This window comes from Streptomyces sp. NPDC042100 (genome assembly GCF_055582325.1).
Genome location: NZ_JBVJDK010000009.1, coordinates 141258 through 255158, shown reverse-complemented (window position 1 = coordinate 255158; position 113901 = coordinate 141258). Strand labels below are relative to the sequence as shown.

Here is a 113901-nt window from a genome sequence, read left to right as displayed (position 1 = left end):
ACGCCTGTTCTGCCTCTTGGGCCCGCGGGCCAGAACCGATGCCACGCTGCCACGCCTGTGGGTCCTGGTCCTGAAACCACCCGACGACATCATCCGGAAACAGGGCACGTTCGGCGTCGTACCCCTCGCCGTTGGGCGAATACAGCCACCCGCTGGCAGCCAAGTACTCACAGATGCGCTTCTCGAACTCCGACTCGTACGTCAGGTCCACCAACGCTCAAACCTCCATCGGGATGTCCATCTGGCCGGTCACGGCCGCCGTGATGAGCGCCCTACGACGCTCCCTGGCGAGTTCGATGTGCCGCTGCGTCTTTGCGATCAAAGTGTCGATGTCTGCAATTTCAGCGTCCAGACGTTTGAGGACGCGACACTGTTCAGCGATCTCGGGAACATCCATTGGGAGATTGACAATTTCATCCCGTGTGATGTTCAGCATCGATGAGCTCGCGCCAGTAGCATTCATCTCGATCAAGTCCCTGATTCGCCGGCTAGCCATCAGATAGGCGACATAACGCGGCAAAGCCTTGGACCCGTCAAGGGCAAGGGCGTAAAGCTTGTCGCTTAGCATCAGCCGCGGATAATCCCCAGATACCACTGCTGCGCTACCGACTAGGTCGCGAGTGTTAGCTCGCGAGACCACGAGATCGCCACGCCGCACAACGGTCGATGGTCGCGGCACCAGATCTTCTGGCAGTTCCTTGTTTTCCTCCGGGCGGAATACCCCACGGTTGGCTGCCCCTGCCTTCAGAACTGCCCAGGTCTGGATACCATCACCAGGCCACGGAAGGCACTGCGGGCTCCAGCCCTGCCGAATGGACTGCACCAGGTGCTTCAGCCGTGTACCAGGCACCGCTGGCACGACCCCTGCAAGCTCATGCTCCACGACAGCTTGGCGTCGTTCCTGCAGCAGTCCAACGAACCGGTCCTGCGCAGCAATGAGCCTGTCAATCTCCCCTGTCTCGCGATCCAGATGATCAGCAATGAAGCGTTGCTCTGGACCGGAGGGAAGCGGTATGGGAATAGCGGCCAGCTTCTCGGCCGTCAGATGCGGCATGGAGACGACGTTGCAGTATCTCCGAATGAATCCAGTAGCACGGAGGGCGATCAGATAGTAGGCGAGAAATCGTCCATCGTTATCCCCGTTCGACCGGATGCGGTTAATCGAGTTCTGGAACCCCCACCCATCGAGGTCTCCACGGATGTACGCGGCACGTCCGAAGCCACCCTGTCCGCCCTCGACCACGACCACGTCGCCCTGGCGGAGGGTGAGGTCGCGCAGCTCTCGGGGGGAGAACCACATTTCCTTGACGTCATCCAACGCGAGGACACCATCAGGCTGGACGTTGGCCGCCCTCATGTACGCAGCAAGGACATCCTGGCCAGTGTCTTTTGTCTGCAGCATCTTGCCCAGAGTGACGCTACCCAGATGCTTAACCTGGCCGATTGCCCATGGCGGATTGGTGTCTCCCCAAGGAAGGGGGGTGCTCACTTGCTCTCCTCCACCTTGCGAAGCAGGCCGAGGATCTCCTGCAGGGAATCCTCGAGGTCAGCGTCGATCTCAGAAAGGCTTCGCGGGGGAACGTACTTGTAGAAGTGGCGGGGGAAGGGGATCTCGTAGCCCACCTTGGTCTTGGAGTAGTCAACCCAAGCGTCATCGAAGTGCGGCTTGACCTCCTTCGTGAAGTACGCCTTGGTGGCGGCGTCCTTAGCGTCATGGCCCTTGGCGTGCCCACCCCAGCCGAAGGGAACGATCTCAGAGTCACGAAGGGAGATGTCAGGCTCCGGCTCACCCTTGTTCTTGCCGGACTGGACACGGCAGATCTCGGCATTCTCGTCGCGCTCGCCGAGGGTCTGCCACAGCGCCTTGCGCTGCGCGGAGGTCAGGCCAATTCCGCAGGAACCGAAGTGCTTGCCCAGGTCATTGAGGAAGTCCTCGCGGTTGAGGTACTGGCCCCCGTTGAAAGACTTCAGGGAATCGATGAGGCCGTCGATCTTGCCGAGGGTCTTGTGCTCAGAAACCAGGGCTACACGTTCGGGTGTGGTCTCGAAGTTCAGACGAAGGGGCCGCTCGACCGTGATCTGCCAGAAGGCGAAGTCTAGATTGTCGAAGATCTTGGATGTGTCCGAGGACTCCATGTCCGCATACTGTTGCAGCACCCTCTCGCGAGCGACATCCCCAACTTCAACTCGCTTAGAGCCCACGGACTTACGCATCTTGACGCCCAGCGCAGTCGCATCGACAAGCTGTACCTTACCCTTACGCTCGGGGCGCTTGGCATTGTCGAAGATCCACAGATAGGTAGCGATGCCAGTGTTGTAGAACATGTCGTTCGGCAGCGCCACGATGGCTTCGATCAGATCGTTTTCTAGCAGCCACCCGCGGATCTCGCTGGAGCCGGACCCAGCGGCACCGGAGAACAGCGGCGAGCCGTTAAGGACGATGCCGGCTCGAGCACCGCCGTCCTCGCTGTCGGCCGGGTTCATCTTGGCGATGGCATGTTGCACGAAAAGCAGGGCCCCGTCCGAAGTGGGGGGAAGGCCAGCGCCGAAGCGACCACCGAAGCCCCTCTTGTGCTCCTGTTCTACAACCTCGGCATCGTTCTTCCAGTCCACGCCGTACGGCGGGTTGGACAGAATGTAGTTGAACGTATCGTCCGGGAACTTGTCCTTGACCAGGGTGTTGCCCAGCACGATGTTCTGGGGGTTCTGCCCCTTGGCCAGCAAGTCGGAACGGCACAGGGCGTAGGACTCGGGACGCAGCTCCTGCCCGTACAAGACGAGCTCGGCGTCAGGATTCATGCGGTGCAGGTGTTCCTCTGCCACGCTGAGCATGCCCCCGGTACCGACGGTGGGGTCATAGATACTGCGGATCGCTTCGCCGGACAGGCCGTCGTCATCCTCGGCAAAGAGCAGGTCGACCAGCAGGTTGATAGCGTCGCGTGGAGTGTAATGATCGCCGGACTCGGCGTTGGAGGACTCGAAGTCCATGTAGATGAGATGCTCGAACAGCTCGCCCATCTTGGAGTTCGGCACGGCATCGGGGGACAGATCGAGGTCGCGGAACTGGCGGACGATCGTGGGGAGGATGCCACCCTTCTTCATCCGGTCGATGTGCCGAGGCAAGTCGAAGTTCGTGAAAACGTCGATGTCTTTACTGAACCCGTACACGTATTCCAACAGGTCATCGACCATGTCCTTGCCGGAGTCATATACCGAGGCCAGGGTGTGTTCGGTCGTGTTGTAGAACTTCACGCCACCGGTGACAGACTTGATCATCTTAACGCGCACAGTCTCGTTCGACTGAGTGGCAATGAGCTCAGCGACCCGGGCGCGCTGGGGCGCCATCACGCACTCCAAGCGGCGCAGGATCGTCATGGGCAGGATGACGTCACCGGCCTCATTGCGGGCATAGACGCCGCGCAGGGTGTCTGCAATTGCCCAGACGTCCTTCTTCAGGTCGACCACTTGCGTTTCCTTCCGGGCGCGAATGCACAGGGGGCGCCCACTGAGGGCTGATCAGTGAGGTGCCAGCTCACGGTCAAAAATGTAGATGGTGCCATCGACAGGATCGAGACCACTTGGGCGATACGGTCCGGTTTGGCCGAAAGGTGCATTCGAGTTGGGTACGCACCTAGCACTCCCTCGACGTGAAGGAAGTCACATCGAGGGCGTACATGCCTGGCCGAGGCACTTTACGACGGTGCCGCAAACGAGGCAGCCAGCCCCTGTAGCGCGGCGCCACGAATCACACTTTGATCGCTCGCGGATCTGACTGGCCTGACCCCGTCGCTGGCGTCTCGCCGTGCTCCAGGTAGGCAGTCAGACCCCACCCTCGGGCTTTGATGCCAGCAGCGATGCGGCGCGCGAGGCGGGGGATTGTGAGGTCCGGCACCTGGTCGGCGTCGTGGAAGTCGTAGCCGCGGAGCTCGTCCGCTTGCAGGGCGATCTGTCGGCGGTCGTCGGCGGTCAGACAGCCGCCGTCGAAGAGGTAGAGGACCTTGTCTCCCTCGCCGGGGTTCGGTGCCCAGTCGACGACCAAGAGGCGGCCGATGTGCGGCGTGATGCCGAGTTCCTCCTGGACCTCGCGCACACACGCCTGTCGGGGCGACTCCCCCTCCTCGACGTAGCCACCGGGGATGTCGCGGTAGTCCTTGTAGGACGGCTCGACGAGGAGGACTCGATCTTCTTCGTCGAAGAAGAGAGCGCCGGCTGCCATGCGGGGGCGGGCCATCTTCGCTTCGTGCTCGTTCTCGCTCACGGTTCGGACTCTAGCCGCCCGCGACAATGCCTAGTCTGCGGGCCAGGTCTGCGACGGGATGGGCAGGCCGGCCCCTGGTACCGCGAATCCAGCCGATGACCAGCTCCCGGCTCAGGTAGTGGTGGCGCACCTGCTCGGGGGCGGCGTGTTCCGCTTCCAGCAGGACGGCCAGGGCTTCGTCGGTGCGGTTCCAGGAGCTCAGCGCCCTGGCGACTTCGAGACTGTGCCGTACGCGTCGCTCCACGGGCAGGGCAGTCGTGTCGATTCGTGAGCCCAGGTCCGCAGCAATCTGGATGTCGCCGAGTTCGCCGGCGGTGGCCACGCAGTGGATGGCCACGTTGGTCGGGCCGAAGGCCGTCCACATGTGGTTGGCGTCGGCGCCGAGTCGTTGGGCGGTCTCGTTCGCCTCGCGGAGGAAGGTCTGCGTGGTCGCCCGGTCTTCTGCCCGTGCGGCGGCCATCGCGCCGGTGAGGAACAGCGTGCCGTACACCGAGAGGTACTCGTCGTTGGCGTTGCCCAGCTCCGGCTGCATGACGGCTGCCGCGTCGTTCACCAGCTGGACCGCGGCTGTGAAGCGGCCGGTGGCCAGGAGGCAGTGCGTGACCGCGCGGAAGAGCGATCCCGTAACTTCACTGCGGCCGCTGAGCTGCGCAGCTGCCAGACCGCGATCCGCGGCGATCCATGCCAGCTCGGACTCTCCGACCTTGCCCAGCACCATGGCGGCGCCGTGGTAGGCGAGAGCGAGCAGGGCATGGGACTCCTCCGCCTCGTGCCCCGAGTAGGCGCGGGACGCGGTGAGGGCATCGGCCAGAACAAGGGGGAGACGTCGGGTGGCGAAGCCGTACCGAGATGCCTGGTAGGCATCGAGCACGTCGCCCACGTTGCCTCGAAGGTCCGGCAGGGCAGGCGGTTCCTCGCCGCTGGCGGCTCCGAGTAAAGGGGCAAGCTGCTTGTAGTCCATGAGCGTTTCCCGCAGCGCTGGAACCGTGCGGTGACCGCTGTCGGCCGACCACTCCATGAGGGCCGGCTCGGCAAGCAGGTCTCCAAGGGAGACATCGAGGGCGTCGGCGAGTGAGGTGATCACCGAGAGGCGATCGAGCTCGATCCGGTTGTTCTCCGCTTTGCTCAGCCAGTCCGTGGTACGGCCGACAAGGCCGGCCAACACCTCTTGGGACAGGCCGCGCCGACGCCGATACCAGGCGACGCGCTCGCCGATGGTCAGGTTCTCTGTCATACCTCGCATGTCCTGATCATCACCTCGTGGCCGAAGTGAACCCCGGAAGGTTTTTCCGGGGTGCCGCCGGAAGCCCTGGCTACTGTCGCAGCAGACCGAGAACACCGCTGGGAGATGCGAACAACTCGTCTTGCATCAAATGGCTTTGGCTAATGACGCCCGTCCGTTCCACCCGTCTTCTTCAGGCAGAGAGATCGGAGATGGCACAGCCGTGAAGCCCGCACCGCAAGACCCCGCAGGAGCGCTCCAGGCCGTATCGCAGCGCCCCGTGACCGTCGAAGCCGCGGCTGGCTGGAGTTCGCTGCCGGACTGGCTCACGGTCCGCGCGCTGGTGATCGACACGGGCACCGGCCGTCGAGGTGAGGTGCAGCCGTGGCCTAACTACTCCGAGAAGCCGCCCACGAGTGCCTGGCTGCGGCCGGAGGGCGGCGGAAAGGAGTGGACCGCGCCGATCGGCGGCCTCCGGCCGGCCCGCGGCCAGCCGGCCGCGTGAAGCCTCAGCAGCTGTGGCAGCGGTTCGAGCGGGCCGCTGGAAGCTGCTTCCGCTGCGAACGGCTCGACGTCGAGGTGACCGTCATCGGGTCCATCGCCGTGGGCGACGTCGAGGTCGAGATCCACGCGTGCAGGAAGTGCGTTTTCCGCCTGGAGCAGCTGCACTGGGCCCTCATCGGACGACAGTCTCGGCCACTTGGCCGATAAGCCTTACATCTGTCAACTAACTGGCACAGAAGGGGGTTTCGCCATCGCCGACGGCAACGCCGAGGTCCTGGAGCAGAACGCCCAGCGGCGGGCAGCCGTGGAGGAGTTGGCGACCATCCCGTGGAAGGGGGCCGAGAACCGTGCTCGCCGGAAGGCGCTGAAGGCGGCGCTCGACGCGATGCCGGCCTTCCGCCGAGTCACCGGCCCGGCCACCCGCCAGCATGTGAAGGCCACGCTCCGGGCGTCCCTGAACGACGCGATCGGGCAGCAGATCATCACGTTCAACCCGGCAGCCCACGTCGAGATCGACCCGGTGCGCAAGCCGAAGGCGCTGGTGTGGACGGACGAGCGGGTCGCCAAGTGGGAACAGACCGGCGAGAAGCCCTCCCCCGTGATGGTTTGGACGCCGGAACAGACCGGCGCCTTCCTCGACTTCGTCGCCGGCGACCGGCTGTACGCGATGTGGCACCTGATCGCGTTCCGCGGGCTGCGGCGTGGAGAGGCGTGCGGGCAGCCCTGGTCGGAGACCAACCTCGACCGGCACTCCCTCACGGTCACCGGCCAGCTCGTCCAGGACGGCTGGGAGGTCGAGCCGTCCGAGCCGAAGACGGACAGCGGCTTCCGCGTCGTGGCCCTGGACGACGACACCGTCCACGTCCTGAAACGGCACCGCGAGCAGCAGGAGGCCGACCGTGCCGAGTGGGGCTCGGCCTGGGTGAACACCGGGCTCGTCTTCACCCAAGAGGACGGCTCCTGGCTTCACCCGAGCAAGGTGACCGACCTCTTCGAGCGCCTCGTCGCCGCCTCCGGCCTCCCGCCGATCCGGCTGCACGATCTCCGGCACGGCGCTGCCACGCTCATGCTGGCGGCCGACATCGACATCAAGATCGTGTCGGACACGCTCGGCCACAGCGACACCCGGATCACGCGCGACATCTACCAGAGCGTGCTCCCCCACGTCGGCAAGAGCGCCGCCGAGGCCACCGCGAAGCTTGTCCCGCTTCAGCGCAAGGCCGAGCAAGAAGCGCAGGTCCGCCAGGCCGCCGAGGAGGCGAAGAAGGCCCAGAAGGCGAAGACCAAGCGGAAGAAGAAGGCCAAGGGCAAGAAGGCCGCGAAGAAGGGCTGACGGCCGCTCCGCTCACGCATCGCTCACGCAAGCAAAGTCACTGCACCTCGGCCGTGTGACGCGCCATGCCCTGAGCAACAGAAAACCCCAGGTCACGGGCAATGTGACCTGGGGTTTCTCTGAGCCGCCTTCGGGATTCGAACCCGAGACCTACGCATTACGAGTGCGTTGCTCTGGCCAACTGAGCTAAGGCGGCAAGCCGTGCTTCCCATGGTGGGTGCAGCAGCGTCGCCAAGTCTACACAGTTTCGCGGGGTGCTCCGACCAGGGGCCCGGCAGGGCTATGAGCAGCGCTTTCCGTTGTTCGGGGCGGTGCCCTCCAGGAGGTACGTGTTGATCGCCGTGTCGATGCAGTCGCTGCCCCGGCCGTACGCGGTGTGGCCGTCGCCCTCGTAGGTGAGGAGGGTGCCCGAGGAGAGCTGGGAGGCCAGGGAGCGGGCCCACTTGTACGGGGTGGCCGGGTCGCGGGTGGTGCCGACGACGACGATCGGGGGCGCGCCGTCCGCCGTGATCCGGTGGGGGCGGCCCGTGGCGGGGGTCGGCCAGTAGGTGCAGTTCAGGGCCGCCCAGGCCAGGCCGCGGCCGAAGACCGGGGACTCCTTCTCGAACGACGGCACCGCCCGCTCCGCCGCCTCCGGGCCGGTGAAGGCGGGCGGCAGGTCCAGGCAGTTCACGGCCGCGTTCGCGGACATCAGGTTCGCGTACGAGCCGTCCGCCTCCCGCTCGTAGTAGCTGTCGGCCAGCGTCAGCAGCGCCGAGCCCTCGCCGCCCATCGCCCGCGTCAGCGCCTCCCGCAACTGGGGCCACGCCGCCTCGTCGTACATCGCGGCGATCACCCCCGTCGTCGCCAGCGACTCGCCCAGCTTCCGGCTCTCCCCCGTCGGCACCGGCTTCGCGTCCACCTCGCGGAAGAAGCCCCGCAGCGCCTCCGTGGCCGCCGGCACCGACCCCGTACCGAGCGGGCAGTCCGGCTTGCGCACGCAGTCCGCCGCGAACGCCTTGAACGCCGTCTCGAAGCCGCCCGTCTGGTCCCGGTTCAGCTCCTCGGCCGACAGCGACGGGTCCATCGCCCCGTCCAGCACCAGCCGCCCCGCCTTGTCCGGGAACAGCTCCGCGTACGTGGCGCCCAGGAACGTGCCGTACGACGCCCCCACGTAGTTCAGCCGCCGGTCGCCCAGCACCTCCCGCACCACGTCCATGTCCCGGGCCGCCGCCACCGTCGACACATGCGGCAGCACCCGCCCCGAGCGCTTCTCGCACGCCGCCGCGAATTCCCTGAACGCCGCCTCCAGCGCCCGCTGCTCGCCCGCGTCGTCCGGCGTCTGGTCCACCTGCGTGTACGCGTCCATCCGCGGGCCCGTCAGGCACTCGACCGGCTCGCTGCGGGCCACGCCCCTCGGATCCACGCCCACGATGTCGTACCGCGCCCGCACCTGCGCCGGGTAGCCGATGCCCGCGTACCCCTGGAGGTAGCCGACCGCCGAACCGCCCGGGCCGCCCGGGTTGACCAGCAGCGAGCCCAGCCGCTTGCCCGGCCCCGTCGCCTTCACCCGCGACACCGCCAGCTTCACGTCGCCCGCCGCGGGCCGCGCGTAGTCGAGCGGGACCAGCACCGTGCCGCACTGGAAGCCCGGCGCCCCGCAGGCCCGCCAGGTCACCCGCTGCCCGTAGTACTTCTCCAGGGCCGCCTTCGTGCCGCCAGCGGAGTGCGGCGCGGCGGCGTCGCTGCCGCTCGTGCAGCCGGACAGGATCAGACCGGCGGCCGTGAGGGCCGTGGCCGAGATGCGGAGCAGGCGCCTGGAGTCCATTCCCGGAGCGTATCCGGACGGGTACGCTCCGTGTCCAATCCGGGGGCCGTACCGCCGCCGCTCGGCTCAGTCCCGCAGCGCCATCGTCATCGCCTCCACCGCCAGCAGGGGCGCCACGTTCCGGTCGAGGGCCTCGCGGCAGGCGAGCACCGCCTCGATCCGGCGCAGCGTGCGCTCCGGCGTCGTGTCGCGGGCGATCGTCTCCAGCGCGTCCCGCACGTCCTCGTTCGCCAGCGGGCTCGCCGCGCGCAGCTGCACCGCCAGCACATCGCGGTAGAAGCCGGTCAGGTCGGTGAGCGCCAGGTCCAGGCTGTCGCGCTGCGTCCTCGTCCGCCGCCGCTTCTGCCGGTCCTCCAGCTCCTTCATCGCGCCCGCCGTGCCCCGCGGCATCCGGCCGCCCTTCACCGCGCCGAGCGCCGCCTTCAGGTCCTCGGCCTCCTTGACGTCGATCTCCTCCGCGACCTGCTTCGCGTCCTCCGCCGCCGCGTCCACCAGCTCTTGGGCCGCCCGCAGGCCGCCGCCCACGTCGCCGACCCGCTGCGGCAGCTTCAGCACCACCGCCCGGCGCGCCCGCGCCCGCTCGTCCGTCGCCAGCCGCCGGGCCCGCTCGATGTGCCCCTGCGTCGCCCGCGCCGCCGCCTGGGCCACCTGCGGCTCGATCCCGTCGCGCCGCACCAGCAGATCGGCGACCGCCGCCACCGACGGCGTCGTCAACGACAGGTGCCGGCAGCGGGAGCGGATCGTCGGCAGCACGTCCTCCAGCGAGGGCGCGCACAGCAGCCAGACCGTCCGCGGCGCGGGCTCCTCCACCGCCTTCAGCAGCACGTTCGCCGCGCCCTCGGTCAGGCGGTCGGCGTCCTCCAGGACGATCACCTGCCAGCGCCGTCCGGCCGGCGAGAGCTGGGCGCGCCGCACCAGCTCACGGGTCTCCTTCACGCCGATCGAGAGCACGTCCGTGCGGACCACCTCGACGTCGGCGTGGGTGCCGATCAGGGCCGTGTGGCAGCCGTCGCAGAAGCCGCAGCCCGGCGCCCCGCCCAACGCCCGGTCCGGGCTCACACACTGCAGCGCCGCCGCGAACGCCCGCGCCGCCGTGTCCCGCCCGGCTCCCGGGGGGCCCGTGAACAGCCAGGCGTGCGTCATCTTCGACGCCTCGGGAGCGGGCTCGCCTGCGGCCTGGGCGGTCACGAGCGCGTCGGCGTCCCGCGCGGCGGCGGAAAGCTGCTCCTCCACTCGCGCCTGTCCGATCAGGTCGTCCCATACGGCCATGCCCGCAGCCCTCCTCGGCCCTCCTCGCGTACCCGTCCCATTGTGGGGCACGGCACCGACAGCCCGGTCTGCCGTCAGGCCCTGTCCGCCGTCAGGCCCGGTCTGCCGTCAGGCCCGGTCTGCCGTCAGGCCCGGTCTGCCATCAGGCCCGGTCTGCCATCAGGCTCTGCCGTCAGGCGCGGTCCGTCGTCAAGCCCGGTCCGCCGTCAGGCGCGGTCCGTCGTCAAGCGCGGTCCGTCGTCAGACGCCCTCGGACCGGGCGGACCGCGCGGGCCGGGTCAGCCACAGGCCGACGCCCGCGCCGATCGCGACGACGCCCGAGCTCGCACTGCCGATCAGGTGGTCGACACCGCTGTAGCCGGAGAAGCTGGTGACGAAGACGTTCACGGCGATACCGGCGACGAGCAGCAGCCACAGCACGGGCCTCATGACGACCTCCAGAGGAGAGCAGGGGTACGCGGCGGGTGCCGCTGACACAGATCCTCGCCGTTCCGTGGCGCCCGCACAGCCGTGCGCTCCCCCGGACCGATGGTGTAGTCCGCTCCACCGTCCCGCCCCGGCCCGTCGCCTAGCCTGAACCCATGCGCGAGTCGATCAGGAGTGCGGCGACGGCGACGCTCCACCTGCTGCTCGGAGCCGTCGTCTCGCTGCTCTGCTACCTCATGATCGGCGTCGTCCTCTTCACCGCCGTCCTCTCCCTCACCGTCATCGGCGCCGGCGTGCTGCCGGAGAGCGTCCTGCTGCTGCGCCGGCTCGCCGGCTGGGAGCGCCGTCTCGCCGCCGCCCGTTCCGGGGCGCCGGTCCCGGAGGCGTATCTGCCGCTCGAAGGCCCGCTGCCCGAGCGCGTACGCACCGCCGTCGCCGACCCCTCCACCCTCGCCGACCTCCTCTGGATGGCGGCGAAGCTGCTGTACGGCATGGTCCTGCTGTACGCGGTGATGGTGCTGTGGGCGCCGGCCCTGCTCGTCGACGGGATGTGGACCGGCCTGCTGGGCCGCCGCCCGGTGCTGCTGCCGCTGATCGGCCGGCTCGCCGACCTGTCGGCCGACTGGTCGCGGACCCTGCTGACACCGGGCCCCGCCGCCGCCCGGGACGCCGTGCTGGCCGCCCGCGTCGAGCAGCTGACCGCGACCCGCGCGGGCGCGGTCGCCGCGCACGGCGCCGAACTCCGCCGCATCGAACGCGACCTGCACGACGGCGCGCAGGCCCGGCTCGTGGCGCTGTCCATGCGGATCGGGCTCGCGCGCCGGGCGTACGCCGCCGACCCGGAGGCGGCGCTCCGGCTGCTCGACGACGCCCAGGACCAGGCCGAGCAGGCACTCGCCGAACTGCGGCACGTCGTACGGGGCATCCACCCGCCGATCCTGACCGACCGGGGCCTGACCGGAGCCGTCCGGGCCCTCGCGGCGAGCAGCGGCCTGGAGGTGACGGTGACCACCGACGCGCTGGAGCCCGCGACCCCGGGGGCGGGACCGGGGCCGGGCGCGACCCCGGGGCCGGGACCGGACGCGGGACCGGGGCCGGACGCCCCGGGTGCCCCGAGCGCCTCGGGCACCCCAGGTGCCCCAGGTGCCCCAGGTGCCCCGGATACCCCCGACGCTCCCGTCACCCGCGCCCCCGCCGCCGTCGAGGCCGCCGCCTACTTCGCCGTCGCCGAGGCCCTCACCAACGCCGCCAAGCACAGCGGCGCCACCCGCGCCTCCGTCCTGCTCGCCCGCACCCCCACCGGTCTGCGTGCCGCCGTGCGGGACGAGGGGCGGGGCGGGGCCGAGGCGGCGGAGGGAGCCGGTTCGGGGCTGCTCGGGCTGCGCCGCCGGGTCGCCGCGCTCGACGGGACCGTACGCCTGACCAGCCCCGTCGGGGGCCCGACCGTGATCGAAGTGGAGCTGCCGTGCGTGTGGTGATCGCCGAGGACAACGCCCTCCTGAGGGAGGGGCTCGTCCTGCTGCTGACCTCGGCGGGGCACGAGGTGGCGGGGGTGGCGGCGACCGGCCCCGAGATCCTCCCGCTGCTCCTGGAGCACCGGCCCGACGTGGCCGTCCTGGACGTCCGGCTGCCGCCCGGCTTCCGCGACGAGGGCCTGCGCGCCGCGCTCGCCGCCCGCGCCGAACTCCCCGGCCTGCCGGTCCTCGTGCTCTCCCAGTACGTGGAGGAGACCTACGCCGCCGAGCTCCTCGGCGGCGGCGCCCGGGGCGTCGGCTACCTGCTGAAGGACCGGGTCGGCCGGGTGGACGAGTTCCTGGACGCCCTGGACCGGGTCGCCTCGGGCGGCACCGCGCTCGACCCCGAGGTGGTCACCGAGCTGATGGCCCGCCGCCGCGACGACCCGCTGGACTCGCTGACCCCGCGCGAGCGCGAGTGCCTGGAGCTGATGGCGCAGGGCCTCGACAACGCGACGATCGCCCGCTCGATGACGGTCACCGAGCGGGCCGTCCACAAGCACGTCGGCAACGTCTTCGCGAAGCTGGACCTGCCCCCGAGCGACAGCGGCCACCGCCGGGTCCTCGCGGTCCTGGCCTACCTCAACGCCTGAGCCGGGCGGCTGGGGCGGACGCCCGGGGCGGACTCCCGGGGCGGACGCCACGGGCGGGCTCCCGGGCCGAGCGCCTGAGCCGGTGGCGCCCCACGGAACCCACAGGACCTACAGAACCCACAGGCTCTACTGGCCCCACCGAGCCCTACCAGCTCCACCAGCCCCACGGGCCCCACGAGCCCCCTCGTCCGGCCCGAGCCCGCCCAGCCACACCGTCCCCGCGTACGTCGTCACGAGCACCGTCCCCGCGATCAGCCCCGCCTGCCACGGCGGCAGGTAGGGCAGGCCGCCGGTGAGCGCCCAGGCGAACGCGGTCAGCGGCAGCGCGGCGACGGCGGTGCCCAGCAGGAGCCCGGTCCCGGCGAGGAAGAGCGCCTCCAGCCGCAGCATCGCGCGCAGGCCCCGGCGGGCGGCGCCGACCCGCGCGAGGAGCCGCAGTTCGTCCCGGCGGCCCGCGCCGACGAGGGCGAGGGTGCTCAGTACGCAGAGCACCGTGAGCGCGCCGACCGCAGCGACGACGACCGCCGACACCAGGCTCCCCGCCGCCGCCCCGTCCGCGACGACCCGCTCCGGCTCCGGACCGGCCACGGCCCCGGGTACGGCCGCCCCGCCCGGCCCCGACACGAGCACCCGCGCGGGACGCGGATCGCCCATGTGCGCGGCCAGTTCGGCGGCGGGCAGCAGGAACTCGCCGAGCGCGAGCGAGCGTTCGTACACCGCGACCACGGTGAGCCGCCTCGGCGCCCCGTCGTCGAACCGCAGCTCCACCGTCGAACCGGGCCCCACCTCAAGGGAGTCGGCCCGGTCCGCGCCGACCGCGACCGTGCCGGGACGGGCGAGCCCCGCGAGGTCCCCGGCGACCGTGCCCGGGTCCAGCGCCCCGGGCAGACCGGCCGCGTCCACGCCCAGCACCGGCAGCCGGTCGAGCCGGGGCGCGCCCGCCTCGGTACCTGCCAGGACGACGCTGGACCGCAGCACGTCGGTCGCCGCCGTCACCCCGGGCAGCCGCCGCACCTCGGCCGCGGTGACCCCGGCGCGACCGGTGCCCCCGTCGGCACCGGAGCCGGACCCCGTCACCGCGAAGTCCGCCGTCATCGCCGTCCGCGCCTGCCGCTCCGCCGCGCGCTCGGCGGTGGCGCCCGCCGCGAGCTGGACGGTCGCGAAGGCCGTGACCAGGACGGCCGGGACCAGCGCGGCGCCGAGCCGGCGCGAGTGCGCCGCCGCCCCGGCCGAGGCGAGCCGCCCCGGCACCCCGCCGAAGCGGTTCAGCAGCGGCCCCGCCACCCGCATGGCCGCCGCCGCGATCCACGGCCCGAGCACCGCGCAGCCCGCCACGAGCGTCACCGTCGCCGCGCCCGCCGCGGCCCCGGCCGCCTCGCCGGACTGGAGGGTCGCGGTCCCGGCGGCCCCCGCGCCGAGCGCCAGCAGGGCGATGCCGAAGGCCGGCCGCGCCCCGCCGCCGGACGCCCGGCCCCGGCGCGCCAGGGCGCAGACGACCACGCCCCGCGCGAGCCCCAGGGTCAGGGCGGCGGTCAGCAGAACGGCCCCGAACAGCCAGACCGGGAGCGGGAGTTCGAGCGATCCGGGCAGCAGCCCGCGCGCGCCCAGTGCCGCCCGGAGCGCCAGGGCCGCCGGTACGGCGCCGAGCGCGCCGAGCACCGCCGCAACGCCCGCGACCCGGCTCACCTCGCGCCCGGCGGCGGCCCGCACCTGCCGGGGCGAGGCGCCGACGGCGTACAGCAACTCCCTTTCCCCCGCGCGCTGGTGGAGGGCCTGCGCGACGAGCGAGGTCAGGACGAGGGCGGCGACCAGGAGGACGGTCCCGGCCACGGCGGCGAGGAGCTGGAGCAGCACGTTCCGCGCGGGCAGGGCCCGCAGGTCCTCGACGCCGCCCCTGCCGTCCCCGGTGAAGGCCCGCGCCTCCCGCAGCCCGCCCGCGTCGAGGGCCTGCCGCACCCGCGCGTGGAGGGTGTCGACGGGTACGCCGGGCGCGGCCAGCACACCGATCGCGTCGTGGCGGCCGGGGTGCCCGGCGAGCCGTCGCGCCTCGGCGGCGCCGAAGTACAGCGTGGCGGCCGGCCCGTCGGCGAGCCCGACGACCCGGTACCCGGCCAGCTCCTGCCCGACGCGCACGCCGGAGCCGCCCCCGGCGACCACCTCGCCCGCCGCCCCGGGCGCCCGCCCCGCGGTGAGCCCGTACCCCCCGAGCCGGGCCGCGTCCCACGACCGCCCGGAGTACTCCCGTACGGCCGGGGCGCCCTCCGCACCCACCGGACGGGCATCATCCCGTACGCCCCCGGCGCCCTCCGCACCCACCGCACCGGCATCCCGTACGGGAAACCCGTCGTCCGGCACCACCGCCCGCACCCCCGGCACGCCCCGCAGCAGCTCCGCCGCCTTCGCCGGTACGCCGACCCGCTCGGTCAGCGGGGCCGTGGCGGTGGTCGGCTCGCCGCCCCAGGGGCGGGCGGTGTGCTGGACGCGCTGGTCGCCCGCGACCACCACGTCCGCCGCCGCGTACCGCTCCACGCGCGCGTGCCCGAGCCCCAGCGAGCCGGCGGTCACGGCGAGGGCGCCGAGCAGCAGCGAGACGAGCGCGACCGCGGCGAACACCGCCGCCCACTCGCGCCGGTGGACCCGCAGCGCCCGCGCGGCCAGCAGCCGCGCCGCGCTCATCGGGCCACCGCCGGGCGGCGCACCGCGCGGGCGGCTCCGGACCAGAACATCGCGCGGACCCGTTCGGCGTCGGGCCGCTCCACGACGCCCGTGATCCGGCCCCGGTGCAGGAAGACCGCCTCGTCCGCCCAGGCGGCGGCGGCCGGGTCGTGGGTGACCAGGACGACCGTGCGGCCGTGCTCGTCGACGGCGCGGCGCAGCAGGTTCAGGACCTCGGCGGCGGTGACGGGGTCGAGCGCGGCGGTCGGCTCGTCGGCGAAGACCACCTCGGGTTCGGTGACCAGCGCGCGGGCGACCGCGACCCGCTGCCGCTGCCCGCCGGAGAGCCTCTCGGGCCGGTCGCCCGCCCGGTCGGCCAGCCCCACGGCGGCCAGGCCCGCCAGCGCCCGGCCGTCGTCGGGGGCACCGGCGAGGAGCAGTGGGAGGGCGACGTTCTCGCGCGCGTCGAGCGCGGAGACGAGGTTGAGCGACTGGAAGACGAACCCGACCCGGTCGCGCCGCAGCCGGGTCAGTTCGGCGGGCTTCAGGCGCCCGAGGTCGGTGTCCCCGATCCGGACCGTGCCGGCCGTCGGGCGTTCCAGGCCGGCCGCACAGCGCAGCAGCGTGGACTTGCCGGAGCCCGAGGCGCCCATCACCGCGAGGAACCGGCCGCGCGGAACGGTGAGGCTCACCGAGTCGAGCGCGCGGAGCCCGCCGTCGTGGACCCGGCTCACCGCGTCGAGGGAAAGTGCTGTGGTCATACCGACCACGCTAGAAAAGCGCAGGTCAGGATGGTATGGCGCAGGCTGGCCGGTCGGGGGTGGAGCGGGCTCCACCCCCGACCGGGCCGGGCGCGTCAGCGGCGGCCCCGGCCGCCCTTCTCGCCGCGCCCGTCACGCCCGTCGCCGCGCTCCTCGTCGTGCGGCCCGAGGAGCTCGTCCGCGAGGGTCGGGAGGTCGTCCAGCGGGGTGTCCTCGGCCCAGTCGGAGCGGCGCTTGGGCCGCCCGTTCTCGTCGAGCTGGGGCAGCTCGCGGGTGCGGTCCTCGGAGCCCGCCGCGTCGGCGTCCCGGAAGAAGTCCTGCGGCACCCGGTCGGCCGGAGCGGTGTCCCGTACGGTCGGCAGCACCGCCGTCCGCTCGCTGTCGCTCTCCGCGGGGGCGCCCCCCTTGGCCGCACGGGTGTCCCGGGTGTCCCGGGTGTCCCGGACGCGGGGCAGGACCGCCGTCTCGTCGTCGAGGCGGACGATCGGAGTGGGGACGGTGACCTCGTTCGGGGACACGACGGGCGTGACGACGGTGACCTCGTGGTCCGGGGTCCCGGCCGATGCTCCGGCCGAAGTTCCGGCGGGGGTCCCGCCGGGCTTCACGATCGGCGTCTCGACGGTGACCTCGTTCGCCGACTCCTCGACGCTCCTCCGGGCACCCGAACCGGCACCCGAACCGGCACCGGCCTTGGCCTTGGCACCGGCGCCGGAACCGGCCCCAGTCCCGGCCCCGGCCGCGCCCCCGGCCACAGCCCCGCTCGCGCCCCGGGCACCGGACTCCGCCGCCCGCTGCCTCTTCTCCTCGGCGGCGCGGGCCGAGGCCCGCTCCTCCTCGGCCTTCACCTGCGCCGCCGCGGCGGCGGCCTTCCGCTGGGCCTCGGCCGCCAGCGCGGCGGCTGCGGCCTCCTCCTCGGCGGACTTGCGCGCGGCCTCCTCGGCTGCCTTGCGGGCGGCCTCCTCCGCAGCCTTCGCGGCGGCGGCCTCCGCCAGCCGGCGGGCCTCCTCCGCGCGGACCAGGGCCTCCTCGGCCTTGCGCTGCTTCTCCAGGCGCCGCTCCTCGGCCTCGGCGCGCAGCCGGGCCTCCTCCTCGGCCTGCTTGCGGCGCCGCTCCTCCTCCGCGAGGCGGGCCTTCTCCTCGGCCTCGCGCCGCTTGCGCTCCTCCTCGGCCGCGATCCGGGCCTCCTCGGCGCGCTGCCGGGCCTCCTCGGCCTGGCGCTCGGCCTCCAGGCGGCGGGCCTCTTCCTCCTCGGCCTTGCGGCGGGCCTCCTCCTCGGCGCGCAGCTTGGCGAGCTGCGCCTGGCGCTCGCGCTCCAGGCGCTCCTCCTCGGCCTTGCGGGCGGCCTCCTCCTCGGCGCGGCGGCGGGCGTCCTCCTCGGCCTTGCGGCGGGCCTCCTCCTGCGCCTTCACCTCGGCCTCGGAGAGCGGCAGGACCCGGTCGAGCCGGTGGCGCACGGCGGTGGTGACGGCCTCCGGCTCCTGGCCGGCGTCGACGACGAGGTAGCGGCCGGGGTCGGCGGCGGCGAGGGCCAGGAACCCGGCGCGCACGCGCGCGTGGAACTCCGGCGGCTCGGACTCCAGCCGGTCCGGCGCCTCGGTGAACCGCTCGCGGGCGGTCTCGGGCGACACGTCGAGGAGCACGGTGAGGTGCGGGACGAGGCCGTCGGTGGCCCAGCGGCTGATGCGGGCGATCTCGGTCGGCGAGAGGTCGCGGCCGGCGCCCTGGTAGGCGACGGAGGAGTCGATGTACCGGTCGGTGATGACGACGGCGCCCCGCTCCAGGGCGGGCTTGACCAGGGAGTCGACGTGTTCGGCGCGGTCGGCCGCGTACAGCAGCGCCTCGGCGCGGTTGGACAGGCCGGCGCTGGAGACGTCGAGCAGGATCGAGCGGAGCCGCTTGCCGATGGGCGTGGCGCCGGGCTCGCGGGTGACGACGACCTCGTGGCCCTTGGCCCTGATCCACTCGGCGAGGGCCTCGACCTGGGTGGACTTGCCGGCGCCGTCGCCGCCCTCCAGGGCGATGAAGAAGCCGGTCGGGGAGGGCGCCTGGGCCGGGTCGGCGCCGCGCAGGGCGTCGCCGAGGTCGCGGCGCAGCGGGACGCCCGCGCGGTCGTCGGTCTTGGCGAGGACGAGCGCGGCGACGGGCAGCAGCAGCGCGCCGACCAGGATCAGGGTGAAGGCGGCGCCGCCGTGGGCGAAGACGAAGGATCCGGAGGCGAGCCGGTGCGGCCCGATGGCGGCGGCGAGCAGCGGGGCGGCCAGCGCGCCCGCGCCCATCGCGGCGCGGGACACGGCCTGGAGGTGCTCGGTGACGCGGGGCCCGCGGGCCTCCTCGGTCTCCTGGTCGACGAGGCTGTGCCCGGTGCGGGCGGCGACCCCGGCGGCGTACCCGGCGAGGGCGGCCAGCGCGAGGACGGTGGCCGTGTCCGGGACCAGGCCCATGGCGAGCAGCGCGATGCCGGTGACGGCGACGGCGAGGGCGAGCAGGCGGCGCCGGGAGAGCGCGATGAGGACCGAGCCGGCGGTGCGGATGCCGAGGGCGGTGCCGCCGCTGAGCGCGAGGATCAGCAGCGTGTACGTGACGGGCCCGCCGCCCAGGTCGTAGGCGTGCAGGACGGCGACGGCCGCGGCGGCGGCGATGGCTCCGGCGACGGTGCCGCAGGCGAACACGAAGAACGGGAGGGCGCCGGTGCGGCCCTTCTCCGCGGGCAGCCGCAGGCCCTCCAGGGGCGAGCGGGGGCGCGGGGTCCGGCCGCCGGGCAGCGTGAGCGGGACCAGGACGGAGAGGGAGGCGGCGAACAGCCCGGCGGCGACGTAGGAGCCGAGGGCTGCCTGGTGCCGCGAGAACCAGTCGACGCCGCTGCCGAGCAGGTTGCCGACGAGGGTGGCGAGCAGCAGGACGCCGGCGGCGGCGGGCACGGCGAGGAAGCCGGTGCGCAGGCTGAGGGTGCGCAGCGCGCCCAGGTGGTCCGGGAGCGGGCGGACGGCGGCGCCCTCGATCGGCGGGGCGGGCAGCAGCGCGGGGGCGGCGCCGTCCTTGGCGATGGTCCAGAGGCGTTCGGCCGCTCCGGTGACGAAGACGGTGCCGAGCAGGAACCAGAGCGCCTTGTCGGAGGTCCAGTCGATCCACAGCGGGGCGACGACGAGCAGCGCGAGCCGCAGTCCGTCGGCGCCGACCATGGTCCAGCGGCGGTCGAGCGGGCCGTCGGGCGCGGTCAGCGCGGTGAGCGGGCCGAGCAGGACGGCGCCGAAGAGGACGGCGGCGAGGATCCGCGTACCGATGACGGCGGCGACGGCGAAGGCCGCGCCCCGGTAGCCCCCGCCGAGGGCGCCTTCGGCCACGGCGGCCTGGAGCCCGAGCAGGAGGAGCACGAGGACGGCGAGCGCGTCGCCGGTGCCGCCGAGGGCCTGGGCGCTCCACAGCCGCCGCAGCGGCTGGTGGCGCAGCAGGGAGCGGACGGCGCGCTCCCGGGAATCGGCGACGAGTGCGGCGGTGGTGTCTGGCTGCTCTGCTCGCGTCATCCGTCCACCCTATCCGGACGCCCTTGCTCCCCGCGGCCTCCGCCCGAACAAACAGACGGGGAGGGCAGGGGCCGCGGCCCCTGCCCTCCCCGTCGCGGGACGAGCGTCACTCGCCGTCGGCCGCCGCCGTCGTCGAGGCGGAGGCGGCGGTCTTCTTCGCCGCCGTGGCCTTGGCCGTCGTGGTCTTCTTGGCCGTCGTGGTCTTCTTGGCGGCCGTCTTCTTCGCCGCGGCCGTCTTGGTCGCGGTGGTCTTCTTCGCGGCGGTCTTCTTCGCCGGGGCCTTCTTGGCGGGCGCCTTCTTGGCCGCCTTCTTCGCCGGACCCTTGGCCCGCTTCTCGGCCAGCAGCTCGTAGCCGCGCTCGGGCGTGATCGTCTCGACGCTGTCGCCGGTGCGCAGGGTCGCGTTGGTCTCGCCGTCCGTCACGTACGGGCCGAAGCGCCCGTCCTTGACGACCACGGGCTTCTCGCTGACGGGGTCGGTGCCGAGCTCCTTGAGCGGGGGCTTGGCGGCGGCGCGGCCACGCTGCTTGGGCTGGGCGTAGATCGCCAGCGCCTCGTCGAGCGTGATCGTGAACAGCTGCTCCTCGTCGGTGAGCGACCGCGAGTCGGTGCCCTTCTTGAGGTACGGGCCGTAGCGGCCGTTCTGCGCCGTGATCTCGACGCCTTCGGCGTCGGCGCCGACGACACGGGGCAGCGACATCAGCCGGAGCGCCTCGTCGAGGGTCACCGTGTCGATGGACATCGACTTGAAGAGGGAGGCGGTGCGCGGCTTGACCGCGTTCTTGCCGGTCTTCGGGGTGTTCTCGGGGAGGATCTCGGTGACGTACGGGCCGTAGCGGCCGTCCTTGGCGACGATCGGGTTGCCGCTGACCGGGTCGGTGCCCAGCTCGAAGTCGCCGCTCGGCTTGGCGAGCAGCTCCTCCGCGTAGGCGACGGTCAGCTCGTCGGGCGCGAGGTCCTCGGGGACGTCGGCGCGCTGGTGGCCCTCCTGGTCCTTCTCGCCGCGCTCCACGTAGGGGCCGTAGCGGCCGACGCGCAGCACGATGCCGTCGCCGACGGGGAAGGAGGAGATCTCGCGGGCGTCGATGGCGCCGAGGTCGGTGACGAGCTCCTTGAGCCCGCCGAGGTGGTCGCCGTCGCCGTTGCCCGCGTCGGCGGCGCCGCCCGCGCCCTCGGCGCCGGAGCCGCCCTCACCGAAGTAGAAACGCTTCAGCCACGGCACCGCCTGGGCCTCGCCGCGCGCGATGCGGTCGAGGTCGTCCTCCATCTTGGCGGTGAAGTCGTAGTCGACGAGCCGCCCGAAGTGCTTCTCCAGGAGGTTGACGACGGCGAAGGAGAGGAAGGACGGGACGAGCGCCGTCCCCTTCTTGAAGACGTAGCCGCGGTCGAGGATGGTGCCGATGATCGAGGCGTACGTCGAGGGGCGCCCGATCTCGCGCTCTTCGAGCTCCTTGACCAGGCTGGCCTCGGTGTAGCGGGCCGGCGGCTTGGTCGCGTGGCCGTCGACGGTGATGTCCTCGGCGGCGAGCGCGTCGCCCTCGGCGACCTGCGGCAGGCGCCGCTCGCGGTCGTCGAGCTCGGCGTTCGGGTCGTCGGCGCCTTCGACGTACGCCTTCATGAAGCCGTGGAAGGTGATCGTCTTGCCGGAGGCGGAGAACTCGACGTCGCGGCCGTCGGCGGCGGCGCCGGCGATCTTCACGGTGACGGAGTTGCCGGTGGCGTCCTTCATCTGGGAGGCGACGGTCCGCTTCCAGATGAGCTCGTAGAGGCGGAACTGGTCGCCGGTCAGGCCGGTCTCCGCCGGGGTGCGGAAACGATCACCCGAAGGACGAATCGCCTCGTGCGCCTCCTGGGCGTTCTTGACCTTACCGGCGTAGACGCGCGGCTTCTCCGGCAGGTAGTCGGCGCCGTAGAGCTGCGTGACCTGGGCGCGGGCGGCGCCGACGGCCGTGTCGGACAGGATCGTGGAGTCCGTACGCATGTAGGTGATGAAGCCGTTCTCGTACAGCTTCTGCGCCACCTGCATGGTCGCCTTCGCGCCGAAGCCCAGCTTCCGGCTCGCCTCCTGCTGGAGGGTCGTGGTGCGGAAGGGGGCGTACGGGGAGCGGCGGTACGGCTTCGACTCGACCGAGCGGACGGCGAAGCGGGTGTCGGCGAGGGAGGCGGCGAGCGCGCGGGCCTTCTCCTCGTCGAGGTGGAGCACGTTCTCGCTCTTCAGGCGGCCGTCGGCACCGAAGTCACGGCCCTGCGCGACGCGCTTGCCCTCGACCGTCGCGAGACGCGCGACCAGCGAGGACGGGTCGGAGGGGTCACCGGCGCGGCCGGTGGCGAAGGTGCCGGTGAGGTCCCAGTACTCGGCGGAGCGGAAGGCGATGCGCTCGCGCTCGCGCTCGACGACGAGCCGGGTCGCGACGGACTGCACGCGGCCGGCGGACAGGCCCCGCATGACCTTCTTCCACAGGACCGGCGAGACCTCGTAGCCGTAGAGGCGGTCGAGGATGCGGCGGGTCTCCTGGGCGTCGACCATGCGCTTGTTCAGCTCGCGCGGGTTGGCGACGGCCTGCTGGATCGCGTCCTTGGTGATCTCGTGGAAGACCATCCGGTGGACCGGGACCTTGGGCTTCAGGACTTCCTGGAGGTGCCACGCGATGGCCTCGCCCTCGCGGTCCTCATCGGTGGCGAGGAAGAGCTCGTCGGACTCGGCGAGCAGCTCCTTCAGCTTTCTGACCTGGGCCTTCTTGTCGGCGTTGACGACATAGATGGGCTGGAAGTCATGGTCGACGTCGACACCGAGGCGGCGCACCTCGCCGGTGTACTTCTCGGGCACCTCGGCGGCGCCGCTCGGGAGGTCGCGGATGTGCCCGACGCTCGCCTCGACGACGTAGCCGGGGCCGAGGTACCCCTTGATCGTCTTCGCCTTGGCAGGCGACTCGACGATGACGAGTCGACGGCCGCCCTGTGCGGTCTCGCTGGTCGGGGACAACTTGGCTCTTCTCTCCGGTCGACGCTCTCCGGCACGCACTGCGTACGTACGGTGCTGGCTCGCACGGCGGTGGCACTCGGGTGACACTGCCGTCGCTGCGGAGTGTGACGGTACAACCCGCCCCCGTGTCAAACGGCGAAAGCCCGCAACGGCCACTCGAACGGTAACCCGACTCCTGCCCTTCCTGCCGCCCGGACTGCCGGACCGGCGGGGCGAGGCTTCCGCCGGGGCGCCCTCACGGACGTCCGAAGCACCAGATCCCGAGAAGGAGGAAGGCCACGCCGGAGAGGCCCGCCAGGACGGCGGCGGACCTCGGCGCGACGCCGAGCGCGACGGGCTCGCCCTGCGCCACCCGGACCCCCGTCCACACCAGCAGGGCGGCTCCGAACAGCGTGAACGCCCCTCCCGCGAAGATCGCCGGCCCGCTCTCCATGCCCGTACCCCGTTCCGCTCGCGTGCCGTCTCCGGCTCCCTGGAGCGAGGCTGGCACCCCCCGGCGTCAGCGGAGCGAATTCGCGGTGAACGCCACGGAGCCGCCCGGCCGGTTTCACGAGGATGGCCGGTACTCCCCGGTACTCCCCGGTACGCCCGGCCTTCTTCGTCACGTCCTCACGCGGACCGGACGGGCGGGCGGACGGGCGGACGGGCGAGCGGGGCGAGCCGGGCGAGCCGGGCGGGCGGACGGGCAGCCGGGCGAGACGGACGGGCGGACGGGCAGCCGGGCGAGACGGACGGGCGGACGGGCAGCCGGGCGCAGGGACGGAGCGGACGGGCAGCCGCCGCCGGTCCCGGAACCGCGCCCGCTGACCGCCAGGCCCCGGGACCGCGCCCGCTCAGACCACCGGCAGCAGGAAGCCCTCCTCGACCAGGAGGCGGATCGCCTGCGGGGTGCGGTCGCGCAGCAGCACCGGGTCCTCGCCGGTGAGCTGCCCGATGGCGTCGAGGATCCGCCCGGCGCTGAGCGTGCCGTCGCAGACGCCGGCGAACCCGGCCGCCACGTGATCCACCCGGGTGGCCCGCCGCATCCCCCGGTTCTGCCGCAGCAGCACGTGCTCGGGGTCCTCGGCGCCGGGCAGCCCGACCTGTTCCTGGACCACCTCGGGCGCGAGGGTGAACCGGTCGGCGAGCAGGCCCGCGTCGTCCCGGCCGCGCAGATAGTCCTGGCGCTCGAAGTGGGCGCGCACGGTGTCGCCGAGGGGCTGCTCGACGGGGTGCGGCCACTCCTCGACGACGATCGAGGGCTCGGCGTCGCCGGCGGCCACGGCCGCGCTCTTGCGCAGGGTGATCCAGCCGAAGCCGATCCCCTTGGTCTTCCGCGCCTCGAACTCGTCGAGCCACCGCCCGTACGCCTCCCGGTACGCGTCCGGGTCGCCGCGGTGGTCGCCGCTGTCCCGCAGCCACAGCTCGGTGTACTGGGTGACGTCCTGGACCTCGCGCTGCACGATCCAGGCGTCGCAGCCGCGCGGCACCCAGGAGCGCAGCCGGTCCTGCCACTCCTCTCCCTCGACGTGCTGCCAGTTGGCGAGGAACTGCGCGTATCCGCCGTCGTTGAGCCGCTCCCCCGCCTCCTGCACGAGGGTGCGGCACAGGTCGTCGCCGCCCATGCCGCCGTCCCGGTAGGTGAGCCCGGCGCCCGGGGAGATCACGAACGGCGGGTTGGAGACGACCAGGTCGTACGTGTCGCCGTCGACGGGCTCGAAGAGCGAGCCGGTCAGCAGCTCGGCGCCCCTGGCCCCGGACAGGGCGAGGGTGAGGCGGGTGAAGTCGAGGGCGCGCGGATTGAGGTCGGTGGCCGTGACCAGCGTGGCGTGCTGCGCGGCGTGCAGCGCCTGGATGCCGGAGCCGGTGCCGAGGTCGAGCGCGGTGGCGACGGGGGTCCGGACGGTGATCCCGGCGAGGGTGGTGGAGGCCCCGCCGACCCCGAGGACGACCCCTTCGTCCTTCTTGCCGATGCCCCCGGCCCCGCCGACCGCGCAGCCCAGGTCGGAGACGATGAACCAGTCCTCGCCGTCGGGCCCGCCGTACGGCCGGACGTCGACGCTCGCGCGCACGGAGCCGTCCTCCCGGACGACCCAGCCGTCGGCGAGCGCCTCCTCCAGCGGCAGCGCGGCGGCGGCACGCTCGGACGCGACGGCGTCCTGGAGCAGGAAGAGCCGGACGAGGGTCTCCAGCGGGGAGTCCCCACGGGTCGCCCGGAGGGCCGGGACCGTCTCGCTGCGGGCGAGCGCGGCATAGGCCTGGGCGCCGAGCAGGTCGAGCAGACCGTCGGCGGTGAAGTCGGCGGCGAGCAGCGCCTCACGCAGTCGGGCGGCGTGCGTGGGCACCGGGAGGCTGGGGGTCGTGCTGGTCGTACTCACGTGCCCCATTGTGACGGGCACCACCGACAACGGCCGCCACCGACAGCCGCGTACGCGCCACGGCCGCTCCGGACGGGCCCCGTACGGACCCGTCGGACGCGGCCCGGACGCGCCGTGGACGCGGACGCGTCACGGACGGGCGTCGGCGGGACCCTGGACGCGCCGGAGGGCCGGCCCCGCGCCGCGCGCCGGACCGGCCCTCCTCCCGGCGCCCTACGGCTCGGCCGAGGCGTTGGCCTACAGCTCGGCCGAGGCGTTGGCCTACAGCTTGGCCGAGGTGGTGGCCTTGGTGTCGGGCGTGGAGCCGGCCTTCGGCGAGGCCGAGGTGCTCGGCTTGGCGGAGCCCTGGGGCGTCTGGCAGCTCGGCTGCTTCGCCATGGCCTGTCCGAGCTCGCCGGCCTGGAGCTTGGCGACGGCGTCCTGGTCCATGTTCTGGATCTTGCCCAGGCCCTCGGAGACGGCCTTGAGGCCGTCCGCGAACTTCTGCTGGTTCGACGTGTCCAGCGCGTCGACCTGCTTCTTCAGGCCCTCGTACGCCACGGCCGTGGCGTTGAACTGCTTGATCGCGTCCTGCTGGATCTTCTCGCCGTTGTCGACCGGCGGCGCTCCCGCGCTCTCGACGGCCTTGGCCAACGCGCGGTCGGCGGCGGCGATGTCGGCGAAGGCCTTCGAGTCGGCGGCCTTGATCGTCTCGGGCTTGCCGTCGGCGGCCGTGGAGATGATCAGCTGGTTGGCGTCGGCCCGCTTCTGGATCTGCGGCTGCGCCTGGTCGCAGAACGTCTTCGCCCAGTCGTTCACCTTGTCGCCCTTGTCGTCACTGCAACCCGACAGCGCGAGCACCAGTACCGCACCGCAGGACAGCGCGGCGGCTAGCTTCTTGTTCACCGGATCGGTCCCTTCCAAGGCTCTCGGCCCCGGAACATACACGCCGTACGGATGACTTCCACCGATCGTGCGACCGATTCATCCAATATTGCAGCCTTTTACACCAAGGGTACAGGGGCGGAGGTCACGTCAGAAGACAGGCTCGGCCCTCACCTTGACCGAACGTCACCGAATGACGCCGACCCCTCGGGAGGACCCGTTCCGCTCCGCCGGACCGCCCTCCACGGCCACCGAACGCCGCTTGGAGAACCGCACCGCGCCCACGATCACCAGCAGCGCCAGGGCGGCGATCAGGGCGCGCAGACCGGCGCTGGCGCCGTCCCCGTAGCTGAACCGCACCACGGCGGGCGCGATCAGCAGCGCGACCAGGTTCATGACCTTCAGGAGCGGGTTGATCGCGGGCCCCGCGGTGTCCTTGAAGGGGTCGCCGACCGTGTCCCCGATGACGGTCGCGGCATGCGCCTCGCTGCCCTTGCCGCCGTACAGGCCGTCCTCGACCAGCTTCTTCGCGTTGTCCCAGGCGCCACCGGAGTTGGCGAGGAAGACGGCCATCAGCGCGCCCGTGGCGATGGCCCCGGCGAGGTACGCGCCGAGCGCGCCGACGCCCAGCGCGAAGCCGACCGCGATCGGCGCGAGGACGGCGAGCAGCCCGGGCGTGGCGAGCTCGCGCAGCGCGTCCTTGGTGCAGATGTCCACGACCCGGCCGTACTCGGGCTGTTCGGTGCGGTCCATGATCCCGGGGTGCTCCCGGAACTGCCGCCGCACCTCGTAGACCACGGCGCCCGCCGAACGCGACACGGCGTTGACGGCGAGCCCGGAGAAGAGGAAGACGACGGCGGCGCCGAGCACCATCCCGAACAGGTTGTTGGGCTGCGAGATGTCCATGGAGAGATTCATCTCACCGGCCTTGGCCCCGACTTCGGCGACCGAGGTGGCGATCGCGTCGCGGTACGAGCCGAAGAGCGCGGCCGCGGCGAGCACGGCGGTGGCGATGGCGATGCCCTTGGTGATCGCCTTGGTGGTGTTGCCGACGGCGTCGAGCTCGGTGAGGACCCGCGCCCCGGCGCCCTGGACGTCGCCGGACATCTCGGCGATCCCCTGGGCGTTGTCGGCGACGGGACCGAAGGTGTCCATCGCCACGATCACCCCGACCGTGGTCAGCAGCCCGGTGCCGGCGAGGGCGATCGCGAACAGCGCGAGCATGACGGAGCCGCCGCCGAGCAGGAACGCCCCGTAGACGGCGAGGCCGATCAGCAGCGCCGTGTAGACGGCGGACTCCAGGCCGAGCGAGACGCCCGCCAGGACGACGGTCGCGGGGCCGGTCAGCGAGGACTTCCCGATGTCCCGGACGGGGCGCCGGCCGGTCTCCGTGAAGTAGCCGGTGAGCTGCTGGATCAGCACCGCCAGCACGATGCCGATGGCGACCGCGACGAGCGCCAGGACCCGCGGATCGCCCTCGTGGCCGGGGATGCCGGGGTCGGTGACGCCTTCGAGGCCGGCGTAGGAGGACGGCAGGTAGGCGAAGGCGGCGACGCCGACGAGGACCAGCGAGATCAGGGCGGAGAGGAAGAAGCCCCGGTTGATGGCGGTCATCCCGCCGCGGTCGGCGCGCCGGGGGGAGACGGCGAAGATCCCCGCCATGGCGGTCACGACGCCGATCGCGGGCACCATGAGCGGAAAGGCGAGGCCCTGGTCCCCGAAGGCGGCCATGCCGAGGATCAGGGCGGCGACCAGCGTGACGGCGTACGACTCGAAGAGGTCGGCGGCCATGCCCGCGCAGTCGCCGACGTTGTCGCCCACGTTGTCGGCGATGGTGGCGGCGTTGCGCGGGTCGTCCTCGGGGATGCCCTGCTCGACCTTGCCGACGAGGTCGGCGCCGACGTCGGCGGCCTTGGTGAAGATGCCGCCGCCCACCCTCATGAACATCGCGATGAGCGCGGCCCCGAGCCCGAAGCCCTCCAGGACCTTGGGCGCCTCGGCGGCGTAGACGAGGACGACGCAGGAGGCGCCGAGCAGGCCGAGGCCGACGGTGCACATGCCGACGGCGCCACCCGTACGAAACGCGATCTTCATCGCCCGGTGAGCCACATCTGTCAGGTCCCGTTCCGGTTCCCCGGGTCCGGGGGTGGCGTCCCGGGCCGCGGCGGCGACCCGCACGTTCGCGCGGACGGCGAGCCGCATCCCGAGATACCCGGTGAGCGCCGAGAAGAGCGCGCCCACCAGGAAGAACAGCGACCGTCCGGCCCGCTGCGACCAGTTGTCGGCGGGCAGCAGGAACAGCAGGAAGAACACGACGACGGCGAAGACGCCGATGGTACGGAGCTGCCGGGCGAGATAGGCGTTGGCGCCCTCCTGCACGGCCGCCGCGATCCGCCGCATGGATTCCGTGCCCTCACCGGCCGCCAGCACCTGCCGGACCAGGATCCGTGCCACGACCAGCGCGGCGAGCGCCACGGCCGCGACGACGCCCACGACGACCCGGTTCTCCTGAGTGAGCACCGCGGCTGCGAGACCCGCCATTCGTCCTCCTGACGTACGCGAGGCCAAGACAGGGCGGAGTCTAAGAAGAAATTCGTGCCAAAAGGTGACAACGACTAACAACAGCGGCACGCATACCGCCGAACGCGCTAACACTCCCCCGTGAACGAGGAAGAGGCCCCGCACAAGGCGGGACCTCTTCCTCCTGCTTCTTCGGACCGCTGCGGATCAGGCGAGGGCTGCGTCCGGGTGGGCGGGCCAGCTCATGCGGATGGTGCCGCCGTCCTCGCCGGCGCTCACCTCCACGTCGTCGACGAGCCCGCGGATCACCGCGAGACCCATCTCGTCCTCACCGTCCGCGTCGTCGAAGTCCTCGGCCGGGGCGGCGTCCCTCGCCCCCGGCACACCGGCGGCGTCGGCCGCCGCCACACCCGCGCCCGGCACCTCGTCGCCCACCTCGATGGAGAAGGTCTTCTCCTCCTCGGTGAGCACGACGCGGACGGGGGTGGTGACCCCGTTGCTGCGGTGCAGCCCGACCGCGCGGGAGCACGCCTCGCCGACTGCGAGTCTGACCTCGTCGAGGACCGCCTCGTCGACCCCGGCCCGGCGGGCGACCGCGGCGGCCACGAGACGGGCCGTGCGGACGTGCTCGGGCTGAGCGCTGAAGAGGAGTTCAACGGTGGCCATGAGATCCCCCTGGGGTCCTGGGCGGCTACACGGATCAGTCGGCCGCGTTGACGGCCTCTTCGACCGAGGTGTGGATCGGGAACACCTTGGTGAGTCCGGTGATCCGGAAGATCTTCAGGATGCGCTCCTGGTTGCACACCAGACGCAGCGACCCCTCGTGCGCGCGCACGCGCTTCAGACCGCCCACCAGCACGCCGAGGCCGGTCGAGTCGAGGAAGTCCACGCCTTCCATGTCGACAACCAGGTGGTAGCTGCCGTCGTTCACCAACTCGACCAACTGCTCGCGCAGCTTGGGCGCGGTATACACATCAATCTCGCCACCGACCTCGACGACCGTGCGGTCGCCAGACGGGCCGGGCACAGTGCGAGTCGACAGAGACAGGTCCACGGGTCCTCCAGCACCTAGCTATCGAGCGGCCGTCCCTCGGAACTCCCGTGCGGAGTCACGGGACGGAACGCCGGCCGCGATGGCATTCAATCACTTACCGACTGCCATGCACGACGCCTTGGAAGCATTGTCCGTCACGCCGGTGACACACTCGATGCCGATGGCCAAGAATCACCGCCCCCGCCGACCCGCCGGGGAGACGGGCAACCGCCCCTCTCCCGGTCAGGTGCTCGACCGTCTCTCCACTGGCGAGAGCCGGGCCGCGCGCATCACCCATACGGAGCATCTGCCCGCCCGGGAGGGCCGCCATGCCGTCTGGCCGCACCGCATCCGCGCGGAGGTGATCGACGCCATCCGGACCGCCGGGATCGAGCACCCCTGGGCCCACCAGGCCGAGGCCGCGGAGCACGCCCTGGACGGCACCTCCGTGGTGATCGCCACAGGAACCGCCTCGGGCAAGTCGCTCGCCTACCTCGCCCCCGTGCTCTCCACCCTCCTGGACGGCGCCGAGGCCGCCAACGGGCGCGGCGCCACCGCCCTGTACCTGTCCCCCACCAAGGCGCTCGCCGCCGACCAGCGGCGCGCCGTACGCGAGCTCGCCGCCCCGCTCGGCAACCGGATCCGGCCCGCCGTCTACGACGGCGACACCCCGGTCGAGGAGCGAGAATGGGTCCGCCAGTACGCGAACTACGTGCTCACCAACCCCGACATGCTCCACCGGGGCATACTCCCGTCCCACCCCCGCTGGTCCTCCTTCCTGCGCTCCCTCCGCTACGTCGTCATCGACGAGTGCCACACCTACCGGGGCGTCTTCGGCTCCCACGTCGCCCAGGTCGTCCGCCGGCTGCGCCGCGTCTGCGCCCGTTACGGGGCCGATCCCGTCTTCCTCCTCGCCTCGGCGACCTCGGCCGACCCCGCCCACGCCGCCGCCCGCCTGACCGGCCTGCCGGTCACAGAGGTCTCCGACGACGCCTCCCCGCGCGGCGAACTGGTCTTCGCCCTCTGGGAGCCGCCGCTGACCGAACTGCACGGCGAACAGGGCGCCCCGGTCCGCCGCACCGCCACCGCCGAGACCGCCGACCTGCTGACCGACCTGACCGTCCAGGGCGTGCGCTCGGTCGCCTTCGTCCGCTCCCGGCGCGGCGCCGAGCTGATCTCGGTCATCGCGCAGGAACGCCTCGCCGAGGTCGACCGCTCCCTGGCCCGCCGGGTCGCCGCCTACCGGGGCGGCTACCTGCCGGAGGAACGCCGCGCCCTGGAGCGCGCCCTGCACTCGGGCGAACTCCTCGGCCTGGCCGCCACGACCGCCCTGGAGCTGGGCGTGGACGTCTCGGGCCTGGACGCCGTCGTCATCGCCGGCTACCCGGGCACCCGCGCCTCCCTGTGGCAGCAGGCGGGCCGCGCCGGGCGCTCGGGCGAGGGCGCGCTGGCGATCCTGGTCGCCCGCGACGACCCGCTGGACACCTTCCTGGTCCACCACCCGGAGGCGATCTTCCAGCGCCCGGTGGAATCCACGGTCCTGGACCCCGACAATCCGTACGTCCTCGCCCCCCATCTCTGCGCCGCCGCCGCGGAACTCCCCCTGACCGACACCGACCTCGCCCTCTTCGGCCCCGCCGTGCCGGACCTCCTCCCCCAGCTGGAGTCGGCCGGCCTGCTGCGCCGCCGCTCCACCGGCTGGTACTGGACCCGCCGGGAGCGGGCCGCCGACCTCACCGACATCCGGGGCGACGGGGGCAGCCCGGTCCAGATCGTCGAGACGGGCACCGGCCGGCTGCTGGGCACCGTCGACGAAGCCGCCTCACACGCCTCCGTCCACGAGGGCGCCGTCCACCTCCACCAGGGCCGCACCTACCTCGTCCGCGAACTCGACCTCAAGGACTCCGTCGCCCTCGTCGAAGAGGCCGCCCCGCCCTACTCGACCACCGCCCGCGACACCACCTCCATCTCCGTCCTGTCCACCGACACCGCGATCCCCTGGGGAGCCGGCCGCCTCTGCTACGGCTCCGTCGAGGTCACCAACCAGGTCGTCTCCTTCCTCCGCCGCCGCCTGATCACCGGCGAGGTGCTCGGCGAGACCAAACTGGACCTGCCGCCCCGCACCCTGCGCACCCGGGCCGTGTGGTGGACGGTCACCGAGGACCAGCTCGACACGGCCCGGATCAACCCCGAGATCCTCGGCGGCGCCCTGCACGCCGCCGAACACGCCTCCATCGGCATGCTGCCGCTCTTCGCCACCTGCGACCGCTGGGACATCGGCGGCGTCTCCGTCCCGCTCCACCCGGACACGCTGCTCCCGACCGTCTTCGTCTACGACGGCCACCCCGGCGGCGCCGGCTTCGCCGAACGCGCCTTCCACACCGCCCGCGCCTGGCTCTCCGCGACCCGCGAGGCCATCGCCTCCTGCGAGTGCGACTCCGGCTGCCCGTCCTGCATCCAGTCCCCCAAGTGCGGCAACGGCAACGACCCCCTCCACAAACGAGGCGCGATCCGCCTCCTCACCGAACTCCTCCGCGAGTCCCCGGAACCGCCCCCGGAGGAGCCCGCCCCCTCCCCGTAACCCCGAGCGGAGCCGAGGACCCTCGCCGGTCCGCCCGGCGGTCCGGGCCCGCCGAGAGGCCCCGGCCGTCACGCAGGCCCCCCGCCCCACCGAAGCCCGGCGGACCCGGCAGACCCGGCAGACCCGCAGGTCCGGCTCGGGAGGTGGACTCGACGGACCAGGGGCCGCCGGTCGCCCGGACCGTGACGTCCGCGATGTCCTCCCGGACCCGGCAGCCGACCACGGTGGCCCCCTGCGCCGCCGCCACCCGGGCAGCGGCGGCGCAGGCGTCGGCCTCACCCCACAGGGCCCGGTCGGCCGCGGCGAGGGCCGCCAGATCGGCCGCCCCGCCCGCCCGGTGCCGGGCCGCCACCGCCTGGCCCAGCGCCAGCACGGCCCCGAACACCACGCACAGGGCGCAGGCCGCGAACGCCGTCCACACGGTCGCCGATCCCCGGTCGCCGCCCCTCACGGCACCATCGCCTCCCCCACCGTGTCCTCGGCCAGCGCCGCCGCCCCGGCCCGGAGCGTCAGCCCCAGGCCGCCGGGGCCGGGCGCCGGGGCCTCCACCGTGACCCGCCACAGCTCGCCGGAGCGGGCCACGATGACCCTGGCCCCGTCCGGGGCGGCGGCCCGCGCCGCCGCCTCCGCCGCCTCCACCGGCTCGGACCGGGCCACCGCCCGCGCGCCGGCGCGGGCCGCGTCCACGCACCGGATCTGCGCCCCGGCCGCGCCCAGGGCCCACAGCAGGGTCGCCGTGAACAGCACCAGCGCGGGCAGCGCGACCGCGGTCTCGGCGGTCACCGAACCCCGGTCAGAACGGCGCATCGAGCGCCTTCCCGATCACCGATTCCAGCGCCTTCGTGACTGCCCCGCTGGTCAGCACCTTGTACAGCACGGCCGCGAACGCCGCCGCGGCGATCGTGCCCATCGCGTACTCCGTCGTGCTCATCCCCGCGTCCCGGCGCACCGCCTCCCGTCGCACCCGCCACCAGCCGCGGAACACGGCCCTGAAAGCGCCGATCCGCAGCAGCCGCACCACCGCCCGCCCTTCCACGAGGGGCACCCCAACCCCCACCGCATTCGTCGTCGCAGCCCCCGTCACAGACCCCGTCGCAGTCGTCATCGCAGCCCCCGTCACAGCCCCTGGCACGGTCGTCATCGCAGTCGTCGCAGTAGTCGTCGGCATTCGCATCGTGTCCGTCTCCTTGTCCTTCGTCGGTCGTCCAGTCGCATCGCACGCGTCGATCTCGCCGGTCGTGACACCTCCCTGCTTCGCCCTGGCCTTGGGCCTGGCCTTGGGCCTGGGCCTGGGCCTGGGCCTTGGCGCCCGCGTCCTCAGCCGCCGCCCAGAAGCCCGGTCGCCAGGCCGATGACCACCGGGGCCACCCCCACGGCCAGGAAGGCAGGGAGGAAACAGAGCCCCACCGGCGCGGTGATCAGGACCTGCGCCCGCTGGGCGCGGACCGCCGCCGCGCGGGCGCGGGCCGCGCGCAGGCCCTCGGCGTGCCGTGCCACCGCCTCGGCGGCGGGCGCCCCGGAGGAGGCGGCCCGCTCCAGGCAGCGGGCCAGGCCCTCCGCGCCCGGCAGCGCGCCGAACCTCCGCCACACCTCGGCCGGTTCCCCGCCCAGCCGCAGCTCCGCCGCCGTCCGGACCAGGCTGTCGCCGACGGGCCCGCCCAGGGACCGGCCCACCGCTTCCGCCGCCTCCCCCGGGCCCGCCCCCGCCGAGGCGCAGGCCGCCAGCAGGTCGGCCGCCAGGGGGAGCCGGCGTACGGTCTCCGGATCCTCCGGCGTCCCGCCCGCCGCCTTGCGAGCGCGCAGGTGCCTCAGCAGCCAGGCCGCTCCGATCCCGGCGGCGATACCCGGCACCCCGCCGATCAGCACGTACCCGCCCACACCCGCCGCCCCGGGAACGGCCCAGGCCCGCAGCCGGGGCGGCGGCCAGGAGCGGCGCGGTCGGGTCGGCCCTAACGCCGGTCCCGGAACCGGTCCCGGAACCGGTCCCGGATCAGAGCGGCCCGCGAGCAGCGCCGCGGCCCGGTGGCGCAGCCGCCGCTCACGGCGCTGGTCGGCCACCGCCGCGCCCGCCACCGGCACCAAGGCGCAGAGCAGCACGAGCAGCACCGTCACGGCTCCTCCCCCCGCCGCACGATCCGGGCCGCCCACCACAGGCCCAGGGCTTCCAGAGCCCCGCCGACGGCCAGGCAGCCGAGACCGGCGGGAGTGTGCAGCAGCACCCGCAGGGGCCGGGCGCCGAGGGCCGCCCCGAGGCCGAGTCCCGCGACCGGCAGCACCGCGAGGACCGCGACCGTCGCCCAGGCCCCGGCCAACTGGGCCCGCAGCCGCTCCCGCTGGTCCCGGTGGGCCCGCAGCGCGGCCTCCAGGCGGTCGAGCCCGGCGGCCAGTCCCGCGCCGCCGTCCACGGCCACCTGCCAGCAGGCCGCCAGCCCGGCGAGCCCGTCGGCGCCGTCCTGCCGCGCCGCCCGCCGCAACGCCCGGGGCACGTCGCCGCCGAACCGGGCCGCCGCCAGCACCGCCGCCTCCTGAGCGCCCAGCGCCCCCGTGGAGCGGGCCGCGAACGCGAGCGCCTGCGCGGGCTGCCAGCCCGCTCTCAGCTCGCCCGCGACCGCCCCGCACAGGGCCACCACACCGTCGGCGCGCGCCTCCCGCTCCCGCCTCTCCCGGGCCGCCCGCAGCCGCCGCCCCACCAGCGGCACCGCCGCCGCCCCCGCCAGCAGGGGCAACACCGAGGCGCCGAGCAGCGCCAGCAGCACCGCCAACGGCAGGCACAGCCACTCCGGCCGCCGCCGGGCCAGGTCCCGCCACCGCCCGAGGGCCGCGGGCCACAGGGCCTCGCCGCCGCCGGGCAGTGCCAGGACCGACCGGGCCCGGTGCAGCGCCCGCCGCCGCTCGGCCGTCCACCACAGCGCGCCGCACGCGCACAGCGCCGCCGCACCCTGGGCCGCGAGCCCTCCCGTGATCCCTGTCACCGTGCCGCCTCCCCGTCCGTCATGGCCGTTCCGATCAGCGACCGCAGCCGCTCCCAGCCCCGCTCCCGGCGGAAGCCGTCCGCCGCCCAGCGCAGCGCGGGCACCGTCACCACCAGCCCGTCCCGGTCCCGCGCGAGGACGTGGACCTCGGCGACGCGCCGCCGGCCCTCGCGGTCCCGCGCCAGGTGCAGCACCACCGAGAGCCCGGCGCCCAACTGGCTGTGCAGGGCGGCCCGGTCCAGCCCCGCCGCCGTGCCGAGGGCCTCCAGGCGGGCGGGGACGTCGGCGGCGGTGTTGGCGTGGACGGTGCCGCAGCCCCCTTCGTGGCCCGTGTTGAGCGCGGCCAGCAGATCGACCGCCTCCGGGCCCCTGACCTCGCCGACCACCAGCCGGTCCGGCCGCATCCGCAGCGCCTGCCGCACCAGGTCCCGCAGGGTCACCGCCCCGGCCCCCTCCTGGTTGGGCGGCCGGGCCTCCAGCCGCACCACGTGCGGGTGGTCGGGGCGCAGCTCGGCCGAGTCCTCGGCGAGGACGATCCGCTCCCGCTCGCCCACCAGGCCGAGGAGCGTGGACAGCAGGGTCGTCTTGCCCGAGCCCGTGCCCCCGCTGACCAGGAAGGAGACCCGGGCCTCGACCAGCGCCCGCAGCAGTGGCGCCCCGCCCGGCGGAACCGTGCCTGCGCGGGTCAGCTCGGCCACCGAGAAGGCGCGGGGGCGCACCACGCGCAGCGAGAGGCAGGTGGAGCCGACCGCGACCGGCGGCAGCACGGCGTGCATCCGGGTGCCGTCCGGGAGCCGCGCGTCCACCCAGGGCCGGGCGTCGTCGAGCCGGCGCCCGGCGACGGCCGCGAGCCGCTGCGCGAGCCGCCGCACCGCCGCCGCGTCGGGGAAGCGCACTCCCGTCCGCTCCAGTCCGGCGCCCCGGTCCACCCAGACCCGGTCGGGCGCCGAGACCAGCACGTCGGTGACGCGCGGGTCGGCGAGCAGCGGCTCCAGCGGTCCGGCGCCGATCAGCTCGCTCCGCAACTCCTCCGCCGCACCGAGCACTTCGGCGTCGCCGAGCAGGCGCCCTTGGGCGCGCAGCGCGGCGGCGACCCGGGCCGGGGTGGGTTCGGCGCCGCTCTCGGCGAGCCGCTGCCGCACGGCTTCGAGGAGCCCCGCCCCGCTCACGCGGCACGCTCCGGCGTGAGGACCCGCTCCCAGAAGGCCGTGCAGAAGCGGCCGAGTCCGCCCCGGGCGTCGGCACCGGGCGGCGGGTCGCCGTCGCGGGCCGCCGACAGCCCCGGGTCATAGGGGAGTTCACCGGCGAGGGGGAGGCGGAGGGCGTCGGCGATCCAGCGGTCGTCGAGCCCGGGGGCGTACGGTCCGCGGACCACGGCGCGCAGGTCCCGCAGCACCATGCCGACCGTCGACGCGACCCGGTGCGCGGCGGCGACCGCCCGCAACTCACCGGGGACCAGCAGCAGTCCGAGGTCGAGCTGGGCGAGGGCCTCGGCGACGGCTCCGTCGACCCGGCGGGGCAGGTCCACGACGACCACTCCGCCGCGCCTGCGGGCGGCGGCGAGCACCGAGCGCATGGCCGCGGGCGGCACGGTGACGGAGTCGCCCCGGTCCCAGCTGAGCACCCGCAGTCCCCGCACCGAGGGCAGGGACTCCTCCAGGGCTCCGCCGGCCAGCCGCCCCTTCGAGGCGGCGAAGTCGGGCCAGCGCCTGCCTTCCTCCCGCTCCCCGCCGAGGAGCACGTCGAGTCCGCCGCCGAGCGGATCCCCGTCGACGAGGAGGGTGCGCCGTCCGGCCCGGGCGGCGCCGAGGGCGAGGGCGCAGGCGAGGGTCGAGGCCCCGGCGCCACCACGTCCGCCGATGACGCCGACGGTCAGCGCCTGCGTGCCGGTCCCCTCGGCCGCGTCGGCGATGCGGTCGACGAGCCGGGTCTCGTCGCCGGGCAGCGTCAGCACCTCGTCCGCGCCGAGCTCGACGGCGCGCCGCCACACGCCCGGATCGTCGGGGCCGCGGCCGACGAGCAGCACGCCCTGCCTGCGGGTGGCACCCCGGCAGCGGGCCGCGGCATCGTCGCCGACGAGGACGAGCGGCGGATCGGTCCAGCCGCCGCGCTCGGGCACGGTGTGGTGCACCTCCGCCTCGGCGCCCGCGGCGGCGCAGAGCCGCAGCAGGTCGTCGAGGAGGGCGAGATCCTCGGTGACGATCAGCGGCCGCGGAGCCTTGGCCCCGCCATCCGGCCCGTCCCGCCCCGACCGGCCGGCCGCGCCCGCCCCCCGATCCCGCCCACGCTCCCGATCCCGGCCCCCGTCTCGTCCCCGATCTCGCTCCCGCCCACGCTCCCGCTCGCGATTCCGGTCCTGAATCCCGTCCCGCTCCCGCGCAAGGCCCCCACCGGCCTCCCGGTCCCGCTCCCGCCCGCCGCCGAACCCTCGGCCCCGCTCCTGCTCCCGCTCCCCCTCTCCGCCCGAACCCGCACCCATGCCCGAACCGGCGCTCTCCGGCGTTCCGGAAGCCTTCGATCCCTCCACGGCACACACCCCTCACGTGAATCCTGCGGTCCGCGAAGTTCGCGGCCGGAATCACGGTGACGCCGACTCGGAAATCGTGTGGATCTTGCTCGAAAACTGTGGATAACCCGGGGCTTGTGAATAACTTCGTCACCCAAACCGGGACTGCCCGGAGCGCACCGCTCCGACTACGCTGAGTAGCGAAATCGGGATGCGAGTCTCCGCCCGGCCCTCGCCGGGCCACGGGCCGAGAGGAGGCGGGAAAGTAGTGGAAGGACGGACCAAAACATGTCCGGACATGCGACGACCCCAGCCGGGGGGGAGAGCTGGGGTCGTCTCTCCGGCCGACTCGGGGGGGGAGGAGCCGGACCGGGTTAGCACGGTCGCGAACGATCCGTGACTTCCATGGTGTACCCGAGAGCCTTCTCAGGCAAACCCACGCGCCCCAGCGTACGCCGAATGGCGGGCACCTATGCTCGGGCTCGTGGAAAACCACTCGATGCCGCGCGCAGCCGCCTTCTTTGACCTGGACAAGACGGTCATTGCGAAGTCCTCGACGCTGACCTTCAGCAAGTCCTTCTACCGGGGCGGACTGATCAGTCGCCGAGCCGCGCTGCGGACGGCGTACATCCAGTTCGTGTTCCTGGTGGGCGGAGCCGATCACGACCAGATGGAGCGGATGCGCGAATATCTTTCCGCCCTCTGCAAAGGCTGGAACGTCGCGCAGGTCAAGGAGCTCGTCGCCGAGACCCTGCACGACCTGATCGACCCGATCATCTACGACGAGGCCGCCTCGCTCATCGAGGGCCACCACGCGGCCGGCCGCGACGTCGTGATCGTCTCGACCTCGGGCGCGGAGGTCGTGGAGCCCATCGGGGAGATGCTGGGCGCCGACCGGGTCGTGGCCACCCGGATGGTGGTGGGTGAGGACGGCTGCTTCACCGGCGAGGTGGAGTACTACGCCTACGGCCCGACCAAGGCCGAGGCGGTCCGGGAGCTGGCGGAGTCCGAGGGCTACGACCTCTCCCGCTGCTACGCCTACAGCGACTCGGCGACCGACCTGCCGATGCTGGAGTCGGTGGGCCACCCGTACGCCGTGAATCCCGACCGGACGCTGCGGCGCGAGGCGACCGCGCGGGACTGGCCGGTGCTGGTCTTCGACAAGCCGGTCCGGCTGAAGCAGCGCCTGCCGGAGTTCCGGATGCCGCCCCGCCCGGCCCTGGTCGCCGCCGCGGCCGTCGGAGCGGCCGCGGCCACCGCCGGCCTCGTCTGGTACGCCAGCCGCCGCAAGCACGCCGCGGCGGCCCAGGCGGCGAAAGCCGCGAAGGAAGCAGCGAAGACCGCCGGACTTGTCGATCGCTTTGCCCGGATTTGAGAAGAACGCAAAGAAGCGGAATCAGGACTTTCGCTTCCACCCGGACAGGAGTAGAAAGGAATCAGGCCCGCGAGACCTAGGACATCCGAGAGGATCACCTGTTGAGCATCACGGCCCCACGGACCTAAGTACGGAAACCCGGCACCCACGCGACGTCGACCCTTCGATTAAGGGCCAGCCGCACCAGGCGATGGGCAAAGTCCCCGCCTGATGGGCACATATCGAGGACGCTTGGTAACTGGGCGGACGTGCCAGCGGCGGTACCGCTCCTTGGTACCGCCGCAACCCCTGCTCAGACCCTGTTCAGCCCCCGTCCAGGCCCTGAGCGCCCCCCGCCCCCACCCAGGCCCCGCTCGGGGACGGACGAGGGCGGGCGATCAGGCCGCGCCGCGCTGCAACGCCTCGCAGACGGCCGTCGACTCCCGGACCCCCAGCTCCACCGCGCGCCCGCAGTGCGCGATCCAGGCGCCCATGCCCTCCGGGGTGCCGGACAGATAGCCCTCGAAGGCCGCGGCGTAGGCGGCCCGCCCCAGCTCCGCGTGTCCGACCTCGGCCGGGCAGATCGCCTTCGGGTCCAGGCCGCTGCCGATCAGCACGATCCGCTCCGCGGCCCGGGCGATCAGGCCGTTGCGCGAGGTGAAGGGGCGCAGCGCCAGCAGCTCGCCGTGTACCACGGCGGCGGTGACCAGGGCGGGGGCGCTGCCGCCCGCGATGATCAGGTCCGCGAGGCCGTCCAGCCGGCCCGAGACCTCGGCCGGGTCCGGCAGCGGCGCCTCGATCAGTGGCTCGTCGACGGGCTCGCCGACCTGGCGCGGGCGGCCGGTGGTCTCGCGCGGGTCGCCCTCGGCGACGAGGTGCAGCCGGGCGAGGACCCGCAGCGGCGACTGGCGCCAGATCGACAGGAGCTGCCCGCACTCCGCGCCGAGCCGCAGGGCGGCGCCGACCGTGCGGGCCTCCTCGTCGCCGGAGAAGTCGGTACGCCGCCGGACCTCCTCCAGGGCCCAGTCGGCACCCGAGAGGGCGGCCGAGCCGCGCGCCCCACGCAGGGCCGCCTCGGCGGTGATCTCGTTGCTGCGGCGGCGCATCACACGGTGGCCGTAGACCCGGTCGACAGCCTTGCGTACGGAGTCCACCGAGTCGGCGACGCCCGGCAGGGAGCCGAGGGCGGCCAGGGGGTCAGAGGCGTGCGTACTCATAAGTAGGGAGGCTACGCGCCCGGGGCCGCCGCCCCACCTTGGAGTGGTCTTCTTCACGCACTTCGACCACGGGGTGCGAGGAAGCCGCTACGGTAGGTGAACATGAAGATCGCTTTCGTGGGGAAGGGCGGCAGCGGCAAGACGACGCTGTCCTCGCTCTTCATCCGACACCTCGCCGCCGCCGACGCCCCGGTCATCGCGGTGGACGCCGACATCAACCAGCACCTCGGAGCGGCGCTCGGCCTCTCCGACGAGGAGGCCGCCGCGCTGCCCGCGATGGGCGCGCACCTGCCGCTGATCAAGGAGTACCTGCGGGGCTCCAATCCTCGGATCACCTCCTCGGACACGATGATCAAGACGACCCCGCCCGGGGAGGGTTCGCGGCTGCTGCGGGTCCGCGAGGAGAACCCCGTCTACGACGCCTGCGCGCGGGCCGTCGCCCTCGACGACGGCGGGATCCGGCTGATGGCGACCGGCCCGTTCACCGAGTCGGACCTCGGGGTGGCCTGCTACCACTCGAAGGTCGGCGCCGTGGAGCTGTGCCTCAACCACCTGGTGGACGGGTCCGACGAGTACGTGGTGGTGGACATGACCGCCGGTTCGGACTCGTTCGCCTCGGGCATGTTCACCCGCTTCGACATGACGTTCCTGGTCGCCGAGCCGACCCGCAAGGGCGTCTCGGTCTACCGCCAGTACAAGGAGTACGCGCGGGACTTCGGGGTCTCGCTGCGGGTGATCGGCAACAAGGTGCAGGGTCCGGAGGACGTGGACTTCCTGCGCGACGAGGTCGGCGACGACCTGCTCGTGACGGTCGGCCACTCCGACTGGGTGCGCGCGATGGAGAAGGGCCGCCCGCCCCGCTTCGAGCTCCTGGAGGCCGCCAACCGGATGGCCCTGCAGGCCCTGCAGAACGCGGCGGACGACTCGTACGCCCACCGCGACTGGGAGCGGTACACCCGCCAGATGGTCCACTTCCACCTGCGGAACGCGGAGAGCTGGGGCAACGCCAAGACCGGGGCCGACCTGGCGGCGCAGGTCGACCCCGGTTTCGTCCTCGACGAGGCCTTGGCCACGCCCCAGCCCAGCTGAGGCCGGGACGCCCGGGACACGGGGCCCGGGCGCACCGGCCGAAGGCCCGCGCGGCCCCGCCCCCGGGGCCGCCCTCCGGGGCCGGCCCCGCGCCACAGGGCCGGTCCCGGAGGCGCATGGAAGGCGTGGGTCAGGGGCGCGCGGCCGGCTGCTTGGCCGGGGCCGGGGCGCCCGCGGGGGCGGCCGGCTGCGCGGCCAGGAAGGTCTTCCAGCCGCCCTGCGGCGCCTCGCCCACCTTCAGGGTGCGCATCTTGGCGACGACCGCCGGGTCCTGGGCGTCGAGCCAGTCGGCGAGCTGGCGGAAGGAGACGCACTTGACGTCCTTCTGCACGCAGACCGTGGCGATGGTGTCCTCGATGGCGCGCATGTACGTGCCGCCGTTCCAGGACTCGAAGTGGTTGCCGATGATCAGCGGCGCGCGGTTGCCCCGGTAGGAGCGCTCGAAGGCCTGCACCAGGCCGTCGCGCATCTGGTTGCCCCAGTACTCGTGCTGGGACGGGTCGCCCTGGGTCGTACCGGACTGGTTCACCAGGAAGTTGTAGTCCATCGACAGGGTCTGGAAGGCGCGGCCCGGGACCGGGACGAGCTGCATCGACAGGTCCCACAGGCCCAGGTCCTTCTTGGGCCAGATCTGGTCGTTGACGCCGCTGGTGTCATAGCGGAAGCCCAGCTGGGCGGCGGCCTGCACGAAGTTCGCGCGGCCCTCCAGGCAGGGCGTGCGGGCGCCGACGAGCTCCTTGTCGTAGTCGAACGGGAGCGGCTTCTCCTCCTTCAGGCCCGCGTTCGTCTTCCAGTTCTTGACGAAGGACTTGGCCTGCCTGATCTCGCTCTTCCACTCCTCGACGGACCAGGTGCCGACGCCCCCCTCCGCGCCGCAGAAGTGCCCGTTGAAGTGGGTGCCGACCTCGTTGCCCTCCTCCCAGGCGCCGCGCAGCTCGCGCACGGTGTCGCGGATGCCCTGGACGTCGTTGAAGCCGATGTCGGAGCGGCCCGCGGAGTGCTGGGGCGGGTCGTACATCTGACGCTTGGACTCGGGCAGCAGGTAGACGCCGCTGAGGAAGTACGTCATCTTCGCGTCGTACCGCTTGCCCACCTTGCGGAAGTGGGAGAAGAGCTTCTGGCTGTCCTCGCCGGCGCCGTCCCAGGAGAACACCACGAACTGCGGCGGTTCCTGACCCGGCTTCAGGCGCTGCCAGACCGGCTGGTCGGGCTGCTTGCCGGTGTAGGCGGTGGAGCCGTCGCCGATCAGCCGCACCGCGCTCTCCGGGGCCGCGGCCGGCGCCTTCTTGGCGCCGGCGCCGCCCTGCCCGCCGGGGCGGGCCGCGTCGCCGGAGCCCGAGCAGCCGGCCAGGCCGGCGGTCAGGGCGACGGCGAGGGCGCCGACGGCGAGCACCCTCCTGGGCGCACGGACAGGGTTCCTTCTCCCGGCGGCTGACATCCGCCCCACCTCTCCTCGGTTCCTCGGATTTGCGTACAAGCGGCGTCAACGTCGCACCAGAGGGACCGAAGAGCGTCAACGACAAGCGGCATATCTACGTTCTGTCACTGGATCCAGTGATTCATTGCCCTATTTGCCCTGAAAATAATGCCGGAGTCTTTACTCACCATTACCATTCATTTACCGTGCGTCATCAGCCGCGCCGGTGTCCCGCCGCTGCACCCCGCACGAGCCGCGACCACGCTGCCCCGGAGGAGACGGGAACATGACCCTCTGCCCCCCTGCCCGTACGACCACGACCAACCGGCCCCGCGCCCAGCGGCCCCACGGCCCGCCGGACGGGCCGCCCCGGCGCTTCCGCATCGCGGGCGCGGACGTCTCCGCGTCGATCGCCGTCTTCCTGATCGCCCTGCCGCTCTCCCTGGGCATCGCCCTCGCCACCGGAGCCCCGCTCCAGGCCGGACTGGTGGCCGCCGCCGTCGGCGGCATCGTCGCCGGCCGGCTCGGCGGCTCCCCGCTCCAGGTCAGCGGCCCCGCCGCCGGCCTGACCGTCGTCACCGCCGAGCTGATCCAGCGCTACGGCTGGCGGACCACCTGCGCCATCACGGTCCTCGCCGGACTCGCCCAACTCGGCCTCGCCGCCCTGCGAGTGGCCCGGTCCGCGCTCGCCGTCTCGCCCGCCATCGTGCACGGGATGCTCGCGGGCATCGGCGTCACCATCGCCCTCGCGCAGCTCCACATCGTGCTCGGCGGCACCCCCCAGAGCTCCGCCGTGGACAACGCCCTCGGACTGCCCGCGCAGCTGGCGGACGCCTCCGCCGCCGCGCTCGTCGTCAGCGGCCTGACCATCGCGCTGCTGCTGCTCTGGCCGCGCCTGCCCGGACGTGCGGGCCGGATCCTGCGCACGGTGCCCGCCGCGCTCGCCGCGGTGGCCGCCGCCACGGCAGTCACCGCGCTCGCCGGACTCGGCGTGCCCCGGGTGGACCTGCCGTCCTGGAGCAGTCACGCGCTGCCCGGCCTGCCGGAGGGCCCGGTCCTCGGCATCGCGGCCGGGGTCCTCACCATCACGCTGGTCACCAGCGTGCAGTCGCTGCTGTCCGCGGTCGCCGTCGACAAGCTGGCCGCGAAGCGCGCCGGCGCCACCGGCACCGCCGCCCCCCGCTCCCGGCTCGACCGCGAACTGGCGGGCCAGGGCGCGGCGAACATGGTGTCCGGGGCGCTCGGCGGGCTGCCGGTCGCCGGAGTCGCGGTCCGCAGCGTGGCGAACGTGTCGGCCGGCGCCGTCAGCCGCAACTCCTCGATACTGCACGGCCTGTGGATCGTCCTCGCCGCGCTCCTGCTCGTCCCCGTCCTCGACCTCATCCCGCTGCCCGCGCTGGCCGCCCTGGTGATGGTCGTCGGCGTCCAGATGGTCAGCATCACGCACATCCGCACGGTCACCCGTCACCGTGAAGTCCTGGTGTACGCGGTGACGGTGGCCGGAGTCGTGTTCGTCGGCATCCTGGAGGGCGTGGCCCTCGGGATCGCCGTGGCGGTCGCCGTCGCCATGCACCGGCTGGCCCGCACCCGGATCACCCGCGAGGAGCGGGACGGGCGGCATGTGGTCCGCATCAGGGGCCAGTTGACCTTCCTCGCGGTGCCTCGGCTGAGCCGGGCCCTGCACCAGATCCCGCCGGGCGCCGACACGGTGGTCGAGCTGGACGGCTCGTTCATGGACCACGCGGCGTTCGAGGCGCTGCACGACTGGCAGTCCTCCCACGTCGCCCACGGCGGCACGGTGGAGACGACCGGCCCCGGCGGCGGCCGGATCGCGGAGCCCGCGCCGCCCGGCCGGGCCGCCGCGGAGCCCGGGGCGGGGGCGGGCTCCCGGGGCGCCGCCGCCCGCTCCGGCGCGCACGCGCTGGGCGGCCAGCCCTGCTGCCGCCCCTGGACCCCCTGGCGCAACCACCAGTGCGACGAGCGGCCCCCGGCCGGCGGGACCGGTGGGACCACCGGGCAGCGGCTGGCCAGCGGCATCGGCGCCTTCCAGCGGAACACCGCGCCGCTGGTCCGCGACGAGCTGGCCCGGCTGGCCCGGGAGGGCCAGCGCCCCTCGCAGCTCTTCCTGACCTGTGCCGACTCCCGCCTGGTCACGAGCATGATCACGTCCAGCGGCCCCGGCGACCTGTTCACCGTGCGCAATGTGGGCAATCTGGTCCCGCTGCCCGGCGAGGAGAGCGGGGACGACTCCGTGGCGGCGGCGATCGAGTACGCGGTGGAGGTGCTGCGGGTCGAGTCGATCACGGTCTGCGGCCACTCCGGCTGCGGCGCCATGCAGGCCCTGCTGAACAGCGATCCCGCCGCCCCGCCGAGCCCGCTGCGCCGCTGGCTGCGGCACGGGCTGCCGAGCCTGGAGCGGATGGCGAGCCGCCGGCACGCCTGGGCGAGGATCGCGGGACGCCTCCCGGCCGACGCCGTCGAGCAGTTGTGCCTGACCAACGTGGTGCAGCAGTTGGAGCACCTGCGGGCGTACGAGCCGGTGGCGCGGCGGCTGGCGGACGGGACGCTGACGCTGCACGGGATGTACTTCCACGTGGGCGAGGCCCAGGCGTATCTGCTGGCCGGTACGGACGAGGTGCACAGCTACGACGACGTGTTCAACCACGTGCCCCCGGGGGCGGCTTCGGGGACGCGGCCCGAGGCGGCTCCGGGGACGGTTTCGGGGACGCGGCCGCCGGAGCCCGTCCGCGCGTCCTGAACCATCTGTTCCGTTCTCGCGTGAAAGTGTGTGGCCCCCGCTTCCTTCCGCTCGGGAGGCGGGGGCCACCGCCACGTGCGCACTCACAGGTCTACACCAATTCCCCGGAGGCTCTTGTCACCCGGGCATCCGCCTGATGAGCTATGACACGGGACACACAGGCACATAGGGACGCCCTGGGAAAGGGAGATGTCGTGAGCAACGAATCCTTGGCCAATCTGCTCAAGGAAGAGCGCCGTTTCGCGCCGCCGGCCGCGCTGGCCGCGAACGCCAACGTGACGGCGGAGGCGTACGAGCAGGCCAAGGCGGACAGGCTGGGCTTCTGGGCCGAGCAGGCCAAGCGGCTGAGCTGGGCCACCGAGCCGACCGAGACCCTCGACTGGTCGAATCCGCCGTTCGCCAAGTGGTTCGCCGACGGCGAGCTCAACGTCGCGTACAACTGCGTCGACCGGCACGTCGAGGCCGGCAACGGCGACCGCGTCGCCATCCACTTCGAGGGCGAGCCGGGCGACAGCCGCTCGATCACCTACGCCGAGCTCAAGGACGAGGTCTCCCGGGCGGCCAACGCGCTGACCGAGCTGGGCGTCGCCAAGGGCGACCGGGTCGCGGTCTACCTGCCGATGATCCCCGAGGCGGCCATCACGATGCTGGCCTGCGCCCGCATCGGCGCCGCCCACTCGGTCGTCTTCGGCGGCTTCTCGGCCGACGCCGTGGCCTCCCGCATCCAGGACGCCGACGCCAAGCTGGTCGTCACCGCCGACGGCGGCTACCGCCGCGGCAAGCCCTCGGCCCTGAAGCCCGCGATCGACGAGGCCGTGGCCCGCTGCCCGCAGGTCGAGCACGTCCTGGTGGTCCGCCGCACCGGCCAGGAGACCGCCTTCACCGAGGGCCGCGACGTCTGGTGGGACGACATCGTCGCCCGCCAGTCCGCCGAGCACACCCCGGAGGCCTTCGAGGCGGAGCACCCGCTCTTCATCCTCTACACCTCCGGCACCACCGGGAAGCCGAAGGGCATCCTGCACACCTCCGGCGGCTACCTCACCCAGGCCAGCTACACCCACCACGCCGTCTTCGACCTCAAGCCGGAGACCGACGTCTACTGGTGCACGGCCGACATCGGCTGGGTCACCGGCCACTCGTACATCGTCTACGGCCCGCTCTCCAACGGCGCCACCCAGGTGATGTACGAGGGCACCCCGGACACCCCGCACCAGGGGCGCTTCTGGGAGATCATCCAGAAGTACAAGGTCAGCATCTTCTACACGGCGCCGACCGCGATCCGGATGTTCATGAAGTGGGGCGACGACATCCCCGCCAAGTTCGACCTGTCCTCGCTGCGGGTCCTCGGTTCGGTCGGCGAGCCGATCAACCCCGAGGCGTGGATCTGGTACCGCAAGAACATCGGCGCCGACAACTGCCCGATCGTGGACACCTGGTGGCAGACCGAGACCGGCGCGATGATGATCTCGCCGCTGCCCGGCGTCACCGAGACCAAGCCCGGCTCGGCGCAGCGCGCGCTGCCCGGCATCTCCGCCACCGTCGTCGACGACGAGGCCAACGAGGTGCCGAACGGGGGCGGCGGCTACCTGGTCCTCACCGAGCCGTGGCCGTCGATGCTCCGCACCATCTGGGGCGACGACCAGCGGTACGTCGACACCTACTGGTCCCGCTTCGAGGGCACGTACTTCGCCGGCGACGGCGCGAAGAAGGACGAGGACGGCGACATCTGGCTGCTCGGCCGGGTCGACGACGTCATGCTCGTCTCCGGCCACAACATCTCCACCACCGAGGTCGAGTCCGCGCTCGTCTCCCACCCGGCCGTCGCCGAGGCCGCCGTGGTCGGCGCCGCCGACGCCACGACCGGCCAGGCCATCGTGGCCTTCGTGATCCTGCGCGGTTCGGCCAGCGAGGACGACGCCCTCGTCGCCGAGCTCCGCGACCACGTCGGCAAGACGCTCGGCCCGATCGCCAAGCCCAAGCGCGTCCTGCCGGTCGCCGAGCTGCCCAAGACCCGCTCGGGCAAGATCATGCGCCGGCTGCTGCGCGACGTCGCCGAGAACCGCGAGCTGGGCGACGTCACCACCCTGACGGACTCCTCGGTCATGGACCTCATCCAGACCAAGCTCCCGGCCTCCTCCAGCGAGGACTGAGTCCTCCCGGGGCCTTCCCGGCCCTCCCGGGCTTTCCGGGGCCTTCCGGGGCCTTCCGGCCGTACGCAGGCGCCCGTCCCGCAGCACGCGGGGCGGGCGCCCGCGCGTTGTCCACAGGCTGGGGACGGGTTTGTCCACAGATGCCGGGCGCTCACATGCCCGACGCCGGTTATGCACCTAAAGTGAAGATCACCGGACACCACCGCGCACCGTTAGGTAAAGTAAGGATCGCGTCAGTGACGCGACAAGAACATCTAGGTGCGCCGGGAAGTCTGGTCGGCATGTGCTTCGTCCTGCCCACCGACCGGAGGTTCTCACCGTGCCCGCGCCCGAGCCCACCACCACCGACCGCAAATTCCTCGGCCGGCTGTCGCTCCCGGAGCGCCGCTATCTCGCCGACGCGCTGCGCACCGAGACCGTCGGCGGCGTCCTCCTGCTGCTCGCCGCCATCGCCGCGCTCGTCTGGGCCAACACGCCCCTGAAGGACAGCTACGCGACGATCCGCGACTTCCACATAGGCCCGGCAGCCCTCGGCCTCGACCTCTCGATCCAGCACTGGGCCGCCGACGGCCTGCTCGCGATCTTCTTCTTCGTCGCCGGCATCGAGCTCAAGCGCGAGCTCGTCGCGGGCGAGCTGCGCGACCCCAAGGCCGCCGCGCTCCCCGTCATAGCCGCCGTCTGCGGCATGGCCGTGCCCGCCCTGGTCTACACGCTGGTGAACGTGGCGGGGAACGGCTCCCTCGACGGCTGGGCGGTGCCCACGGCCACGGACATCGCCTTCGCGCTCGCCGTCCTCGCCGTCATCGGCACCTCGCTGCCCTCGGCCCTGCGCGCCTTCCTGCTCACCCTCGCCGTCGTCGACGACCTGTTCGCCATCCTGATCATCGCGGTCTTCTTCACCAGCGACCTGAACTTCGCCGCCCTCGGCGGCGCCTTCGCCGGACTCGCCGTCTTCTGGCTGCTGCTGCGCAAGGGCGTCCGCGGCTGGTACGTGTACGTCCCGCTCGCCCTGGTCATCTGGGGCCTGATGTACAACAGCGGCGTCCACGCCACCATCGCCGGCGTCGCCATGGGCCTGATGCTGCGCTGCACCACCCGCGAGGGCGAGGAGCACTCCCCCGGCGAGCACATCGAGCACCTGGTCCGGCCGATCTCCGCCGGTCTCGCCGTGCCGCTGTTCGCCCTGTTCTCCGCCGGCGTCACCGTCTCCGGCGGCGCCCTCGGCGACGTCTTCACCCAGCCCGTCACCCTCGGTGTGGTGCTCGGCCTGGTCGTCGGCAAGGCCGTCGGCATCTTCGGCGGCACCTGGCTCGCCGCCCGCTTCACCAGGGCCTCGCTCAACCCCGAGCTGGTCTGGCCGGACGTCTTCGCCGTCGCCTCCCTCGCCGGCATCGGCTTCACCGTCTCGCTGCTCATCGGCGAGCTGGCCTTCGTCGACGACCCCGCGCTGATGGAGGAGGTGAAGGCCTCGGTCCTGGTCGGCTCGCTGATAGCCGCCGCGCTCGCCTCCGTCCTGCTGAAGCTGCGGGTCCGCAAGTACCAGGCGCTGATCGCGGAGGAGGAGCGCGACGAGGACCAGGACGGCATCCCGGACATGTACGAGGAGGACAACCCCGCGTTCCACCTCCGGATGGCGGAGATCTACGAGAAGAAGGCCGCGGAGCACCGTCAGCGCGCCGAACTGGCGGGGGCATCGCGCGACGAGGCCGACCGTCCGGCATGATCTGAGGCGGACCGTTACAGGAGAAAAGGGAGCAGCGATGAGCGACCCGTTCGACGGAGCCGAGCGCAGCCTCGGCCAGCTGGTCGCCTCGGCGACCGCCGAGATGTCCGCCCTGGTGCACGACGAGATCGCCCTGGCGAAGGCGGAGATCAAGCAGGACGTCAAGCGCGGCGCGATCGGCAGCGCGGCCGGCCTGGTGGCCGTGGTGGTGCTGCTGTTCTCGCTGCCCCTGCTGAGCTTCGCGCTCGCCTACGGCATCCAGGCGTGGAGCCACTGGCACATCTCGGTCTGCTTCCTGCTCTCGTTCGCGGCGAACGTGCTGCTCGCGCTGCTGCTCGGGCTCGTGGCGTACGCGAAGTTCCGCAAGGTGAAGCCGCCGGAGAAGTCCATCGCCTCCGCCAAGCAGACCGCGGCGATCATGGGGAACGTCAAGCCGCACCCCCGTGCCGAGGTCGCCGCGGCGCGGGACAAGGCCGCGGCTGTGGCACGCTCGTCCGTATGACCGTCCCTGAGAGCAGCAGCGGCAGCGGCGCCGGAGGCCCGGTGCGGATCGAGGGTCCGTGGACCCACCGAGACGTGGCGGCCAACGGCGCCCGGTTCCACATCGCCGAGATGGGCGACGGGCCGCTGGTGCTCCTGCTGCACGGCTTCCCGCAGTTCTGGTGGACCTGGCGGCACCAGCTTCCCGTGCTGGCCGAGGCCGGCTTCCGGGCCGTGGCGATGGACCTGCGCGGCGTGGGCGGCAGCGACCGCACCCCGCGCGGTTACGACCCGGCCAACCTGGCGCTCGACGTCACCGGCGTGATCCGCTCGCTCGGCGAGCCGGACGCGGCGCTCGTCGGGCACGACCTGGGCGGCTACCTCGCCTGGACGGCGGCCGTGATGCGGCCGAAGCTGGTGCGGCGGCTCGTGGTGTCCTCCATGCCGCACCCGCGCCGCTGGCGCTCGGCGATGCTCTCGGACTTCGCGCAGTCGCGCGCCGGCTCCCACGTCTGGGGCTTCCAGCGCCCCTGGCTGCCGGAGCGTCAGCTCGTCGCGGACGACGCGGCGCTGGTGGGGCGTCTGATCGAGGACTGGTCCGGGCCGCACCCGCGCTCGGCGGCGGACGGGGACGCCCTCGACGTCTACCGGCGGGCGATGCTCATCCCGTCGACCGCGCACTGCTCGATCGAGCCGTACCGCTGGATGGTGCGCTCGCTGGCCCGCCCGGACGGCGTGCAGTTCAACCGGCGCATGAAGCGGCCGGTACGGGTGCCCACGCTGCACCTGCACGGCTCGCTCGACCCGGTGACGCGGACGCGTAGCGCGGCCGGTTCCGGGCAGTATGTGGAGGCGCCCTACCGGTGGCGGCTCTTCGACGGGCTGGGGCACTTCCCGCACGAGGAGGACCCGTCGGCGTTCTCCGCGGAGCTGGTCAACTGGCTGAAGGATCCCGAGCCGGACCGCTGAGGCGCGGGCTTCCTGCCATGTGCCCGGCGCATACGCCAATTGGCGGGCCCTCAGGCGGTTACCGACCTTGGGCCCCGGGCAGACGTCCCGGTATGGGCTGGACGCACGACTACGGTGACACCGCACGCGACCGCCGCTCGATCGGCGGCACCGAGGCCCCGGAAGGGGGCGGCATGCGAGAGCACGGCCGCGCGCATCCCGCGCGGGACGTGGGCATCTCGCGCATCCTCCGGCGGCGGGCCCGCTGGGTCTCCGCCCGGCTGCGCCACCCCCGTACGTAGCGGGCCTGGGGCGCCGGCACCACCCGGCGCACCCGGCTCACTCGCCTCCCCCGGCTCCCCCGCTAGAGGGCGCATCCCTGGGTGTCGACCTGCTGGTTGGCGGCGCGGCCCTGGGCGATGTCGCCCTTGATCTCGTCGACGGTCAGCGCGTAGCCGGTGTCCGCGTCGTCGAGGGAGCGGGCGAAGATCACGCCGTACACCTCGCCCTCGGGGGTGAGCAGCGGGCCGCCGGAGTTACCCTGTCGGACCGTCGCGTACAGCGAGTACACGTCCCTGCGTACCTCGCCGCGGTGGTAGATGTCGGGGCCCTTGGCGCTGATGCGGCCGCGCACGCGCGCCGAGCGCACGTCGTAGGAGCCGTTCTCCGGGAAGCCGGCCACGATCGCGTTGTCGCCGCTCCGGGCGTCCTCGTCGGTGAACCGGAGCGGCTTCGCGTCGAGGTCGGGCACGTCGAGGACGGCGATGTCGCGCTTCCAGTCGTAGAGCACGACCTTGGCGTCGTAGAGCTTGCCCTCGCCGCCTATCTGGACGGTCGGCTCGTCGACCCCGCCGACGACATGGGCGTTGGTCATGACCCGGCGGTCGGAGAAGACGAAGCCGGTGCCTTCGAGGACCTTGCCGCAGCTCGGGGCGGTGCCGACGACCTTCACGATGGAGCGCTGGGCACGGGCGGCCACCGGGCTGCCCGCGAGCGCCGGGTCGGGCGGCCGGACCTCGGTGATCGGCTCGTTCGCGAAGGGGCTGAAGACCTGCGGGAAGCCGTTCTGCGCGAGGGTCGAGGTGAAGTTCGAGAACCAGGTCGACACCTGAGCGGGCATCAGGCGCTCGACGCCGAGGAGCACCTTGGAGCTGCGCACCTCCTTGCTCACCGTCGGCATCGCCGTGCGGGCCAGCATGGAGCCGAGCAGCCAGGCCACCAGCAGCATCGCCAGGACGTTGACCAGGGCGCCGCCGGTGGCGTCGAGGGCGCGCGCGGGGGACCAGGTGATGTGCCGGCGCAGCTTGTTGCCCAGGTGGGTGGTGAAGGCCTGGCCGACGGAGGCGCAGACGATGACCACGACCACGAAGACGATGGTCGCCGTGGTCGTGACCTGGCTGCGGTCGGTCAGCGCGTTCCAGGCGACCGGGAGCAGCAGCACGGCGACGAGGCCGCCGCCGAGGAAGCCGATCACCGACAGGACGCCGACCACGAATCCCTGGCGGTAACCGATGATCGCGAACCACACGGCGGCGAGCAGCAAGAGGATGTCCAGCACGTTCACCGTCAGTAGCCTCGCAGATTGATGTTCGGTCGCCCGGGGTCAGCGGTCAGCCTGTCATGAGCGCCAGTCGAGCGGGACCTGCTTCGACCGGTCCCAGGGGCGCTCCCAGCCCGAGTAGTGCAGGATCCGGTCGATCACCCCGGCGGTGAAACCCCAGACCAGGGCGGATTCGACGAGGAAGGCGGGGCCGGTGTGCCCGCTGGGGTGGCGGGAGGTCGCGCGGTTCGCGGGATCCGTGAGATCCGCCACGGGGACGGTGAAGACCCGGGCGGTCTCGGCGGGGTCGACGGCCCCGACCGGGCTGGGGGCGCGCCACCAGCCGAGCACGGGGGTGACGACGAAGCCGCTGACCGGGATGTAGAGCCGGGGCAGCACGCCGAAGAGCTGGACGCCGGAGGGGTCGAGGCCGGTCTCCTCCCGCGCCTCGCGCAGCGCGGCCCGCAGCAGCCCGCCGTCGGCCGGGTCGCCGTCCTCGGGGTCGAGGGCGCCGCCGGGGAACGAGGGCTGTCCCGCGTGCGAGCGGAGGGTGCCGGCGCGCTCCATGAGGAGCAGCTCGGGGCCCCGCTCGCCCTCGCCGAAGAGGATCAGCACGGCGGACTGGCGCCCCCCGCCGTCCTCGGGCGGCAGGAAGCGGCTCAGCTGCTCGGGCGCGACCGTGCGCGCGGCCCGCTCGACCGGCGCCAGCCAGCCGGGCAGGCCCGCGCCGTTGATCAGGCCGCCCGTACCGTGGATCTCTTCGCCAGTGCGCGTCATAGGCACCCCCGTGGTTCACAACGCGGTCGGAGTGTGGGTTCGTTCCCTCAGGAGCTCGCGCCCAGCGGCGGAGCCGGGCGGCCGGGGTAGTCCGGGGGCGGGTTGAGCCGCTGGCCCGGGAAGCCGCCCTTCTCGTACTTGAGCAGCTTCTTCGCCTTCTCCGGGTCCGTCTCGCCCTCGCCGTACGCGGGGCAGAGGTGGGTGATCGGGCAGGCGCCGCAGGCGGGCTTGCGGGCGTGGCAGATGCGGCGGCCGTGGAAGATCACCCGGTGCGAGAGCATCGTCCACTCGCTCTTCGGGAAGATCTCGGCGACCTCGGCCTCGATCTTGACCGGGTCCTCCTGCTCGGTCCACTTCCAGCGGCGGGCGAGCCGCATGAAGTGGGTGTCCACGGTGATGCCGGGCACGCCGAAGGCGTTGCCGAGGACGACGAAGGCGGTCTTGCGGCCGACGCCGGGCAGCTTGACCAGGTCCTCCAGGCGGCCGGGGACCTCGCCGCCGAAGTCGTCCCGGAGGGCGGCGGCCAGGCCCATGATCGACTTGGTCTTGGCGCGGAAGAAGCCGGTGGGCCGGATCAGCTCCTCGACCTCCTCGGGGACGGCGGCGGCCAGGTCCTCGGGGGTCGGGTACTTCGCGAAGAGCGCCGGGGTGGTCTGGTTGACCCGCAGGTCGGTGGTCTGCGCGGACATGACCGTGGCGACCAGGAGCTCGAAGGGATTGCGGAAGTCGAGCTCGGGATGGGCGTACGGGTAGACCTCGGCGAGCTCCCGGTTGATCTTCCGGGCCCGCCGCACCATGGCGAGATGCGACTCGGGCTTGGCCGCGGGCTTCGCGCTCGCCTTGGCGCTCTTCGCCGCGGGCTTCGCGCTCGCCTTGGCGGGCGTGGCGCTCTTCACCGCCCGCTTCGCGGGCTTCGCCGTCCCGGAAGCCGTCGGCTCCGGCTTCGTCGCGGACCGCTTCCCCGGTGCGCGTTTCGCCGCTTTCGTCTGTTTCGACACGCCGTGTTCGCCCACAGCGGAATTACCTTCGTCCGGCACTCTTCCAGCCCCCTTGGCCTGTGCTCTCACCGGCGAGTTGGACACCCGGCCAGCCTAGGCGCCGCCGCCGACATCCGCCCCGTCCGGTGCCGATCACGACCCAATCGGGCCCCTGACGTACGGAAAGGCCGTCCGGTGAGTCAAACTTGTTGTGATTGATCGCACTGAGGTCGACATAGGAGAGAACTCGTGGACGACGTTCTGCGGCGCGCCCCGCTGTTCGCGGCGCTCGACGACGAGCAGGCCGCCGAGCTGCGCGCCTCGATGAGTGAGGCGACGCTGGCCCGCGGCGACGCGCTGTTCCACGAGGGCGACCCGGGTGACCGGCTCTACGTGGTCACCGAGGGCAAGGTGAAGCTGCACCGCACCTCGCCCGACGGGCGCGAGAACATGCTGGCGGTCCTCGGCCCCGGCGAGCTCATCGGTGAGCTGTCCCTGTTCGACCCGGGCCCGCGCACCGCCACGGCGACCGCGCTCACCGAGGTCAAGCTGCTCGGCCTCGGCCACGGCGACCTCCAGCCCTGGCTGAACGCGCGGCCCGAGGTGGCCAGCGCCCTGCTGCGCGCGGTCGCCCGACGGCTCCGCAAGACCAACGACCAGATGTCCGACCTGGTCTTCTCCGACGTGCCGGGCCGGGTCGCCCGCGCGCTCCTCGACCTGTCGCGCCGCTTCGGCGTGCAGTCGGAGGAGGGCATCCACGTCGTCCACGACCTCACCCAGGAGGAGCTGGCCCAGTTGGTCGGCGCCTCCCGCGAGACGGTCAACAAGGCGCTCGCCGACTTCGCCCAGCGCGGCTGGCTGCGCCTGGAGGCCCGCGCCGTGATCCTGCTGGACGTCGAGCGCCTCGCCAAGCGCTCGCGCTAGGCACCGCGTCCGTACGGAAGGGGCCGCCCGGTCGAACCGGGCGGCCCCTTCCGCGTGCCGTACGAGCCGGCCGGACCCGCTCTAGCGCTTCGTGCCGTCCACGATCAGCGGGTTCGTGCCGCCGCCGCCGCAGGGCACCGCGTAGACCGGGTTCTTGGCCGAGGCCTCCCGGTACGCGTCGATGCACTGGTTCATCAGGACCTTGTCGGTCAGCGAGTCGTTCAGGATCTTGTTGGCGCGGGCGATGCCCTCGGCCTCGATGCGGCGCCGGTCGGCCTCCGCCTTGGCCGTACGGGCGGCCTCCAGGGCCCGCTCGGTGGACTGCTGCTGCTGGATCTTGCGGTCGATCTGGCCCTGGAGCGCGTTCGACGGCTTCACGTTGCGCAGGTTCACCGTGGTGACGTCGATCCCGCGCGGGGCGAGCCGCTCCTTGATGAGGCCGGCGATCTCCGCGTTGATCTTCTCGCGGTCCGAGGCGTAGCCCTGCTCGCTGGAGTAGCGCGCGAAGACGTTGCGGACGATCTCCCGGCTGTCCGGGTAGACCAGGCGCTGCTGGATGGCGTCCTCGCTGCCGGCCAGCTTGTACAGCTCGACCGCCTTCGAGGGGTGCACCGCCCACTTCACGGTGACCTCCGCGTACATCACGCCGCCCTGCGAGGAACGCACCTCGACCACGTCCTTGTCGGAGAGGTTGAGGTCCACGGGGCGCGTCGAGAAGGTCGTGACGTCGGTGAACGGCGACTTCACGTGCATCCCGGAGGTCATCGGCGTCCCCACCTTGCCGAAGGCGACCGGGACGCCGACCTCGTACGCGCTGATCACGTACGTCATGCTCGCGATCAGCGAGAACAGGCCGGCTATCAGGGCGCCGAGACCACCGAACTTGAGACCGGACGAGTCGTTGACGCGGCCGACGATGTACAGCACCACCGCCACGATGACCAACAGGATGGCAAGGACGAACACGGGCTTCCCCCCACGAGCTTTGACCAGATGTACGCGGAGCGTAAGACACTCCGCCGGGCCGCCCGGTTGCGGGGCGCCCCGGGCGGGCCCGGCCCGCCCCCCCTCGCCGTCAGACCAGGCCGCGCTCCTTCAGATAGTCCAGCTGCGCCCGCACCGAGAGCTCGGCCGCCGGCCACAGCGAGCGGTCCACCGCCGCGTACACCTCGGCGACGATCTCGGGGGCGGTCCTGGCCCCACGCCCGACGGCCGCCTCCACCTGGGCGAGGCGGCTCGCGCGGTGCGCCAGGTAGAACTCCAGGGCCCCCTGGGCGTCTTCGAGGACCGGGCCGTGCCCCGGCAGGACGGTGTGCACCCCGTCGTCGACGGTGAGCGAGCGCAGCCGCCGCAGCGAGTCCAGGTACTCCCCGAGCCGCCCGTCGGGGTGCGCCACCATCGTCGTGCCCCGCCCCAGGACGGTGTCGCCGGTGAGGACCGCGCCGTCGGCCGGGAGGTGGAACGAGAGCGAGTCGGAGGTGTGCCCGGGGGTCGCCACGACCCGCAGTTCGAGCCCTCCGGTGGTGACCACGTCGCCCTCGCCGAGGCCCTCGTCGCCCAGCCGCAGGGCCGGGTCCAGCGCCCGCACCGCGCTGCGGGTCAGCTCGGCGAAGCGCACGGCGCCCTCGGCGTGGTCCGGGTGCCCATGGGTGAGCAGGGTGAGCCCGACCCGCTTGCCGAGCTTCTCGGCGGTCTCCACGACCCGCCGCAGGTGCCCCTCGTCGAGCGGGCCCGGGTCGATGACGACGGCGAGCTCGGCGTCCGGCTCGGCGACGATCCAGGTGTTGGTGCCGTCCAGGGTCATCGCCGAGGCGTTCGGCGCGAGGACGTTCACCGCGCGGGCGGTCGCCGGGCCGGAGACGACGGCCCCGCGCGGCTGCCCCGGCAGGTCGGCGGCCGAGCTCACGCGGCGCCTCCGATGGGGATGTGCTTGGTGAACTCGTCGTGCCCCGGCCAGCTCAGCACCAGCTCGTCGCCGTCCAGCCGCGCCTGCGCGAGGACCGGCGCCAGGTCCTGCCGTCCGGCCGCCGCGAGGGCCTCGTCCGCCGTGCCGAAGCCCTCCAGGCCGCGCAGGGTCGAGATGGTCGGCGGCATCATCGTCAGCTCGCCCCGGTCGTAGCCCGCCGCCGCCTCGGCCGGGCGGATCCAGACGGTGCGGTCCGCCTCGGTCGACGCGTTGCGCGTGCGCTGGCCTGCCGGGAGGGCGGCCACGAAGAACCAGGTGTCATAGCGCCGGGGTTCGAACTCGGGCGTGATCCAGCGGGCCCAGGCGCCGAGGAGGTCGGAGCGGAGCACGAGCCCGCGCCGGTCGAGGAAGTCGGCGAAGGACAGCTCACGGGCCACCAGCGCCGCGCGGTCCGCCTCCCAGGCGTCCCCGGTGGTGTCGCCGACCACGCTGTCGGGGGTCTCCCCGGCGAGCAGCACGCCCGCCTCCTCGTACGTCTCGCGGACGGCGGCGCAGACGACCGCCTGGGCCTGCGCGGGCTCGGTGAGGCCGAGGCGGGCCGCCCACTCCTCGCGGGAATGCCCGGCCCAGCGCACCGGCTGCTCGTCGCGCGGGTCCACGCCGCCGCCGGGATACGCGTACGCCCCGCCGGCGAAGGCCATGGAGGCGCGCCGGCGCAGCATGTGGACGGCGGGGCCCTCGGCACCGTCCTTCAGGAGCAGCACGGTGGCCGCCCGCCTGGGTGTGGCGGGGACCAGCTCACCGGCGGCGAGGGCGCGGATCCGGTCGGGCCATTCCGGTGGGTACCACTGACCATTCGACTGACCATTCGACATGGCCGGATGCTATGCGCAAGCATCGGAATGCACGAGAGCCGATCCTCCGCCTGTGGAAAACCACCTGGGGAGAACCGGCTCTTCGTGCGCCCGCGACCGCGGGCGGGGTGTTCGGGGCGGGTCAGTCCTGGACGAGCTCGACCTGGACCTCGACCTCGACCGGCGCGTCGAGCGGGAGCACGGCGACGCCGACGGCGCTGCGCGCGTGCACGCCCTTCTCGCCGAGGACGGCGCCGAGCAGCTCGCTGGCGCCGTTGATGACGCCGGGCTGGCCGGTGAAGTCGGTGGCGGAGGCGACGAAGCCGACGACCTTCACGACGCGCTTGACGCGGTCGAGGTCACCGGCGACCGACTTGACGGCGGCGAGCGCGTTCAGCGCGCAGGTGGCGGCGAGCTCCTTGGCCTCCTCGGCCGTGACCTCGGCGCCGACCTTGCCGGTGACGGGCAGCTCGCCCGCGACCATCGGGAGCTGGCCCGAGGTGTAGACGTAGACACCCGACCGCACGGCCGGCTGGTACGCGGCCAGCGGCGGCACGACCTCCGGCAGGGTCAGGCCGAGCTCGGCGAGCTTCGCCTCGACGGCCCCGCTCACGACTTGGCCCGCTTCAGGTAGGCCACGAGCTGCTCGGGGTTGTTCGGCCCGGGCACGACCTGGACGAGCTCCCAGCCGTCCTCGCCCCAGGTGTCCAGAATCTGCTTCGTCGCGTGCACCAGCAGCGGCACAGTCGCGTACTCCCACTTGGTCATGAGCCGACTGTAGCCGCTGCCGGGGACGGGTCCCGCCGAGGCGGTCCCTCCGGGGCCGTCTCCGGGTCGCCTCGGGGTCGGCTTCCGGGGCGGCTCCGGGGCGGCCCTCTGATTGGGCCGGGCCGGCAGTGGTTAGGCTCGAAGGCGTGAGCAGGCTCCAGGTCGTCAGCGGCAAGGGCGGTACCGGTAAGACCACGGTCGCCGCCGCACTCGCGCTCGCCCTCGCGACCGAGGGCAAGCGCACCCTTCTCGTGGAGGTCGAGGGCAGACAGGGCATCGCGCAGATCTTCGAGACGGAGCCGTTGCCGTACGAGGAGCGCAAGATCGCCGTGGCCCCGGGCGGCGGTGAGGTGTTCGCCCTGGCCATCGACGCCGAGCGGGCCCTCCTCGACTACCTCCAGATGTTCTACAAGCTGGGCGGCGCGGGCCGGGCCCTGAAGAAGCTGGGCGCGATCGACTTCGCGACGACCATAGCCCCGGGCGTCCGGGACGTGCTGCTGACCGGCAAGGCCTGCGAGGCGGTGCGCCGGCGCGAGAAGCAGGGCGGCTTCGCGTACGACTACGTGGTGATGGACGCCCCTCCGACGGGCCGCATCACCCGCTTCCTCAACGTGAACGACGAGGTGGCCGGTCTCGCCAGGATCGGCCCGATACACAATCAGGCCCAGGCCGTCATGCGTTTCCTGAAGTCCCCGGACACAGCGGTGCACTTGGTGACGCTGCTGGAGGAGATGCCGGTCCAGGAGACCGCGGACGGCATCGCGGAGCTGCGCGCGGCCGAACTGCCGGTGGGCCGCGCCATCGTGAACATGGTCCGCCCCCACGTCCTGGACGAGGCGGCGGTACGGGCCGCCTCCGGCGACCACCGCGCCGCGATCGCCGCGACCCTGGCGGCGGCGGGCGTCAAGGGCGGCCCGGCGCTGGTGGAGCCGCTGCTGGAGCAGGCCGGGGAGCACGCCCAGCGGGTGGAGCTGGAGCAGGCCCAGCGGGCGGTGCTCGACGGCATCGGGGTGCCGACGTACGAGCTGCCCTTCCTGGGCGACGGGGCGGACATCGCCGGCCTCTACCGGCTGGCGAAGGAACTGCGGAGGCAAGGGGTGGGCGCGTGACCGAGGCGCGGAAGGCCGAGGCGCCGAAGACCGAGGCCGCCGGGACCGACTCCGGCGGGACCGACGCCGCCAGGACGGATGCCGCCGGGACGGATGCCCGCGGGGCCGGGGAGCGGCGGCCGGAGCAGACGGCGAACGGGCTCGACGCGGTCCCCGTCCTGGAGCTCGACCCGCTGATCGACGACCCGGCCACCCGCATCGTGGTGTGCTGCGGCGCGGGCGGGGTCGGCAAGACGACGACGGCGGCGGCGCTCGGCGTCCGGGCGGCGGAGCGCGGCCGGCGGGTCGTGGTGCTGACCATCGACCCGGCGCGCCGGCTGGCCCAGTCCATGGGCATCGACTCGCTGGACAACGTGCCGCGCAGGGTCGAGGGCATCAAGGGCTCCGGCGCGGGCGAGCTGCACGCGATGATGCTCGACATGAAGCGGACCTTCGACGAGATCGTCGAGGCGCACGCGGACGCCGACCGGGCGCGGGCGATCCTGGAGAACCCCTTCTACCAGTCCCTGTCGGCAGGTTTCGCCGGTACGCAGGAGTACATGGCGATGGAGAAGCTGGGCCAGCTCCGGGCCCGGGACGAGTGGGACCTGATCGTCGTGGACACGCCGCCGTCCCGGTCGGCGCTGGACTTCCTGGACGCGCCGAAGCGGCTGGGCTCCTTCCTGGACGGGAAGTTCATCAAGCTGCTGATGGCTCCCGCGAAGGTGGGCGGCCGGGCCGGGATGAAGTTCCTCAACGTCGGCATGTCGATGATGACGGGGACGCTGGGGAAGCTGCTGGGCGGTCAGTTCCTGAAGGACGTGCAGACCTTCGTGGCCGCGATGGACACGATGTTCGGCGGTTTCCGCACCCGCGCGGACGCCACGTACAAGCTGCTCCAGGCGCCGGGCACGGCCTTCCTCGTGGTGGCGGCGCCCGAGCGGGACGCGCTGCGCGAGGCGGCGTACTTCGTGGAGCGGCTGGCCGCGGAGCGGATGCCGCTGGCGGGTCTCGTCATCAACCGCGTCCACACCAGTGGCGCCGCCGGCCTGTCGGCCGAGCGGGCGCGGGCCGCGGCGGAAAATCTTGACGAGGGGCGCATTGTGGATCAGGGGGGCGGGAAGGCTGCTGGGCGTGGCCCTCGTGCCACCTCCCCCGAGTTGTCAGACCCCGTGCAGGACCCTTCGCCCGACCCGCTGCCCGACCCTCCCGCGGCCTCCGCCGCGGACCTCGCCACCGCCGCCGTACCGCCCACGTCCGAGGCTGCCCCCACAGCCGAAGCGGATGTGGATGTCGATGTTGACGTCGATGCCGATGTTGACGTCGACGTCGACGTCGACGTCGATGTCCAGCAGCTCACCGCAGGACTGCTCCGGCTCCATGCCGAGCGGATGCGGGTGCTCGCGCGTGAACAGCGCACGCGCGATCGCTTCACCGCGCTCCACCCCGAGGTGGCGGTCGCCGAAGTGGCGGCGCTCCCCGGTGATGTGCATGACCTCGCGGGCCTGCGGGCCATCGGCGACCGTCTCGCGACGGGCCGCGTGCCCTCGTAGGCCCCGTAGCCCCGTAGACCTCATAGACCTGTACAGGACCTGGCGACGGGCCCGGCCCCGTGGCCCGGCGGGACTAGCCCGCCGCCGCGAAGGTCTCGTACGTCGCGTCGTCGTCCATCGCCACGGGCAGCAGGCCCGCTCCGCGCTCGTACTCCGTGCGCGCGGTCTCCAGCAGCCGGCGCCACGAGGTGACGGTCGGCCGGCGGCGCAGCAGGGCGCGGCGCTCGCGCTCCGTCATGCCGCCCCAGACGCCGAATTCCACGCGGTTGTCGAGGGCGTCGGCGAGGCATTCGGTCCGCACCGGGCATCCGGTGCACACCGCCTTCGCCCTGTTCTGCGCCGCACCCTGTACGAAAAGTTCATCCGGATCGGTAGTGCGGCAGGCCGCCTGCGCACTCCAGTCAGCTACCCAGCCCATACCGGCGCCGTCCTCTCCCGAATCGAGGCTCCCCCACGGCGGTAGCGGCATATTCACCGCTGCCAGTTGGGACGTTACGGAAGGCGGGGACAGCGCAACACCCCCTTCGGGCCCAATCTTGAATGGTCCGAACGGACTATGCGTGCGCGTCAGATCACCCAGGGGAGTGATCCGAGGACATACCACCCTTATCGGGCATGGGCCGAATTCAGGCATGAAATTCCCGTGCTTCGGGTACACGGAAATTCACGCCGACGTCACGCACGGGTCTTGATGCGAGACCGCGCTGCTGTGACAGTTGTGAGCAGCTTAGGCCAAGGCATATCCGTGTGTCCGGCGAATGCGAACGCCGACGAACACCGGCGAACACCGACGGACGTCCGCACGCACATCGCCGTGCGCGGATGTGTGCAGCCGTACGCCGCCGCACACCACCGTGTACCGCCCATTCTGGTCCGGCCGGACCGGAGCGCGCGTGACCGAAACGCCTGAGGACCCCTCCGGATGTCACGGTCTGGTACGCGAACGCTCCGAGAGGCCCCTGCTCCTACGGAACGCTCATCACTTCGGATTAGGCTGCCCTCTATGGCAAAGAAGCGCTCGGGCGGAGGTCTGACCGGGACCCAGCAGGCCGCCAAGTTCCTCGGGGTCAGCGTGCTCTCCGGAGCCGTGCTGGCAGGCATCGCCCTGCCCGCGGCCGGAGCACTCGGACTGGCCGCCAAGGGCACGGTCGAGGGGTTCGACGAGATCCCGTCCAATCTGAAGACGCCGCCGCTGAGTCAGCGTACTCAGATCCTGGACTCCCAGGGCGGCCACATCGCCACCGTGTACTCGCGGGACCGCAAGGTCGTACCGATCGAGAAGATCTCGCCGTACATGCAGAAGGCGATCGTCGCGATCGAGGACTCGCGCTTCTACGAACACGGCGCGATCGACCTCAAGGGCGTGCTGCGCGCGATCAACCGCAACGCGCAGTCCGGCGGGGTGGCGCAGGGCGCCTCCACGCTGACCCAGCAGTACGTGAAGAACGTCTTCGTCGAGGAGGCGGGCGACGACCCCGAGAAGGTCGCGCAGGCCACCCAGCAGACCATGGGCCGCAAGGTACGCGAGCTGAAGTTCGCGATCCAGGTCGAGGAGGAGCTCGGCAAGAAGAAGATCCTGGAGAACTACCTCAACATCACGTTCTTCGGGCAGCAGGCGTACGGCATCGAGGCCGCCTCGCAGCGCTACTTCTCCAAGCCGGCCGCCGACCTGACCCTCGCCGAGTCCGCGATGATGGCCGGCCTCGTGCAGTCGCCGAGCCGCTACGACCCGGTCAACGACATCCAGGAGGCGACCAAGCGGCGCAACATCGTCCTCCAGCGGATGGCCGACGTGAAGGACGTCAGCCAGGCGGAGGCCGACAAGGCGAAGGCCACGCCGATCAAGCTGAAGGTGAAGACGCCGAAGAACGGCTGCATCACCGCCGTCGACGGCGCCGGCTTCTTCTGCGACTACGTCCGCAAGACGATCCTCAACGACCCGGTCTTCGGCAAGACGGCCGAGGAGCGCCAGAAGCTGTGGAACCTGGGTGGCCTGACCATCCGCACCACGCTCGACCCGCGCGCCCAGGCCGCCGCGAACGAGGCCGCCGTCGCCAAGATCGACAAGGACGACAAGGTCGCCGCCTCGGTGGTCCAGGTCCAGCCGAACAGCGGCAAGATCCTCTCGATGGGGCAGTCGCGCCCGTACGGCCTCGACCAGAAGCTGCACCAGACGACGCTGAACCTCGCCGTCGGCAAGAAGATGGGCGGCACCACGTTCGGCTTCCAGGTCGGCTCGACCTTCAAGCCGATCACGGCCGCCGCGGCGCTGGAGAAGGGGCTGAGCCCGGCCCAGTCGTTCTCGACGCCGTGGAAGATCTCGGTGCCGATGAACTCGTACACCACCTGCAAGGGCGGCCCGTCCGGCGGCGGCAGCTGGGACCTGCAGAACGAGCTGCAGTCCGAGGCCGGCAGCTGGGACATGACCAGCGCGCTCGGCAAGTCCATCAACACGTACTTCGCGCAGCTGGAGCAGATGACCGGCCTCTGCGAGACGGTCCAGATGGCGAAGAAGATGGGGTACGAGAAGGAGCTCGGCAAGAGCCTGAAGGAGCTCCCCTCGATCACCCTCGGCGGCCAGGAGGCCACCCCGCTCGACATGGCGGCGGTGTACGCGACCTTCGCCAACCGCGGCACGTACTGCACGCCCGTCGCCATCGAGTCGATCACCACGGCCAACGGGCAGAAGGTGAAGGTCCCGCAGACCGAGTGCTCGCGGGCGATGACCGAGAAGACCGCCGACAGCATCAACCAGATGCTCAAGGGCGTCGTCGAGGACGGCACGGGCACCCGGGCCGGTCTGAGCGACCGCGACAACGCGGGCAAGACGGGTACGACCAACGACCGCAAGGACGCCTGGTTCGTCGGCTACACGCCGAACCTGTCCACGGCGGTGTGGGTCGGTGACGACGTCGGCGAGAAGACCTCGATGTACGACATCACCATCGGCGGCCAGTACTACGACAAGGTCTGCGGCGGCTGCCTCCCCGGCCCGATCTGGAAGATCGCGATGACCGGGGCGCTCGACGCCTCCCAGACGCCGGGCTTCATCCCGATCAACGTGCCTCGCGGCTCCACGGGCGAGGACAAGGAGAAGGACAAGGGCAAGCAGCGCCCCGGCGACGACAACAAGCCGGGCGGCCAGCGCCCCGGCGGCACCGACCTTCCCGGCGGCATCACGCTTCCCGACGGCCTGATCGGCGGCGGGAACGGGCGCGGTGGCGGCGGTGGCGGTGGCGGTGGCGGGCGCGGCTGATGGATAGCGCCGCTGTCCACGGACACGGCGCGGCGCACGGCACAGCACACGGCACATAGAGAGGGGCGCTTCCCGGGAGATCCGGGAAGCGCCCCTCTTCTCGTTCCGCGTCCGCGGATCAGCCCGCGAGGAGCTTCTTCACCGTGGCCGCGACCCGGCCGCCCTCGGCCAGTCCGGCGACCTTGGGGTTGACGATCTTCATGACGGCGCCCATGGCCCGCGGCCCCTCGGCACCGCCGGCCCTGGCCTCCTCGACGGCGGCGGCCACGACGGCCTCCAGCTCGGCGTCGGACAGCTGCTTGGGCAGGTAGGCGTCGAGGATCTCGCCCTCGGCCACCTCGCGCGCGGCGGACTCGGCGCGACCGCCCTGGGTGAAGGCATCGGCGGCCTCGCGGCGCTTCTTCGCCTCCTTGGCGATCACCTTCTGCACCTCGTCCTCGGAGAGCTCGCGCTTGGTCTTGCCCGCGACCTCCTCCTTGTTGATCGCGGCGAGGGTCATCCGCAGCGTCGAGGAGCGCAGCTCGTCGCGTCCCTTGATCGCGGCGATGAGGTCGTCGTGGAGCTTGGCCTTCAGCGTGGTCATGGGACCAAGTGTCTCAGGTGCCGAGCATGGACCGCCCGCGCATTTCCGCCCATCGGGTCTGCGACGATAAGGGGATGCGCGCACGGTACGGGATCCCCCTGAAGATCACGGCAGGCCTGACGGCGACGGCCGCGGCCGGCATCGTCTACGCGGCGGGCTTCGAAGCCCGCTCCTTCCGGCTCCGCCGGGTGACCGTCCCGGTGCTGCCCCCGGGCATGCGTGACCTGCGGGTTCTCCAGGTCTCCGACATCCACATGGTGAGCGGCCAGGACAAGAAGCGCGGCTGGCTGCAGAAGCTGGCGGGGCTGCGTCCGGACTTCGTCGTGAACACCGGCGACAACCTCTCCGACCCGAACGCCGTACCCGAGGTGCTGGACGCGCTCGGGCCGCTGATGGAGTTCCCGGGCGTGTACGTCTTCGGCTCCAACGACTACTACGGGCCTCGGCTGCGCAACCCCGCGCTCTACCTGAAGGAGAAGATCCAGGGCCGGCACGGGCTCAACGGCAACCCGCCGGTGGTGGGCGCCGTCCACAACCCCTGGGAGGACCTGCGGGACGCCTTCGACGCGGCGGGCTGGGTGAACCTCACCAACACGCGCGGGCGGCTGAAGCTGCCGGGCCTGGACCTCGCCTTCACCGGCGTCGACGACCCGCACATCAAGCGGGACCGGTACGAGCGGGTGGCGGGCGGGCCCGAGCGGGACGCCGACTTCTCGGTGGGCGTGGTGCACGCGCCGTACCTCAGGTCGCTGGACGCGTTCACGGCGGACGGGTACGAGCTGCTGCTGGCCGGGCACACCCACGGCGGGCAGCTGTGCATCCCCTTCTACGGGGCCCTGGTCACCAACTGCGACCTGGACACCGACCGGGTGAAGGGCCTCTCCACCCACACGGCGGGCGGCCACACGTCCTACCTGCACGTCTCGGCGGGCTGCGGCACCAACCGCTTCACCCCGGTCCGCTTCGCCTGCCCGCCGGAGGCGACCCTGCTGACGCTGACGTCCCGCGGCTGAGCCGGGGACCGGGTCCCGTATGCGCCCCGCCGCCGTCACCGCCGCGTTCCGCGGCCTGATCGCCCTGGCCGCGGTCACCGGGATCGCGATCGAGTGCGTCGAGGGGAATCCCCTCGTCGTCTTCAGCTTCTTCACCGTCTGGACGAACACCGCCGTCGCCGTGGTCCTGGGCTGGGGCGCCGCCCGCGCCTGGACCCGGCGCCCGCCGCTGCCCGCGCTGTGGACCGGCGGGGTACTGCTGTGCGTCGCCGTCGTCGGGCTCGTCTTCCACCTGGTCCTGGACAACCCGGCGAGCGGCTTCGACGAGTCCGCCGCGATCGCCCGGCTGACCGGCGCGCGGGCCGTCGCCAACCAGCTCCTCCACACGGTCACCCCGATCGGGGTGCTCCTCGACTGGCTGCTGCTGACCCGCCCCGGCGCCCTGCGCCCCCGCCACGCGGCCCAGTGGCTCGCCGCGCCCGGCGCCTACCTGGCCTTCGCCCTGACCCGCGGCGCCCTGATCTCCCCCGACACCCCGACCCGCTACCCGTACCCCTTCCTGGACGTCCCCGCCCACGGCTACGCCGGCGTCCTGACCAACGCCCTGGTCCTGGGCCTGGCCTTCTACGCCCTGGGCCTCGCCCTGGTCCTCGCCGACCGCCTCCGGCCGTGGCGGCGGGGCCGGGGGGAACGGATTTCGTCTCTGGGCGCGGGTGGGCTAAAGTAATCGATGTCGCCGCGACGTGAAGAACAGAGCAGCGACATCGGGGTGTAGCGCAGCTTGGCAGCGCGCTTCGTTCGGGACGAAGAGGTCGTGGGTTCAAATCCCGCCACCCCGACAGCTAAGCAGTAGGCCGGAGGGCCCTTACCGATTCGGTGAGGGCCCTCCGGCTTTTGCCGTTTCCCCGGCCCGGCGCCCGTGGGCGGGTTCCCCGCGCTGATGGGGCTTCAGGTGGTCGCTCTACGATGGGGCGTCCAGAAGAAGGGTGGGTCTCAGAGTGCTGGTCGCGGACCGATATCGGCTCCATATGTGTGTCGGGCGTGGCGGCATGGGTGAGGTGTGGCAGGCCACCGACGAGGTGCTCGGGCGGGATGTCGCCGTCAAGCTGATGCTCGGGCACGAGCATGATCCCTCGGCCGCCGACCGGTTCCGGATGGAGGCGCAGACCGCCGCGCGGCTCAGCCATCCGCACGTCGTCGGGGTCTTCGACTTCGGGACCTGGGACGGGAAGCTCTACCTGGTGATGGAGCTGGTCCACGGGGACAGCCTCGCCGGGCCCGTGCTGGCGCCCGAGCAGGTCGCCACCGTCGCCGCGCACACCGCCGCCGGGCTCGCCGCCGCGCACCGGCAGGGGGTGGTGCACCGGGACATCAAGCCGGGGAACCTGCTGCGGGACGCGGACGGGACGGTGAAGCTGGCCGACTTCGGCATCGCGCGGTTCGTGAACGATCCCTCCGCCGCGCTCACCACCACCGGGCAGATCGTCGGTACCGGGCTCTACCTCGCGCCCGAGCGCGCCCTGGGGCAGCCCGCCTCGCCCGCCTCCGACGTGTACTCGCTGGGCTGCGTGCTCTACCAACTGCTCACCGGCCAGCCGCCGTTCCGCGGCGACACCGCCACCGCCCTGCTGTACCAGCACATCGACACGCCGCCCGCGCCGCCGCGCCAGGTCGGCGTCGCCATGCCGGCCGCCTTCGAGTCCTTCCTGCTGTCGATGCTGGCCAAGCGGCCGGAGGAGCGGCCTCCGGCGCAGGCCATCGCCGAGTGGTTCTCCGCCGGGTCCTGGCGGGACCAGCCGCTGCCGCTGCCCCCGCCGAGCCCCGTGCCCGCCCCGGCGCCGGCCGCCCCGCCCGCCCCCGTGGCATCGCCGCGCGCCCGCCGGGCGCAGCCGCCGGCCGGGAACCCGCTCGCCGCGATCTCCCGGCGCCGTCCCCGTAGAACCGCCGCCGTCGCCGGGGCCATCGCCTTCGTCGTCTTCCTGTTGATCGGGATGGCCTGGGTTAGTTAGTTAGTTAGTTGGTGGGTGGGTGGTTTGGCTGGTTGGTTGGTTTAGTACGTTCTTGGGGGCATTACGTGGCCCTCCGGGTGTTCCGGGGCCAGTAGCAGGCAGCGTGGCACGCCCGGGCCCGGGGTCGCACGGACCGTGACGGGGGTCGGCGGGTCGGTCGGCAGCTCGATCTCGACCGCCACCGGGCGGTCGTCCCGGGACGTGGCACGGCCCGTCTCCTTGCCGTCGACCAGGACCTCGACCACCGGGGTGTGGCCGGTCTGGACGGTGGCGCTGACCGAGTGGCCCCGGTAGTCGATGTGGAAGTGGTGCCGTGCTCTCATGACGTCGCCTCCGTCGCCCCCGCCGCCGGACACCTGGCCGCCCCTCCGTTCCAGCGTAGGGCGGGCCCGCGCGGAGCGCGTCAGCTGGCGAACCAGGCCAGGCAGCCGAGGAGGACCAGCGCCGCGCAGACCCCCAGGTTCACCGCCCGGTACTGGAGGAACACCGCCGCGAACTCGCGGATCGTCGCGCTCGGCCAGAAGTACGCGGCCGTCGGCGAGCCCACCACCTGCCCGTTCACCCCCGCCTTGCGGGCCATCAGCGCGGCCCGGAAGGCGTGGAAGTTGTTGGTGACGATCACGCACTCCGCGCCCGGCCGGTCCGCCTCCATCAGCGCCTTGCTGAACAGCATGTTCTCCTCGGTCGTGCGCGAGCGGTCCTCGCGCACCACCCGGTCCACCGGGAAGCCCCGCTCCACCAGGTAGTCCGCCATCGCGTGCGACTCCGGAAGCTCCTCGTCCGGGCCCTGGCCGCCGGAGGTGATCAGCACCGGCGGCCGCTCCACCTCGCGCCGCGCGGCGAGCGCCTCGTACACCTGGCGGCCCCGGTCGAGGCGGCTCGCCAGCAGCGGGGGCACCCGCCGGCCGCCGATCAGGCCCGAGCCGAGCACCACCACGTAGTCGGCGTCCCGGCGGATGCGCATCCTGCCGTACAGGAAGGCGTAGCCGATGAAGCAGAGGAAGAGGAACGACACGTACCCCAGGACCATCAGGAGCGTGCCCGCGATGATGCCCAGCGACCGCGAGTGGGTGACCACGGCCGTCGCCATCAGGGCGATCACGCCGAAGATGCTCAGGCCCGCGAGGAGCGACAGCAGGTTCGCCGGGCGGCGGCCCTCCTTGCGGACCATCTTCACCCCGTTCGCGCACAGCAGCCCCGCCAGCACCAGCGGGCCGAGCGCCAGCACGAGCAGCAGCAGGACCGTCACCGTCTCGGCGACCCCCGGCGGGGCGTCCTCAAGCCTCGCCAACAGGCCCAGGCCGAAGAAGGTGACGGACAGGCCCAGATACACCGCGTTGCTGAAGCGGCGCCGGTCGCGCAGCACCCCCGCCCCGAAGAGCAGCAGGAACACGGCGGACACGACGTAGGCGAACATGTCGCTCATCGTAGACAGCCGCGGTGACATCACCGCCGTTCACGACGCCCGCCCCGCCCCTCAAGGCTCCGCCGCCAGCTCGCGCAGCCCGCGCCGCGCGCCCTCCTCGTACGCCCGGCGCAGCTCGCCGTCCGTCAGGTGGTCGCGCAGGGCCGACTCGCTGCGCTCCCGGGACGCCGCGCAGAAGCGCGCGGGGCGGTAGCCGTCCTCGAAGGCCGTGGAGCGCAGCAGGTCCACCGCGCCCAGCAGATGCGCCGCCGTGGTGGGCCGGCCGCGCAGGATCCGCGTCTGGGCCAGCAGCTCCGCCGCGCAGGCCGCTCCGGAGGCGTCGCCGAGCCGCAGGTGCTCCCGCAGGGCCCGGCTCGCGAGCTCGGCGGCCCGGCCCGGCTCCCCGTCCCAGGAGTGCAGCTCCGCGCGGGCGTACTGCGCCCAGGCGTCGGCCCACAGGTCCCGCCCGCCCCAGCTGTGTACGGCGGCCCGGTCCAGGGCCTCCTGAGCCGCCTCCGGGTCCACCCGGACCAGCGCCAGGGACAGCGCCGTCCAGCACAGCTGCCGGGTCGGGCCGAGGTCCGGGTACTCGGCGAGCGTCTCCAGGGCGTCGCGGAACTCGGCCGCCGCCGCCTCCCCCCGCCCCTGGTACAGGGCGGTGGCCCCGCGCAGATGCGCCAGCAGCACCAGGCACGTGCCGTCGCCCTCCCGCACGGCCGCCGCCCACGACCGCACCAGCAGCGGATCGGCGTCCTCCGGGCGCCCCGACTCCAGCTCCAGATAGGCGGCGAGCCACAGCGCGCGGGCGGGCACCGGGCCCGGGTGGAGGGACAGCGCGTGCCGCAGCCGGGAGCGGCCCTCGGTGACCCGGCCGCAGGCCAGCCACAGGAACCACAGGGCGACCGCGATGTCCACCGCCGTCTCCGCCTCGGCGGCCGGGGCGAGCGGCGCCGTCGTCGGGTCCATGGCGGCGGCCAGGTCGGGGAGTTCGAGCAGGGCGAGCGCGCGGGCGTCGAGCTGCCGGCCGCTCTGCCACCAGTCGGCCGCCCGCCGCGCCAGCCTGAGGCACCAGCGGCGGTGCTCCCGCACGACGGCCCAGCGGTCGCCGCGCTCGCTGAGCCGCCGGGCGCCCACCGCGCGCATCGGCGGCGGCATCCAGTAGCGGTCCTCGCCCGGGTCGCCGTCGTCCACGGGGAGCAGGGCGAGCGGGGCGAGCCGGTCCAAGACGTCGAGGACGTCCAAGGCGTCCAGGGCGTCCCGGGCGTCCCGGGCGGCGTCGGCGGGGAGCGTCCCGGCGGCGCACACCTCGCGGACGGCCTCACGGCCGAAGGAGCCCTCGAAGACGGAGAGCCGCTCCCAGAGGAGGCGTTCCGGCGCCTCGCAGCGCTCGTAGCCGCGTTCGGCGGCCGCCAGGGCCGACGGTGCCGTGGCGGCGGGGCCCTCCGCCGCGTGTCCCGGCGCGCCTCCCGTGCCACCGTCCGGCCCGCCCTCCGCGACGGGGACCCCGTACGCGTACGCGGTCCCCGTCCCCGCCTTCGTCCCCGTCCCCGCCTTCGTTCCCGGGCGGGCCGGGCCCGGGGGCACGGGCACGACCGTCTCGTCGGGCAGCCCCAGCGCGCGCGGCGACGTGACCAGGACCGTGAGTCCGGGGGAGCAGGCGGGGGACTCCCGCAGCAGGCCCGCCACCACGGCCGCGCCCGCGCGCCCCAGGCGCTCCCAGCCGTCCAGGACGAGGACCCGGGGCGCTCCCCGCGCGGCGAGCCTGCGGCGCAGCAGGCGGGCCAGGGCGGGGAGGTTCTCCCGGGTCAGCAGGCCGGCCGGCTCCCACAGGGCCTCGGCGCCCTCGCGGCGCAGCGCCTCGCGCAGCAGCCGGGTCTTGAGGGGGCCCGGTGGCCCGGTCAGGGTCAGCAGGCGCACGCCGTCGCGCACACCACTCCGCAGGGCCGCCAGTTCGTGCTCCCGGCCCCTCAACGTCCGCCCCGTTTCCGCCATCTGCCCCTTACCGCCCCGTTGCCGTGTCCGCTGTCTTCGCGCCTGTCTTCATGACTGTCTTCGCACCTGCCTTCTCGCCTGTCTTCATATCTGTCTTCATGACTGTCTTCATGACGGGGAGCCGTGGCTGCGGCTTGAATGCATATGCCCCGGGACGAAATCCTGGAGGCCAGGAGCAAACCGGCCAAGCCATTGCCGTGAATCCACCAAGGAGGCACATGCCAACCGGTGAATCCGTCCTGGGCGAGGCGGATCTGGCGCTGATCCACGCGTTGCAACTGGTCCCGCGCGCCAGTTGGACCCAGCTCTCGGCCGTGCTCGGCGCCGGTCCCGACACCCTGGCGCGGCGCTGGGAGCTGCTGACGGCGGGCGGCTACGCCTGGGCCGGTTTCCTCGTCCGGCGGCAGGGTCCCGAGGCGCCGCTGTACGCGTGGGTGGAGGTGGACTGCGCCGCCGGGCGCTCGGAGGAGACCGCGGTCGAGCTGACCCGCGACCCGTACACCCTGGGCGTGCACGAGGTGACCGGGGACACCGATCTGGTGCTGCTCGTGCTCTGCCCGGATCTGGCGGCGCTCGACGCCTATCTGTCGCTGCGGGTGCGGCGGCTGCCGGGGGTGACGCGCTCGCGGACCCAGGTGGTGACCGGGGTGCACAGCGCGCGGAACCTGTGGCAGCTCGACCAGTTGACGCCGCGCCAGGTCCGGCAGCTGACGGGCGCCGTCCCGGTGCCCGCGCAGGCCGTCGGCCCGGCGGCGCCCCGGCGGCGGGGGCGGGAGCTCGGCGAACTGGACGAGGCCCTGGTCCTGGAGCTGGCCGGGGACTGCCGGCGCAGCGCGGCGGAGCTGGCGCGGACCTGCGGGGCGAGCGAGTCGACCGTACGGCGCCGGCTGGACGCGCTGGCCGGCGGTGACGCGCTGATCCACCACTGCGTGCCGGCGCCGCGCTTCTCGGGGCGGCCGGTGTGGGCGCTGATCCGGGCGGACGTCCCGGCGCTCGCGATGGCCGCCGCGGCGGCGGCCACGGCCCGGCTGCGGCAGACCCGGCTGGTGACCTCGGTGACCGGCGGGCACAACCTGGCCGTCGGAGCCTGGCTGCGCTCGGTCGGCGAGCTGCGCGAGATCACCATGGCGATGGAGCGGGCGGCGCCCTCGCTGCGGATCACCGGGACCTCGCTGAGCCTGCGGACGCACAAGACGGGGGCGCAGGTGCTGGGGCCGGACGGGCGGCGGCTGCATCATGTGCGGCCGGATCTGCGGGCGCCGCTCCGGCAGGACCGTTTCGCCTGACGGGGCGCCGGGATCCGGCCGGCACGGGGCGGAAGGGGCCCGGGGCGCCGGGCCCCTTCCGTGCCGTGCGGGCCGGAGTGAGAATGGCGGTATGGAGTTCGCCGTGTTCGTGACCCTGCCGGGGCTCGTGATCCTGCTGACCGCGATCGCGTTCGGCGATCAGATCCTGCGCGCCACCGGGCGCGGGCGGCGGTCGGGGCAGATCTCCTCGACCGGTTTCGAGCAGCTGCACGCCACCTTCTCGCAGGGCAAGCAGAACGAGCTCAAGGAGCGGCAGAGCGCCCTCGTGATGCGGGACGACGAGGAGGACGGCGCCCCGCCGCACCGCTCCACGGTGGATCTGGCGGGCGGGCGCGCCGTGATCCGGATGCCGTCCGTGGCGGCCCCGGCCGCTTCGCCCTCCGGAGCCACGGCGCCCTCCGGGCCTACGCCGCCCGCCGCGCCTACCGCGCCTACCGCCCCTTGGACGCCTTGATCGAGTACATCAGCGGGATGCGGGGGTGGTCGGCGGCGAAGCGGTAGTAGCCGTCGTCCTGCCGGGTGAGCGACTGGAAGCGCGAGAACAGCGTCATCTCGTGCTCGTGCAGGAACTCGATGCGCAGCCCCGCCTTCGCGAGGGCCGTGACGACCTCGCCGACCGGGTGCACCCACTCCACGCTGCGGTTGTGGGTGGTGGCGGCTTCGAGCTCCGCGTACGTGCCGGAGGAGGAGTCCACCCACGGTTCGCGCACGAAGTAGTCGTGCACGAGCCGGGTCGCCGTCTCGTCGTCGAAGGAGTCCGCCATGGGGTGGAACTCGGCGACGTACAGGAAGCCGCCCGGCGCGACCAGCGCGGCGGCGGTCTCGGCCCAGCGGTCCAGGTCGGGCATCCAGCACAGCGCGCCGCCGCCGGTGTAGACGATGTCGTACGAGGAGTCCGGCACCGCCTCGGCGGCGTCGTAGGTGTCGGCGGCGACGAAGGCGGCCCGGTCCGGGCCGAGGCCCAGGTCGGCGGCGAGCGAGCGAGCCGCCTCGACGGCCGGCTCGGAGAAGTCCAGGCCGACGACGCGGGAGGCGCCGTGCCGGGCCCAGGACAGGGTGTCCAGGCCGATGTGGCACTGGAGGTGCAGCAGGGAGCGGCCGGTGACGTCGCCGACCTCGGCGACCTCGAAGTCGCGCAGGGCGTCCTTCCCGGCGCGGAAGTCGTCGAGTCCGTAGTAGTCGCTGGCCATGTGGATCGGGACGCGTTCGTCCCACATGGCGCGGTTGGCCGCGTACCAGTCGTCTGGGGTCGGTGCGTACATGCCCCGGAGGTTATCCACAGGCTGAGGGCGCGGCGAACGAATTGTCGGCGGACCGGAGCATCATGGCTGCATGACCGAGAGCGAGGAGACCAAGGTGACGGAGAGCACGGCCGGCGGGACCGCGAGCGAGGACGTCCCCGGCTGGGAGCGGCGGTTCCGGGCGCCGCGGGTCTCCCTGCCCGAGTGGGCCGAGGAGGCGCCGGACCGCTCGCTGTTCGTGTCGAACGCGACGGGGACGTACGAGCTGTACGCCTGGGACCGGGCGGACGGCGGGCAGCGGCAGGTCACCGACCGGCCGAACGGGACGACGGACGGCACGCTCTCGCCCGACGGGCGGTGGATCTGGTGGTTCGCGGACACCGACGGCGACGAGTTCGGCGTGTGGCTGCGCCAGCCCTTCCACGGGGGCGCGGACGAGCCCGCCGTGCCGGGCCTGGAGCCCTCCTATCCGGCGGGCCTCGCCATCGGCCGGGACGGCACGGTCGTGGTGGGCCGCTCCACCGACGAGGACGGCTCGACCGTCCACCTGCTGCGGCCGGGCGCGCCGGAGCCGGTGGAGATCTACCGGCACCGCGAGTCGGCCGGCGTCGGGGACCTCTCGCACGACGGTTCGCTGATCGCCGTCGAGCACACCGAGCACGGCGACTCCATGCACTCGTCCATCCGGATCCTGCGGGCGGCGGACGGCTCGGTGGCGGCCGAGCTCGACGACACCGAGGGGGGCACGGAGGAGCTGGGGCTGAGCGTCCTCGGCTTCGCCCCGGTCGACGGCGACACCCGGCTGCTCGTGGGGCACCAGCGGCGCGGGCGCTGGGAGCCGATGCTGTGGGACGTGGCGACGGGCACCGAGACCGACCTGCGGCTCGACCTGCCGGGTGACGTGTCGGCCGAGTGGTATCCGGACGGCTCGGGGCTGCTCGTGGTGCACGGCTTCGAGGCCCGCAGCGAGCTGTGGCGGTACGAGATCGGCACCGGCGCCCTGGTCCGGGTGGAGACCCCGCCGGGCACGGTGTCGAGCGCGACGGCCCGCCCGGACGGCTCGGTGGAGTATCTGTGGTCCTCGGCCGCCCGGCCGCCCGTGGTGCGCTCCACGGACGGCTCGGTGGTGCTCGACCCGCCCGGCCCGAAGGCGCCGCCGTCGGTGCCGGTCGAGGACGTGTGGGTGGACGGTCCCGGCGGGCGGGTGCACGCGCTCGTGCAGCGCCCGGCGGAGGGCGAGGGCCCGTTCCCGACGGTCTTCGAGGTGCACGGCGGCCCGACCTGGCACGACAGCGACGCCTTCGCCTCCGGCCCGGCCGCGTGGGTGGACCACGGCTACGCGGTGGTCCGGGTCAACTACCGGGGCTCGACGGGCTACGGCCGGGAGTGGACCGACGCGCTCAAGCACCGGGTGGGGCTGATCGAGCTGGAGGACATCGGCGCGGTCCGGGAGTGGGCGGTGGCGAGCGGGCTGGCCGACCCGGAGCGGCTGGTGCTGTCCGGCGGCTCCTGGGGCGGCTATCTGACCCTGCTCGGCCTCGGCACCCAGCCGGAGGCGTGGGCGGTGGGGCTCGCCGCCGTGCCCGTCGCCGACTACGTGACGGCGTACGAGGACGAGATGGAGGCCCTGAAGGCGCTGGACCGCACGCTGCTCGGCGGCTCGCCCGAGGAGGTGCCGGAGCGGTTCGCCGCCTCCTCGCCGCTCACCTACGTGGACGCGGTGAAGGCGCCGGTGCACATCACGGCCGGGGTCAACGACCCGCGCTGCCCGATCCGGCAGATCGACAACTACGTGGACCGGCTCGCCGCCCGGGGCGCGGTGCACGACGTGTACCGGTACGACGCGGGGCACGGGTCGCTGGTCGTCGAGGAGCGGATCAAGCAGGTCGCCCTGGACCTGGCCTTCGCGGCCCGGCACCTGGGGACCCGGGCGAAGGGGGACTGAGGCCGCTTGCGTACGGTGGGGGTGTGTACCGGTTCCTGAGAACGCCCCGCTGGTGGGGGATCAACGTCTTCGTCCTGCTGGCGATCCCGTTCTGCGTGTTCATGGGGACCTGGCAGCTCGGCAAGTTCGAGGACCGCGTCGACTCCCACAGGGAGGCCGAGCGGCGGCCCGACCCGGCGACCCAGCGCACCGAGCCGCTGGACTCGCTGCTCCCCGTCGACAAGGAGACCTCGGGCCGGGTGGCCGAGGCCAGCGGGCGGTACGGGGAGCAGTTCCTGGTCCCCGACCGGACACTGGACGGGCGCTCCGGCGCGTACGTCCTCACCCTCCTGAAGACGGACGGCGGCAAGGTGCTGCCGGTGGTCCGGGGCTGGCTGCCCACGGGCACCGCGGCCCCCGCCCCGCCGTCCGGCGAGGTCACCGTCTCCGGCGCGCTCCAGGCCTCGGAGAATCCGGGCACCAAGGGCGTGAACACGGCGGGCGGGCTGCCGGCCGGGCAGCTCGGCATGATCAGTGCCGCCGCGCTGGTCAACGTGGTGACGGACGACGTCTACGACGCCTGGATCACGCTCGTGGACTCGCCCGCCGGGCTCGTCCCGGTGCCGGCCTCGGCCGCGGCCGGGACCAGCCTGGACATGAAGGCGTTCCAGAACCTGGGCTACACGGCCGAGTGGTTCGTCTTCGCCGGCTTCGTGCTCTTCATGTGGTTCCGGCTGGTCCGCCGGGAGGCCGAGGCCTCCCGGGACGCCGCCCTCGGGCTGTAGCCGGCCGGCCCTCCCAGGGCGGCCGGCCCCCGGGCCCCGGGGCCTGTGGCGTCAGGGGCCACAGGCGCCTCAGGAGGCGTCCAGGACTCCGGTGCGGTAGATCGTGCCCGCGCACGCGTGCGGGATGACCGTCTCGGCCGCCGGGCCGCCCGCCTCCGCCGTGTGCGTCACGGAGACACTGCCCTCGGCCGGGGCGCCGTCGGTCGCCAGCTGGGCGCTCGCCGGGTTGCCCGTCGTGCCCGTGCCGGCCGAGCCGCCGGTGGGGCCGGTCCCGCCGCCGCCTCCCGGCGTCGCCGTCGGGGTGGGCGTCGGCTCCGGGCCCGTGGTGGGACAGGTCTCGCTGGGCACCCAGGCGAAGCGCACCTCGTACGCGTTGGACGGGGGCAGCACCAGCGTCGGCGACTCCTGCCCGGGGTCGGGCAGGCCCCGCGCCGGGTCGCCGAAGGTGTGCTGGACGACGGCGATCTTCGCCGGGTCGGCCGCGCCGCGCGCCTGGAAGCCGATCCGTCCCGGGCCGCCGACCGCGCAGTCGCTGCCGGAGACGTTGGAGACGCGGAACCTGCCGTAGACCTTGCCCTCGGCGTCCGGGGCGCCCGCCTGCACGGAGCTGACGCTGAGCTGGCCGGCCTCGCAGACCGGCGAGGTGGGGACCGGCGAGCTGCTCGGGGTGCCGGCGTCGCCGCCGGAGCCGACGCCGCCGGTGCCGGGCACCGGAACGCTGGGCTTGCCCGCTCCCCCGGTGCCGCTCTCGGCCTCGGCCTCGGCGCCGGGGGCCGGGGTGCGGCTGCGCTGCCCGCCCTCGACGCCGGTCTCGGTGCCGGTGCCGCCCTGGGCCTGCTGGCCGTGGCCCGCGTTCACCGCCTTGTCGGCGCTGATGCCGCCCGAGGAGGCCACGTGGACGAGGGCCGGGACGGCCGTGCCGACGAGGACGACGGCGGCGGCCATGCCGACGACGGCCTGGCGCCTGCGGGCCCGGCGCGCGGGCACGGCCCGGCGCAGGTGCTCCAGGGTGCCCTCGGAGGGTTCGAGCCCGGACACCGCGCCGTGGAGCAGCAGCCGCAGCGCCGACTCGTCGTCGGCGGCCGCGGAGGGTTCCGGCGGTTCGTTCAGCATGGCGCGTCTGCCCAGGTCGTTCCGGTCGTCGTGCTCGGGGCGCGTCCCGCCGCCTGACGGGCCGCTCATGCGTTCGCCTCCATCGCGACGCGCAGCGCCGCGATGCCGCGCGAGCCGTACGCCTTCACCGAGCCGAGGGAGATCCCGAGCGTCTCGGCCACCTGAGCCTCGGTCATGTCCGCGAAGTAGCGCAGCACCAGGACCTCGCGCTGGCGCCGCTGGAGGCCGCGCATGGCCTTGATCAGCGCGTCCCGCTCCAGCTGGTCGTAGGCGCCCTCCTCGGCGCTCGCCATGTCGGGCATCGGCTTCGAGAGCAGCTTCAGCCCGAGGATGCGGCGGCGCAGCGCGGAGCGCGAGAGGTTGACGACCGTCTGGCGCAGGTAGGCCAGGGTCTTCTCGGGGTCACGCACCCGGCCGCGGGCCGAGTGGACCCGGATGAAGGCCTCCTGCACGACGTCCTCGCAGGAGGCGGTGTCGTCGAGGAGCAGGGCGGCCAGCCCGAGCAGCGAGCGGTAGTGCGAGCGGTAGGTCTCGGTGAGGTGGTCGACGGTGGTGCCGGCGGCGATCGCGTCGTCGGCGCCCTCGCGGGGCGCCGGGATGCCGTTCACGGTCGGTCGGGTTCTGATGGGCATCGGGGCGATCACCGGTATGCCGCCGGCCGGGCGCTGCCGCCGGAGCGGGCGCGCCGCGGTGCCGCGCAGCGGGATGACCGCAGCGATGTCGAGTACCTCTGCCACGCCTGTTGGACACGCCGACCCCCGTCAGGGTTGTACGCGTACGGCACCGTTTTTGACGGTGCGTCGTTCGTCCTCATGCGTACCCGTTCTCCCCCGATGCCCCGCTTCCGCGGTGTGCTTCGCGCTGTCCGGACGGCCACTCAGTGAATGGGTGCACGCGAAGACGCCGCCTGCCCGACCGCCGGTTGCGGAGGGGAGGGAACAGCATCGTCATCCAGGACATCTGACCTGTTCAAGAGGCGTCCGAAGCCGATTTGCTCACAAGGGCTTCACAGATCGTACAAAGTTGAGCGGAGTCGCGGTGCCGATTTCCGGACACCCGCCGCTCAGTCGGCGATGATCGACTCGGCGATCTGCAGGGCGTTCAGGGCGGCTCCCTTGCGCAGGTTGTCCGCGCAGACGAAGAGCTCCAGGGCCCGCTCGTCGTCGAGCGAGCGCCGCACCCGGCCGGCCCAGGCCGGATCGGTGCCCACGACGTCCGCCGGGGTGGGGAAGTCGCCGCTGGCGGGATCGTCGTACAGCACCACGCCGGGCGCGGTGGCCAGGATCTCGTGGGCGCGCGGGACGGTGACGGGCCGTTCGAAGCGGGCGTGCACCGAGACGGCGTGCCCGGCGACGACGGGGACCCGGACGCAGGTGGCGGCCACCGGCAGCCCCGGCAGGCCCAGGACCTTGCGGGTCTCCTCGCGGACGGCGAGCTCCTCGGAGGACCAGCCGTCGGCCGCGGGGCTCCCGGACCAGGGCAGCACGTTGAGCGCGACGGGGCCGGGGAAGGGTCCGGTGCGCTCGCCGACGGCCCGGCGCACGTCCCCGGGCTGGACGCCCAGTTCGCTGCCGGTGACCAGGGCGAGCTGTTCGCGGAGCGCCGCGGTGCCCGCCCGGCCGGCTCCGCTGGCCGCCTGCTGGACGGTGACGACCAGCTCGGCCAGGCCGAACTCGGCGTGCAGGGCGCCCACGGCGGCGATCAGCGCCAGGGTGGAGCAGCCGGGGCTGGCGACGATGCCGCGCGGCCGGATCCGGGCGGCGTGCGGGTTGATCTCGGGGACCACCAGCGGCACGTCCGGGTCGGCCCGGAAGGCGGCGGAGGTGTCCACGACGACCGCGCCCTTGGCGGCGGCGATCGGCGCCCAGCGGGCGGCGATCTCGTCGGGTACGAGGAAGAGGGCGAGGTCGACGCCTTCCAGCGCCTCCTCGCTCAGCGCGAGGACCTCGCTCTCCTCCCCCCGCACGGCCAGCGCGCGGCCGGCCGAGCGGGGGGAGGCGAGCAGCCGTATCTCGCCCCAGACGTCCGCGCGGTGCGTGAGCATCCGGCGCAGCACGGCGCCGACCGCCCCGGTCGCTCCCACGACGGCGAGCGTCGCCTCTCCGCGCATCCGCAGACGTCCGGTGGTCAGCGGCCGGTGCCGCCGTAGACGACGGCCTCGTCCGAGTCGCTGTCCAGGCCGAAGGCGGTGTGGACGGCGCGCACGGCCTCGTTGACGTCGTCGGCGCGGGTGACGACCGAGATGCGGATCTCCGAGGTGGAGATCAGCTCGATGTTCACGCCCGCGTCGGACAGCGCCTTGAAGAAGTCCGCGGTGACCCCGGGGTTGGTCTTCATGCCGGCGCCGACGAGGGAGATCTTGCCGATCTGGTCGTCGTAGCGGAGCGAGTCGAAGCCGATGACGGGCTTCGTCTTCTCCAGGGCGTCGATGGCCTTGCGGCCCTCGGCCTTGGGGAGCGTGAAGGAGATGTCCGTGAGGCCCGTGGAGGCCGCGGACACGTTCTGCACGATCATGTCGATGTTGATCTCGGCGTCCGCGACGGCCCGGAAGATCGCGGCGGCCTCGCCCGGCTTGTCCGGGACGCCGACGACGGTGATCTTCGCCTCGGAGGTGTCGTGGGCGACACCGGAGATGATGGCCTGCTCCACCTGCTCGGCTCCTTGCTCGACGGGTCGTTCGTTGCTGACCCAGGTGCCCTGCAGTCCGGAGAAGGACGAGCGGACGTGGATCGGGATGTTGTAGCGGCGCGCGTACTCGACGCAGCGGTGCAGCAGCACCTTGGAGCCGGAGGCCGCGAGCTCCAGCATGTCCTCGAAGGAGATCCAGTCGATCTTCCGCGCCTTCTTCACCACGCGCGGGTCGGCGGTGAAGACGCCGTCGACGTCGGTGTAGATCTCGCAGACCTCGGCGTCGAGCGCGGCGGCCAGGGCGACCGCGGTCGTGTCCGAGCCGCCCCGGCCCAGGGTGGTGATGTCCTTCTTGTCGGCGGACACGCCCTGGAAGCCGGCGACGATGGCGATGTTGCCCTCGTCCAGCGCGGTGCGGATGCGGCCCGGCGTGACATCGATGATGCGAGCTTTGTTGTGGACCGAGTCGGTGATGACACCGGCCTGGCTGCCCGTGAACGACTGGGCCTCGTGGCCCAGGTTTTTGATCGCCATGGCCAGCAGGGCCATGGAGATCCGCTCTCCTGCGGTCAGCAGCATGTCGAACTCACGGCCGGCCGGCATCGGGGATACCTGCCCGGCGAGATCGATCAACTCGTCCGTCGTGTCGCCCATCGCGGAGACCACGACGACCACCTGGTGGCCGTTCTTCTTGGCTTCCACGATTCGCTTGGCGACGCGCTTGATGCCCTCGGCATCGGCAACGGAGGAGCCTCCGTACTTCTGCACGACAAGGCCCACGTGCGCTCCTCGCTCAGTCCTCGCCGCAGCACGCGCTGCGGTCGGCTCAGTCTAACGAGGGACCGGAAAACGCCGACCTGATATCGCATGGTGAGACAGACTGCTCAGAGGGTGATCATCGGAAGCGGCGGGCGCCCCACGGCGCCGCCCGCCCGGTCCCGCGCCCCCTCGGCCGCCCCGCCCGGCCCCATAGCGGCTGGCAACACCCCCGACACAATGGTTCCGGCATACGAGACGACAACGGTGTGACCTGGACACATGCCCGCCCGGCTGCCACTCTCCCGCCATGCGCACTCGCTCCGCCGCCATAGCCGCGGCCTCCGTCCTCTCCGCCGTCGCGGCCCTGGCCACGTCCGGCTGCGCGCCCCAGGAGACGGCCGGCAGCGCCTCGGGCACGTCCTCCGCCTCGGCCTCCGGCGGCGGTACGGCCGGGGGTTCCTGCACCGCGGCCGCGCTCGCCACCAAGGCCAAGGGGAAGCTCACCGTCGGCACCGACACGCCCGCGTACGCCCCCTGGTTCCAGGACGACGACCCGGCCAACGGCAAGGGCTACGAGTCCGCCGTCGCGTACGCCGTGGCGAAGCGGCTCGGCTTCGCCCAGGGCGACGTCGTCTGGCAGAAGGTCGCCTTCAACAACGCCTTCGCCCCCGGCGCCAAGACCTTCGACTTCGACGTCAACCAGGTGTCGATCAGCGAGGACCGCCGCAAGGCCGTGGACCTCTCCTCCGGCTACTACGACGTCCGCCAGGCGATCATCGCGCTGAAGGACTCCAAGGCGGCCAAGGCGACGAGCCTGGCCGACCTCAAGGGCGCCAAGCTGGGCGCGCAGGTCGGCACCACCAGCCTCGACGTCGTCAACGACCTCATCAAGCCGGACCAGCAGCCGTCCGTCTTCCAGAAGAACGACCTCGCCAAGGCCGCGCTCAAGAACGGCCAGGTCGACGCGATCGTCGTGGACCTGCCCACCGCCTTCTACATCACCGGCGCCGAGGTCACCGAGGCCAAGGTCGTCGGCCAGTTCGAGACCCCCGCCGGCGCCGCCAAGGAGCAGTTCGGCCTCGTCCTCGACAAGGACAGCGCGCTGACCTCCTGCGTCTCCAAGGCCGTCGACGCGCTGCGCGCGGACGGCACCCTGGCCGCCATCGAGAAGCAGTGGCTGTCCGACGCCGCCGGCGCCCCGGTGCTGAAGTGACCACCCTGGAGAAGCCGGGCAAGGCCGGGGAGGACTCCCCCGGCCACATGTACCGGCCGTCGCGGCGGCGGATCGAGCGCGAGCGCTACAAGCGCGCCCGCACCCGCCGCGCGACGGCGATCGCCACCCTCAGCTCCGCCGCCACCCTGACGGCGCTGTTCTTCGTGATCACCGGCTCCCCCGGCTGGCCGCGCACGAAGGAGACCTTCTTCGACCCGGAGTACGCGCGCCAGGCGCTGCCCAAGGTCCTCGACGGCCTCTGGCTCAATCTGCAGTTGCTCCTCGTCTGCGGCGCCGTCACCCTCGTGCTCGGCCTGCTGCTCGCCGTCGCCCGCACCCTGCGCGGCCCGGCGTTCTTCCCGCTGCGCGCGCTGGCCACCGCGTACGTCGACTTCTTCCGCGGCCTGCCGCTGATCATCTGCCTGCTCGCGGTGATCTTCGGCGTCCCCGCGCTGCGCCTCCAGGGCGTGCCCACCGACCCCGTCGTGCTGGGCGGCACCGCGCTGGTGCTCACCTACTCGGCGTACATGGCCGAGGTCTTCCGCGCCGGCATCGAGAGCGTCCACCCCAGCCAGCGGGCCGCCGCCCGCTCGCTCGGCCTCTCCAACGCCCAGACCATGCGCTTCGTCGTCCTGCCGCAGGCCGTCCGCCGGGTCGTGCCGCCGCTCCTCAACGACCTGGTGTCGCTCCAGAAGGACACCGGCCTGGTCTCCATCGCGGGCGCGGTCGACGCCGTGTACGCGGCGCAGATCCTCGCCAGCAAGACCTTCAACTACACCCCGTACGTCGTCGCGGGCCTCGTGTTCGTCGTGCTCACGATCCCCATGACCCGCTTCACCGACTGGGTCACCGCGCGCATGAACCGGCGCCAGTCGCAGGGAGGCACCGTATGACCGCGGTCCTGAGGCTCGAATCCGTCCGCAAGACCTACGCCGGGCACCCCGTGCTGCGCGAGGTGGACCTGGAGGTCCCGCAGCACTCCGTCACCGTGCTGATCGGCGCCTCCGGCTCCGGCAAGTCGACCCTGCTGCGCTGCGCGAACCTCCTGGAGGAGATCGACGACGGCGCGATCTTCCTGGACGGCGAGGACATCACCGACCCGCGCGTCGACGCCGACGCCGTACGCCGCCGGATCGGCGTGGTCTTCCAGGCGTACAACCTCTTCCCGCACATGAGCGTGCTCGACAACGTCACGCTCGCCCCGCGCCGGGTGCACCGCACCGAGCGCCGGGAGGCCGAGGAGCACGCCCGCGAGCTGCTCACCCGGCTCGGGCTCGGCGACAAGGCGGCCGAGTACCCGGACCGGCTCAGCGGCGGCCAGCAGCAGCGCGTGGCGATCGCCCGCGCCCTGGCCTGCCGGCCGCGGCTGCTGCTCCTCGACGAGGTGACGGCGGCGCTCGACCCGGAGCTGGTCGGCGAGGTCCTGAACGTCGTCCGGGACCTCAAGGAGGAGGGCATGACGATGGTCATCGCCACCCACGAGATGGGCTTCGCCCGCGAGGTCGCCGACCAGGTCTGCTTCCTGGCCGACGGCGTCGTCCTGGAGCGCGGCACCTCCGCCGAGGTCTTCGGCGCGCCCACGCACGAGCGCACCCAGCGCTTCCTGAAGCGGATCGTGGAGGCGGGGCGGCTCTAGGGGGTGTCGTCCAACCCCCGTCTGCCTCGGGGAGGGCTCGGGCCGCTCCCGGAGGGCTCGGGCCGCTCCCGGAGGGCTCGGGCCGCTCCGGAGGGCTGGGGCCGCTCCCGGAGGGCTGAGGCCGCCCGGGGAGGGCTGAGGCCGCCCCCCGAGGGCTCCCGGCGGGCTCCTCAGCCCTTCGGGCCGCCCAGGCCCAGGCCCAGCGGGCCCGCGATCTCCTCGGCCATCACCCGGCCCGCCTCCTCGGCCAGGTCCTCCTCGGTGAGGTCCTCGTCCGTGTCGAGGCCGTCCAGGGCCGCCAGCGGCTGGTCGAGCCGCACATGGGCGACGAGGGACTGGAGGGCGCGCAGGGTGGCGGAGGCCGTGGGGCCCCAGTTCGAGAAGTACGAGAACTGCCACCACCACAGCGCCTCGCTGGTCCGGCCCGCCCGGTAGTGGGCGAGACCGTGCCGCAGGTCGGTGACGATGTCGGCGAGGTTGTCGGAGATACGGGCCGGGACGGGCGCCTTGCGCGGCTCGTACGGGTCGAAGACCTCCGAGAACACGTCCACCGGCTCCAGCAGCACCGCGAACCGCAGCCGCAGCTCGTCCACGTCCAGGTCCGGGCCCGGGTCCGGCTCGTAGCGCTCGTCCGGGACGATGTCCGCGTGCGCGCCCAGCCGCCCGCCCGCCAGCAGCAGCTGGGAGACCTCCAGGAGCAGGAAGGGCACCGCGCTGTCGGGCTCGTCGCCCTTGGCGACCTCGGTCGTCGCCACGATGAAGCTCTCGATCGAGTCGGCGATCTGGACGGCGAAGTCGTCCGGGTCCTGCGTGATGGAGTGCAGCGTGGCGTCAGACATCGAGGAGCCTCCCTGAGAGTGCGCCGTCGTGCGCACGGACCCGGTCGTCATACATCTAGCAGCCGCCGCCCCTCGAAGGCACGCCCCAGCGTCACCTCGTCCGCGTATTCGAGGTCGCCGCCGACCGGCAGACCGCTCGCGAGCCGGGTCACCCTCAGGCCCATCGGCTTGATCATCCGGGCCAGGTACGTGGCGGTGGCCTCGCCCTCCAGATTGGGGTCGGTGGCCAGGATCAGCTCCGTGACCGTGCCGTCCGCCAGGCGGGCCAGCAGCTCGCGGATCCGCAGGTCGTCCGGGCCGACGCCCTCGATCGGGCTGATCGCGCCGCCGAGCACGTGGTAGCGGCCGCGGAACTCGCGGGTCCGCTCGATCGCCACGACGTCCTTCGGCTCCTCGACCACGCAGACCACCGTCAGGTCGCGGCGCGGGTCGCGGCAGATGTTGCACTGCTCCTGCTGCGCCACGTTCCCGCAGACCGCGCAGAACCGGACCTTCTCCTTGACCTCCAGGAGGGCCTGCGCGAGCCGGCGCACATCGGTCGGCTCGGCCTGGAGGACGTGGAAGGCGATCCGCTGCGCGCTCTTGGGACCGACGCCGGGCAGCCTGCCCAGCTCGTCGATGAGGTCCTGAACCACGCCTTCGTACAACGGAACGCCCTTCTCGGAAGTGCTTGATTCTTACGGTAGTGGCTGGAAACCGGTGCCAGAAGAGGGAAACCGGGGTCAGAAGAGGCCCGGCATCCCGCCGCCCAGGCCCTGCGCCAGCGGGCCGAGCTTGGACTGCTGGAGCTGCTGCGCGTTGTCGTTGGCGGCCTGCACGGCGGCCACGATCAGGTCCGCCAGCGTCTCGGTGTCCTCCGGGTCGACCGCCTTCGGGTCGATGACCAGGCCGCGCAGCTCACCGGAGCCGGTCACGGTGGCCTTGACCAGGCCGCCGCCCGCCTGCCCGTCCACCTCGGTCCTCGCCAGCTCCTCCTGGGCGCGGGCGAGGTCCTGCTGCATCTTCTGCGCCTGCTGGAGGAGCTGCTGCATGTTGGGCTGGCCACCACCGGGGATCACGGTCACTCCTCAGGTTCAGGGACTTGGTGAAACGAGCCTACGTGGTCGTCGAGCGGGGTGCCGACACAACACTTTCGGGTGAGAAACCGTGGGCTCCCCTACCTGATCAAGACCCTCTTGCGGGCGGAAATCCCGGGATTCCGGGCCCGCCGCCCACCATTCGGCGGTAGGAAGGGCGGGCACCACGTGCACCGCGCGTCACAGAAGGACACGAGCGCCGAGCTGAACAGAGGAGTTCCCCGGTGAGCCAGCAGCCGGACATGCAGCCGCAGCCGGGGAATCCCGAAGGCCAGGGCCGGACCGGCGGGACGGACGGAGCCGGCGGTCCGGCGCCCGACCGCGACCTGACCGGGTCGCCCTTCCCCCTCGGCGACTGGGGCGAACCCGCCGAGCGCCTCGACGAGCTCTACCGCTGGGTCGAGACGAACGCCCTGCGCACCGCCGAGTGGTACCTGTCCGACCGGGTCTGGAAGCGCCGCGCCGCGCGCGTGCTGCGGCTCGGCACCGCCCTCGGGGTGACCGCCGGGGCCGCCCTGCCGCTGCTCGACCTGACCGGGGTGGCCCGGGGCGCGGCCGGCTGGGGCTATCTGTCGCTGCTGCTCGGCGCCGCCTGCCTGGCCTGCGACCGGTACTTCGGGCTGACCTCGGGCTGGATGCGGGCCGTGGCCACCACGCAGGCCGTGCAGCGGCGGCTCCAGTCGCTCCAGTTCGACTGGGCCTCGGAGAGCGTGCGCGAGGTCCTCGGCCCCACCGAGGGGACGGCCAGCGAGGCCGCCGAGCGCTGTCTGGGGGTGCTGCGCCGCTTCTCGGAGGACGTGACGGAGCTGGTCCGGGCGGAGACGGCGGACTGGATGGTCGAATTCCGCTCGGGCCCGGCGCCGCTGGCGCTCCAGGCGGTCGGCACCTCGACGGCCCGCCCCGAGGGCGGGCACCCCTCGGGGCGCTTCCCGCTCCCCCCGGGCACCCGGCCGAACATGCCCCGGCAGCGCCCGCCGGAGCCGCGCTGAGCCCCTGGCGGCCCCGCCGCCTCAGCTCAGGATGATCATCGAGCCCTGGGCGAGGCTGCGGGTCGCCGCCGCGTGGAGGCCGAGCCAGACGTGCCGCTCGCGGGCGAAGGGGCTGTCGTCCTGGTACGGGACGGGGGCGGCGGGCTCCTCCAGGGCCGTGGGCCGCTCCGGGGCCGCGGGCGCGGCCGGCGGGTTGGCCGGGTCGATGCCGATGGCGGGCGCGACGAACTGGAGCTCGCGCAGCAGGCCGTGCGAGGAGCCCAGCGGGCCGCCGCCCTCCAGGAGCTCGTCGTTGGAGAGGGGTACGGGGAAGTCGACGGGCACGTAGGCGCCCGCGTGGTCGTAGTGCCAGACCAGGTGGGACTGCTGGGCGGTGGCCTCGAACATCTCCAGGAGCTGCTCGTAGTCGCCGCCGAGCTCGCCGACCGGCTCGACCGGCAGGCCGCACATCTGGAGCAGGTAGGCGCGGCGCAGGAAGTGCAGGGCCTCGTAGTCGAAGCCCGCGACCGGGGCGACGTCGCCGGAGAGCCCCGGCATGTAGGCGTAGACGGGCACGGCGGGCAGCCCGGCCGTGGTGAGGGCGTGGTCGTAGGCGGCGATCTCTTCGGCGAAGGGGTTGTCGGCGCTGTGGCACAGCACGTCGACGAGGGGGACCAGCCACAGGTCACAGGCCAAGGGAGGCTCGCTCTCCGTCAGTTCGCGGGGTCGGCACGGGCGGTGTGCAGGGACGGCCAGGGTAGTCGGGCCCCCGCGCGCCGCACACCCCGCCGGGGAACTGCCCCGGCGCGGGCCGCCTCAACCGGCGGCGGGCCCATCGCGGCGCCCGGAGCCGGCCGGATCCGCCCGATCCGGCCCGATCCGGCCGCCTCGGCTCAGCGGGGGCGGCGCTCCCGGCGCTCGGACCCCTCCGGTCGCTCCGGTCGCTCCGGTCTCTCCAGCCGCTCCAGCCGCTCCAGCCGCTGCGCCCATTCCAGGGCGCGCGCGTTGTGGTCCCGTACGACGGTGACGGCGGTGTCCGCGTCGCCTCGGGTGACCGCGTCGACCAGCTCGACGTGCCCGCTCCACAGCCGGCGGGTGTACTCGGCGTCGGCGCGCAGGTGGGGCACGGCGAAGACCCAGGCCTGGACGCGCAGCCGGTGCAGGAAGTCGGCGATGTGGTCGTTGGCCGAGACCAGCCGCCCCAGCTCACGCCAGTAGCGGATGTCGTAGCCGATGAGGACCTCCAGCTCGCCGGCCCGCGCCGCGCGGGCGGCGGCCTCGCCCCGGCGCCGTATGGAGACCAGGGTGACCCCGTACGAGAGGTCGGGTTCGGCGGGCGGGGTGCGGGGGGCGGCGCGGCGGAAGATGCCGTCGACGACGAGCATCCGGGCCTCGACCATGCCCCGGTAGTCGGCGACCGAGAAGCGGTGCACGCGGAAGCCTCGGTGCTGGTCGGAGTCGAGCAGGCCCTGGGCGCAGAGGTCCACGAGCGCCTCGCGCACGGGGGTCGCGGACACCCCGTACTGCTCGGCGATCTGCTTGACGGTGAATTCCTCACCAGGCGCGAGACGCCCCGCGAGGACTTCGTCACGCAGCGCGTCCGCGATCTGCTGCCGCAGGGTGTTGCGGGTGACAGCTCCGCTCGCGGGCATGGTGGTCGGCCCCCTCCGTCCGGCTCCCGGACACCCTAGTCCAGGGCACGGAGGGGGCCGGTTTCGTCACACGGTGTAGCGGTCCGCCACGGTCAGCGCGGCGTCGAGGGCCGCCAGGCCCTCCTTGGCTTCCGCCTCGGAGACGTTGCAGGCGGGGACCGCGTGGGTGCGGTTCATGTTGACGAAGGGCCACAGGCCGTTCTTCTTCGCCTCGGCGGCGAAGGCCGCCATGGGGGCGGCGTCCGCGCCGGAGGCGTTGTACGGGACGAGCGGCTCGCGGGTCTCGCGGTTCTTGACCAGCTCCAGCGCCCAGAAGACGCCGAGGCCGCGCACGTCGCCGACGGACGGGTGGCGCTCGGCGAGCTCGCGCAGGCCGGGGCCGAGGACCGTCTCGCCGATGTGGGCGGCGTGCTCGACGACCTTCTCCTCCTCCATGACCTGGATCGTCGCCACGGCGGCGGCGCAGGCCAGCGGGTGGCCGGAGTAGGTCAGGCCGCCCGGGTAGGGGCGCTGGTCGAAGGTCGCGGCGATCTTCTCGCTGATGGCGACGCCGCCGAGCGGGACGTAGCCGGAGTTCACGCCCTTGGCGAAGGTCAGCAGGTCGGGCACGACGCCGAAGTGCTCGGCGGCGAACCACTTGCCGGTGCGGCCGAAGCCGGACATGACCTCGTCGAGGATGAAGACGATGCCGTACTTGTCGCAGATCTCGCGGACGCCGGCCAGGTAGCCGGGCGGCGGGGTCATGATGCCGGCGGTGCCGGGCACGGACTCCAGGATGATCGCGGCGACGGTGTGCGGGCCCTCGAACGCGATGGTGTCCTCAAGGTGCTGGAGGGCGCGGGCGCACTCCTCGGCCTCGTCCGCCGCGTAGAACGGCGAGCGGTAGAGGAACGGCGCCCAGAAGTGCTTCACACCGGCGGAGGCGGTGTCGGAGGGCCAGCGGCGCGGGTCGCCGGTCAGGTTGATCGCGGTGTGGGTGCCGCCGTGGTACGAGCGGTAGGCCGAGAGCAGCTTGGCCCGGCCCGTGTGCAGACGGGCCATGCGGACGGCGTTCTCGACGGCCTCGGCGCCGCCGTTGGTGAAGAAGATCTTGCTCAGGTCGCCCGGGGTGCGCTCGGCGATCAGGCGGGCGGCCTCGGAGCGGGGCTCCACGGCGAAGGCGGGCGCGAAGGTCGCCAGCTTGCCGGCCTGCTCCTGGATGGCCGCGACGACCTTCGGGTGCTGGTAGCCGACGTTGGTGTAGACGAGACCGCTGGTGAAGTCGAGGTAGCGGTTTCCTTCGTAGTCCCAGAAGTACGAACCCTCGGCGCCGGCGACGGCGAGCGGGTCGATCAGGCCCTGGGCGGACCAGGAGTGGAACACGTGCGCGCGGTCGGCGGCCTTGACGGCCGCACCGGCCTGGGGGTCGGGCTCGACATGAGGGGTCATGGGTCGAGGGTAAGGAACCGCAGGTGGGGCGGGCCATGGCCATCTTGTCCACCGAGACCGGGACGGACGAGACAGTGTGCCGGACGGGGGCCCGCCCATGGGCTTCATTGACAGCAAGCTGTCATCATGACAGCCTTCTGTCATGGATGCGATGACGAACAGCCCCGTGCCCCCGAAGACCGTCCACCTCGCCGTCTACGACACGCTCGCCGACTGGGAGACCGGCCACGCGACCGCCTGGCTGGCCCGCGCCGGCTACACCGTGCGCACGGTCGGCGCCGCCGCCGACAAGCCGGTCACCACGATCGCCGGGATCCGGATCCTCCCCGACCTCTCCCTCGACGCGCTCGACCCCGCCGACAGCGCGCTGCTGATCCTCCCGGGCGCCGAGAAGTACGACGAGGGCGACGAGCTCGCCCCCTTCACCGCCAAGGCCGCCGCCTTCCTCGACGCGGGCGTGCCGGTCGCCGCGATCTGCGGTGCCACCGCCGGACTCGCCCGCGCGGGCCTGCTCGACGACCGCCCGCACACCAGCGCCGCCCCCTTCTACCTGGCCGCCACGGGCTACGCGGGCGCCGAGCGGTACGTGGCGGCGGACGCCGTCACCGGCGGCGACGTCATCACCGCCGGGCCCACCGAGCCGGTCGCCTTCGCCCGCGAGATCTTCGCCCGGCTCGGCGCCTACGAGGGGAAGCGGGACGCCTGGTTCCGCCTCTTCCACGACTCGGACCCGGCCGCCTTCGCGGAGCTGAACGGGTGAGCCGCCGCCAGCAGGACGCCCTCTCCCGCACCGCCCTCGGCGTGTTCCGGCTCAACGGGCAGTTCCTCGCCGTCTCGGAGCGGCTCGCCGAGCCGGCGGGCCTCACCGCCGCCTGGTGGCAGGTCCTCGGCGCGGTCCTGCCCGAGCCGCTGCCCGTCTCCGGCATCGCCCGCGCCATGGGCATCACCCGGCAGAGCGTCCAGCGGATCGCGGACCTCCTGGTCAAGGAGGGCCTGGCCGCCTACGCGCCGAACCCGGCGCACCGCCGCGCCAAGCTCCTCGCGCCCACCGAGGCGGGCCGCGCCGCCGTCCGCCGCATCGGCCCCGCCCACGCCGAACTGGCCGCCCTGCTCACGCGGGAGCTGGGCGGCCAGGAGGCGTTCGACGAGACCGTACGGGTGCTGGAGCGGCTGATCGGCGCCATGGAGGCACTGGAGAGCACCGCTCCCTATTCCTGAGCCGGCGCGGGCCGAGAGCTCCTGAGCCGGCGACTCCCGGGCCGAGAGCTCCCGGGCCGGGGGCTCCCGGGTCAGCGCGGAGCCATCCGGTCCAGCACCTCGCCGAGGCGGGCCTTCACCGCCCCGGCGTGGCGCAGCGCCTCCGGCTCGGCCGCCGCCGGCGCGCCCGGCGCGCGCACGCCCCGGTCCGCGAGCACGTACAGCAGCCGCAGCGTCCGCAGGCAGTTGGAGAACGCGGCCGGCACCGGCGTGACCAGCCGGTCCGCCCCGAACTCCGCCTCCACCGCGTCCAGCCACTCCACCGAGCCCTGCTCGCCCAGACCGGCCCGGGTCAGCACCCGGGCCACCGCCCGCGCGAGCCGGTCGTCCTCCAGCTGGTCCAGCACGTGCCCGGTCGGCGCCGTCAGCCGCGCGGCGGCCAGCTCCAGCATCCGCGCCGGGTCCACGTCCGGGTGCCGCCCGAACCGGTCGAGCAGGTCCGCCCCGTGCGCGACCGCGTGCAGCCAGCCCAACGCGGGGTCGTGGCCGCGCAGGTCGCCCTCCGCCGCGTACCACCGCTCGAAGGCGTCCACCCACGCGGGGCTGAAGCCCCCGGCACCCACGACCATGTCGAGCACCAGCGGCGCGAACGTCCGCGCCTGGACCTCCGGGGCGCCGAAGCGCGCCGCCATCTCGTCGCCGAGCTCCTGCCGCCGCGCCGCGCCGATCACCCCCCGGTCCAGCCAGGTGTACAGCACCGCGTACGGGGCGCCGTCCCGCACCTCCGGGTCCCGGTCGGCGAGCGCGCGGGACAGCTCTCCCACGAGTTCGTCCAGGTCACGGTGGGCGGGCACGGCGTAGTCGGCGTCCACGACGCTGTTCCAGTCGGTCACGCGCGCACGATAATCGGACCGGCGCCGCCGGTGCCGGGAATTAGTGGCCGATGCGGGGATCCGCGTACGGATCCGCGAACAGCTCCGTCACCGTGCTCCGCAGGAGTAACGGGTGCACCAGCCGCCCCGGCTCCGTCGGCGGGCAGCGCCACGACAGCGGCCACGTCTTCCCCGTCAGCGCCGGTACCGGCACGTAACTCACATGGGCCGGGCCCGCGTTGAGCCGGGTCACCCCGCGCGGCCACGCCCGGCGCGCGGTGGAGCCGGGCGGCAGCAGGAAGTACACCCCGCGCCGCCCGTTCGCCTCGGCCACGACGGGTCCCGGGTCGCCCCCGGTGAGGGATTCCATCCAGTCGGCGAGCAGCCGGCCCTCGTCACCGTCGACGCGTACCGCGTCGAACCGCACGCCGGCCTTGCGGAGCTGGAATCCGGAACGCGGCAGCCAGTCGCACGGTCCGGCGTTCCACTCACTCTCCAAAGCGTTCACAGGGACATGGTGACGGGTCGGGAGCGGGAGCGGACGGACGCGCGGAAGGGCCGTCCGGGACGTGTCCCGGACGGCCCTCCGCCTTCCGCGGCCCGGTGGCCGCGACAAGAGTGGCGCCCCGTCAGGCCCCGTGATCCCGGGGCCCTCTCTCGACGGAGGAGCCATCATGCGTTTCCGTATCCTCGCCGCCGCCGGTGTCCTCGCCACCGCCGCGCTCACCGGGACCGTCGTCCCGGCCCAGGCGACCGCGACGGGCACGACCGGCACGCGTGCCGCTTCCGAGTGGGTCCAGTCGATCGGCGGACCCATCAGGGAGTGCGCCGGAGTCTCCTGCGCGATCGTCTACCCGACCTCGTACGGGGAGCAGGTCTACGTGACGGGCACCGCCACCAGTCCGGCGGGCAACCGCTGGTACAAGGTGTCGTCGCCCGCCCGCGGCTTCATCTACTGCGCGAACGTCGCCAAGCCCTGCTGATCAGCAGGACAGGTTCGACCCGGCGGGGACGCCCAGGATCTGGGTGAACTGCTGGTACTTGGTGACCCGGCTCTGCACCTGGGCCGGGTTGCCGCCGTTGCACTCCAGGGCGCCGTTGATCGCCCAGATCGTCTGGCCGAAGCCCGCGCCGTTGACCATCGCGTTGTGGGCGGTCATGGTGCCGGGGCCCTTCTGGGTGTTCCAGTACCAGAGGCCGGTGGCCATGGCGATGGCCGGCTCGCGCTCGACGCGCCAGGGGTTGTTCAGCAGGTCGATGCCGAGGGCGTCGCCGGCCGCCTTGTAGTTGAAGTTCCAGGAGAGCTGGATCGGGCCTCGGCCGTAGTAGGCGGCCTGGCCGGCGGGGCAGCCGTAGGGCTGGGTCGCGTCGCAGTAGTGGGGGTAGTTGGCGGTGTTCTGCTCGACGATGTAGTAGAGGCCGCCGGTCTCGTGGCTGACGTTGGCGAGGAAGGCCGCGGCCTCCTGCTTCTTCACGGTGTCGCCGCCGGTGGTGGCGAAGGCCGGGTACGACTTGAGGGCGTCGACGAGTCCGGCGTACGTGTAGAAGGGGTTCCGGTTCGGGAACATCTGGTTGAACTGGGCCTCGGAGACGACGAATCCGGACGGGTCCGGGTTGCCGCCGCCGCCACCGCAGACACCCTGGTCGGCCCAGACGCCCCACTGCCCGGTGGTGCCGGGAGTCTCGTTCTGGGTCCACCATTTGGCCTGCCAGTTGTGGCCGTTGTACGAGGCGGTCATGCCGCCGGTGTAGACCGCGCCGGAGCTCCAGGCCGCGGCGCAGGCGGGGGCCGCGGCGGCGGAGGTGGCGGGGAGGAGTACGGCGAGGCCGACGACCGTACAGATCGCGGCGAGAACGGTGAGAAGACGTCGCAACACGCGCTCTTCCTTCCGGTGGGGGAAGGCCCAGCGAAGCGTGATTGGTCTGGACCCGTCAAGGTCTAGACCAGAGGGAAAAGCAGAAACGGTGCGGGAAGTTCCACTGTTACGCTCCCTTTCGGCCTGCCCGGGGGGACGCATGGGCGCCACACAGGCAACACAGGCAACATCAGCAACAGCGGGAGCCGAGGGCAGAGCCTCGGGGCCCAGGGGAACACGGGGAGAACACCAGGTGGTTCGTCATACCCTCGCGCGGAGGGCTTCGCTCGCCGCGCTCGGACTCACGGTCGCCGCAGGTGGCCTGATACCGCTGGCCTCATCGGCGTCAGCGGACACTCCGGGAGCGCCCGGGGAGCTGGTCGTCCCGGCGGCCGTCAAGAACAACCCGCTCTGGGAGCGGGTCTACCAGGCGGGCCAGTCGGAGTACGGCGACGCGGACAGCGTCGGCACCGAGGGCGTCTTCGTCCGCGAGGACGGGCGCACCCAGCCCGTCTGGACGCGCTACAGCGACGGCAGGACCTCCGCCATCCCCGGCATCGACTCGGCGACCGGCTCCGGCCGAGGCACCGGCACCGACGCGCTCGCGTTCGTGTCGGCCGACACGGTCGAGCTGCGGCACCCGGACGGACGGGTGCGGACCCTCGCGCTGCCCGCCGGGCTCAAGGACCCCAACGTGTACGGCCTGCGGGCCGTCGGCGACGACGCCTCGGGCCGCACCCACCTCCTGTCCACGGGCGACGGCGGCGGCACCGCCGATCTGGTCGTCACGGAGCCGGACGGGGTCGACTACGGTCCCGCCGTCGCGGGCGACCCGACGTCGGTCCTCCTGCAGGGCCCCGAGACCGGCGGCCTGCGCACCTACACCCTGGTCGACGCCGCCACCGGCAAGGCCCAGGGCCGCTTCCCGGCCGTCCCGGCCGGCTACGCGCGGGCCAGGATCTCCTCGGCGTACGTCCTCTTCTACGGCGACTACCGCACCGGCAAGGTCCTCGTCGGCTCCCGCGCCAACCCGGCGGCGCCGCTCGTCGAGGTACCGGCGCAGGTGTACGGCAACGAGGTCGCCCTCGTCGGCGACTGGGTCGTGCACAACCCGTACGGCAAGCTGACGGCCGTCCCGCTCAAGGGCGGCGCCCCCGTCGACCTGTTCACCGGCGACACCTGGGGCGGCATCGGCCAGGGCGCCGACGGCGCCGTCTTCGTCGGCGGCCCCGACAACTCCGACTGGGCCGTGCGGCGGATCACCGTCGGCGCCGACGGCAGGCCGGCCGTCTCCGTCCTGAAGAAGGTCCCCGGCAAGCCCGTGCCCGTCGAGCGCCTCGCGCTCGACCACGGACAGCTGACCGTCGTCGACCGGAGCGACGACTCCTCGGCCAACGCGCGCGCCTGGCGGCGCGGGCTGAGCACGGGCGCCGGCCTCGCCTACGAGAAGCGCGACACCAAGAGCCTCTGGCTGGACCCCTGCCCCGACGGGGACACCGCCTGCGAGGAGCTCTGGCCCTCCGGCGACGGCGCCTTCCTGAGCCGCATCGGCGGCAGCGACAGCTACATCACCGTCCAGGGCTGGGAGGACGGCCTCTACCGCGCCGCCTTCCCCGGCGGCGAGGCGCGCGTCCGCGACCTCAGCGGCTCGTACCTCGTCGTGGACACCAAGGGGCGCACGTCCACCACCCAGCGCGTGCTGCGGATGACGGCCGATCACGAGAAGACCGAGGTCCTGGAGGAGCGCGCGCCCGTCGCCGCCGCCCTGTGGGGCTCCTGGCTGTGGAGCGCCGGCGCCGAGAGCGGCGCGGTCACCGCGAAGGACCTGAAGACCGGCAAGGCCGTCGAGACGCTGAACACCGGCGCGCCCTGCGTGCCCGAGGAGCTCCAGGCCGCCGGCCGCTGGCTCTACTGGTCCTGCGGCGCGAACGGACCCGCCGGGGTCTACGACCGGACGGACAAGACCGGCAGGACCGTGCCGTCCGGCGAGGCGCTGCTCGGCGACGGCTACGTCGTCACCCACGACAAGGCCGCCGGGAAGCTGGTCCTGACCGGCGCCGAGGCCACCGCATCCTCCCGCGTCGTCGGCGAGCTCCCCGACACCGGGCGCGCGCAGCGGCGGATCACCTGGACCGTCGACAAGTGGGGCGGCCACCTCGCGTACGCCGACACGGAGGGGCGGGTGCACGTGGTGCCGAGCGGCGTCGCGCGCCAGCCGCTGACGCTGCTCTCCCGCGAGGACACGCCCGGCGCCGTCGTCGACGGCCGGAAGCCGGACAGCCCGGTCACCCTCGCCACGCTCGTCCCCTCCCGCCCCTTCGGCGACTGGACCCTGACGGCCCGCCACCACACCACCGGCGAGGTCACCACACTCGCCTCCGGCACCGACGGGCGGGTCCTGCGCCCGAGCTGGAACGGCAAGGACAAGGCCGGGGCGCTCATGGGCAACGGCCAGTACACCTGGACGCTGACCGCCCGCCCCGACGGCGCCTCCGGCACGCCGACGACGGTGAGCGGCGAGGTCCGGCTGCGCGGCGGCGCCTCGGCGGCCCACTCCAGCTTCAGCCGCCCGCTCAGCTCCTGGCGGGTGCTCGACACCCGGAACGGCACGGGCGTCCGCAAGGGCAAGGTGGGCCCCAAGGGCACCGTCACCCTCGACCTCTCGGCCATGGCCTCCGTCGACAGGAACACGACCAGCTCGGTGGCCCTGCACATCACGGCGACCAACGCGACGGCGGGCACGTTCATCTCCGCGTACAACGGCGCCGTCGGCCGCTCGGCCGCGTCGAACCTCAACGTGACGGCCGGCAAGACGGCCTCCAACCTGGTCGTCGTCCCCGTCGACCACGGCAAGGTGACCCTGTACAACCACGCGGGCACCGTCGACCTCGTCGCCGACCTCACCGGCGAGAACACGTACGGCGACGAGGGCTCGCTGTTCCGGCCGATGGCCCCGTGGCGGGCGCTCGACACCCGCAGCGGGCTCGGCGCTCCGAAGGCCAAGGTCAAGGGCGGCGGCCGGGCCCGGCTGTCGTTCGCGGGGACGGCGCTGGACGGCGTCCCCCTGTCGGCGGTCGTCCTGAACGTGACGGCCACCAACGTCACCGGCGACACCTTCGTCGCCGCCGTGGCCAAGGGCGGCGACATCGCGGGCTCGCACCTCAACCCCGGCCGGGGCGAGACCCGCTCCAACCTGGTGGTCGTGCCGGTCTACGGCGGTGCCGTGGACCTCTACAACCACTCCGGCTCGGTCGACCTGATCGCCGACGTGGCCGGCTACTACACCTCGGCGCCGGGCTCGCTCTACGAGTCGGTCTCCCCTCGGCGCCTCATGGACACCCGTGACGGCACCGGCGTCGCCAAGGCGAAGGTCGGCGCGGGCCGTACGGTCACCCTGACCGTGGCCGGCAAGAACGGCGTCCCGGCGACCGGCGCCACCGCCGTCGTCCTCAACGTGACCGCCACCAACACCACGGCGGCCACGTACGTCACGGCCTACCCGTTCGGCACCACCCGCACCGCCGCGTCCCACCTGAACGTGCCGAAGGGCGCGACCGTCTCCAACCTGGTCGTCGTCCCCGTCAAGGACGGCAAGGTGACCTTCTACAACCACGGCGGCACGGCGGACCTCATCGCCGACGTGCAGGGGTTCTACGCGGAGTAGGCCCCGCTCGCGGCCCGGCGGGCCGGTCGTCGTTCAGATCTGTGCGGGTCCGTTCAGATCATCAGGACGATCCGGCCCGGCCGGTGCCCCGACTCCGCGCGCTTGTGGGCCTCCGCCGCCTCCTCCAGGGGCATCACGTCCGCCACGCGGGTGATCAGCTCGCGGGCCGCGACCTGTTCCAGGAGCCCCGCCAGGGCCGCCGGGTCGGGGTGGCCGACGACCGTGTGGACCTCGATGCGGCGTTCGGCCGTCGGGGTGCGGTCGGGGGCCAGGGCGACGAAGGTGCCGCCGTCCTTCAGGGCCGCCAGCACCGGCGTACCGAGCAGGGCGCCGTCGAAGACGCCGTCGAAGCGGTCCGGGACGTGCGCCAGGACGTCCGCGAGGACCTTCGCCGGCTCCCCGCGCGGGACGACGTGTTCGGCGCCGAGGACCTTCAGCTCGTTCTCGTCGCCCTCGTACGACACGCCCACCACCCGCAGCCCGGCCGCCGCCGCGAGCTGGACGGCGAAGCGGCCCACGACGCCGCTGGCGCCCGTCACCAGGAGCGTCGCGCCCGGCGGGAGGTCCAGCTTCGCCAGGCCCTGGCGGGCGGTGACCGCTCCCAGCGGCACCGAGGCCGCGGCCGTGAAGTCCACGTCGTCCGGGACCGGCGCCAGCCATTCCGGGTCCACCCGGATGACCTCCGCGTACGTGCCCTCGCCCGTCAGCTCCGCGAACCACGGGACGAAGCCCGCCACCCGGGTGCCGGCCGGCAGCTCGCCCGCCGGGTCGAGGAGGCGGCCCGCGAAGTCCGTGCCCAGGACGAACGGGGGGCGCAGAGCGCCGATCGCGTCGGCGTACAGGCCCTTCCTGATCCTCAGGTCCGCCATGGTCACACCGGCCGCCTTCAGCCGTACCCGCGCCTTCCCCGGCACGTCCCCGGCCGCTGGTTCCGGGCGGCGGGCCATGCTGAGGACCTCGGGTCCGCCGTAGGCGGTCACTTCGACGACACGCATGGGGTTCTCCTCCTGCGGCAGCCCCCTCGTGGCCATTACACCCACGCCCGGCACCCCCGGCAACAGGTGCGGGCCCGGACGGCGGGCCCGGCGGGCGGCGGCCCCCGTGACGGCCCCCGGCGGCCCCGGCGGGTGGCGGAAGCACGAACACCGGGTGGCGGGGTGGCCAGGACCCGGACCCGGTCGCACGTACGTCCGTACCGTGGCCGCCGTGGACTGGGTCAGCCCCGAGAACGTCATCGCCGTCGTCACCGCGCTGCTCGGCGTCGTGGTGACCTTCGGCGTCCTCGTCATCGAGCGCCGGGTGCCGCGCCGCAAGCGGATCGGCTACCGCGTGCAACTGGACACCCCGGTCGGTGAGCGCGACAACCCCGACGCCGGGCTCTTCCACGGGCAGCCCGACATGGCCGACGCCACCCTCGTCCTGCTGCGCGTCGAGAACGACGGCGCCGTCTCCATCGGCCGCGAGGACTACCAACTGGAGGAGCACGGGCTGACCGTGGAATTCGGCCCCCGCCGGGTCCGCGCCGTCGCCGCCACCGGCGCGCCCTTCACCGCCGCCGCCCTCAGCCACGGCGGCAGCCAGGTCCGGCTCCCCAAGGTGCCGCTCAACCGGGGCCAGTACTTCAAACTGCTCGCCCTGCTCACCGGCGGCCCCGTCGGCACCCCCGTCACCGTCTCCGGCGGCATCCGCGACGGCGACCTCCACACCAACCACAGCACCACCCTCGACGACACCCCGCCCGTCTTCGGCCGCGCCGCCCGCGCCGTCACCGTCGTCCTCACCGTCTGCGTCATCGTCCTCGCCACGATCATCGTGGTCCGCGACGACGCCCCGCCGCCCATGGGCTGCGCCCGAGGCACCCTCACCGTCACCGGCTCCACCGCCTTCGCGCCCGTCCTGCGCGACCTGGCCCGCCGGTACGAGCAGGACTGCGACGGCGCCACCGTCCTCGTCGACACGCACGGCTCCACCGCCGGGATCCGCGAGCTCGCCGAGCGGGGCGCGCGGAGCCCCAAGAGCGCGCCCGCGCTGATCGCCCTCTCCGACGGGCGCAAGCCGGACGGCTACCCGCAGCTCCGGGAGACCACGGTCGCCGTCTCCCTCTTCACCCTCGTCGTCAACGACCGGGTGCCGCTGACGAACCTGTCCCTGGACGCCGTCCGCCGGATCTACCGGGGCGACGTCGTCGACTGGAGCCGGCTCGGCGGCCCCCGCCTGCCCGTCCTGCTGGTCAGCCGGGACGCCAACTCCGGTACCCGCGAGGTCTTCCAGCGGCGTGTCCTCGGCCGCAACGAGCCCGCCAACTCCTCCCGCGACTGCGTCCACAAGGACGATCCCGAGGCCCGGGTGGTGCGCTGCGAGCTCGACAGCACCGACCAGGTCCTCGGCACCGTCGCCGCCCTGCCCGGCGCCATCGGCTACACCGAACTGCGCTCCGGCAGCGGGCTGAAGGGCCTGCACCGCGTCGGCATCGACGGGCGGCACCCGAACGTGGACGAGATCGGCACCTCCCCCTACCCGTACCGGGAGATCGAGTACGCCTACACCTGGGGCGTGCCGCCGGCCGACTCGCTGACCGCCGGCTTCCTCGCCTTCCTCGGCAGCGGCGGCGGGCAGGCCGTCATCAGCGCCCACGGGCACCTGCCCTGCGCCACCCCGAAGGGGCTGCGGATCTGCGGCGAGGGCTGAACTCCCGCCTCCGCGCGGGCGTCTGGCATCCTCTTCCGGGTGGATCCCTTGAACGCGGAAGACCCGGTCACGATAGGGCCGTTCCGGCTGATCGGCCGGCTCGGCGTGGGCGGCATGGGCCGGGTCTTCCTGGCCCGCTCGGCCGGCGGACGCATGGTGGCCGTGAAGGTCGTGCACGCGGAACTGGCCGCCCAGGACGAGTTCCGGCGCCGCTTCGCCCGCGAGGTCGCCGCCCTGGAACGGGTCGGCGGCACCGGCACCGCGCCCGTCCTCGGCGCGGACACCGCCGCCGAACCGCCCTGGGTGGCCGTCGGGTACGTGCCGGGGCCCTCGCTGCGGACCGTCGTCGGCGACTCCTACGGGCCGCTGCCCACCGACAGCGTCCGCACCCTCGCCTCCGGGCTGGCCCGCGCCCTCGTCCACGTGCACGCGGCGGGGCTCGTCCACCGGGACCTGAAGCCCTCGAACGTGCTGCTCACCGTGGACGGGCCGAGGATCATCGACTTCGGCATCGCGCGCGCCGTCGACACCGTCACCGACGGCGGGCTCACCAGCACCGGCGCGGTCGTCGGCTCGCCCGGCTTCATGTCGCCGGAGCAGGTGCGCGGCGAGCGGCTGACACCCGCGTCCGACGTGTTCTGTCTCGGCGCCGTCCTCGCGTACGCGGCGACCGGGCGCACCCCGTTCGGCGGCGCCGACAGCGGGGTGCACGCCACCATGTTCCGGATCGCCCACGACGAACCCGACCTGACGGACCTGGCGCCGGAGCTGACCGGGCTGATCCGCGCCTGCCTCACCAAGGACCCGGCCGGGCGGCCCACCGCCGCCGAACTCGTCGAGACCCTCCAGGTCACCGAGCCGTGGCTGCCCGCCGGTCTGCTGGCCTCCCTCGGGCGGCACGCGGCCCGGCTGCTGGAGGCGGAGACCGAGGCGGCGGCGGAGGACGCGGCGGGGCCCGTCACGGCGGCCGCGACTCCGGCCCCCACCGCCCCCGCCGCCCCCGCCGCCCCCGCCGCCCCCGACAGCGCCGACACCGTCGCCCCGCGCCGCCGCCGGCGCGGGCTCACCGCCGCCCTCACCGCGCTCGCCGTCGCGGGCGCCGTCGCCCTCGCGTACGTCTCCTGGCCGCAGGAGCGGGCGGACGGCAGCGGCGGCGGGGCGGACGGCAAGGGCCGGGCCACCGGCGGCACCTCCGCCGCGCGGCCCGCCGGGATCGTGCCCGCCGCCTTCCTCGGCGCCTGGGAGGGCGTGCTGCGGGGCGCGGCGGACGCCCCGTACGAGGTCAGCCGGATCGAGATCGGGCAGGGAGCGGCGGGCAGCCGCAGCGCCGTCTACACCCATGTCACCGGCGAGCGGCTGTGCATCGGCCGGGCGGTGCTGCTGTCCGCGAACGACGACGAACTCGTCCTCGGCGAGGCCGAGGTCACCGCGAGCGTGCCCGAGGGGCGCTGCACCCCGGCCGCCCGCCAGACCCTGCGGCTGCGCTCCGCCGAGGTGGCCGAATGGAGGTCGGGCGTCGCCAAGAGCACCTTCCAGCGGGCCGCGACCGGCGGGGCGGTCGTCCCGGCGGCCCTGGTCGGCACCTGGAACCAGGTCCCGCTCGCCGGGCCCCCGCCGGGCGGCGCGGACCGCTGGATCAACCGGCTCACGGTCACCCAGGGCCCGGTCGGCGCCGCGCTGGTGCGGCTGGAGCAGTCGTATCCGCGCACCGACGACCAGGGCGACGTCACCTCCGAGGACGTCGACTGCGCGGCGACCGCCGTCGTCGACGCCGCCGGCCGGCTCCTCGTGCTCGGGCCGCAGACCCGCGACCCGGACACCTGGGACCCGGACTGCGTCGAGGACGTCTCCACCAATCTGCGGATCGTCCGCCACCAGGGCAAGGAGCGGCTGCTGATGTACGGGATGTCGGCGGACGGCGAGCCGGGCGAGTACGTACGGGGTTAGGCGCCCTGTCCCCGGCACGCGGAAGGGCCCGCCCCCGGTCTTCCGATCCGGGTGCGGGCCCTTCCGTGGCAGGCGGGGCCTACAGGAACGAGTTGATCTCGATGGTCTCGGTGCGGCCGGGGCCGACGCCGATCGCGGAGATCGGGGCGCCCGACATCTCCTCCAGCGCCTTCACGTACGCCTGCGCGTTCTTCGGCAGGTCGGCGAAGGTCTTGGCCTTGGTGATGTCCTCGGACCAGCCCGGCAGCATCTCGTAGATCGGCTTCGCGTGGTGGAAGTCGGTCTGCGAGTAAGGCAGCTCCTCGACGCGCTTGCCGTCGATCTCGTACGCCACGCAGACCGGGATCTGCTCCCAGCCGGTGAGCACGTCGAGCTTGGTGAGGAAGAAGTCGGTCAGGCCGTTCACGCGGGTCGCGTAGCGGGCGATGACCGCGTCGAACCAGCCGCAGCGGCGGTCACGGCCGGTGGTGACACCGCGCTCGCCGCCGATCCGGCGCAGCGCGGCGCCGTCCTCGTCGAACAGCTCGGTCGGGAACGGGCCGGCGCCGACACGGGTCGTGTACGCCTTGAGGATGCCGATGACCCGGCTGATCTTCGTCGGGCCCACGCCGGCGCCCGTGCAGGCACCGCCGGCGGTCGGGTTCGAGGAGGTGACGAAGGGGTACGTGCCGTGGTCGACGTCGAGCAGGGTGCCCTGGCCGCCCTCGAAGAGCACGACCTTGTCCTGGTCGAGCGCGTTGTTCAGGATCAGCGTGGTGTCCGCGACGAACGGCTTGATCTGCTCCGCGTACTGGAGCATCTCCTCCACGATCTGGGCGGAGTCGATCGCGCGGCGGTTGTACAGCTTGGCGAGCAGCTGGTTCTTGCCCTCCAGCGCCGCCTCGACCTTCTGGGTGAGGATCGACTCGTCGTACAGGTCCTGGACCCGGATACCCACGCGGTTGATCTTGTCGGCGTAGGTCGGGCCGATACCCCGACCGGTGGTGCCGATCTTGCGCTTGCCGAGGAACCGTTCCGTCACCTTGTCGAGGGTGACGTTGTACGGGGTGATCAGGTGCGCGTTGCCGCTGATCAGGAGCTTCGACGTGTCCACGCCGCGCTCGTTCAGTCCGCTCAGCTCGGAGAGCAGGACCGCCGGGTCGACGACGACACCGTTTCCGATCACCGGGGTGCACCCCGGGGAGAGGATTCCGGAAGGGAGAAGATGCAGCGCGTACTTCTGGTCGCCTACGACGACCGTGTGGCCGGCGTTGTTGCCGCCCTGGTAGCGCACCACATAGTCAACGGATCCACCGAGGAGGTCGGTGGCCTTTCCCTTGCCCTCGTCACCCCACTGAGCACCGAGCAGCACAAGTGCGGGCACAGGCGTACACCCCTTCCGGGTGGGGCATGTCCAAGGTCAGGGGGCGTACGCCGCCTCACCGGTGTGCCCCGGAATAGACGAAGCCCCTGGCGCAATAGCGCAAGGGGCTCTTGCACAAAGATGCTACCCGAGGAAGGACCGAGGTGTCGGATCACGACCAGCTGCTGGTCATCATCGACCCGGTCGCCCGCCGATTGGACGGCGAGTCCGTGCGCATCGCGAAGGATGTGCTGTCCGCCGGCGCGGAAGCGAAGATCTGCCTGCCGGACGGTCCCGAGGAGTTCGCCCGGATGCTGGCCAGACGCGGTTCCCGGCGCCCCGTCGTCCTCGGCGACGACCGCGCGCTGCTCCGCGCGGTGACCCTGCTGGAGCGGGACGGCGACCCCGCCGGGGCGCCCCTCGCACTGGTCCCGGTCGGCGCCCCGGACCGGATCCAGACCGCCCGCGCGCTCGGCGTGCCGCCGGGTCCGGTGGCCGCCGCGCGGGCGGTCCTCGACGGCGTGGCGCGCCGCCTGGACCTGCTCGTCGACGACAGCGGCGGGGTGGTCCTGCACCGCCTGGAGGTCCCGGCCGCCCGGCTGCTCGCCGCCGCCCCGCCGACCGTCTGGGACACCTGCCGCTCGCTGGTCCGCACCCTGGTCCGGCCCGCGCCCGCGCCGCTCCCGGACCGCGCCCACCGGCTGCGGGTGGAGGCGGACGGGGTGCTGCTCAGCGACGTGGACACCCCGCTGTCCGGCCTGACCGTGCGCGCCCTCGGCGGCTCGGCCGCGCTGACCCTGGCCCCGGCCGGCGCCCCGCCGCGCCACGCGACCGCCCAGACCCTGACGGTCACGGGCCCGGACTTCCGCTACCGCGCGGACGCCACGGTCTCGGGCCCGGTGCGGCGGCGGGAGTGGCGGGTGCGGGCGGGGGCCTGGGCGCTGACGCTGCCGAGGGACGCCTGAGGGGCCGCCGGGGCGGGACGAGCCGGCCGGGGGCGGGGCCCGGTTCGTGGTGCCCTGGATCGAGGGGCGGCCGGTCTGGCCCTCGGGGCCGTACGAGGAGCTGACTGCGGGCGCTCCGGAGACCCGGGCGGTCCTGGCGCGGCTCGCGCCGCCGCCCGCCGCCTGAGCCCGGCGCGGGCGCGGTTACTGTCCCTGCGTACGCGTCGGCGGGGACAGGGGTGGTGGATGTGGCCGGGGGGCCTGAGGTGAGCACAGGGCACGCGGTGAGCGCGCTGGAACTGCCGGAGACGGCGGAGGAGCTGCGGCGGTACCGGCGCGGGGGTCTGCTGATCGCCGGGTTCGGGCTGGTGCTGCTCGTGGTGGCCGGCGTCGCCTTCGGCCTGCTGCCGGAGGACCCGCCGTGGGCGCGGGACCTGGCCGGATACCTGGGCCTGTTCGGAGTGATCGCCGTCGCCTTCGGCCTCGTCCGGCTGCCGCTCGCGCGCCGCTTCCGCCGGATCCTGGCCGCCGGGCCCTGGACGGCCCACCCCGCGACGGCCGTGGTGCGCTCCTGGAGCGGGGAGGCCGTGGTCCTGGCGACCGCCGACGGGAACGTGCTGCCGCTGCGGGTGATCGCGAGCCGCGCGCGCTGGGAGGAGGTGCGGCCGGTCCCGTCGGGCGTGCTGTGGTGGTGCGGTGACCCCCGGGAGGGCGGGGTGCTCGCGGCGCCCGGCGGCGGCCCGCTGTTCCGGGCCAAGCCGGTGCGGGGCATGGCCGCGCGGCGGCGGCTGCTGGACCGCGCCGACGAGGTGGGCCTGACGGCGCTCCCGCCGCCGGCCCAGCCCCGGGAGACACCGCCCGCTCCCGGCGCCCCCGCCGCCGCCCGGGGGGCCGAGCTCCCCTCGTACGGGCGCTTCGCCGCGCACGCCGTGGCCTGGGCCCCCGTCCGGTCCGCCCGTGAGCGCCCGCGCGGCCCCGAGGCGGACCCGCGCACGGCCCCGTGGTGGCGGATCCGGTCGCTGCGGAGCACGGCGGGGCTGCCCCCGGTCGGCCTCGGCCTGGCCGGTGTCGCGGTGTTCGGCGGGCTGACGGCCATGGATCTGATCTGGCCCGATCCGGGGTCGGGCGGGGAGCCGCCGACCGGGACGGTGCTGATGATGACGGCCGCCGCGGCCTTCACCCTGTGGCAGGCGTTCCAGGTGGGGACCCGGGGCCTCCCGGTGGTCCGGGTGCTGGTCCGGGCCGCGCTCGCGCCCGTACCGGTCGAGCGGCGGTACGCGCTGGTGCCCGCGCCGGTCGGGAACGACGTCTTCCTGGTGCTCTTTCCCGCGCACGGCGGACCGGAGGACCGGCCGGAGGCGCTGCTGCCGCTGCTGCCGGACCAGCGGCGGGTGCCGCCGACCGGGACGGTGGAGCTGCGCGGCTGGCTGGACCGGGACGGTTCGGACGAGCGGGACCCCGTGGTGGTGCCGTGGCTCGGGGACCGGCCGCTGTGGCCCGCCGGGCCGTATCTGGAGGCGGGCACGGCGGACGGCGCCGAGCTGCTGGGCCGGCTGGCCGGGCTGCTGGAGCCCGCACCGGAGACCGGACCGGGCGCCGGACCGGACGCCGGGCCCGCGCCGGAGACCGGACCGGGCGCCGGACCGGGCGCCGGGCCCGCGCCGGAGCACGCGCCGGAGGCGCCCGCTCAGGGCTGAGCGGGCGCGGCCTGGCCCTGTCCTACGGGCACGGGCCGGGCCGGGTCGTGGGCGCCTCGCTCGCCCAGCTCCCCGCCGTGTGGACGCTGGCCGGGCTCGCGGTGCTGCGGCGCCGGGACCTGGCGGGCTGAGCCCGCCCCCGCGCCCGGCCCCCGCCCCGGTCCCGTCGTCACGGGGCCGGGGCCGCCGCGGTGCTCGGCGCTCTCCCGCGAGCCGCCCGAACCGCCCCGCTCAGACCTCGACCGTCAGCCCCTCGAAGCCCCGGATCACGTACCCCGGCCTGCGCACCGGCTCCGCCGTGAGCCGCAGCCCCGGCGCCCGGCGCAGCAGCTCGCCGAAGACGGCGGTCAGCTCCAGGCGGGCCAGCGGGGCGCCCAGGCAGTAGTGGATGCCGGCGCCGAAGGTCAGGTGCGGGTTGTCCGCGCGCGCCAGGTCGAGCCGGTCGGCGGTGGGGCCGAAGCGGGCCGGGTCCCGGTTGGCCGAGCCGAAGAGCAGCGCGACCTCCGAGCCGCGCGGGATGACCAGGCCGCCGAGCTCGATGTCGTCCAGCACCCAGCGCTCGAACATCTGGAGCGGCGTGTCGAAGCGCAGCAGTTCTTCCACAGCTGTGGACAACTTTTCGGCAGCGGCCCCACCGGCCCCCACGCCCTCCGCGAGCTCCGCCCACACGCCGTGCTCCAGCAGCGTCCGGCAGCCGTTCACCGTGGTGTTCACGGTGGCCTCGTGGCCCGCGTTCAGGAGCAGCACACAGGTGGAGATCATCTCCTGCTCGGTCAGCCCGGCCACCCCGATCAGCGCCGACACCAGGTCGTCGCCCGGCTCCTCGCGCCGCCGGGCGATCAGCTCCCGCAGGTAGTCGGAGAACTCGATCGAGGCGCGCACCGCGCGCCGGGCCGTCTCCGCCGAGGGGTTCAGCTCGAACATCCCGCAGATGTCCGCGGACCAGGGCCGCAGCCGCCCCCGCTCCTCCTCGTCGGCCGGCACCCCCAGCATCTCGGCGATGACCGCCACCGGCAGCGGCTCCGCGACCCGCGCCTGGAGGTCCCCGCCGCCGTCCGCGACCAGACCGGCCACCAGCTCCGCCGCCAGCCGCTCCACCGTCGGGGCCAGCCGCTCCACCGTCCGGGGCGTGAACGCCTGCGAGACCAGCCGCCGGATCCGGGCGTGGTCGGCGCCCTCCAGGTCCAGCAGCCCGTGGTCGTTGAGCGTGTGGAAGGGCTCGTGGGCCGCGTCCGGCGCCTCCCGCCCGAACTCCTCGTGGCTGAAGCGGTGGGTGTACGTCCGCCCGAGGCGGCGGTCCCGCAGCAGCGCCGACACGTCCGCGTGGTGCGGCACCAGCCACTGGCGGCTCGGCGCGAACCAGTGGGCCCGCCCGGCGGCCCGCAGCCGCTCGTACGCGGGGTAGGGGTCGGCGACGAACTCCGGGGACCAGGGGTCGAAGGCAGCGTCCATGACCGGACGCTACCGGCCCCCCGGCCCCCGGACCCCCCGTACCGCCTCAGCCGCCGACCTGGACCAGCCGCGCCTCGTACGCGAAGACCGCCGCCTGCGTCCGGTCCCGCAGGCCCAGCTTCACCAGGATCCGGCTGACGTGCGTCTTGATCGTGGACTCGGCCACCACCAGGTGGTCGGCGATCTCCACGTTCGACAGGCCCTGCGCGATCAGCACCAGGACCTCCGTCTCGCGCTCGGTCAGCTCCCCGATCTGCGCCATCGCCGGCGGCCGGGGGGAGACCGCCGAGCGGGCGAACTCGGTGATCAGCCGGCGGGTGACGGTCGGCGCGAGCAGCGCCTCGCCCGCCGCGACCACCCGGACCCCGTCCGCGAGCTGCCGGGCCGAGGCGTCCTTCAGCAGGAAGCCGGAGGCCCCGGCGCGCAGCGCCTGGTACACGTACTCGTCGAGGTCGAAGGTGGTCAGCACCAGCACCTTCGCGTCGGCGTCGGCCGCCACGATCTCGCGGGTGGCGTCGATGCCGTTCAGCTCCGGCATCCGGATGTCCATCAGGACCACGTCGGGGCGGAGCGCGGCCACCTGGGCGACGGCCTCGCGCCCGTTGACGGCCTCGCCGACCACCTCGATGTCCGGCATCGCCCCCAGCAGCACCGAGAAGCCCTCGCGGACCATTATCTGGTCGTCGACGATCAGCACGCGGATGGTCATTCGGCGGCCTCCTCACGGGGCACGGGGATGTACGCGGTCACGGCGTATCCTCCCTCGTCGGTCGGCTCGGCCGTCATCTCGCCGTTCAGCATGGCGACCCGCTCCCGCATCCCGGTGATGCCGTGCCCGGCGCCCATCGAAGGGGGCTGGCGCAGCCCTCCCTCAGGGGTGGCGGCCGGGTGACGGGCGGGTTTCACGAGCCCGCGCGCCGGACCGTTCACGATCCGCAGCCCGATCCCGCCGAGCACATGGCTCACCTCGACCTTGGCGGCGGCGCCGGGGGCGTGCCGCAGCACGTTCGACAGGGCCTCCTGGACGATCCGGTACGCCGAGAGCTCCACGCCCTGCGGCAGTTCCCGCACCGCGCCGACGACCGTCAGCGTCACGTCGAGCCCGGCCTCGCGGACGTTGCCGACCAGACCGTCGAGGTCCGCGAGGGTCGGCTGCGGGGCGTCGGGCGCCTCGTAGTCCTCGGCGCGCACGACCCCGAGGACCCGGCGCAGCTCGGTCAGGGCCGCCACCGCGTTCTCGCGGATCGTCGCGAAGGCCTGCTCCAGCTCCGGCGGCGGGTTCTCCACCCGGTACGGGGCGGCCTCGGCCTGGATCGCGACCACCGACATGTGGTGGGCGACGACGTCGTGCAGCTCACGGGCGATGGTGGTGCGCTCCTCCAGGAGGGTGCGCCGCGAGCGCTCCACGGCCGTCACCGACTGCTGGGCGGTGACCTCCTCGGCGGCCTCCCGGCGGACCTGCCGGAGGCTGACGGCCAGCAGCACCAGCGCGGAGAAGAACAGCAGCTGGGGGGCGTCGTTGGTGCGCCCGATGCCGAAGAGGAAGGTGGCGAAGAAGGCGTACCCGGCGGTGATCAGCCACATCCCGGCGGCCGTCCGGGGACGGGTGCGCATGGCCACGATGGTGAGGACCACGAGGTGGCCGGCGAGGGAGTTCGCCTCCCAGGGCCACAGCCCGGAGTACCCCACGTACGCGAGGAACGGGGTCGCGCCGAGCGACACCCAGAAGGCGAACACCGGCCGCACGAGGGTGAGCAGCACCGTCGCGGCCGGGAGGCCCGCGAAGAGCAGCCCGCGCACGCCGTAGAAACCGCCGGAGACGAAGCCGATGCCGAACACGATCACGGCGAGGCCGACGACCAGCGCGTGCGGCAGCAGTCCCAGATGGGTCCGTATCCCCTCCGGGAGGAAGCGGACCGGGCCCCGGTCCGTGTTCATGCGGGGCAGCGGGCGGTAGAGGCTGGCATCGTCGAGAAGGTCCGCCCGCAGCCCGCCGAGCGCCTTCTTCGTCATGCGGAGCTCGGGGCTTCCGCTGGTTTCGGGGGTCCTGGTCGTCGAAGTCACCCGACCACGGTACGGGCGGGCCGCGCCGCCGGTCGTCCGGCTGGATGCGGATCCCCGGGGGTCCGCCTCAAGGACTACGCGGCCCCGCGCGGGCTACCAGGCGAGCTGGGCGATCTCCTCCGCGACCACCGCGCAGGCGTCCGCCGCCGGGTCGATCAGCGGGAAGTGCCCGGCGTCCTCCAGCAGCGTGAAGCCGACCGTCTCGCCCGCCTTGGCCGCCGCCTCCGCATAGGCCTCGGCGACGGCGGCCGGGACGACGGTGTCCTCGCGCCCCTGGACGACGGTGGTGGCGATCCCGGTGGGCAGCAGCGCGGCGGGATCGGCGAAGGCGAACCGCGCCCGCGCCTCCCCCTCCCCGCCCAGCAGCTGGGTGACGGCCCCGCCGCACACGTCGAGCTCCACCGCCCGCGCGAAGTGCGCGATCGGGGCGAGCGCCACGACCCCGCGCAGCGCCGGCGGCGCGGGCAGCCGCCAGGGCGAGCCGGCCGGCAGCACGTGCCGGGCCGCCGCCCACAGGGCGAGGTGCCCGCCGGCCGAGTGCCCGGTCAGCACGATCCGGCGCGGGTCCGCCGAAGGCAGCGCCGCAGCCGCCAGCTCCGGTACGGCGTCGAGCGCCGCGGCCACGTCGTCGAAGGTCTCCGGCCAGCGCCCGGCCACCGGCCCCGTACCGCCCTGCCGGGGGATCCCGCCGCCGCGCCGGTACTCGACGTTCGCCACGGCGAAACCGCACCGCGCCAGGAAGTCCGCGAACGGCGTCAGGTGCCCCCGGTCGTACGGGGCCCGCCAGGCACCGCCGTGCAGGGCGACCACCAGCGGCGCGCTCCGGCCGCCGTCGCGCGGGGCGTAGAAGTCGACGACCTGGTCGGGATGCGCCCCGTACGCCGCCGTGGCGTCCGGGACGACGGCCGGGTGCGAGAGGGCCGAAGCCTCTTCGGCGGCGTCGCGCGCGGCGGGGTCCGGCATGATGCTTCCAACCTCTCGGATACGCGGCCGAATTGGCCTGACCTGCGGGGACCGTACCAGGAGTCAGGCACCCGCCGATCAGGCGATCATCGGACCTATCCGGCCAGCACGTCCCCGAGCACCCGCGCCGCCCGCTCCGCGTCCGCGAAAGAGACGTACAGCGGGGTGAAACCGAAGCGGAGGATGTCCGGGCGGCGCAGATCGCCGACCACTCCGCGCCGGATCAGCTCCGCCATCACCTCGGGCGCCTCGGCACACCGCAGCGCGACCTGGCTGCCCCGCTCCGCGTGCGCCTCCGGCGTCACCGGCTCGACCCGGCCCGCGGGGGCGTAGGCCCGCACGCACTCCAGGAAGAAGTCCGTCAGCGCCAGCGACTTGGCCCGCACGTCCTCGATCCGCACCCCGTCCCAGACGTCGAGCGCCGACTCCAGGGCGAGCAGGGACAGGATGTCGGGGGTGCCGACCCGGCCCCGGACCGCGCCGTCGGCGGCCTCGTAGCCGGGGGTCATCCCGAACGGGTCGGCGTGCGAGTTCCAGCCCGGCAGCGGCGAGTCGAAGGCGGCCTGGTGGCGCTCGGCCACGTACAGGAAGGCGGGCGAACCGGGCCCGCCGTTCAGGTACTTGTAGGTGCAGCCGACCGCGAGGTCCACCCCGTGCGCGTCGAGCCCGACCGGCAGCGCGCCCGCGCTGTGGCACAGGTCCCACACGGCCAGCGCGCCCGCCGCGTGGAGCGCGGCGGTGATCCCGGGCAGGTCCTGGAGCCGCCCGCTGCGGTAGTCGACGTGGTTGACGAGGGCGAGCGCGGTCCGCTCCCCCGCCGAGGCCGCCATCTCACCCGGCGCGCACGGCACCACCCGGTGTCCGGTCATCCGGGCGGCGGAGGCGGCGATGTACCCGTCCGTGGGAAAGGTGGTGGCGTCGACGAGGATCTCGTCCCGCCCCTCCCCCGCGAGCCGCGCCGCCGCGACCACGGCCTTGAACACGTTGACGCTGGTCGAGTCGCCGACCACGATCCGACCGGGGGCGGCACCGACGACCGGGGCGATCCGGTCGCCGACCCGCTCGGGCGCGGTCCACCAGCCGGACTCGTCCCAGGAGCGGATGCGCAGCTCGCCCCACTCGCGGGCGACGACCTCGGCCATCCGCGCCGGCACGTGCGCGGGCAGCGCGCCGAGCGAGTTGCCGTCGAGGTAGACCCCGGAGTCGAGGACGAACTTCTTCCGGTGCACGGCGAGTCCGTCACCGGCGTCCAGCTCGGCGGCGCGTGCCGCGAGGTGCTCAGACATGGCTGCGCGCCGTCCACAGCTCGGGGAACACGTTCTTCTGGGCCCGCTTCTCCAGCCAGGCCACCCCGGCCGACCCACCGGTGCCGGTCTTGGACCCCATGGCCCGCCGGGTGGCGACCAGATGGTCGTTGCGCCAGCGCCAGACGAGCTCGGCGACATCGCTCAACGCCTCGCCGAGCCGGACGAGTTCGGCGTTCTGATCGGCATCGGCGTAGATGTCCGCCCACACCCGCTCGACCTCGGGATGCGGCTCGTAGCGCAGCGCCAGGTCCCGCCCGAGGACCTCGTCCGGCACCGCCAGCCCGCGCCGGGCGAGCAGCCGCAGCGTCTCGTCGTACAGGCTGGGCTCGTGGAGCGCCTTCTCCAGCTCGGCGTGGACGCGGGGCGCGCCCCGGTGCGGCACCAGCATGGACGCCGACTTCTCGCCGAGCAGGAACTCCATGCGCCGGTACATCGCCGACTGGAAGCCGGAGCCCTCGCCGAGGGCGCCCCGGTAGGAGTTGAACTGGGCGGGGGTGAGCTGGGCGAGCGGCCGCCAGGAGGCGTTGAGCGCCTCCAGCTCGCGCAGGGACCGCTTGAGCGCGTCCCGCGCGACCCCCAGGTCATCGCGCCGCAGCGCCCGGCCGGCGGTCTCCCACTCGTGGACGATCACGGTGAACCACAGCTCCATGACCTGGGTGGTGACCAGGAAGACCATCTCGCCGGGGTCGTCGGAGCGCAGGTGCTGCAGATGGGTCAGGACGTCCGCCTGGACGTAGTCCTCGTACGGCGTGGTGCCCGCGAAGTCGAGATTCGGGTCATCGCTGACCGAACCGGCTCCGGAGGCATCGGGGGGAAAGGCCGACATCGCTGTCTCCTCGATACGTGCTACCGGGTAGCGGTCCGCTCCTTCCGCGTGCCGTCCGGCACGGGAGCCCCGGTCCCCTCGGAAGGCGTGCTCCGTCGCACGACCTCCCAAGCGCATCATGACACGGCGGGCCCGGCGATGTAGAGCTCCCCTTCGACATGCGGAAAGACGTTCGACCGACCCTCGCCCGGCCCTTTGATCTGCCGCGTCATCACGGCCCGGGCAAGGGCCGAAAGGGGGAAGGGAGGGTTTCGGACACCTCACGAAGTCCGTCCGGAATCCTCCCTCCCCCTTCCCGTCCCCGAGGCGTCAGCCCAGGGTGTCCGCGGCGGTCTCCGAGGAGTCCCGCAGGAAGGTGCTGCAGCGCTCGTACTCGTCCTTCTCGCCGATGTCGCCGGCCGCGCGGGCCAAGGCGTGCAGGGCGCGCAGGAAGCCGCGGTTCGGCTCGTGCTCCCACGGCACCGGGCCGTGGCCCTTCCAGCCGTTGCGGCGCAGCGCGTCGAGGCCGCGGTGGTAGCCGGTACGGGCGTAGGCGTACGACTCGACGACGCTGCCGCGCTCGTAGGCGTCGTCGGCGAGCTGGGCCCAGGCGAGCGAGGAGGTCGGGTACTTCGCGGCGACGTCGGCCGGCGCGGTCCCGCCCGCGAGCAGCTCGCGCGGCTCCGGGTCGTCGGGCAGATGGGTGGGGGCCGGTCCCCCCAGCAGGTTCTCGTGGATGGCCATGCGCCCAGTCTGCCTCAGGACCCGTCGAGGCCAGGACGGCGACGGACGCGAGGGGGCCGGAGCGGGGGGGGGCCGGCGCGGGGGGCCCGCCCGGGACCCAGCGCCCGAGCCCCGGAGACCCCGGCGGAGCGCGGGACCGGCGGGCGCCCCGGACCAGGCCGAGCCCAGGGACCCGGCGGAGCGCGGGACCCGGCGGGCGCCCCGGACCAGGCCGAGCCCAGGGACCCGGCCGAGCCCAGGGACCCGGCGGAGCGCGGGACCCGGCGGAGCGCGGGACCCGGCGGAGCGCGGGACCCGGCGGAGCGCGGGACCCGGCGGAGCGCGGGACCCGGCGGAGCGCGGGACCCGGCG

97 protein-coding genes, 2 tRNA genes and 2 pseudogenes (1 of these 101 cut by a window edge) are annotated in these 113901 nt (G+C 73.3%); 36 read left to right on the top strand and 65 right to left on the bottom strand.

All coding sequences use genetic code 11. The features are described 5' to 3' along the window. From ACZ6J5_RS22040 to ACZ6J5_RS22015, 6 genes are all read right to left on the bottom strand, one after another. On the bottom strand, positions 1–211 hold the beginning of the coding sequence (locus tag ACZ6J5_RS22040) for a type I restriction endonuclease subunit R (RefSeq protein WP_469393971.1). The gene continues 2888 nt to the left of window position 1, outside the view; the window shows 211 of its 3099 coding nt (coding positions 1–211); it begins with the start codon at positions 209–211; its stop codon lies off the left edge, out of view. A 6-nt stretch (positions 212–217) separates the two neighbouring features. Further along, positions 218–1489, bottom strand: coding sequence for a restriction endonuclease subunit S (locus ACZ6J5_RS22035; protein WP_469393969.1), 1272 nt, complete (start codon positions 1487–1489; stop codon positions 218–220). Further along, positions 1486–3465: a type I restriction-modification system subunit M gene (locus ACZ6J5_RS22030; protein WP_469393967.1), complete on the bottom strand. Its 1980-nt coding sequence runs from the start codon at positions 3463–3465 to the stop codon at positions 1486–1488. Before ACZ6J5_RS22030 ends, ACZ6J5_RS22035 begins: the two co-directional genes overlap by 4 nt. A gap of 280 nt (positions 3466–3745) precedes the next feature. Continuing rightward, on the bottom strand, positions 3746–4258 hold the full coding sequence (locus ACZ6J5_RS22025) for an NUDIX domain-containing protein (protein WP_469393965.1): 513 nt from the start codon (positions 4256–4258) through the stop codon (positions 3746–3748). A gap of 10 nt (positions 4259–4268) precedes the next feature. After that, positions 4269–5492, bottom strand: a complete 1224-nt coding sequence (locus ACZ6J5_RS22020; protein WP_469393964.1) for a helix-turn-helix domain-containing protein — start codon at positions 5490–5492, stop codon at positions 4269–4271. A 381-nt stretch (positions 5493–5873) separates the two neighbouring features. Beyond that, complete coding sequence (locus tag ACZ6J5_RS22015; RefSeq protein WP_469393962.1) at positions 5874–6149, bottom strand: hypothetical protein; 276 nt, start codon at positions 6147–6149, stop codon at positions 5874–5876. 82 nt (positions 6150–6231) lie between these two features. On the opposite strand from ACZ6J5_RS22015, the pseudogene ACZ6J5_RS22010 reads away from it, so the two are divergent. Beyond that, positions 6232–7317, top strand: a pseudogene (locus tag ACZ6J5_RS22010) (tyrosine-type recombinase/integrase); the annotation flags it as partial. Positions 7318–7439: 122 nt separating this feature from the next. Here ACZ6J5_RS22010 and ACZ6J5_RS22005 read toward each other — a convergent pair. From ACZ6J5_RS22005 to ACZ6J5_RS21990, 4 genes are all read right to left on the bottom strand, one after another. Next, positions 7440–7513 (bottom strand) — tRNA-Thr (locus ACZ6J5_RS22005). 84 nt (positions 7514–7597) lie between these two features. Beyond that, complete coding sequence (locus tag ACZ6J5_RS22000; RefSeq protein ID WP_469393960.1) at positions 7598–9124, bottom strand: alpha/beta hydrolase; 1527 nt, start codon at positions 9122–9124, stop codon at positions 7598–7600. Between the two features lie 66 nt (positions 9125–9190). Then, the gene (locus ACZ6J5_RS21995) at positions 9191–10393 is read right to left on the bottom strand and encodes a DNA polymerase III subunit delta' (protein ID WP_469393958.1); all 1203 of its coding nucleotides are present in this window, start codon (positions 10391–10393) and stop codon (positions 9191–9193) included. A gap of 240 nt (positions 10394–10633) precedes the next feature. Beyond that, the gene (locus tag ACZ6J5_RS21990; RefSeq protein WP_469393956.1) at positions 10634–10822 is read right to left on the bottom strand and encodes a hypothetical protein; all 189 of its coding nucleotides are present in this window, start codon (positions 10820–10822) and stop codon (positions 10634–10636) included. Positions 10823–10974: 152 nt separating this feature from the next. Here ACZ6J5_RS21990 and ACZ6J5_RS21985 point away from each other — a divergent pair, with 152 nt between their 5' ends. Next, positions 10975–12297, top strand: coding sequence for a sensor histidine kinase (locus tag ACZ6J5_RS21985; protein WP_469393954.1), 1323 nt, complete (start codon positions 10975–10977; stop codon positions 12295–12297). Beyond that, positions 12285–12926 carry a LuxR C-terminal-related transcriptional regulator gene (locus ACZ6J5_RS21980; protein WP_469393952.1) on the top strand — a complete coding sequence of 214 codons (642 nt, stop codon included), beginning with the start codon at positions 12285–12287 and terminating at the stop codon, positions 12924–12926. The genes ACZ6J5_RS21985 and ACZ6J5_RS21980 overlap by 13 nt, the downstream gene beginning before the upstream one ends. 126 nt (positions 12927–13052) lie before the next feature. Here the strand turns inward: ACZ6J5_RS21980 and ACZ6J5_RS21975 are convergent, their stop codons facing one another. The 10 genes from ACZ6J5_RS21975 to bldG all read right to left on the bottom strand — a co-directional run bounded on the left by ACZ6J5_RS21975 (position 13053) and on the right by bldG (position 29641). After that, a complete protein-coding gene (locus ACZ6J5_RS21975) occupies positions 13053–15602 on the bottom strand; it encodes an FtsX-like permease family protein (RefSeq protein WP_469393950.1) in 2550 nt (849 codons plus the stop codon). After that, positions 15599–16342, bottom strand: coding sequence for an ABC transporter ATP-binding protein (locus ACZ6J5_RS21970; RefSeq protein ID WP_469393948.1), 744 nt, complete (start codon positions 16340–16342; stop codon positions 15599–15601). Before ACZ6J5_RS21970 ends, ACZ6J5_RS21975 begins: the two co-directional genes overlap by 4 nt. Before the next feature lie 95 nt (positions 16343–16437). Further along, complete coding sequence (gene tmk / locus ACZ6J5_RS21965) at positions 16438–19863, bottom strand: dTMP kinase (protein WP_469393946.1); 3426 nt, start codon at positions 19861–19863, stop codon at positions 16438–16440. A gap of 106 nt (positions 19864–19969) precedes the next feature. Next, complete coding sequence (gene topA / locus ACZ6J5_RS21960) at positions 19970–22846, bottom strand: type I DNA topoisomerase (RefSeq protein ID WP_469393944.1); 2877 nt, start codon at positions 22844–22846, stop codon at positions 19970–19972. Positions 22847–23081: 235 nt separating this feature from the next. Beyond that, positions 23082–23279 (bottom strand): hypothetical protein, encoded by a 198-nt coding sequence (locus tag ACZ6J5_RS21955; protein ID WP_469393942.1) that lies wholly within the window; start codon positions 23277–23279, stop codon positions 23082–23084. A gap of 400 nt (positions 23280–23679) precedes the next feature. Further along, positions 23680–25212 (bottom strand): DUF7059 domain-containing protein, encoded by a 1533-nt coding sequence (locus ACZ6J5_RS21950; protein ID WP_469393940.1) that lies wholly within the window; start codon positions 25210–25212, stop codon positions 23680–23682. Between the two features lie 252 nt (positions 25213–25464). Continuing rightward, positions 25465–26088 carry a small secreted protein gene (locus ACZ6J5_RS21945; protein ID WP_469393939.1) on the bottom strand — a complete coding sequence of 208 codons (624 nt, stop codon included), beginning with the start codon at positions 26086–26088 and terminating at the stop codon, positions 25465–25467. Positions 26089–26253: 165 nt separating this feature from the next. After that, the gene (locus ACZ6J5_RS21940) at positions 26254–28608 is read right to left on the bottom strand and encodes a sodium-translocating pyrophosphatase (protein ID WP_469393937.1); all 2355 of its coding nucleotides are present in this window, start codon (positions 28606–28608) and stop codon (positions 26254–26256) included. 186 nt (positions 28609–28794) lie between these two features. After that, entirely contained in the window at positions 28795–29253 is a 459-nt protein-coding gene (locus ACZ6J5_RS21935) for an ATP-binding protein (protein ID WP_469393935.1), read from the bottom strand. Between the two features lie 34 nt (positions 29254–29287). Next, positions 29288–29641: an anti-sigma factor antagonist BldG gene (gene bldG, locus ACZ6J5_RS21930; RefSeq protein ID WP_046910178.1), complete on the bottom strand. Its 354-nt coding sequence runs from the start codon at positions 29639–29641 to the stop codon at positions 29288–29290. 79 nt (positions 29642–29720) lie between these two features. On the opposite strand from bldG, the gene ACZ6J5_RS21925 reads away from it, so the two are divergent. Continuing rightward, the gene (locus ACZ6J5_RS21925; RefSeq protein WP_469393933.1) at positions 29721–32201 is read left to right on the top strand and encodes a DEAD/DEAH box helicase; all 2481 of its coding nucleotides are present in this window, start codon (positions 29721–29723) and stop codon (positions 32199–32201) included. On the opposite strand, the gene ACZ6J5_RS21920 is transcribed toward ACZ6J5_RS21925, so the two are convergent. From ACZ6J5_RS21920 to ssd, 7 genes are all read right to left on the bottom strand, one after another. Continuing rightward, positions 32140–32586: an Rv3654c family TadE-like protein gene (locus ACZ6J5_RS21920; protein WP_469394206.1), complete on the bottom strand. Its 447-nt coding sequence runs from the start codon at positions 32584–32586 to the stop codon at positions 32140–32142. The two genes, ACZ6J5_RS21925 and ACZ6J5_RS21920, sit on opposite strands and share 62 nt — an antisense overlap. A 62-nt stretch (positions 32587–32648) precedes the next feature. Further along, on the bottom strand, positions 32649–33008 hold the full coding sequence (locus ACZ6J5_RS21915) for a TadE family type IV pilus minor pilin (protein WP_469393931.1): 360 nt from the start codon (positions 33006–33008) through the stop codon (positions 32649–32651). Further along, entirely contained in the window at positions 32995–33222 is a 228-nt protein-coding gene (locus tag ACZ6J5_RS21910; protein ID WP_469393929.1) for a DUF4244 domain-containing protein, read from the bottom strand. The genes ACZ6J5_RS21915 and ACZ6J5_RS21910 overlap by 14 nt, the downstream gene beginning before the upstream one ends. A gap of 296 nt (positions 33223–33518) precedes the next feature. Then, positions 33519–34304: a type II secretion system F family protein gene (locus ACZ6J5_RS21905; protein WP_469394204.1), complete on the bottom strand. Its 786-nt coding sequence runs from the start codon at positions 34302–34304 to the stop codon at positions 33519–33521. 5 nt (positions 34305–34309) lie between these two features. Beyond that, positions 34310–35173: a type II secretion system F family protein gene (locus tag ACZ6J5_RS21900; protein WP_469393927.1), complete on the bottom strand. Its 864-nt coding sequence runs from the start codon at positions 35171–35173 to the stop codon at positions 34310–34312. Next, entirely contained in the window at positions 35170–36387 is a 1218-nt protein-coding gene (locus ACZ6J5_RS21895) for a TadA family conjugal transfer-associated ATPase (protein ID WP_469394202.1), read from the bottom strand. Before ACZ6J5_RS21895 ends, ACZ6J5_RS21900 begins: the two co-directional genes overlap by 4 nt. Next, on the bottom strand, positions 36339–37379 hold the full coding sequence (gene ssd / locus ACZ6J5_RS21890; protein WP_469394200.1) for a septum site-determining protein Ssd: 1041 nt from the start codon (positions 37377–37379) through the stop codon (positions 36339–36341). Before ssd ends, ACZ6J5_RS21895 begins: the two co-directional genes overlap by 49 nt. Before the next feature lie 772 nt (positions 37380–38151). Between ssd and ACZ6J5_RS21885 the strand changes: the two genes are divergently transcribed. Then, entirely contained in the window at positions 38152–39054 is a 903-nt protein-coding gene (locus tag ACZ6J5_RS21885) for an HAD family hydrolase (protein WP_469393925.1), read from the top strand. Positions 39055–39431: 377 nt separating this feature from the next. On the opposite strand, the gene ACZ6J5_RS21880 is transcribed toward ACZ6J5_RS21885, so the two are convergent. After that, positions 39432–40250 carry a Fic family protein gene (locus tag ACZ6J5_RS21880; RefSeq protein WP_469393923.1) on the bottom strand — a complete coding sequence of 273 codons (819 nt, stop codon included), beginning with the start codon at positions 40248–40250 and terminating at the stop codon, positions 39432–39434. 102 nt (positions 40251–40352) lie between these two features. Between ACZ6J5_RS21880 and ACZ6J5_RS21875 the strand changes: the two genes are divergently transcribed. Continuing rightward, positions 40353–41339 carry an ATP-binding protein gene (locus tag ACZ6J5_RS21875; protein ID WP_469393921.1) on the top strand — a complete coding sequence of 329 codons (987 nt, stop codon included), beginning with the start codon at positions 40353–40355 and terminating at the stop codon, positions 41337–41339. A 130-nt stretch (positions 41340–41469) separates the two neighbouring features. Here ACZ6J5_RS21875 and ACZ6J5_RS21870 read toward each other — a convergent pair whose 3' ends face one another. After that, positions 41470–42777 (bottom strand): polysaccharide deacetylase family protein, encoded by a 1308-nt coding sequence (locus tag ACZ6J5_RS21870; protein ID WP_469393920.1) that lies wholly within the window; start codon positions 42775–42777, stop codon positions 41470–41472. 265 nt (positions 42778–43042) lie between these two features. On the opposite strand from ACZ6J5_RS21870, the gene ACZ6J5_RS21865 reads away from it, so the two are divergent. From ACZ6J5_RS21865 to ACZ6J5_RS21840, 6 genes are all read left to right on the top strand, one after another. Beyond that, on the top strand, positions 43043–45514 hold the full coding sequence (locus ACZ6J5_RS21865) for a SulP family inorganic anion transporter (protein ID WP_469393918.1): 2472 nt from the start codon (positions 43043–43045) through the stop codon (positions 45512–45514). A gap of 143 nt (positions 45515–45657) precedes the next feature. Next, complete coding sequence (acs, locus tag ACZ6J5_RS21860; protein ID WP_469393916.1) at positions 45658–47664, top strand: acetate--CoA ligase; 2007 nt, start codon at positions 45658–45660, stop codon at positions 47662–47664. A 319-nt stretch (positions 47665–47983) separates the two neighbouring features. After that, entirely contained in the window at positions 47984–49387 is a 1404-nt protein-coding gene (nhaA, locus tag ACZ6J5_RS21855; RefSeq protein WP_469393914.1) for a Na+/H+ antiporter NhaA, read from the top strand. Between the two features lie 37 nt (positions 49388–49424). Next, positions 49425–49889 carry a phage holin family protein gene (locus ACZ6J5_RS21850; RefSeq protein ID WP_362469540.1) on the top strand — a complete coding sequence of 155 codons (465 nt, stop codon included), beginning with the start codon at positions 49425–49427 and terminating at the stop codon, positions 49887–49889. Next, positions 49886–50836 (top strand): alpha/beta fold hydrolase, encoded by a 951-nt coding sequence (locus tag ACZ6J5_RS21845; RefSeq protein ID WP_469393911.1) that lies wholly within the window; start codon positions 49886–49888, stop codon positions 50834–50836. The genes ACZ6J5_RS21850 and ACZ6J5_RS21845 overlap by 4 nt, the downstream gene beginning before the upstream one ends. Before the next feature lie 92 nt (positions 50837–50928). Next, entirely contained in the window at positions 50929–51117 is a 189-nt protein-coding gene (locus ACZ6J5_RS21840) for a hypothetical protein (RefSeq protein WP_469393909.1), read from the top strand. Positions 51118–51179: 62 nt separating this feature from the next. Here the strand turns inward: ACZ6J5_RS21840 and ACZ6J5_RS21835 are convergent, their stop codons facing one another. Genes ACZ6J5_RS21835 through nth form a run of 3 tightly spaced genes read right to left on the bottom strand, consistent with a single transcriptional unit; the run spans position 51180 to position 54214 of the window. Continuing rightward, a complete protein-coding gene (locus ACZ6J5_RS21835; protein WP_469393908.1) occupies positions 51180–52379 on the bottom strand; it encodes a MarP family serine protease in 1200 nt (399 codons plus the stop codon). A gap of 54 nt (positions 52380–52433) precedes the next feature. After that, positions 52434–53132, bottom strand: coding sequence for an NUDIX hydrolase (locus tag ACZ6J5_RS21830; RefSeq protein ID WP_469393906.1), 699 nt, complete (start codon positions 53130–53132; stop codon positions 52434–52436). 47 nt (positions 53133–53179) lie between these two features. Further along, positions 53180–54214: an endonuclease III gene (gene nth, locus ACZ6J5_RS21825; RefSeq protein ID WP_469393904.1), complete on the bottom strand. Its 1035-nt coding sequence runs from the start codon at positions 54212–54214 to the stop codon at positions 53180–53182. 144 nt (positions 54215–54358) lie between these two features. On the opposite strand from nth, the gene ACZ6J5_RS21820 reads away from it, so the two are divergent. Further along, entirely contained in the window at positions 54359–55033 is a 675-nt protein-coding gene (locus tag ACZ6J5_RS21820; RefSeq protein ID WP_046910193.1) for a Crp/Fnr family transcriptional regulator, read from the top strand. Positions 55034–55114: 81 nt separating this feature from the next. Here ACZ6J5_RS21820 and ACZ6J5_RS21815 read toward each other — a convergent pair whose 3' ends face one another. The 5 genes from ACZ6J5_RS21815 to ACZ6J5_RS21795 all read right to left on the bottom strand — a co-directional run bounded on the left by ACZ6J5_RS21815 (position 55115) and on the right by ACZ6J5_RS21795 (position 58561). Then, complete coding sequence (locus tag ACZ6J5_RS21815; protein ID WP_469393901.1) at positions 55115–55999, bottom strand: prohibitin family protein; 885 nt, start codon at positions 55997–55999, stop codon at positions 55115–55117. A 109-nt stretch (positions 56000–56108) separates the two neighbouring features. Beyond that, positions 56109–56939, bottom strand: a complete 831-nt coding sequence (locus ACZ6J5_RS21810; RefSeq protein WP_469393900.1) for an MBL fold metallo-hydrolase — start codon at positions 56937–56939, stop codon at positions 56109–56111. Continuing rightward, positions 56936–57814 (bottom strand): NUDIX hydrolase, encoded by an 879-nt coding sequence (locus ACZ6J5_RS21805; RefSeq protein ID WP_469393898.1) that lies wholly within the window; start codon positions 57812–57814, stop codon positions 56936–56938. Before ACZ6J5_RS21805 ends, ACZ6J5_RS21810 begins: the two co-directional genes overlap by 4 nt. A gap of 121 nt (positions 57815–57935) precedes the next feature. Next, positions 57936–58406 carry a RidA family protein gene (locus tag ACZ6J5_RS21800; RefSeq protein WP_469393896.1) on the bottom strand — a complete coding sequence of 157 codons (471 nt, stop codon included), beginning with the start codon at positions 58404–58406 and terminating at the stop codon, positions 57936–57938. Further along, positions 58403–58561 carry a DUF4177 domain-containing protein gene (locus ACZ6J5_RS21795; protein ID WP_123954897.1) on the bottom strand — a complete coding sequence of 53 codons (159 nt, stop codon included), beginning with the start codon at positions 58559–58561 and terminating at the stop codon, positions 58403–58405. The genes ACZ6J5_RS21800 and ACZ6J5_RS21795 overlap by 4 nt, the downstream gene beginning before the upstream one ends. A gap of 146 nt (positions 58562–58707) precedes the next feature. Between ACZ6J5_RS21795 and bagA the strand changes: the two genes are divergently transcribed. Continuing rightward, a complete protein-coding gene (gene bagA / locus ACZ6J5_RS21790; protein ID WP_469393893.1) occupies positions 58708–59670 on the top strand; it encodes an ATPase BagA in 963 nt (320 codons plus the stop codon). Positions 59671–59828: 158 nt separating this feature from the next. Beyond that, on the top strand, positions 59829–61202 hold the full coding sequence (gene bagB / locus ACZ6J5_RS21785; protein ID WP_469394198.1) for an ATPase BagB: 1374 nt from the start codon (positions 59829–59831) through the stop codon (positions 61200–61202). Between the two features lie 73 nt (positions 61203–61275). Here the strand turns inward: bagB and ACZ6J5_RS21780 are convergent, their stop codons facing one another. After that, positions 61276–61620, bottom strand: coding sequence for a WhiB family transcriptional regulator (locus ACZ6J5_RS21780; RefSeq protein WP_362469570.1), 345 nt, complete (start codon positions 61618–61620; stop codon positions 61276–61278). Positions 61621–62205: 585 nt separating this feature from the next. Here ACZ6J5_RS21780 and ACZ6J5_RS21775 point away from each other — a divergent pair. Further along, a complete protein-coding gene (locus ACZ6J5_RS21775) occupies positions 62206–64458 on the top strand; it encodes a transglycosylase domain-containing protein (RefSeq protein WP_469393891.1) in 2253 nt (750 codons plus the stop codon). Between the two features lie 118 nt (positions 64459–64576). Here the strand turns inward: ACZ6J5_RS21775 and ACZ6J5_RS21770 are convergent, their stop codons facing one another. After that, positions 64577–65041, bottom strand: a complete 465-nt coding sequence (locus ACZ6J5_RS21770) for a GatB/YqeY domain-containing protein (RefSeq protein ID WP_469393889.1) — start codon at positions 65039–65041, stop codon at positions 64577–64579. Between the two features lie 74 nt (positions 65042–65115). On the opposite strand from ACZ6J5_RS21770, the gene ACZ6J5_RS21765 reads away from it, so the two are divergent. The 4 genes from ACZ6J5_RS21765 (at position 65116) to ACZ6J5_RS21750 (ending at position 68042) form a co-directional block, all read left to right on the top strand. Next, positions 65116–66054 (top strand): metallophosphoesterase, encoded by a 939-nt coding sequence (locus ACZ6J5_RS21765; protein ID WP_469393887.1) that lies wholly within the window; start codon positions 65116–65118, stop codon positions 66052–66054. A 19-nt stretch (positions 66055–66073) separates the two neighbouring features. Next, positions 66074–66760 carry a Pr6Pr family membrane protein gene (locus ACZ6J5_RS21760; protein ID WP_469393885.1) on the top strand — a complete coding sequence of 229 codons (687 nt, stop codon included), beginning with the start codon at positions 66074–66076 and terminating at the stop codon, positions 66758–66760. Positions 66761–66798: 38 nt separating this feature from the next. Beyond that, a tRNA-Pro gene (locus ACZ6J5_RS21755) sits at positions 66799–66872 on the top strand. 159 nt (positions 66873–67031) lie between these two features. Next, the gene (locus tag ACZ6J5_RS21750; RefSeq protein ID WP_469394197.1) at positions 67032–68042 is read left to right on the top strand and encodes a serine/threonine-protein kinase; all 1011 of its coding nucleotides are present in this window, start codon (positions 67032–67034) and stop codon (positions 68040–68042) included. A 41-nt stretch (positions 68043–68083) separates the two neighbouring features. On the opposite strand, the gene ACZ6J5_RS21745 is transcribed toward ACZ6J5_RS21750, so the two are convergent. From ACZ6J5_RS21745 to ACZ6J5_RS21735, 3 genes are all read right to left on the bottom strand, one after another. Next, the gene (locus ACZ6J5_RS21745) at positions 68084–68365 is read right to left on the bottom strand and encodes a hypothetical protein (RefSeq protein WP_469393883.1); all 282 of its coding nucleotides are present in this window, start codon (positions 68363–68365) and stop codon (positions 68084–68086) included. Positions 68366–68445: 80 nt separating this feature from the next. Continuing rightward, a complete protein-coding gene (locus tag ACZ6J5_RS21740; RefSeq protein WP_469393881.1) occupies positions 68446–69459 on the bottom strand; it encodes a YdcF family protein in 1014 nt (337 codons plus the stop codon). Positions 69460–69519: 60 nt separating this feature from the next. Continuing rightward, positions 69520–71439, bottom strand: a complete 1920-nt coding sequence (locus ACZ6J5_RS21735; protein ID WP_469393879.1) for a hypothetical protein — start codon at positions 71437–71439, stop codon at positions 69520–69522. A gap of 218 nt (positions 71440–71657) precedes the next feature. Here ACZ6J5_RS21735 and ACZ6J5_RS21730 point away from each other — a divergent pair, with 218 nt between their 5' ends. Further along, on the top strand, positions 71658–72725 hold the full coding sequence (locus tag ACZ6J5_RS21730; protein WP_469393877.1) for an Lrp/AsnC family transcriptional regulator: 1068 nt from the start codon (positions 71658–71660) through the stop codon (positions 72723–72725). A 91-nt stretch (positions 72726–72816) separates the two neighbouring features. Next, positions 72817–73098, top strand: a pseudogene (locus tag ACZ6J5_RS21725) (DUF6191 domain-containing protein); the annotation flags it as partial. A 79-nt stretch (positions 73099–73177) separates the two neighbouring features. On the opposite strand, the gene ACZ6J5_RS21720 reads toward ACZ6J5_RS21725, so the two are convergent. Then, the gene (locus ACZ6J5_RS21720; protein ID WP_469393876.1) at positions 73178–74008 is read right to left on the bottom strand and encodes a class I SAM-dependent methyltransferase; all 831 of its coding nucleotides are present in this window, start codon (positions 74006–74008) and stop codon (positions 73178–73180) included. Positions 74009–74078: 70 nt separating this feature from the next. Between ACZ6J5_RS21720 and ACZ6J5_RS21715 the strand changes: the two genes are divergently transcribed. After that, positions 74079–75932: a S9 family peptidase gene (locus ACZ6J5_RS21715; RefSeq protein ID WP_469393874.1), complete on the top strand. Its 1854-nt coding sequence runs from the start codon at positions 74079–74081 to the stop codon at positions 75930–75932. A gap of 23 nt (positions 75933–75955) precedes the next feature. Then, positions 75956–76696: an SURF1 family protein gene (locus tag ACZ6J5_RS21710; RefSeq protein WP_469393872.1), complete on the top strand. Its 741-nt coding sequence runs from the start codon at positions 75956–75958 to the stop codon at positions 76694–76696. Between the two features lie 69 nt (positions 76697–76765). Here ACZ6J5_RS21710 and ACZ6J5_RS21705 read toward each other — a convergent pair whose 3' ends face one another. From ACZ6J5_RS21705 to ACZ6J5_RS21690, 4 genes are all read right to left on the bottom strand, one after another. After that, a complete protein-coding gene (locus ACZ6J5_RS21705) occupies positions 76766–77878 on the bottom strand; it encodes a hypothetical protein (protein ID WP_469393870.1) in 1113 nt (370 codons plus the stop codon). Then, positions 77875–78459 carry a SigE family RNA polymerase sigma factor gene (locus ACZ6J5_RS21700; RefSeq protein WP_469394195.1) on the bottom strand — a complete coding sequence of 195 codons (585 nt, stop codon included), beginning with the start codon at positions 78457–78459 and terminating at the stop codon, positions 77875–77877. Before ACZ6J5_RS21700 ends, ACZ6J5_RS21705 begins: the two co-directional genes overlap by 4 nt. Positions 78460–78872: 413 nt before the next feature. After that, positions 78873–79919: an aspartate-semialdehyde dehydrogenase gene (locus ACZ6J5_RS21695; protein ID WP_469393868.1), complete on the bottom strand. Its 1047-nt coding sequence runs from the start codon at positions 79917–79919 to the stop codon at positions 78873–78875. A 17-nt stretch (positions 79920–79936) separates the two neighbouring features. Next, positions 79937–81217 (bottom strand): aspartate kinase, encoded by a 1281-nt coding sequence (locus ACZ6J5_RS21690; RefSeq protein WP_469393866.1) that lies wholly within the window; start codon positions 81215–81217, stop codon positions 79937–79939. Positions 81218–81503: 286 nt separating this feature from the next. Here ACZ6J5_RS21690 and ACZ6J5_RS21685 point away from each other — a divergent pair, with 286 nt between their 5' ends. From ACZ6J5_RS21685 to ACZ6J5_RS21675, 3 genes are read left to right on the top strand one after another with little or no spacing between them, the layout of a single operon-like run. Further along, positions 81504–82409 carry an ABC transporter substrate-binding protein gene (locus ACZ6J5_RS21685; protein ID WP_469393864.1) on the top strand — a complete coding sequence of 302 codons (906 nt, stop codon included), beginning with the start codon at positions 81504–81506 and terminating at the stop codon, positions 82407–82409. A 47-nt stretch (positions 82410–82456) separates the two neighbouring features. Beyond that, positions 82457–83302: an amino acid ABC transporter permease gene (locus ACZ6J5_RS21680; RefSeq protein ID WP_469394193.1), complete on the top strand. Its 846-nt coding sequence runs from the start codon at positions 82457–82459 to the stop codon at positions 83300–83302. Beyond that, the gene (locus tag ACZ6J5_RS21675; RefSeq protein WP_469393862.1) at positions 83299–84045 is read left to right on the top strand and encodes an amino acid ABC transporter ATP-binding protein; all 747 of its coding nucleotides are present in this window, start codon (positions 83299–83301) and stop codon (positions 84043–84045) included. The genes ACZ6J5_RS21680 and ACZ6J5_RS21675 overlap by 4 nt, the downstream gene beginning before the upstream one ends. 170 nt (positions 84046–84215) lie before the next feature. Here ACZ6J5_RS21675 and ACZ6J5_RS21670 read toward each other — a convergent pair whose 3' ends face one another. From ACZ6J5_RS21670 to ACZ6J5_RS21660, 3 genes are all read right to left on the bottom strand, one after another. After that, positions 84216–84884, bottom strand: a complete 669-nt coding sequence (locus ACZ6J5_RS21670) for a DUF5063 domain-containing protein (protein ID WP_469393860.1) — start codon at positions 84882–84884, stop codon at positions 84216–84218. Positions 84885–84931: 47 nt separating this feature from the next. Continuing rightward, positions 84932–85531, bottom strand: coding sequence for a recombination mediator RecR (gene recR / locus ACZ6J5_RS21665; protein ID WP_469393858.1), 600 nt, complete (start codon positions 85529–85531; stop codon positions 84932–84934). Positions 85532–85606: 75 nt separating this feature from the next. Next, positions 85607–85942, bottom strand: coding sequence for a YbaB/EbfC family nucleoid-associated protein (locus ACZ6J5_RS21660; protein WP_469393856.1), 336 nt, complete (start codon positions 85940–85942; stop codon positions 85607–85609). A 260-nt stretch (positions 85943–86202) separates the two neighbouring features. On the opposite strand from ACZ6J5_RS21660, the gene ACZ6J5_RS21655 reads away from it, so the two are divergent. Then, on the top strand, positions 86203–86949 hold the full coding sequence (locus ACZ6J5_RS21655; RefSeq protein WP_469394191.1) for an SLATT domain-containing protein: 747 nt from the start codon (positions 86203–86205) through the stop codon (positions 86947–86949). A gap of 21 nt (positions 86950–86970) precedes the next feature. Here the strand turns inward: ACZ6J5_RS21655 and ACZ6J5_RS21650 are convergent, their stop codons facing one another. The 3 genes from ACZ6J5_RS21650 to ACZ6J5_RS21640 form a co-directional block, all read right to left on the bottom strand. Then, positions 86971–87624, bottom strand: a complete 654-nt coding sequence (locus ACZ6J5_RS21650) for a hypothetical protein (protein ID WP_469393855.1) — start codon at positions 87622–87624, stop codon at positions 86971–86973. A gap of 197 nt (positions 87625–87821) precedes the next feature. Then, a complete protein-coding gene (locus tag ACZ6J5_RS21645; RefSeq protein WP_469393853.1) occupies positions 87822–88580 on the bottom strand; it encodes a GntR family transcriptional regulator in 759 nt (252 codons plus the stop codon). Between the two features lie 66 nt (positions 88581–88646). Then, positions 88647–90008: an aminotransferase class III-fold pyridoxal phosphate-dependent enzyme gene (locus ACZ6J5_RS21640; RefSeq protein WP_469393851.1), complete on the bottom strand. Its 1362-nt coding sequence runs from the start codon at positions 90006–90008 to the stop codon at positions 88647–88649. Positions 90009–90159: 151 nt separating this feature from the next. Here ACZ6J5_RS21640 and ACZ6J5_RS21635 point away from each other — a divergent pair, with 151 nt between their 5' ends. Then, positions 90160–90768, top strand: a complete 609-nt coding sequence (locus ACZ6J5_RS21635) for a DJ-1/PfpI family protein (protein ID WP_469393849.1) — start codon at positions 90160–90162, stop codon at positions 90766–90768. Further along, a complete protein-coding gene (locus ACZ6J5_RS21630; protein ID WP_469393848.1) occupies positions 90765–91226 on the top strand; it encodes a MarR family winged helix-turn-helix transcriptional regulator in 462 nt (153 codons plus the stop codon). Before ACZ6J5_RS21635 ends, ACZ6J5_RS21630 begins: the two co-directional genes overlap by 4 nt. A 71-nt stretch (positions 91227–91297) precedes the next feature. On the opposite strand, the gene ACZ6J5_RS21625 is transcribed toward ACZ6J5_RS21630, so the two are convergent. Next, complete coding sequence (locus ACZ6J5_RS21625) at positions 91298–92098, bottom strand: DUF2785 domain-containing protein (RefSeq protein WP_469393846.1); 801 nt, start codon at positions 92096–92098, stop codon at positions 91298–91300. 40 nt (positions 92099–92138) lie between these two features. After that, positions 92139–92585, bottom strand: a complete 447-nt coding sequence (locus ACZ6J5_RS21620) for a hypothetical protein (RefSeq protein ID WP_469393844.1) — start codon at positions 92583–92585, stop codon at positions 92139–92141. Positions 92586–92751: 166 nt separating this feature from the next. On the opposite strand from ACZ6J5_RS21620, the gene ACZ6J5_RS21615 reads away from it, so the two are divergent. Then, positions 92752–93060, top strand: a complete 309-nt coding sequence (locus ACZ6J5_RS21615; RefSeq protein ID WP_469393842.1) for a hypothetical protein — start codon at positions 92752–92754, stop codon at positions 93058–93060. Here the strand turns inward: ACZ6J5_RS21615 and ACZ6J5_RS21610 are convergent, their stop codons facing one another. Beyond that, the gene (locus ACZ6J5_RS21610) at positions 93061–93954 is read right to left on the bottom strand and encodes a glycoside hydrolase family 19 protein (RefSeq protein ID WP_469393841.1); all 894 of its coding nucleotides are present in this window, start codon (positions 93952–93954) and stop codon (positions 93061–93063) included. Positions 93955–94186: 232 nt separating this feature from the next. Between ACZ6J5_RS21610 and ACZ6J5_RS21605 the strand changes: the two genes are divergently transcribed. Beyond that, positions 94187–97597: a hypothetical protein gene (locus tag ACZ6J5_RS21605; RefSeq protein WP_469393839.1), complete on the top strand. Its 3411-nt coding sequence runs from the start codon at positions 94187–94189 to the stop codon at positions 97595–97597. Positions 97598–97650: 53 nt separating this feature from the next. Here ACZ6J5_RS21605 and ACZ6J5_RS21600 read toward each other — a convergent pair whose 3' ends face one another. Next, positions 97651–98592, bottom strand: coding sequence for an NADP-dependent oxidoreductase (locus tag ACZ6J5_RS21600; RefSeq protein ID WP_469393837.1), 942 nt, complete (start codon positions 98590–98592; stop codon positions 97651–97653). A gap of 211 nt (positions 98593–98803) precedes the next feature. Between ACZ6J5_RS21600 and ACZ6J5_RS21595 the strand changes: the two genes are divergently transcribed. Further along, positions 98804–100285, top strand: coding sequence for a substrate-binding domain-containing protein (locus ACZ6J5_RS21595; protein WP_469393835.1), 1482 nt, complete (start codon positions 98804–98806; stop codon positions 100283–100285). 39 nt (positions 100286–100324) lie between these two features. Continuing rightward, positions 100325–102232, top strand: a complete 1908-nt coding sequence (locus ACZ6J5_RS21590) for a serine/threonine-protein kinase (RefSeq protein ID WP_469393833.1) — start codon at positions 100325–100327, stop codon at positions 102230–102232. Between the two features lie 79 nt (positions 102233–102311). Here the strand turns inward: ACZ6J5_RS21590 and ACZ6J5_RS21585 are convergent, their stop codons facing one another. Beyond that, positions 102312–103595 carry an adenylosuccinate synthase gene (locus ACZ6J5_RS21585; RefSeq protein ID WP_362469656.1) on the bottom strand — a complete coding sequence of 428 codons (1284 nt, stop codon included), beginning with the start codon at positions 103593–103595 and terminating at the stop codon, positions 102312–102314. Between the two features lie 143 nt (positions 103596–103738). Between ACZ6J5_RS21585 and ACZ6J5_RS21580 the strand changes: the two genes are divergently transcribed. Continuing rightward, positions 103739–104539 (top strand): diacylglycerol kinase family protein, encoded by an 801-nt coding sequence (locus tag ACZ6J5_RS21580; protein WP_469393830.1) that lies wholly within the window; start codon positions 103739–103741, stop codon positions 104537–104539. Between the two features lie 245 nt (positions 104540–104784). Further along, positions 104785–106215, top strand: coding sequence for a hypothetical protein (locus ACZ6J5_RS21575; RefSeq protein ID WP_469393828.1), 1431 nt, complete (start codon positions 104785–104787; stop codon positions 106213–106215). Positions 106216–106446: 231 nt separating this feature from the next. Here ACZ6J5_RS21575 and ACZ6J5_RS21570 read toward each other — a convergent pair whose 3' ends face one another. From ACZ6J5_RS21570 to ACZ6J5_RS21540, 7 genes are all read right to left on the bottom strand, one after another. Then, positions 106447–107667 (bottom strand): cytochrome P450, encoded by a 1221-nt coding sequence (locus ACZ6J5_RS21570; RefSeq protein ID WP_469393827.1) that lies wholly within the window; start codon positions 107665–107667, stop codon positions 106447–106449. 46 nt (positions 107668–107713) lie between these two features. Further along, positions 107714–108376 (bottom strand): response regulator transcription factor, encoded by a 663-nt coding sequence (locus ACZ6J5_RS21565; RefSeq protein ID WP_362469680.1) that lies wholly within the window; start codon positions 108374–108376, stop codon positions 107714–107716. Continuing rightward, entirely contained in the window at positions 108373–109680 is a 1308-nt protein-coding gene (locus tag ACZ6J5_RS21560) for a sensor histidine kinase (RefSeq protein ID WP_469394190.1), read from the bottom strand. The genes ACZ6J5_RS21565 and ACZ6J5_RS21560 overlap by 4 nt, the downstream gene beginning before the upstream one ends. Before the next feature lie 144 nt (positions 109681–109824). After that, positions 109825–110694, bottom strand: a complete 870-nt coding sequence (locus ACZ6J5_RS21555; protein ID WP_469393824.1) for an alpha/beta hydrolase — start codon at positions 110692–110694, stop codon at positions 109825–109827. A gap of 95 nt (positions 110695–110789) precedes the next feature. Further along, positions 110790–111980 carry a kynureninase gene (gene kynU / locus ACZ6J5_RS21550; protein WP_469393822.1) on the bottom strand — a complete coding sequence of 397 codons (1191 nt, stop codon included), beginning with the start codon at positions 111978–111980 and terminating at the stop codon, positions 110790–110792. Beyond that, positions 111973–112827, bottom strand: a complete 855-nt coding sequence (locus ACZ6J5_RS21545; RefSeq protein WP_469393820.1) for a tryptophan 2,3-dioxygenase family protein — start codon at positions 112825–112827, stop codon at positions 111973–111975. Before ACZ6J5_RS21545 ends, kynU begins: the two co-directional genes overlap by 8 nt. 309 nt (positions 112828–113136) lie before the next feature. After that, positions 113137–113550 carry a DUF3151 domain-containing protein gene (locus ACZ6J5_RS21540; protein ID WP_362469692.1) on the bottom strand — a complete coding sequence of 138 codons (414 nt, stop codon included), beginning with the start codon at positions 113548–113550 and terminating at the stop codon, positions 113137–113139. Between the last annotated feature and the right edge of the window lie 351 nt (positions 113551–113901).

Bases quoted from the DNA above. Each gene is read 5' to 3' on its own strand.
- ACZ6J5_RS22020 (WP_469393964.1), bottom strand. From the start codon at position 5,492: ATGACAGAGAACCTGACCATCGGCGAGCGCGTCGCCTGGTATCGGCGT.
- ACZ6J5_RS22000 (WP_469393960.1), bottom strand. From the start codon at position 9,124: ATGGACTCCAGGCGCCTGCTCCGCATCTCGGCCACGGCCCTCACGGCC.
- ACZ6J5_RS21995 (WP_469393958.1), bottom strand. From the start codon at position 10,393: ATGGCCGTATGGGACGACCTGATCGGACAGGCGCGAGTGGAGGAGCAG.
- ACZ6J5_RS21990 (WP_469393956.1), bottom strand. From the start codon at position 10,822: ATGAGGCCCGTGCTGTGGCTGCTGCTCGTCGCCGGTATCGCCGTGAAC.
- ACZ6J5_RS21985 (WP_469393954.1), top strand. From the start codon at position 10,975: ATGCGCGAGTCGATCAGGAGTGCGGCGACGGCGACGCTCCACCTGCTG.
- ACZ6J5_RS21975 (WP_469393950.1), bottom strand. From the start codon at position 15,602: ATGAGCGCGGCGCGGCTGCTGGCCGCGCGGGCGCTGCGGGTCCACCGG.
- ACZ6J5_RS21970 (WP_469393948.1), bottom strand. From the start codon at position 16,342: ATGACCACAGCACTTTCCCTCGACGCGGTGAGCCGGGTCCACGACGGC.
- tmk (WP_469393946.1), bottom strand. From the start codon at position 19,863: ATGACGCGAGCAGAGCAGCCAGACACCACCGCCGCACTCGTCGCCGAT.
- ACZ6J5_RS21955 (WP_469393942.1), bottom strand. From the start codon at position 23,279: ATGGAGAGCGGGCCGGCGATCTTCGCGGGAGGGGCGTTCACGCTGTTC.
- ACZ6J5_RS21950 (WP_469393940.1), bottom strand. From the start codon at position 25,212: ATGGGGCACGTGAGTACGACCAGCACGACCCCCAGCCTCCCGGTGCCC.
- ACZ6J5_RS21940 (WP_469393937.1), bottom strand. From the start codon at position 28,608: ATGGCGGGTCTCGCAGCCGCGGTGCTCACTCAGGAGAACCGGGTCGTC.
- ACZ6J5_RS21935 (WP_469393935.1), bottom strand. From the start codon at position 29,253: ATGGCCACCGTTGAACTCCTCTTCAGCGCTCAGCCCGAGCACGTCCGC.
- ACZ6J5_RS21925 (WP_469393933.1), top strand. From the start codon at position 29,721: ATGGCATTCAATCACTTACCGACTGCCATGCACGACGCCTTGGAAGCA.
- ACZ6J5_RS21915 (WP_469393931.1), bottom strand. From the start codon at position 33,008: ATGCGCCGTTCTGACCGGGGTTCGGTGACCGCCGAGACCGCGGTCGCG.
- ACZ6J5_RS21885 (WP_469393925.1), top strand. From the start codon at position 38,152: ATGCTCGGGCTCGTGGAAAACCACTCGATGCCGCGCGCAGCCGCCTTC.
- ACZ6J5_RS21880 (WP_469393923.1), bottom strand. From the start codon at position 40,250: ATGAGTACGCACGCCTCTGACCCCCTGGCCGCCCTCGGCTCCCTGCCG.
- ACZ6J5_RS21875 (WP_469393921.1), top strand. From the start codon at position 40,353: ATGAAGATCGCTTTCGTGGGGAAGGGCGGCAGCGGCAAGACGACGCTG.
- ACZ6J5_RS21870 (WP_469393920.1), bottom strand. From the start codon at position 42,777: ATGTCAGCCGCCGGGAGAAGGAACCCTGTCCGTGCGCCCAGGAGGGTG.
- ACZ6J5_RS21865 (WP_469393918.1), top strand. From the start codon at position 43,043: ATGACCCTCTGCCCCCCTGCCCGTACGACCACGACCAACCGGCCCCGC.
- acs (WP_469393916.1), top strand. From the start codon at position 45,658: ATGACACGGGACACACAGGCACATAGGGACGCCCTGGGAAAGGGAGAT.
- ACZ6J5_RS21850 (WP_362469540.1), top strand. From the start codon at position 49,425: ATGAGCGACCCGTTCGACGGAGCCGAGCGCAGCCTCGGCCAGCTGGTC.
- ACZ6J5_RS21845 (WP_469393911.1), top strand. From the start codon at position 49,886: ATGACCGTCCCTGAGAGCAGCAGCGGCAGCGGCGCCGGAGGCCCGGTG.
- ACZ6J5_RS21840 (WP_469393909.1), top strand. From the start codon at position 50,929: ATGGGCTGGACGCACGACTACGGTGACACCGCACGCGACCGCCGCTCG.
- ACZ6J5_RS21830 (WP_469393906.1), bottom strand. From the start codon at position 53,132: ATGACGCGCACTGGCGAAGAGATCCACGGTACGGGCGGCCTGATCAAC.
- ACZ6J5_RS21805 (WP_469393898.1), bottom strand. From the start codon at position 57,814: ATGTCGAATGGTCAGTCGAATGGTCAGTGGTACCCACCGGAATGGCCC.
- ACZ6J5_RS21795 (WP_123954897.1), bottom strand. From the start codon at position 58,561: ATGACCAAGTGGGAGTACGCGACTGTGCCGCTGCTGGTGCACGCGACG.
- ACZ6J5_RS21780 (WP_362469570.1), bottom strand. From the start codon at position 61,620: ATGGGCTGGGTAGCTGACTGGAGTGCGCAGGCGGCCTGCCGCACTACC.
- ACZ6J5_RS21775 (WP_469393891.1), top strand. From the start codon at position 62,206: ATGGCAAAGAAGCGCTCGGGCGGAGGTCTGACCGGGACCCAGCAGGCC.
- ACZ6J5_RS21770 (WP_469393889.1), bottom strand. From the start codon at position 65,041: ATGACCACGCTGAAGGCCAAGCTCCACGACGACCTCATCGCCGCGATC.
- ACZ6J5_RS21765 (WP_469393887.1), top strand. From the start codon at position 65,116: ATGCGCGCACGGTACGGGATCCCCCTGAAGATCACGGCAGGCCTGACG.
- ACZ6J5_RS21760 (WP_469393885.1), top strand. From the start codon at position 66,074: ATGCGCCCCGCCGCCGTCACCGCCGCGTTCCGCGGCCTGATCGCCCTG.
- ACZ6J5_RS21745 (WP_469393883.1), bottom strand. From the start codon at position 68,365: ATGAGAGCACGGCACCACTTCCACATCGACTACCGGGGCCACTCGGTC.
- ACZ6J5_RS21740 (WP_469393881.1), bottom strand. From the start codon at position 69,459: ATGTTCGCCTACGTCGTGTCCGCCGTGTTCCTGCTGCTCTTCGGGGCG.
- ACZ6J5_RS21735 (WP_469393879.1), bottom strand. From the start codon at position 71,439: ATGGCGGAAACGGGGCGGACGTTGAGGGGCCGGGAGCACGAACTGGCG.
- ACZ6J5_RS21730 (WP_469393877.1), top strand. From the start codon at position 71,658: ATGCCAACCGGTGAATCCGTCCTGGGCGAGGCGGATCTGGCGCTGATC.
- ACZ6J5_RS21720 (WP_469393876.1), bottom strand. From the start codon at position 74,008: ATGTACGCACCGACCCCAGACGACTGGTACGCGGCCAACCGCGCCATG.
- ACZ6J5_RS21715 (WP_469393874.1), top strand. From the start codon at position 74,079: ATGACCGAGAGCGAGGAGACCAAGGTGACGGAGAGCACGGCCGGCGGG.
- ACZ6J5_RS21705 (WP_469393870.1), bottom strand. From the start codon at position 77,878: ATGAGCGGCCCGTCAGGCGGCGGGACGCGCCCCGAGCACGACGACCGG.
- ACZ6J5_RS21695 (WP_469393868.1), bottom strand. From the start codon at position 79,919: ATGCGCGGAGAGGCGACGCTCGCCGTCGTGGGAGCGACCGGGGCGGTC.
- ACZ6J5_RS21685 (WP_469393864.1), top strand. From the start codon at position 81,504: ATGCGCACTCGCTCCGCCGCCATAGCCGCGGCCTCCGTCCTCTCCGCC.
- ACZ6J5_RS21680 (WP_469394193.1), top strand. From the start codon at position 82,457: ATGTACCGGCCGTCGCGGCGGCGGATCGAGCGCGAGCGCTACAAGCGC.
- ACZ6J5_RS21675 (WP_469393862.1), top strand. From the start codon at position 83,299: ATGACCGCGGTCCTGAGGCTCGAATCCGTCCGCAAGACCTACGCCGGG.
- ACZ6J5_RS21670 (WP_469393860.1), bottom strand. From the start codon at position 84,884: ATGTCTGACGCCACGCTGCACTCCATCACGCAGGACCCGGACGACTTC.
- ACZ6J5_RS21655 (WP_469394191.1), top strand. From the start codon at position 86,203: ATGCAGCCGCAGCCGGGGAATCCCGAAGGCCAGGGCCGGACCGGCGGG.
- ACZ6J5_RS21645 (WP_469393853.1), bottom strand. From the start codon at position 88,580: ATGCCCGCGAGCGGAGCTGTCACCCGCAACACCCTGCGGCAGCAGATC.
- ACZ6J5_RS21640 (WP_469393851.1), bottom strand. From the start codon at position 90,008: ATGACCCCTCATGTCGAGCCCGACCCCCAGGCCGGTGCGGCCGTCAAG.
- ACZ6J5_RS21635 (WP_469393849.1), top strand. From the start codon at position 90,160: ATGACGAACAGCCCCGTGCCCCCGAAGACCGTCCACCTCGCCGTCTAC.
- ACZ6J5_RS21615 (WP_469393842.1), top strand. From the start codon at position 92,752: ATGCGTTTCCGTATCCTCGCCGCCGCCGGTGTCCTCGCCACCGCCGCG.
- ACZ6J5_RS21600 (WP_469393837.1), bottom strand. From the start codon at position 98,592: ATGCGTGTCGTCGAAGTGACCGCCTACGGCGGACCCGAGGTCCTCAGC.
- ACZ6J5_RS21570 (WP_469393827.1), bottom strand. From the start codon at position 107,667: ATGGACGCTGCCTTCGACCCCTGGTCCCCGGAGTTCGTCGCCGACCCC.
- ACZ6J5_RS21565 (WP_362469680.1), bottom strand. From the start codon at position 108,376: ATGACCATCCGCGTGCTGATCGTCGACGACCAGATAATGGTCCGCGAG.
- ACZ6J5_RS21560 (WP_469394190.1), bottom strand. From the start codon at position 109,680: ATGACGAAGAAGGCGCTCGGCGGGCTGCGGGCGGACCTTCTCGACGAT.
- ACZ6J5_RS21555 (WP_469393824.1), bottom strand. From the start codon at position 110,694: ATGCCGGACCCCGCCGCGCGCGACGCCGCCGAAGAGGCTTCGGCCCTC.
- kynU (WP_469393822.1), bottom strand. From the start codon at position 111,980: ATGTCTGAGCACCTCGCGGCACGCGCCGCCGAGCTGGACGCCGGTGAC.
- ACZ6J5_RS21545 (WP_469393820.1), bottom strand. From the start codon at position 112,827: ATGTCGGCCTTTCCCCCCGATGCCTCCGGAGCCGGTTCGGTCAGCGAT.
- ACZ6J5_RS21540 (WP_362469692.1), bottom strand. From the start codon at position 113,550: ATGGCCATCCACGAGAACCTGCTGGGGGGACCGGCCCCCACCCATCTG.